Origin of the sequence: Intestinimonas timonensis, from assembly GCF_900626145.1 — a bacterium.
GTDB classification, from domain to species: Bacteria; Bacillota; Clostridia; order Oscillospirales; family Oscillospiraceae; genus Intestinimonas; species Intestinimonas aquisgranensis.
Window position 1 is genome coordinate 230687 of sequence record NZ_LR130816.1, and the last position, 110364, is coordinate 341050.

At 63.2% G+C, this 110364-nt stretch carries 129 protein-coding genes, 2 tRNA genes, 2 pseudogenes and 1 riboswitch (2 of these 134 only partly in view); of the genes and pseudogenes, 37 read left to right on the plus strand and 96 right to left on the minus strand.

Features of this window, described 5'->3' with window-relative positions; translation table 11 throughout:
• The 14 genes from E0E29_RS01105 to E0E29_RS01170 form a co-directional block, all read right to left on the minus strand.
• Positions 1-544 carry the 5' end (the start) of an ethanolamine ammonia-lyase reactivating factor EutA gene (locus E0E29_RS01105; RefSeq protein WP_130848258.1) on the minus strand. The gene continues 839 nt to the left of window position 1, outside the view, so only the first 544 of its 1383 coding nucleotides appear in the window; its start codon is at positions 542-544; the stop codon falls past the left edge of the window.
• Positions 541-1617 (minus strand): iron-containing alcohol dehydrogenase, encoded by a 1077-nt coding sequence (locus E0E29_RS01110; protein ID WP_130848259.1) that lies wholly within the window; start codon positions 1615-1617, stop codon positions 541-543. The genes E0E29_RS01105 and E0E29_RS01110 overlap by 4 nt, the downstream gene beginning before the upstream one ends.
• A gap of 140 nt (positions 1618-1757) precedes the next feature.
• On the minus strand, positions 1758-3041 hold the full coding sequence (locus tag E0E29_RS18945; RefSeq protein WP_130848260.1) for a sensor histidine kinase: 1284 nt from the start codon (positions 3039-3041) through the stop codon (positions 1758-1760).
• Positions 3042-3071: 30 nt separating this feature from the next.
• Positions 3072-3740, minus strand: a complete 669-nt coding sequence (locus tag E0E29_RS01120) for a response regulator transcription factor (protein ID WP_130848261.1) — start codon at positions 3738-3740, stop codon at positions 3072-3074.
• A gap of 111 nt (positions 3741-3851) precedes the next feature.
• Positions 3852-4490: a phosphate signaling complex protein PhoU gene (gene phoU / locus E0E29_RS01125; protein WP_130848262.1), complete on the minus strand. Its 639-nt coding sequence runs from the start codon at positions 4488-4490 to the stop codon at positions 3852-3854.
• Between the two features lies 1 nt (position 4491).
• Positions 4492-5247 (minus strand): phosphate ABC transporter ATP-binding protein PstB, encoded by a 756-nt coding sequence (gene pstB / locus E0E29_RS01130; protein ID WP_130848263.1) that lies wholly within the window; start codon positions 5245-5247, stop codon positions 4492-4494.
• Positions 5248-5257: 10 nt separating this feature from the next.
• On the minus strand, positions 5258-6124 hold the full coding sequence (gene pstA, locus E0E29_RS01135; RefSeq protein WP_130849039.1) for a phosphate ABC transporter permease PstA: 867 nt from the start codon (positions 6122-6124) through the stop codon (positions 5258-5260).
• Between the two features lie 15 nt (positions 6125-6139).
• Entirely contained in the window at positions 6140-7006 is an 867-nt protein-coding gene (pstC, locus tag E0E29_RS01140) for a phosphate ABC transporter permease subunit PstC (RefSeq protein WP_130848264.1), read from the minus strand.
• 96 nt (positions 7007-7102) lie between these two features.
• On the minus strand, positions 7103-7972 hold the full coding sequence (locus E0E29_RS01145) for a phosphate ABC transporter substrate-binding protein (protein ID WP_130848265.1): 870 nt from the start codon (positions 7970-7972) through the stop codon (positions 7103-7105).
• Between the two features lie 360 nt (positions 7973-8332).
• Positions 8333-8983 carry an HAD family hydrolase gene (locus E0E29_RS01150; RefSeq protein WP_130848266.1) on the minus strand — a complete coding sequence of 217 codons (651 nt, stop codon included), beginning with the start codon at positions 8981-8983 and terminating at the stop codon, positions 8333-8335.
• A gap of 34 nt (positions 8984-9017) precedes the next feature.
• On the minus strand, positions 9018-10382 hold the full coding sequence (gene rpoN / locus E0E29_RS01155; RefSeq protein ID WP_130848267.1) for an RNA polymerase factor sigma-54: 1365 nt from the start codon (positions 10380-10382) through the stop codon (positions 9018-9020).
• A gap of 153 nt (positions 10383-10535) precedes the next feature.
• A complete protein-coding gene (locus E0E29_RS01160; protein ID WP_130848268.1) occupies positions 10536-10889 on the minus strand; it encodes a sigma-70 family RNA polymerase sigma factor in 354 nt (117 codons plus the stop codon).
• A complete protein-coding gene (locus E0E29_RS01165; protein WP_130848269.1) occupies positions 10870-11100 on the minus strand; it encodes a hypothetical protein in 231 nt (76 codons plus the stop codon). The genes E0E29_RS01160 and E0E29_RS01165 overlap by 20 nt, the downstream gene beginning before the upstream one ends.
• Complete coding sequence (locus tag E0E29_RS01170; RefSeq protein ID WP_130848270.1) at positions 11087-11287, minus strand: hypothetical protein; 201 nt, start codon at positions 11285-11287, stop codon at positions 11087-11089. The genes E0E29_RS01165 and E0E29_RS01170 overlap by 14 nt, the downstream gene beginning before the upstream one ends.
• Before the next feature lie 104 nt (positions 11288-11391).
• Between E0E29_RS01170 and E0E29_RS01175 the strand changes: the two genes are divergently transcribed.
• Together E0E29_RS01175 and E0E29_RS01180 are read left to right on the plus strand one after the other, a co-directional pair.
• Positions 11392-11467 (plus strand) — tRNA-Thr (locus tag E0E29_RS01175).
• Positions 11468-11478: 11 nt separating this feature from the next.
• A tRNA-Tyr gene (locus E0E29_RS01180) sits at positions 11479-11563 on the plus strand.
• A 650-nt stretch (positions 11564-12213) separates the two neighbouring features.
• Here E0E29_RS01180 and E0E29_RS01185 read toward each other — a convergent pair.
• Positions 12214-13872 (minus strand): ribonuclease J, encoded by a 1659-nt coding sequence (locus tag E0E29_RS01185; protein ID WP_130848271.1) that lies wholly within the window; start codon positions 13870-13872, stop codon positions 12214-12216.
• Between the two features lie 359 nt (positions 13873-14231).
• Positions 14232-14409: riboswitch (cobalamin riboswitch) on the plus strand.
• Between the two features lie 108 nt (positions 14410-14517).
• Between E0E29_RS01185 and E0E29_RS01190 the strand changes: the two genes are divergently transcribed.
• The 6 genes from E0E29_RS01190 to E0E29_RS01210 all read left to right on the plus strand — a co-directional run bounded on the left by E0E29_RS01190 (position 14518) and on the right by E0E29_RS01210 (position 18190).
• Positions 14518-15642: an ABC transporter substrate-binding protein gene (locus E0E29_RS01190; protein WP_242622328.1), complete on the plus strand. Its 1125-nt coding sequence runs from the start codon at positions 14518-14520 to the stop codon at positions 15640-15642.
• On the plus strand, positions 15629-15979 hold the full coding sequence (locus tag E0E29_RS18950; RefSeq protein ID WP_278045140.1) for an iron chelate uptake ABC transporter family permease subunit: 351 nt from the start codon (positions 15629-15631) through the stop codon (positions 15977-15979). Before E0E29_RS01190 ends, E0E29_RS18950 begins: the two co-directional genes overlap by 14 nt.
• Positions 15980-16002: 23 nt before the next feature.
• A complete protein-coding gene (locus tag E0E29_RS01195; protein WP_278045141.1) occupies positions 16003-16773 on the plus strand; it encodes a FecCD family ABC transporter permease in 771 nt (256 codons plus the stop codon).
• A complete protein-coding gene (locus E0E29_RS01200; protein WP_130848272.1) occupies positions 16770-17558 on the plus strand; it encodes an ABC transporter ATP-binding protein in 789 nt (262 codons plus the stop codon). Before E0E29_RS01195 ends, E0E29_RS01200 begins: the two co-directional genes overlap by 4 nt.
• A 74-nt stretch (positions 17559-17632) precedes the next feature.
• Positions 17633-17854: a DUF1653 domain-containing protein gene (locus E0E29_RS01205; RefSeq protein ID WP_130848273.1), complete on the plus strand. Its 222-nt coding sequence runs from the start codon at positions 17633-17635 to the stop codon at positions 17852-17854.
• A gap of 3 nt (positions 17855-17857) precedes the next feature.
• Complete coding sequence (locus E0E29_RS01210; RefSeq protein ID WP_130848274.1) at positions 17858-18190, plus strand: arsenate reductase family protein; 333 nt, start codon at positions 17858-17860, stop codon at positions 18188-18190.
• 60 nt (positions 18191-18250) lie between these two features.
• Here the strand turns inward: E0E29_RS01210 and E0E29_RS01215 are convergent, their stop codons facing one another.
• From E0E29_RS01215 to E0E29_RS01255, 10 genes and pseudogenes are all read right to left on the minus strand, one after another.
• Positions 18251-19162 carry an NYN domain-containing protein gene (locus E0E29_RS01215; protein ID WP_130848275.1) on the minus strand — a complete coding sequence of 304 codons (912 nt, stop codon included), beginning with the start codon at positions 19160-19162 and terminating at the stop codon, positions 18251-18253.
• Positions 19163-19183: 21 nt separating this feature from the next.
• Positions 19184-19993 carry a M55 family metallopeptidase gene (locus E0E29_RS01220; protein WP_130848276.1) on the minus strand — a complete coding sequence of 270 codons (810 nt, stop codon included), beginning with the start codon at positions 19991-19993 and terminating at the stop codon, positions 19184-19186.
• Positions 19994-20100: 107 nt separating this feature from the next.
• A complete protein-coding gene (hpf, locus tag E0E29_RS01225; protein WP_130848277.1) occupies positions 20101-20646 on the minus strand; it encodes a ribosome hibernation-promoting factor, HPF/YfiA family in 546 nt (181 codons plus the stop codon).
• 167 nt (positions 20647-20813) lie between these two features.
• Positions 20814-21971, minus strand: coding sequence for an amidohydrolase (locus tag E0E29_RS01230; RefSeq protein WP_130848278.1), 1158 nt, complete (start codon positions 21969-21971; stop codon positions 20814-20816).
• Positions 21972-22277: 306 nt separating this feature from the next.
• Entirely contained in the window at positions 22278-22757 is a 480-nt protein-coding gene (locus E0E29_RS01235) for a S1 RNA-binding domain-containing protein (protein WP_130848279.1), read from the minus strand.
• Between the two features lie 58 nt (positions 22758-22815).
• Positions 22816-23094 (minus strand): cell division protein FtsL, encoded by a 279-nt coding sequence (gene ftsL / locus E0E29_RS17945; RefSeq protein WP_165449754.1) that lies wholly within the window; start codon positions 23092-23094, stop codon positions 22816-22818.
• A gap of 232 nt (positions 23095-23326) precedes the next feature.
• A pseudogene (gene yabQ, locus E0E29_RS19170) lies at positions 23327-23584 on the minus strand (spore cortex biosynthesis protein YabQ); the annotation flags it as partial.
• A gap of 6 nt (positions 23585-23590) precedes the next feature.
• Positions 23591-23881 (minus strand): sporulation protein YabP, encoded by a 291-nt coding sequence (gene yabP / locus E0E29_RS01245; protein WP_130848281.1) that lies wholly within the window; start codon positions 23879-23881, stop codon positions 23591-23593.
• A gap of 63 nt (positions 23882-23944) precedes the next feature.
• Complete coding sequence (locus E0E29_RS01250; RefSeq protein WP_165449755.1) at positions 23945-24484, minus strand: biotin transporter BioY; 540 nt, start codon at positions 24482-24484, stop codon at positions 23945-23947.
• Between the two features lie 285 nt (positions 24485-24769).
• Entirely contained in the window at positions 24770-25372 is a 603-nt protein-coding gene (locus tag E0E29_RS01255) for a transposase (RefSeq protein WP_242622329.1), read from the minus strand.
• A gap of 16 nt (positions 25373-25388) precedes the next feature.
• Here E0E29_RS01255 and E0E29_RS01260 point away from each other — a divergent pair, with 16 nt between their 5' ends.
• The 3 genes from E0E29_RS01260 (at position 25389) to E0E29_RS01270 (ending at position 28118) form a co-directional block, all read left to right on the plus strand.
• Positions 25389-26366: a biotin--[acetyl-CoA-carboxylase] ligase gene (locus E0E29_RS01260; protein ID WP_242622330.1), complete on the plus strand. Its 978-nt coding sequence runs from the start codon at positions 25389-25391 to the stop codon at positions 26364-26366.
• Positions 26367-26382: 16 nt separating this feature from the next.
• On the plus strand, positions 26383-26895 hold the full coding sequence (locus E0E29_RS01265; RefSeq protein WP_130848284.1) for a transcription repressor NadR: 513 nt from the start codon (positions 26383-26385) through the stop codon (positions 26893-26895).
• 116 nt (positions 26896-27011) lie between these two features.
• Positions 27012-28118: a PTS sugar transporter subunit IIC gene (locus tag E0E29_RS01270; protein ID WP_130848285.1), complete on the plus strand. Its 1107-nt coding sequence runs from the start codon at positions 27012-27014 to the stop codon at positions 28116-28118.
• A 318-nt stretch (positions 28119-28436) separates the two neighbouring features.
• On the opposite strand, the gene E0E29_RS01275 is transcribed toward E0E29_RS01270, so the two are convergent.
• The 10 genes from E0E29_RS01275 to E0E29_RS01320 form a co-directional block, all read right to left on the minus strand.
• A complete protein-coding gene (locus E0E29_RS01275; RefSeq protein ID WP_130848286.1) occupies positions 28437-29726 on the minus strand; it encodes a S1C family serine protease in 1290 nt (429 codons plus the stop codon).
• A 22-nt stretch (positions 29727-29748) separates the two neighbouring features.
• Entirely contained in the window at positions 29749-31194 is a 1446-nt protein-coding gene (locus tag E0E29_RS01280; protein ID WP_130848287.1) for a sensor histidine kinase, read from the minus strand.
• A 29-nt stretch (positions 31195-31223) separates the two neighbouring features.
• A complete protein-coding gene (locus E0E29_RS01285; protein ID WP_130848288.1) occupies positions 31224-31922 on the minus strand; it encodes a response regulator transcription factor in 699 nt (232 codons plus the stop codon).
• A 119-nt stretch (positions 31923-32041) separates the two neighbouring features.
• A complete protein-coding gene (locus E0E29_RS01290; protein WP_130848289.1) occupies positions 32042-33214 on the minus strand; it encodes a cation diffusion facilitator family transporter in 1173 nt (390 codons plus the stop codon).
• Positions 33215-33228: 14 nt separating this feature from the next.
• A complete protein-coding gene (locus E0E29_RS01295) occupies positions 33229-33471 on the minus strand; it encodes an RNA-binding S4 domain-containing protein (RefSeq protein ID WP_130849041.1) in 243 nt (80 codons plus the stop codon).
• A gap of 98 nt (positions 33472-33569) precedes the next feature.
• Complete coding sequence (locus E0E29_RS01300; protein WP_130848290.1) at positions 33570-33845, minus strand: HU family DNA-binding protein; 276 nt, start codon at positions 33843-33845, stop codon at positions 33570-33572.
• Positions 33846-33951: 106 nt separating this feature from the next.
• Positions 33952-34746 carry a nucleoside triphosphate pyrophosphohydrolase gene (gene mazG, locus E0E29_RS01305; RefSeq protein ID WP_130848291.1) on the minus strand — a complete coding sequence of 265 codons (795 nt, stop codon included), beginning with the start codon at positions 34744-34746 and terminating at the stop codon, positions 33952-33954.
• A 43-nt stretch (positions 34747-34789) separates the two neighbouring features.
• Positions 34790-36418, minus strand: coding sequence for a putative polysaccharide biosynthesis protein (locus tag E0E29_RS01310; protein WP_130848292.1), 1629 nt, complete (start codon positions 36416-36418; stop codon positions 34790-34792).
• A gap of 53 nt (positions 36419-36471) precedes the next feature.
• The gene (locus tag E0E29_RS01315) at positions 36472-37773 is read right to left on the minus strand and encodes an amidohydrolase family protein (protein WP_130848293.1); all 1302 of its coding nucleotides are present in this window, start codon (positions 37771-37773) and stop codon (positions 36472-36474) included.
• A gap of 31 nt (positions 37774-37804) precedes the next feature.
• Positions 37805-38629, minus strand: a complete 825-nt coding sequence (locus E0E29_RS01320; RefSeq protein ID WP_130848294.1) for a purine-nucleoside phosphorylase — start codon at positions 38627-38629, stop codon at positions 37805-37807.
• Between the two features lie 210 nt (positions 38630-38839).
• Here E0E29_RS01320 and E0E29_RS01325 point away from each other — a divergent pair, with 210 nt between their 5' ends.
• Positions 38840-39604: a (4Fe-4S)-binding protein gene (locus tag E0E29_RS01325; RefSeq protein ID WP_130848295.1), complete on the plus strand. Its 765-nt coding sequence runs from the start codon at positions 38840-38842 to the stop codon at positions 39602-39604.
• Positions 39605-40202: 598 nt separating this feature from the next.
• On the opposite strand, the gene E0E29_RS01330 is transcribed toward E0E29_RS01325, so the two are convergent.
• From E0E29_RS01330 to E0E29_RS01375, 10 genes are all read right to left on the minus strand, one after another.
• Positions 40203-41969 (minus strand): NADH-dependent [FeFe] hydrogenase, group A6, encoded by a 1767-nt coding sequence (locus E0E29_RS01330; RefSeq protein ID WP_130848296.1) that lies wholly within the window; start codon positions 41967-41969, stop codon positions 40203-40205.
• Between the two features lie 15 nt (positions 41970-41984).
• Positions 41985-43784: an NADH-quinone oxidoreductase subunit NuoF gene (locus tag E0E29_RS01335; RefSeq protein WP_130848297.1), complete on the minus strand. Its 1800-nt coding sequence runs from the start codon at positions 43782-43784 to the stop codon at positions 41985-41987.
• A 16-nt stretch (positions 43785-43800) separates the two neighbouring features.
• The gene (locus E0E29_RS01340) at positions 43801-44169 is read right to left on the minus strand and encodes a (2Fe-2S) ferredoxin domain-containing protein (protein WP_130848298.1); all 369 of its coding nucleotides are present in this window, start codon (positions 44167-44169) and stop codon (positions 43801-43803) included.
• Between the two features lie 42 nt (positions 44170-44211).
• Positions 44212-44751: an ATP-binding protein gene (locus E0E29_RS01345; protein ID WP_130848299.1), complete on the minus strand. Its 540-nt coding sequence runs from the start codon at positions 44749-44751 to the stop codon at positions 44212-44214.
• Positions 44752-44796: 45 nt separating this feature from the next.
• On the minus strand, positions 44797-45291 hold the full coding sequence (gene nuoE / locus E0E29_RS01350) for an NADH-quinone oxidoreductase subunit NuoE (RefSeq protein ID WP_130848300.1): 495 nt from the start codon (positions 45289-45291) through the stop codon (positions 44797-44799).
• 162 nt (positions 45292-45453) lie between these two features.
• Entirely contained in the window at positions 45454-46170 is a 717-nt protein-coding gene (locus tag E0E29_RS01355) for a PHP domain-containing protein (protein ID WP_130848301.1), read from the minus strand.
• A 35-nt stretch (positions 46171-46205) separates the two neighbouring features.
• Positions 46206-46535 (minus strand): DRTGG domain-containing protein, encoded by a 330-nt coding sequence (locus E0E29_RS01360; RefSeq protein WP_130848302.1) that lies wholly within the window; start codon positions 46533-46535, stop codon positions 46206-46208.
• Positions 46532-47872 (minus strand): [Fe-Fe] hydrogenase large subunit C-terminal domain-containing protein, encoded by a 1341-nt coding sequence (locus E0E29_RS01365; protein WP_130848303.1) that lies wholly within the window; start codon positions 47870-47872, stop codon positions 46532-46534. Before E0E29_RS01365 ends, E0E29_RS01360 begins: the two co-directional genes overlap by 4 nt.
• A 51-nt stretch (positions 47873-47923) precedes the next feature.
• A complete protein-coding gene (locus E0E29_RS01370) occupies positions 47924-48346 on the minus strand; it encodes an ATP-binding protein (RefSeq protein ID WP_130848304.1) in 423 nt (140 codons plus the stop codon).
• Positions 48347-48348: 2 nt separating this feature from the next.
• Positions 48349-48690 carry a DRTGG domain-containing protein gene (locus E0E29_RS01375; RefSeq protein ID WP_130848305.1) on the minus strand — a complete coding sequence of 114 codons (342 nt, stop codon included), beginning with the start codon at positions 48688-48690 and terminating at the stop codon, positions 48349-48351.
• A 366-nt stretch (positions 48691-49056) separates the two neighbouring features.
• Here E0E29_RS01375 and serC point away from each other — a divergent pair, with 366 nt between their 5' ends.
• On the plus strand, positions 49057-50142 hold the full coding sequence (gene serC, locus E0E29_RS01380; RefSeq protein ID WP_130848306.1) for a 3-phosphoserine/phosphohydroxythreonine transaminase: 1086 nt from the start codon (positions 49057-49059) through the stop codon (positions 50140-50142).
• Between the two features lie 254 nt (positions 50143-50396).
• Positions 50397-51566, plus strand: coding sequence for a phosphoglycerate dehydrogenase (locus E0E29_RS01385; protein ID WP_130848307.1), 1170 nt, complete (start codon positions 50397-50399; stop codon positions 51564-51566).
• A 61-nt stretch (positions 51567-51627) separates the two neighbouring features.
• Here E0E29_RS01385 and E0E29_RS01390 read toward each other — a convergent pair whose 3' ends face one another.
• A complete protein-coding gene (locus E0E29_RS01390) occupies positions 51628-51846 on the minus strand; it encodes a helix-turn-helix domain-containing protein (RefSeq protein ID WP_130848308.1) in 219 nt (72 codons plus the stop codon).
• Positions 51847-51949: 103 nt separating this feature from the next.
• Here E0E29_RS01390 and E0E29_RS01395 point away from each other — a divergent pair, with 103 nt between their 5' ends.
• Entirely contained in the window at positions 51950-52141 is a 192-nt protein-coding gene (locus E0E29_RS01395; RefSeq protein WP_130848309.1) for a hypothetical protein, read from the plus strand.
• 536 nt (positions 52142-52677) lie between these two features.
• Here the strand turns inward: E0E29_RS01395 and E0E29_RS18955 are convergent.
• The gene (locus E0E29_RS18955) at positions 52678-52803 is read right to left on the minus strand and encodes a hypothetical protein (protein WP_278045142.1); all 126 of its coding nucleotides are present in this window, start codon (positions 52801-52803) and stop codon (positions 52678-52680) included.
• Complete coding sequence (locus tag E0E29_RS01400) at positions 52787-53848, minus strand: sensor histidine kinase (protein ID WP_130848310.1); 1062 nt, start codon at positions 53846-53848, stop codon at positions 52787-52789. Before E0E29_RS01400 ends, E0E29_RS18955 begins: the two co-directional genes overlap by 17 nt.
• A 302-nt stretch (positions 53849-54150) precedes the next feature.
• Here E0E29_RS01400 and gap point away from each other — a divergent pair, with 302 nt between their 5' ends.
• From gap to E0E29_RS01420, 4 genes are all read left to right on the plus strand, one after another.
• Positions 54151-55164 (plus strand): type I glyceraldehyde-3-phosphate dehydrogenase, encoded by a 1014-nt coding sequence (gene gap / locus E0E29_RS01405; protein WP_130848311.1) that lies wholly within the window; start codon positions 54151-54153, stop codon positions 55162-55164.
• A 403-nt stretch (positions 55165-55567) separates the two neighbouring features.
• Entirely contained in the window at positions 55568-55942 is a 375-nt protein-coding gene (locus E0E29_RS01410) for a GntR family transcriptional regulator (RefSeq protein ID WP_130848312.1), read from the plus strand.
• A gap of 1 nt (position 55943) precedes the next feature.
• Positions 55944-56801: an ABC transporter ATP-binding protein gene (locus E0E29_RS01415; RefSeq protein WP_130848313.1), complete on the plus strand. Its 858-nt coding sequence runs from the start codon at positions 55944-55946 to the stop codon at positions 56799-56801.
• Positions 56798-57433 carry an ABC-2 transporter permease gene (locus E0E29_RS01420; RefSeq protein WP_130848314.1) on the plus strand — a complete coding sequence of 212 codons (636 nt, stop codon included), beginning with the start codon at positions 56798-56800 and terminating at the stop codon, positions 57431-57433. The genes E0E29_RS01415 and E0E29_RS01420 overlap by 4 nt, the downstream gene beginning before the upstream one ends.
• 46 nt (positions 57434-57479) lie before the next feature.
• Here E0E29_RS01420 and E0E29_RS01425 read toward each other — a convergent pair whose 3' ends face one another.
• From E0E29_RS01425 to rpsJ, 33 genes are all read right to left on the minus strand, one after another.
• Positions 57480-57704: a putative Se/S carrier protein gene (locus E0E29_RS01425; protein ID WP_130848315.1), complete on the minus strand. Its 225-nt coding sequence runs from the start codon at positions 57702-57704 to the stop codon at positions 57480-57482.
• A 127-nt stretch (positions 57705-57831) separates the two neighbouring features.
• A complete protein-coding gene (gene rplQ / locus E0E29_RS01430) occupies positions 57832-58173 on the minus strand; it encodes a 50S ribosomal protein L17 (RefSeq protein ID WP_130848316.1) in 342 nt (113 codons plus the stop codon).
• 156 nt (positions 58174-58329) lie between these two features.
• The gene (locus E0E29_RS01435; protein ID WP_130848317.1) at positions 58330-59283 is read right to left on the minus strand and encodes a DNA-directed RNA polymerase subunit alpha; all 954 of its coding nucleotides are present in this window, start codon (positions 59281-59283) and stop codon (positions 58330-58332) included.
• Between the two features lie 120 nt (positions 59284-59403).
• The gene (gene rpsD / locus E0E29_RS01440; RefSeq protein WP_130848318.1) at positions 59404-60033 is read right to left on the minus strand and encodes a 30S ribosomal protein S4; all 630 of its coding nucleotides are present in this window, start codon (positions 60031-60033) and stop codon (positions 59404-59406) included.
• A gap of 21 nt (positions 60034-60054) precedes the next feature.
• Positions 60055-60459 carry a 30S ribosomal protein S11 gene (rpsK, locus tag E0E29_RS01445; protein WP_130848319.1) on the minus strand — a complete coding sequence of 135 codons (405 nt, stop codon included), beginning with the start codon at positions 60457-60459 and terminating at the stop codon, positions 60055-60057.
• A 15-nt stretch (positions 60460-60474) separates the two neighbouring features.
• Positions 60475-60843, minus strand: coding sequence for a 30S ribosomal protein S13 (gene rpsM / locus E0E29_RS01450; protein WP_130848320.1), 369 nt, complete (start codon positions 60841-60843; stop codon positions 60475-60477).
• Positions 60844-60861: 18 nt separating this feature from the next.
• Entirely contained in the window at positions 60862-60975 is a 114-nt protein-coding gene (rpmJ, locus tag E0E29_RS01455) for a 50S ribosomal protein L36 (protein ID WP_006573428.1), read from the minus strand.
• Between the two features lie 197 nt (positions 60976-61172).
• A complete protein-coding gene (infA, locus tag E0E29_RS01460) occupies positions 61173-61391 on the minus strand; it encodes a translation initiation factor IF-1 (protein ID WP_033116889.1) in 219 nt (72 codons plus the stop codon).
• Between the two features lie 2 nt (positions 61392-61393).
• Positions 61394-61672: a KOW domain-containing RNA-binding protein gene (locus E0E29_RS01465; protein ID WP_130848321.1), complete on the minus strand. Its 279-nt coding sequence runs from the start codon at positions 61670-61672 to the stop codon at positions 61394-61396.
• Positions 61672-62430 (minus strand): type I methionyl aminopeptidase, encoded by a 759-nt coding sequence (gene map, locus E0E29_RS01470; RefSeq protein WP_130849042.1) that lies wholly within the window; start codon positions 62428-62430, stop codon positions 61672-61674. The genes E0E29_RS01465 and map overlap by 1 nt, the downstream gene beginning before the upstream one ends.
• Positions 62427-63074: an adenylate kinase gene (locus E0E29_RS01475; protein ID WP_130848322.1), complete on the minus strand. Its 648-nt coding sequence runs from the start codon at positions 63072-63074 to the stop codon at positions 62427-62429. Before E0E29_RS01475 ends, map begins: the two co-directional genes overlap by 4 nt.
• A 13-nt stretch (positions 63075-63087) precedes the next feature.
• Positions 63088-64413 carry a preprotein translocase subunit SecY gene (secY, locus tag E0E29_RS01480; RefSeq protein ID WP_130848323.1) on the minus strand — a complete coding sequence of 442 codons (1326 nt, stop codon included), beginning with the start codon at positions 64411-64413 and terminating at the stop codon, positions 63088-63090.
• A 1-nt stretch (position 64414) separates the two neighbouring features.
• Complete coding sequence (rplO, locus tag E0E29_RS01485) at positions 64415-64855, minus strand: 50S ribosomal protein L15 (RefSeq protein WP_130848324.1); 441 nt, start codon at positions 64853-64855, stop codon at positions 64415-64417.
• Between the two features lie 14 nt (positions 64856-64869).
• Positions 64870-65052, minus strand: coding sequence for a 50S ribosomal protein L30 (gene rpmD / locus E0E29_RS01490; RefSeq protein WP_033116895.1), 183 nt, complete (start codon positions 65050-65052; stop codon positions 64870-64872).
• Positions 65053-65064: 12 nt separating this feature from the next.
• Positions 65065-65565 carry a 30S ribosomal protein S5 gene (rpsE, locus tag E0E29_RS01495; RefSeq protein ID WP_130848325.1) on the minus strand — a complete coding sequence of 167 codons (501 nt, stop codon included), beginning with the start codon at positions 65563-65565 and terminating at the stop codon, positions 65065-65067.
• A gap of 18 nt (positions 65566-65583) precedes the next feature.
• Positions 65584-65943, minus strand: coding sequence for a 50S ribosomal protein L18 (gene rplR / locus E0E29_RS01500; protein WP_130848326.1), 360 nt, complete (start codon positions 65941-65943; stop codon positions 65584-65586).
• A gap of 14 nt (positions 65944-65957) precedes the next feature.
• Positions 65958-66506, minus strand: coding sequence for a 50S ribosomal protein L6 (gene rplF, locus E0E29_RS01505; protein ID WP_130848327.1), 549 nt, complete (start codon positions 66504-66506; stop codon positions 65958-65960).
• A 14-nt stretch (positions 66507-66520) separates the two neighbouring features.
• Positions 66521-66919, minus strand: a complete 399-nt coding sequence (rpsH, locus tag E0E29_RS01510) for a 30S ribosomal protein S8 (RefSeq protein WP_130848328.1) — start codon at positions 66917-66919, stop codon at positions 66521-66523.
• A 181-nt stretch (positions 66920-67100) separates the two neighbouring features.
• Entirely contained in the window at positions 67101-67286 is a 186-nt protein-coding gene (locus E0E29_RS01515) for a type Z 30S ribosomal protein S14 (RefSeq protein WP_033116900.1), read from the minus strand.
• Between the two features lie 15 nt (positions 67287-67301).
• Positions 67302-67859, minus strand: coding sequence for a 50S ribosomal protein L5 (rplE, locus tag E0E29_RS01520; RefSeq protein WP_130848329.1), 558 nt, complete (start codon positions 67857-67859; stop codon positions 67302-67304).
• A 19-nt stretch (positions 67860-67878) separates the two neighbouring features.
• On the minus strand, positions 67879-68193 hold the full coding sequence (rplX, locus tag E0E29_RS01525) for a 50S ribosomal protein L24 (protein ID WP_130848330.1): 315 nt from the start codon (positions 68191-68193) through the stop codon (positions 67879-67881).
• Positions 68194-68209: 16 nt separating this feature from the next.
• Positions 68210-68578, minus strand: coding sequence for a 50S ribosomal protein L14 (gene rplN / locus E0E29_RS01530; protein WP_130848331.1), 369 nt, complete (start codon positions 68576-68578; stop codon positions 68210-68212).
• Positions 68579-68590: 12 nt separating this feature from the next.
• A complete protein-coding gene (gene rpsQ / locus E0E29_RS01535) occupies positions 68591-68851 on the minus strand; it encodes a 30S ribosomal protein S17 (RefSeq protein ID WP_130848332.1) in 261 nt (86 codons plus the stop codon).
• Positions 68852-68869: 18 nt separating this feature from the next.
• On the minus strand, positions 68870-69067 hold the full coding sequence (gene rpmC / locus E0E29_RS01540; RefSeq protein ID WP_075704653.1) for a 50S ribosomal protein L29: 198 nt from the start codon (positions 69065-69067) through the stop codon (positions 68870-68872).
• A gap of 2 nt (positions 69068-69069) precedes the next feature.
• Positions 69070-69504, minus strand: coding sequence for a 50S ribosomal protein L16 (gene rplP, locus E0E29_RS01545; RefSeq protein ID WP_130848333.1), 435 nt, complete (start codon positions 69502-69504; stop codon positions 69070-69072).
• Complete coding sequence (gene rpsC, locus E0E29_RS01550) at positions 69504-70370, minus strand: 30S ribosomal protein S3 (protein WP_130848334.1); 867 nt, start codon at positions 70368-70370, stop codon at positions 69504-69506. The genes rplP and rpsC overlap by 1 nt, the downstream gene beginning before the upstream one ends.
• An 18-nt stretch (positions 70371-70388) precedes the next feature.
• Positions 70389-70721, minus strand: a complete 333-nt coding sequence (gene rplV, locus E0E29_RS01555; RefSeq protein WP_130848335.1) for a 50S ribosomal protein L22 — start codon at positions 70719-70721, stop codon at positions 70389-70391.
• Between the two features lie 16 nt (positions 70722-70737).
• Positions 70738-71010, minus strand: coding sequence for a 30S ribosomal protein S19 (gene rpsS, locus E0E29_RS01560; RefSeq protein ID WP_130848336.1), 273 nt, complete (start codon positions 71008-71010; stop codon positions 70738-70740).
• Between the two features lie 14 nt (positions 71011-71024).
• Positions 71025-71861, minus strand: coding sequence for a 50S ribosomal protein L2 (gene rplB / locus E0E29_RS01565; RefSeq protein WP_130848337.1), 837 nt, complete (start codon positions 71859-71861; stop codon positions 71025-71027).
• Between the two features lie 14 nt (positions 71862-71875).
• Complete coding sequence (gene rplW / locus E0E29_RS01570) at positions 71876-72166, minus strand: 50S ribosomal protein L23 (RefSeq protein WP_130848338.1); 291 nt, start codon at positions 72164-72166, stop codon at positions 71876-71878.
• On the minus strand, positions 72166-72786 hold the full coding sequence (rplD, locus tag E0E29_RS01575; RefSeq protein ID WP_130848339.1) for a 50S ribosomal protein L4: 621 nt from the start codon (positions 72784-72786) through the stop codon (positions 72166-72168). The genes rplW and rplD overlap by 1 nt, the downstream gene beginning before the upstream one ends.
• 17 nt (positions 72787-72803) lie before the next feature.
• On the minus strand, positions 72804-73529 hold the full coding sequence (gene rplC, locus E0E29_RS01580) for a 50S ribosomal protein L3 (RefSeq protein ID WP_130848340.1): 726 nt from the start codon (positions 73527-73529) through the stop codon (positions 72804-72806).
• A 132-nt stretch (positions 73530-73661) separates the two neighbouring features.
• Entirely contained in the window at positions 73662-73976 is a 315-nt protein-coding gene (rpsJ, locus tag E0E29_RS01585) for a 30S ribosomal protein S10 (RefSeq protein ID WP_130848341.1), read from the minus strand.
• A 568-nt stretch (positions 73977-74544) separates the two neighbouring features.
• Here rpsJ and E0E29_RS01590 point away from each other — a divergent pair.
• The 11 genes from E0E29_RS01590 (at position 74545) to E0E29_RS01640 (ending at position 85075) form a co-directional block, all read left to right on the plus strand.
• Positions 74545-75006: a MarR family winged helix-turn-helix transcriptional regulator gene (locus E0E29_RS01590; protein WP_130848342.1), complete on the plus strand. Its 462-nt coding sequence runs from the start codon at positions 74545-74547 to the stop codon at positions 75004-75006.
• 1 nt (position 75007) lies between these two features.
• Entirely contained in the window at positions 75008-76081 is a 1074-nt protein-coding gene (locus E0E29_RS01595) for a putative glycoside hydrolase (protein WP_130848343.1), read from the plus strand.
• A gap of 319 nt (positions 76082-76400) precedes the next feature.
• Entirely contained in the window at positions 76401-76724 is a 324-nt protein-coding gene (locus E0E29_RS01600; RefSeq protein ID WP_130848344.1) for a hypothetical protein, read from the plus strand.
• Positions 76715-78670 carry a V-type ATP synthase subunit I gene (locus E0E29_RS01605; protein ID WP_130848345.1) on the plus strand — a complete coding sequence of 652 codons (1956 nt, stop codon included), beginning with the start codon at positions 76715-76717 and terminating at the stop codon, positions 78668-78670. The genes E0E29_RS01600 and E0E29_RS01605 overlap by 10 nt, the downstream gene beginning before the upstream one ends.
• Before the next feature lies 1 nt (position 78671).
• On the plus strand, positions 78672-79160 hold the full coding sequence (locus E0E29_RS01610; protein WP_130848346.1) for a V-type ATP synthase subunit K: 489 nt from the start codon (positions 78672-78674) through the stop codon (positions 79158-79160).
• A 43-nt stretch (positions 79161-79203) separates the two neighbouring features.
• Entirely contained in the window at positions 79204-79821 is a 618-nt protein-coding gene (locus E0E29_RS01615) for a V-type ATP synthase subunit E (protein WP_130848347.1), read from the plus strand.
• Positions 79822-79854: 33 nt separating this feature from the next.
• Positions 79855-80856, plus strand: a complete 1002-nt coding sequence (locus tag E0E29_RS01620) for a V-type ATPase subunit (protein WP_130848348.1) — start codon at positions 79855-79857, stop codon at positions 80854-80856.
• Complete coding sequence (locus tag E0E29_RS01625; protein ID WP_130848349.1) at positions 80849-81175, plus strand: V-type ATP synthase subunit F; 327 nt, start codon at positions 80849-80851, stop codon at positions 81173-81175. The genes E0E29_RS01620 and E0E29_RS01625 overlap by 8 nt, the downstream gene beginning before the upstream one ends.
• Positions 81176-81212: 37 nt before the next feature.
• Entirely contained in the window at positions 81213-82991 is a 1779-nt protein-coding gene (locus E0E29_RS01630) for a V-type ATP synthase subunit A (protein ID WP_130848350.1), read from the plus strand.
• On the plus strand, positions 82988-84370 hold the full coding sequence (locus E0E29_RS01635; protein WP_130848351.1) for a V-type ATP synthase subunit B: 1383 nt from the start codon (positions 82988-82990) through the stop codon (positions 84368-84370). Before E0E29_RS01630 ends, E0E29_RS01635 begins: the two co-directional genes overlap by 4 nt.
• A 3-nt stretch (positions 84371-84373) precedes the next feature.
• Positions 84374-85075 (plus strand): V-type ATP synthase subunit D, encoded by a 702-nt coding sequence (locus E0E29_RS01640; RefSeq protein WP_130848352.1) that lies wholly within the window; start codon positions 84374-84376, stop codon positions 85073-85075.
• Positions 85076-85146: 71 nt separating this feature from the next.
• On the opposite strand, the gene E0E29_RS01645 is transcribed toward E0E29_RS01640, so the two are convergent.
• The 13 genes from E0E29_RS01645 to E0E29_RS01705 all read right to left on the minus strand — a co-directional run bounded on the left by E0E29_RS01645 (position 85147) and on the right by E0E29_RS01705 (position 95873).
• On the minus strand, positions 85147-85620 hold the full coding sequence (locus E0E29_RS01645) for a DUF4358 domain-containing protein (RefSeq protein WP_130848353.1): 474 nt from the start codon (positions 85618-85620) through the stop codon (positions 85147-85149).
• A complete protein-coding gene (locus E0E29_RS01650) occupies positions 85620-86600 on the minus strand; it encodes a GDSL-type esterase/lipase family protein (RefSeq protein ID WP_130848354.1) in 981 nt (326 codons plus the stop codon). The genes E0E29_RS01645 and E0E29_RS01650 overlap by 1 nt, the downstream gene beginning before the upstream one ends.
• A gap of 16 nt (positions 86601-86616) precedes the next feature.
• Complete coding sequence (locus E0E29_RS01655; RefSeq protein ID WP_130848355.1) at positions 86617-87324, minus strand: YjjG family noncanonical pyrimidine nucleotidase; 708 nt, start codon at positions 87322-87324, stop codon at positions 86617-86619.
• Positions 87321-87779: a threonine/serine exporter family protein gene (locus tag E0E29_RS01660; RefSeq protein ID WP_165449756.1), complete on the minus strand. Its 459-nt coding sequence runs from the start codon at positions 87777-87779 to the stop codon at positions 87321-87323. Before E0E29_RS01660 ends, E0E29_RS01655 begins: the two co-directional genes overlap by 4 nt.
• A complete protein-coding gene (locus tag E0E29_RS01665) occupies positions 87779-88549 on the minus strand; it encodes a threonine/serine exporter family protein (protein ID WP_242622332.1) in 771 nt (256 codons plus the stop codon). Before E0E29_RS01665 ends, E0E29_RS01660 begins: the two co-directional genes overlap by 1 nt.
• A gap of 60 nt (positions 88550-88609) precedes the next feature.
• A complete protein-coding gene (locus E0E29_RS18960) occupies positions 88610-88975 on the minus strand; it encodes a DUF3783 domain-containing protein (RefSeq protein WP_130848357.1) in 366 nt (121 codons plus the stop codon).
• A 173-nt stretch (positions 88976-89148) separates the two neighbouring features.
• Complete coding sequence (gene nifU / locus E0E29_RS01675) at positions 89149-89589, minus strand: Fe-S cluster assembly scaffold protein NifU (protein WP_130848358.1); 441 nt, start codon at positions 89587-89589, stop codon at positions 89149-89151.
• A gap of 14 nt (positions 89590-89603) precedes the next feature.
• Positions 89604-90797, minus strand: coding sequence for a cysteine desulfurase family protein (locus E0E29_RS01680; RefSeq protein WP_130848359.1), 1194 nt, complete (start codon positions 90795-90797; stop codon positions 89604-89606).
• A 139-nt stretch (positions 90798-90936) separates the two neighbouring features.
• Positions 90937-91968: an MATE family efflux transporter gene (locus E0E29_RS01690; protein ID WP_242622333.1), complete on the minus strand. Its 1032-nt coding sequence runs from the start codon at positions 91966-91968 to the stop codon at positions 90937-90939.
• Positions 91875-92261, minus strand: a complete 387-nt coding sequence (locus E0E29_RS18545) for a hypothetical protein (RefSeq protein WP_242622334.1) — start codon at positions 92259-92261, stop codon at positions 91875-91877. Before E0E29_RS18545 ends, E0E29_RS01690 begins: the two co-directional genes overlap by 94 nt.
• Before the next feature lie 171 nt (positions 92262-92432).
• Positions 92433-93278 carry an AAA family ATPase gene (locus E0E29_RS01695; RefSeq protein WP_130848361.1) on the minus strand — a complete coding sequence of 282 codons (846 nt, stop codon included), beginning with the start codon at positions 93276-93278 and terminating at the stop codon, positions 92433-92435.
• Between the two features lie 119 nt (positions 93279-93397).
• Complete coding sequence (rlmD, locus tag E0E29_RS01700; RefSeq protein ID WP_242622335.1) at positions 93398-95059, minus strand: 23S rRNA (uracil(1939)-C(5))-methyltransferase RlmD; 1662 nt, start codon at positions 95057-95059, stop codon at positions 93398-93400.
• Positions 95060-95075: 16 nt separating this feature from the next.
• Positions 95076-95873: a DUF3298 and DUF4163 domain-containing protein gene (locus tag E0E29_RS01705; protein WP_130848363.1), complete on the minus strand. Its 798-nt coding sequence runs from the start codon at positions 95871-95873 to the stop codon at positions 95076-95078.
• A 252-nt stretch (positions 95874-96125) separates the two neighbouring features.
• Between E0E29_RS01705 and E0E29_RS01710 the strand changes: the two are divergent.
• From E0E29_RS01710 to E0E29_RS01735, 6 genes and pseudogenes are all read left to right on the plus strand, one after another.
• A pseudogene (locus tag E0E29_RS01710) lies at positions 96126-97309 on the plus strand (IS110 family RNA-guided transposase).
• A gap of 323 nt (positions 97310-97632) precedes the next feature.
• Positions 97633-100401, plus strand: coding sequence for a preprotein translocase subunit SecA (secA, locus tag E0E29_RS01715; protein ID WP_130848364.1), 2769 nt, complete (start codon positions 97633-97635; stop codon positions 100399-100401).
• Between the two features lie 225 nt (positions 100402-100626).
• Entirely contained in the window at positions 100627-101436 is an 810-nt protein-coding gene (pgeF, locus tag E0E29_RS01720) for a peptidoglycan editing factor PgeF (RefSeq protein ID WP_130848365.1), read from the plus strand.
• A 77-nt stretch (positions 101437-101513) separates the two neighbouring features.
• Positions 101514-103046 carry an ABC transporter substrate-binding protein gene (locus E0E29_RS01725; RefSeq protein WP_130848366.1) on the plus strand — a complete coding sequence of 511 codons (1533 nt, stop codon included), beginning with the start codon at positions 101514-101516 and terminating at the stop codon, positions 103044-103046.
• Positions 103047-103094: 48 nt separating this feature from the next.
• The gene (locus E0E29_RS01730) at positions 103095-106796 is read left to right on the plus strand and encodes a phosphoribosylformylglycinamidine synthase (protein ID WP_130848367.1); all 3702 of its coding nucleotides are present in this window, start codon (positions 103095-103097) and stop codon (positions 106794-106796) included.
• 11 nt (positions 106797-106807) lie between these two features.
• Positions 106808-107278: a hypothetical protein gene (locus tag E0E29_RS01735; RefSeq protein ID WP_130848368.1), complete on the plus strand. Its 471-nt coding sequence runs from the start codon at positions 106808-106810 to the stop codon at positions 107276-107278.
• Positions 107279-107338: 60 nt separating this feature from the next.
• Here the strand turns inward: E0E29_RS01735 and E0E29_RS01740 are convergent, their stop codons facing one another.
• The gene (locus E0E29_RS01740; protein WP_242622336.1) at positions 107339-108052 is read right to left on the minus strand and encodes a GNAT family N-acetyltransferase; all 714 of its coding nucleotides are present in this window, start codon (positions 108050-108052) and stop codon (positions 107339-107341) included.
• On the minus strand, positions 108049-109185 hold the full coding sequence (locus E0E29_RS01745) for a sensor histidine kinase (protein WP_130848369.1): 1137 nt from the start codon (positions 109183-109185) through the stop codon (positions 108049-108051). Before E0E29_RS01745 ends, E0E29_RS01740 begins: the two co-directional genes overlap by 4 nt.
• Positions 109186-109357: 172 nt before the next feature.
• Between E0E29_RS01745 and E0E29_RS01750 the strand changes: the two genes are divergently transcribed.
• On the plus strand, positions 109358-110364 hold the 5' portion of the coding sequence (locus E0E29_RS01750) for a putative DNA modification/repair radical SAM protein (RefSeq protein WP_130848370.1). It continues 259 nt past the right edge of the window; only the first 1007 of its 1266 coding nucleotides appear in the window; the start codon lies at positions 109358-109360; its stop codon lies beyond the right edge, outside the window.

The following is a 110364-nucleotide window of genomic DNA, read 5'->3' on the forward strand; positions in this document are numbered from 1 at the left end:
GCTTGAGGAGCCGTCCGCCGATGTCCAGGCAGTCGGTGTCCAGCAGAGCGCCGTTATCGTAGATGGCCAGGTTGGATGTGCCGCCGCCGATATCCAAGTGTAATACCTTGCACCGATGCTCCTTGGAGTATTCATCCGCCCCAGCTCCACGGGCGGCCAGGATGGACTCCAGGTCGGGTCCGGCGGTGGCTACCACGAAGTCCCCGGCAAATTCTGAGAGGGCGGAGAGGACTGCCCGGGCGTTCTCCTTCCGGGCGGTCTCCCCGGTGATGATGACTGCCCCTGTCTCCACCTCCTCCCGGCGGAGCCCCGCCTTTTGGTACTCCGACCCCACGATGGCCCGGACACCATCGGCGTCGATGACGGTGTCCGAGAGGAGAGGGGTGAAGTGGATGGCGCTGCGGTAGACGATCTCCCGCTCCGTGATGGCCACCCGTGGCACCGTGAAGGGGCTGGCCCGGTTCTCCAGGGTCAGGTGGGAGATCACCAGTTGAGTCGTGCTGGTACCAATATCGATACCCACCGATTTCAGGGTCTCCCTCACGGCCGTCCCCCCAGTCCTCCGGCCCGGGCGAGCAGGTCCTTGACCTCCGCCGCCGTCAGGGGGATGGGATTGGCCGCCATGCAGCCGTCGGCCAGGGCGGCGGCGGCCAGGTCGTCCAGGGCGGCCTTCAGTTCCTCCGGCTCCACCGGCAGCCGGTCGTGGAGGTCCAGGGCTGCCCGCAGCCGGGCCAGGGCGGCGGACAGGGCCCTGGGGGTGCCCGCCAGACCGCAGGCCTTGGCCAAGGCAGCGTATCGGGCCGCCGCACGGCGGTCCCCGGCGTTGCGGAGGACCACAGAGGGCAGCAGCACGGCGTTGAGCCGTCCATGGGGCAGGTGGAACCGTCCGCCCAGGGCGTGGGCCATGGCGTGGCAGACCCCCAGCCCGGCGGCGTTGAAGGCCATGCCCGCCATGCAGGAGGCGAGGAGCATATCCCCCTTGGCCCCCAGGTCCCCGGCAAAGGCGGCGGGCAGCCGGGCGTAGGCCAGGGCGAAGGCACGCTCGGCCAGGGCATCGGAGAAGGGACTGCTCCCCTTTGCCACAAAGCCTTCAGCTGCGTGGGTGAGGACGTCCATGCCGGTATCGGCGGTGACCTTAGGCGGAACGCCCTCCAGGAGGGTGGGATCCAGGATGGCCGTCTCCGGCAAAAGCCCCTCTTCCACCAGGGGGTATTTGACGCCCCGCTCGGTGTCGGTGAGGACGGCGAAGGAGGTCACCTCGCTGCCGGTGCCCGCCGTGGTGGGGATGCACCACAGGGGCGGCCTGCGTTTGGAGAACCAGCACATGGCCTTGGCGCAGTCCATGGGGGAGCCGCCGCCGAAGGCCACCACCACATCGGGCCCAAAACCCTCCAGGACGGCCACCCCCTCCGCCACCAGCTTCAAAGAGGGGTCGGGTTCCACCTTATCAAAGACCTCCACCGGCCCGGTGAGCCGCTCCGCTGCCCGCTTGACAAGGCCGGAGGAGGAGAGAAAGCCGTCGGTGACCAGCAGCACCCGCTTCCCTACCAGCTGTTCCAGGGCGGCCAGAGCCCCCGGCCCAAACCAGATCTCCGGCCTGATCGCAAATCGTTCCATACCCGTCCTCTTTTCTTGCCTTGATGGGGTTAGTATGGCAAAAGAAAGCAAAAATATAGGCCCCGGACAAAAAATCCGGGACCAACATAAAAAAGACCCCATGGGAATCGTTCATTCCCACGGAGTCTGCCTCTTTGGATTTAATGGGCCGCCTTGGTATTCTCCTCGGCAGGGCGGAAGGTCATGGTGAAGGTGCTCCCCTTGCCGGGGGCGCTCACCAGGGAGATGGTGCCGCCGTAGAGGAGGACGATGTGCTTGACGATGGCCAGACCCAGACCGGTGCCGCCGTTCTTGCGGGTACGGCCCTTGTCCACCCGATAGAACCGCTCAAAGACCCGCTCCTGGCTCTCCTTGGGGATGCCGATGCCGGTGTCCTTGACCACAATGTCCACCTTGTCCGCCTCCCGCTTCACGGTGACGTCCACCTGACCGCCGGGCTCGTTGTACTTGATGCCGTTCTCCATCAGGTTGGTGAGGAGCTCCCGGAGCCGGCTGGGGGCCATGGCCACCTGGGCGTCGTCGCCGGAGATGTTCACGGTGACCTTGCCGTCCTGAGCCGCCTGCTCCAGGGCGGTCCTGCACTCCTCCGCGACGGCCAGCACGTCGGCCCGGTCATCGGGCTGGGGCATGACCACCGACTCCAGCTCGGAGATCTTGAGCACGTCGTTGATAAGCTCGATGAGCCGGTCCACCTCTACGCCAATCATGGAGATGAAGCGCTTCTGGTCCTCCGGGTCCTTCACCATGCCGGAGTTCATCATGTCGGTGAAGCCCTTGATGCTGGTAAGGGGGGTCTTGAGCTCATGGGAGACGTTGGCGGCAAATTCACTGCGGACGGTCTGGAGCTTCTCACCCTCCTGCTCCAGGGCCTCCTCCTTCTCCTCCAGGGGCTGGGCCGTCTTTTGGGCCAGCTTTCGGGCCAGGAGCAGGATGAGGACCAGGGCCACCGCAGCGGCCACCAGGAAGCCCACCAGGCCCTGGAAGAAGAGGGCGTTGATGGAGGAGATGGGCATGGAGATGCGGCCGATGTTGCCGTCGGTGAACTGCTTGGCCTCGTAGAGCAGGGTCTCGCCGGTGGTCTCGCTCTTCCGCTCGGCCTCGCCCCAGCCGGTCTCCAGGGCGGAGATGATCTCGGGCCGGTCGGCGTGGTTTTCGGTGACCTCACCGTAGGTGTCGGAGAGGACGGTGCCGTCGGGGGCGATGATGGTGAGACGCTTGTCGGGAGCGGCCTCCTGGAGCTGCGCGGCCCACTCCTCAGGCGCGGTATAGTAGCTCTGGGCATCCATCAGGTCCAGCAGCTCCACCAGGGTCTGCCGGGCCGCAGAGATCTCCCGGTCCCGGTAGGCCCACACTCCAAAGAGGCTGGAGAGGGCGATGCCCAGGGCCGCAATGAGGAAAAAATAAGTAGTCAGACGTTTTTTCATGAAAACCTTCCTCCAAAATCGAGGGGCGGGTCAGACCATTTTGTAGCCTACGCCCCGCACCGTCTGGATATAGCCCTCCCCCAGCTTCTGGCGGAGGGTCTTTACATGCATGTCCACTGTGCGGGTCTCGCCGGCAAAGTCGTAGTCCCACACCGCCTGGAGGATGTCGTCTCGTGTGAGCACCATGCCCCGGTGGGCGCACAGCAGCCGTAGCAGCTCAAATTCCTTATAGGTGAGCTCCACCAGCTGTCCGTTCTTCCGCACCTCTCTGGCGGCCGGATCAATCTCCAGGTCGCCGCAGGTGAGCACGCTCTCCGCTTTGGGGCGGCCGGCCCTGCGCAGCAGGGCCTTCACCCTGGCCTGGAGCTCCATGATGCCGAAGGGCTTGACCACATAGTCGTCCGCCCCCGTCTCCAGACCCTTTACCTTGTCCATCTCGGAGGTGCGGGCGGTGAGCATGAGCACCGGCGTATCCTCCAGCCGGGCGTCGGTGCGGACACGCCGGAGGATCTCCAGCCCGTCCATACCCGGCAACATGACGTCCAGAATGAAGAGAGAGGGCTTGTAGTCCCCGCCCTTTTCAAAGTACTCCTCTCCGGACTCGAAGCAGGCCACCTCGTAGCCCACGGAATGGAAATAATAGCGCAGCATCTCGCGGATGTTCTCATCGTCTTCGATGATCACGATGGTCTCCGCCATGGGGACACCCTCCTGTCGTACTGATGGTGCGGCCTCTCGCCGCCCGGGCCCTCATTGTCCAGTCTCAGCATACCACCTGAGCACCGGTCTTGCAAGCCCATCCGGTCGGCCTTACAGCTCGCCGGTGACACAGAAGATGGCCCACTGGGCGATGTTGACCGCGTGGTCGGCCACGCGCTCCAGGTACTTGGCGATGATGATGAAGTCAATGGAGCTGTCGGCCTCGTCCTTGTTCTCGGCCACCTCCTCGATGAGCTCGCTCTTGATCTGCTGGAAGAGCTCATCCACCTCGTCGTCCAGATTGATGACGGCATGGGCAGTCTCCACGTCCCGGCCGGTATAGGCGCCAATGGCCTGCCGGAGCATGAGCCCCGCCTTGCAGGACATGACGCCGATGTCCTGGGGCACCTTTACGTTGCCCTGCTTGGAGAGGAGGATGGAGATCTCGGCGATGTTGGCGCACTGGTCGCCGATGCGCTGGAGGTCGGTGACCATCTTCATGGCCGCCGAGATGGCCCGCAGGTCCCGGGCCACCGGCTGCTGCCGCAGCAGGAGCTGGAGGCAGCGGTTCTCGATGTCCCGCTCCATCTGGTCCATGGAGGAGGTCATGTCGATGGCCGCCTTGGCGGTGGACTCGTCATCACTGGAGAGGCTCTCGGTGACCACGTCGATGGCGTCCTGGGCCACCCGGGCCATGACGGTGAGGGATTCATTGAGCTCCAGGAGCTCCGCGTCAAAGGTCTTTCTCATATCAGCCAAACCTCCCGGTGATGTAGTCTTCGGTGCGCTGGTCCTTGGGTACGGAGAACATCTGCTCGGTGTCGCCGTACTCGATGAGCTCACCCATCAGGAAGAAGGCACACTCATCCGAGATACGGGTGGCCTGCTGCATGTTGTGGGTGACGATGACAATGGTGTAGTCGTTCTTCAGATCGGCAATGAGGTCCTCGATCTTGGAGGTGGAAATGGGGTCCAGGGCGGAGGTGGCCTCGTCCATGAGGAGGACGTCGGGCTCCACGGCCAGGGCCCGGGCGATGCAGATGCGCTGCTGCTGGCCGCCGGAGAGGCCCAGGGCCGACTTCTTGAGCCGGTCCTTCACCTCGTCCCAGATGGCGGCGCCCCGGAGGGACTTTTCCACGATCTCGTCCAGCTTGGCCTTGCTGCGGATGCCGTGGGTGCGGGGACCGTAGGCGATGTTGTCGTAGATGGACATGGGGAAGGGGTTGGGCTTCTGAAAGACCATGCCGATCTGCTTGCGCAGCCAGGTCACGTCCACGTCGGAGGAGTAGATTTCCCGGCCGCGGTAGCGGACGCTGCCCTGGATGGTGACCCCGGGGACCAGGTCGTTCATGCGGTCCAGGGTCTTGAGGAAGGTGGATTTGCCGCAGCCCGAAGGGCCGATGAGGGCGGTCACCCGCCGCTCGGGGATCTCGATGTTCACATGCTTGAGGGCCTGGGTCTGGCCATAGAAGAGGTCCAGGTCCTTGGCGGTCAGGATGGGTTCCATATCGTTTCTCCTATCCCCGCTCCTTCTTGAGCTTCCGGCCCAAGAGGTTGGCGGTCAGGTTGATGATGAGGGTGAGGATCATGAGGATGGCGGCGATGGCAAAGGCCACGTCGAACTCGGCCCGCTCCTTGGCGTAGACATAGAGGGCCACGGTGAGGCTGGCGCCGGAGGAGTGGAGGAAGTTGTCCATGGAGGAGAAGAAATTGTTGAGGCTCATGCCCATGCCGGCGGTGAAGAGGAGGGCGGCCGACTCGCCCACAATGCGGCCGATGGAGAGGATGCACCCGGTGACGATGCCGTCGATGGAGGAGGGCAGCACCACGGTGCGGATCATGTGCCACTTGCCGGCGCCCAGGCCCAGGGCGCCCTCCCGGTAGGACTGGGGCACCGTCTTGAGGGCCTCCTGGGTGGTGCGGACGATGGTGGGCAGGGTCATGATGACCAGGGTGAGGGAGCCCGCCAGTAGCGAGGCCTTCAGGCCCAGGAACTGACAGAAGAAGAGCATGCCCACCAGGCCGAAGATGATGGAGGGGATGCCGGTGAGGGTCTCGGTGGCAAACTCGATGGCGGCCACCAGCCGGCGGTTGCGGGCGTACTCGGTGAGGTAGACGGCGGCGCCCACGCCCAGGGGCAGGATGAAGATCAGGGTCACCACCACGATATACACCGTGTTGAGGATGTTGGGCAGGATGCCGATGGTGTCCTTGATATAGCTGGGCTCACTGGTGAGGAAGGACCAGGTGATATGGGGCAGGCCCTTGACGAAGATATAGCCGATGACGAAGAGCAGCAGGGCACAGGTGAGCACCGCGCAGAAGTAGAGCAGGAAGCGCAGCACCAGATCATAGAGCTTTCTCCTGCCGGAAAGCGGCTTCATTTCAGTCACAGAATATCACCCCTTCTTCCGTTTGAGCAGAGAGTTGAGGACCACGTTGATGAGCATGATGAAGAGGAAGAGCACCAGGGCGATGGAGAAGAGGGCCTGGCGCTGGAGGCCGGAGGCGTAGCTCATCTCGCTGGCCACGGCGGTGGTGAGGAAACGGACGGAGGAGAAGAGCGTGGGCATGTTGGCCACGTTGCCGGCCACCATGATGACGGCCATGGCCTCGCCGATGGCCCGGCCAATGCCCAGCACGATGGAGGCGGCGATGCCGCTGGAGGCCGCCGGGACGCTGACCCGGAAGATGGTCTCGATGTGGGTGGCGCCCAGGGCCAGGGAGGCCTCCTCATACTCCTTGGGCACCGCCTTGAGGGCGGTCTCAGAGACGGAGATGATGGAGGGCAGGATCATGATGGCCAGGACGATGATGGCGCAGAAGAGGCTGGCGCCATCGGGCAGGTTGAAGAGCTCACGGACGGCGGGCACCAGCACCATCATGCCGATGAGGCCGTAGACCACAGAGGGGATGCCGGCCAACAGATCCACCGCGGTGCGGACGGCAGTGGCCAGCTTCTGGGGTGCCACCTTGGCCAGAAAGACCGCCGTCATAAAGCCCACCGGCACGCCCAGTATGATGGCACCGGCGGTACCATAGATGGAGGTGAGAATGAAGGGCAGGATGCCAAAAGAAGGCTCTGATGCCGTGGAGGCCCACTCAGTTCCAAACAGGAAGTCCACCAGTCCGATTTCCTTGATGGCGGGCAGGCCTGAAATGATGAGGTAGATACTGATAAAGAGGACGAACACGATGGCAATGAAGCCGCAGATGAAAAACACCGCGTTCATAAAGGTCTCCATGGGTCGGAGCTTTTGTTTCATGTCTATGACCGGCCTTTCGTAAATTAGGGCTTATCAAACCGAGTGCCCCCTCGGCTCCGAGGGGGCACTGGCGGCTCGTTGTGAGAGAGGTTCCGCTTAGGCCACAGGCACGGCGCCGGCGCCGGCGATCAGGTCGGAAGCCTCAGTGGAGGTGGCCCAGTCAACGAAGGCCTGGGCGGCATCGGAGAGCTCGGTGCTGTCGCTGAGGATGAAGTTGAAGTTACGCTGGATGGCGTAGGTGCCGTCCAGGACGGTCTCCTCGGAGGGAGCCACACCGCCCACGGTGAGGGCCTTCACGGTGTCGTCCACGGCGGACAGGGAGGCGTAGCCGATGGCGTTGGGGTTGGAGGCCACGTTGGCGATGACCTCACCGGTGGAGGTCAGCTCGTTCTGGTAGACGCAGGCGTCCCCGGTGCCGGTGATGGACTCGAAGCCGTCACGGGTGCCGGAGCCGGCCTCACGGCCGATGGGCACGATCTGGCCGTCGTTGCCACCCAGGTCGGACCAGTTGGTGATCTCGCCGGTGAAGATCTGGGCGATCTGCTCGATGCTCAGGTCGGCCACGGGGTTCTCAGGGTTGACGATGATGGCGATGCCGTCCTTGGCCACGGTGATCTGCTTCACGCCGGTCTCGTCGTCCTTCAGGTCACGGCTGGCCAGACCGATGTCGGCGGTGCCGTCCTGGGCGGAGGTGATGCCGGCGCCGGAGCCGGAGCCGGTGTACTGGACCTGCACGTCGGGCTGGACCTCCTTGAAGGCCTCGATCAGGGAGCCCATGATGCTCTCCATGGAGGTGGAACCGTTGGTCACCACGGTGCCGGAGAGCTTGGTCTCCTCAGCGGTCTGAGACTCGGTGGCGGGGGTGGTGGTCTCGGGGTCGGGGGTGCTGGAGGAACCGCCGGAGCAGCCGGCAAACAGGCTCACGCAGAGGGCCGCGGAGAGCAGCATAGCAAGTGTCTTCTTCATGATGATCTCATTCTCCAATCCATTTGGTATTCAGGGTTGATTTCTTAGTTTCCCTTGGAACGGCTATCAGTATACCGGCCTTTTGTAAAGTCCTCCTCCCCGGATGTGTAAAGTCTTTGTAAGCCCGTTTTCTGCCCCGTTTTTTTGTAAAATCCTTGCGCCGCTCCCGATTTTACAATTCTCCTTTCGTCTATTTTGCCCCATTTTTCTCCCGCCTATTGGTCACGGGACGGTTTATTGTTCCTTTTTTCCACTTTACATTTCTCCCACAGCCGCAAAAAGCAGTGTGCGCCGGACCCCTCTTGCCGGGTCCGGCGCACACAGACTTTACATTCGGTTTTGTATGGTTCCCGCCCGACTTTACAGACCCAGGAAGGCCCGCAGATCGTTGAGATCGGGGGCGATGTGGACGTGGGGCAGGTCCTGAAAGTCCTCCGCCGGGGTGGTGCCGTTGAGGACGGCACAGAAGTCGGTCCCCGCCGCCGCCGCGGTCTTGGCGTCGATGACAGTGTCACCACAGTAGAGGACATCCCCGGGCGCCACGCCCAGCTTCCTCAAAACGGTGTTGAGTCCCTCCGGGTCGGGCTTGTTCCGGCTGACCAGGTCGCCCCCCACAATGAAGGCGAACTTCTCCGCCAGGCCGTGGCCGGCGAAGATATCCCGCAGCGTGCCGGTGTGCTTGGTGCTCACCACGGCGGTGGGGACGCCCGCCTTTTCCAGCGCCAGCAGCAGCTCCTTGGCGCCGTCGCACAGGGGGGTGCCCGCCGCCTGCATGGGCCGGGCCACCTTGGAGAACTCCGCCCGGAAGGTGGTCCTTCCCTCCTGGCTGTCATCCCCGGTGAGGAGGGTGTAGGCGTCCTCCAGCACCATGCCCACGGTGTGCCGGACGGTCTCCCGGTCGGGGACCGGGTGCCCCATGGCGGTCATGCCTGCCTGAAAGCCGGCATAGATGGCGTCAGTGGCGTCTCCCAGGGTATAGTCAAAGTCAAAGATCACTGCCTTGTAATCCATGTATCAAAACGCTCCTTGTGTATATGTTCTCCCGTCACTCGTACTGCTTCCGGCCGGTGGTGCTGGGGATGCCCAGCTCGTCCCGGTACTTGGCCACGGTGCGGCGGGAGAGCTCGCAGCCCTCCCGGCTCATGAGCTCGCAGAGCTTCTGGTCGGAGAGGGGCTTTTTCTTGTCCTCCCCGGCGATGAGTTTTTTGAGGAGGGCCTTGGCGGCGTCGGGCGAGGAGGCGTCGGCGCTCCCCCCCAGGCTCCGGGAGAAAAAGTAGCTCAACGGGTAGACCCCGCTGGCGCACTGGATGTACTTGTCCTTCACCGTCCGGGAGACAGTGGACTCGTGGACCCCCACCCGCTGGGCAATGTCGGCCAGGGACATGGGCTTGAGGTGGCCGGGCCCGTGGCGGAAGAAGTCCTCCTGGAGTTCCAGGATGTGCTCGGCGCACTGGAGAAGGGTGGACCGGCGCTGCTCGATGGAGCGCACCACCCACTTTGCCTGCCGTACCTTCCCCATCAGGTAGTCCTTCACCTCGCTGTCCTCGCTGTCCTTGAGCATGCGGCAGTAGTAGCTGCTCACGTTCAGGGACGGGAAGAAATAGTCGTTGGTGAGGATCTCGAAGTGGTCGGGGAAATTGACCACGAAAATGTCCGGGTTGATATAGGTGAGGTTCTCCCGGGCGGCAAAGCCGCTGCCGGGCCGGGGATTGAGGCTCCGGATGACCTCACAGGCGGCGTGGACCTCCTCCTGGGTCACGCCCAAGGCCTTGGCGATGAGGCCGTACCGGTTTTTGCTCAGGGCCTCCAGGTGGTCCTTGGCGATCTGGATGGCCAGCGCGCTGTCCTCGTGCCGCCGCTGGAGCTGAAGCACCAGGCATTCGGAGAGGTTCCGGGCGCCCACGCCGGCGGGCTCCAGGCTCTGGACCACCGCCAGGGCCTTTTCCACCACCTCCATGGGCTGCTCCATCTGCGTGGCCAGATCCTCCAAAGGCTCGTCCAGCCAGCCGTTCTGATTGAGGGACTCCACCAGGAAGCGCCCTGCCGCGAGCACTTCCGGGGGGAGCTCCATGACCTGGAGCTGGGAGAGCACATATAAATAAAGGTTTTCCTCCGTCTCGTCGGCGTTGCCGTAGTTGGAGATGGGGTCCTTCCCATCATCCTCCGAGTCCTGCTGATGATAGACCCGGTTCTGCGTGTCGGTGGACTCCAGCCACTCCAGCTTCCGCTGGAGCACCGAGGCCTCATCCTGACTGCCGTACTTCTCCTCCATCTCCAGCACCGGGTTTTCCTGGACCTGGTTTTCAATGTACTCCAGAAGTTCCTGGGAGCCCATCTGCAGAATCTCCATCGACTGCATCATCTGTGGTGACAGCGTCTGGGTCTGCTTCATTGACATATTCAGTTCCACACTTCCGCCCCCTATCGCATACCAACATACATACTTTATCAGTATAGCAAATTCGAGCGGAAAAGACAATCTCAGCCCTCGTAGAAAAGGGTAGAAATGCTGTTCCATTTCCTGCTTATCCATGTGCCCGGAGACCGCTCCGGGCGCCAGTCCTTACCTTATGTGCTCCGATTTCGGGTACGCCTCAGGACCTGCCTCTTCCTCCAGCAGCCGGTCCGCGCCATAGCGCAGACACCGCCGGAGCCGGGCCTCCCCGCGCTTGATGGTGCGGGAGACCGTGGACTTATTCACCCCCATACGCTCGCCGATCTGACGCATATTCAAACCCTGCCCGTAGTAGAGCAGCAGGAACTGCCGCTGGCGGTCGGTGACGTCCTGCCGCAGCGCCTTGGCCAGATTTTCCTTGAGCTTGTCCAGCTCCTGGGCGTTGTCGGCGGCCATCTCTCTGGTGTAGACCGCCATGTCGGCGGCGTAACTCAGGCCCCGTTTATAACGTGTATTTGCCATTGCGGCGATACCCCCTGTCATAGTAGCGTTCGCACAGGACGGCCAGGTCCCTGGCCTCCCGCCACATGACCGTGAGCATGCGGATTCTGCCCTCCATGGTGCTCCTCTGGTCAGGGTCCAGCTCCGGCAGCTGCGCCTGGAGTTCCCTCAGGCGCTGCTGTATGACCGCTGCCTGGGCCCGATATTCGACGGAAATTTCAATCAGTGTCATCGTTTGCTCTCTCGTCCTCCAACCCTTGTTGTTCCGCGGCGCAGGCCGGACACAGGCGGCCGCCGTTCTTCCAGAGAACGGGGTCATACCGGTACAGCTCCCCGCCGCAGCGCCTGCAGTAGGCCGCCGGCCTGGCGCGCTGGACGTCCCGCAGGGGGTACGCCCGGGTCCTCCCTCTCCCTGTCATGCTCCTCCTCAAAAAAAGTTGCACGTTTTTTGCTTTTACCTGTTGACAATCCGCCTCCTTTCTGTTAGAATAAACGTCGCTGCGGACGAGCACACAACCCATTTGCTGGTGTAGCTCAGCTGGTAGAGCAGCTGATTTGTAATCAGCAGGTCGGGGGTTCGAATCCGTCCACCAGCTCCACAATTTCATATGGAGGAGTTCCCGAGTGGCCAAAGGGGGCAGACTGTAAATCTGTTGTCGTCGACTTCGGTGGTTCGAATCCACCCTCCTCCACCACGTGGTCGCAAAGTACGCTTTGCGACCACGCTTTTTTATGCTTTGCATGAAAAAGCGCCATCCGCCCGCTTCCTTGCTCCTCCTCTCCAAACCGCAACCGCTACGCTGGGTTGCGGTTTGGTGGCCGCCCTGCGGGCGGCTTTCCATTTCCGGTGACCCCGTCAGGGGTTGCCGTTTTTCTTTTGCGAGGGTGGATTCGAAAGCCGGCTCTTGGCGGTGCGCCGGTGGCGCGCCGCAACCGGCGTGGCTTTTCCGCAGAAAAGCGAATCCACCCTCCTCCACCACGTGGTCGCAAAGTTCGCTTTGCGACCACGCTTTTTTATGCTTTGCATGAAAAAGCGTCATCCGCCCGCTTCCTTGCTCCTCCTCTCCAAACCGCAACCGCTTGCGCTGGGTTGCGGTTTGGTGGCCGCCCTGCGGGCGGCTTTCCATTTCCGGTGACCCCGTCAGGGGTTGCCGTTTTTCTTTTACAAACAACACTCACCTCTTTTTGTAGAACATATGTTCTATATCTTGCATGTATCATAGCACCATTTTGATGCCAACGTCAATGCAACTTTCCGGTTTTTCCTCATTCTCTCCTTGGAAAAGTACACAAAAAAGGACCGCTGTTCTCTCGAACAGCGGTCCTTTTTCATTTCGATTCGTCCTCAGACCTCCATGATGACGGGCAGGATCATGGGGTTACGCTTGGTCTTTTTATAGAGGAAGCCGGAGAGATCGCTCTTGATCTCGCCCTTGATGGCGGACCAGTCGGTGGTGTGGGTGCGCTCGCAGCGCTCCAGGGCCTCCACGGCCACCCGACGCAGCTCCTCCATGAGCCCCTCGGACTCCTTGACGTAGACGAAGCCCCGGGTGATGATGTCGGGACCGGAGACCACGGCGCCGTTCTCGCCGGACATGGAGGTAACCACCACGATCATGCCGTCCTCTGCCAGGTGCTTCCGGTCACGGAGGACCACGCTGCCCACGTCGCCCACGCCGTAGCCGTCCACAAAGACCTTGCCGGCAGGGACGGTTCCGTTGAGCTTGATGGAATTCTGAGTGACTTCAATGACCTTGCCGATGTCGCTGATGATGATGCGGCGGGGGTCCATGCCCATCTCCTGGGCCAGCTTGGCGTGGATCTTCAGGTGACGCTGCTCACCGTGGACAGGGATGAAGAACTTGGGCTTGACCAGGGCATGGATGATCTTCAGCTCGTCGGCGCAGGCGTGGCCGGAGACATGGAGCTCACCGGCCCGCTCGTTGACCACCTCGGCCCCCTTGCGGTAGAGCTCGTTGATGACGTTTCCGATGGAGTTCTCGTTGCCGGGGATGGCGGAGGCGGAGAGAATGACCCGGTCGCCGGCCTGGATGTCCACCTGCTTGTGGGTGGAGAAGGCCATCCGGGTGAGGGCGGACATGGTCTCGCCCTGGCTGCCGGTGGTGATGATGCACACCTTGTTCTTGGGCAGGCCCTTGATGTGGTTGACGTCCACCAGGGTGCCCTCGGGGATGTTCATATAGCCCAGCTCGGTGGAGACCCGCAGAGCGTTCTCCATGCTCCGGCCGGTGACGGCCACCTTCCGGCCGTACTTGGCGGCCACCGAGATGACCTGCTGGATGCGGTCCACGTTGGAGGCGAAGGTGGTGACGATGATGCGCTGGTCACAGCCCCGGAAGAGGGCGTCAAAGGAGGCGCCCACACAGCGCTCGCTCTTGGTGTAGCCGGGCCGCTCCACATTGGTGGAGTCGCACAGCAGGGCCAGGACACCCTTCTTGCCCAGCTCGCCCAGCCGGGCCAGGTCGATCATGCCGCCCTGGATGGGTGTAGAGTCGATCTTGAAGTCACCGGTGTGGACCACGGTGCCGATGGGGGTCTTGATGGCAAAGGCCACGGCGTCAGCGATGGAGTGGTTGACGTGGATGAACTCCACCGAGAACTTGCCCGCCTTGACCACCTCTCCGGCCTCACAGGTGATGAGCTTGGTCTTGTCCAGGAGCCGGTGCTCCTCCAGCTTCAGCTTCACCAGACCGGCGGTCATGCGGGTGGCGTAGATGGGGGCGTTGACGCTGCGCAGCAGATAGGGGATGGAACCGATGTGGTCCTCATGGCCGTGGGTGAGGAAGATACCCCGGATCTTGTCCTGGTTCTTGATGAGATAGGTGAAGTCGGGGATGACCACGTCAATGCCGTACATATCGTCGTCGGGGAAGCCCATGCCCACGTCCACCACGATGATGTCGCCGCCGTACTCATATACCGTCAGGTTCTTGCCGATCTCGTTGAGACCGCCCAGAGAAATGATCTTCAGTTTTTCTGCCATAAAAGTATGCTTACACTCCTTTTTTCAGTCGATGGATGGAAGGGATGCAGGCATCGGGGCGCAGCAAAACAAAGCCAGAGATCCGCTCCGCGCTTTCCGGCCCTGCCTCGCCGGAAAAAGGGAGCGCTCCCCCGCTGGAAGCCGCGACGCCCTATCCTGTTTTTGCCTTATATATCAGTGCCGGAGCACATAAAGCCATAAAAAGGCGGTCCGTCCCCGCCCTTGAAACGGCGGGGGAAAATGACCCATTACGCGTAGTATACCACATCCAACAGGGAAAGTATACAAGAAATTTGTCCGCTTCCCGCATCGCGAAGGATTGCGCTTCCAGTGGAGATATGCTATACTGGCCGTGCTGAACTGAATATGCTGCGTCTGGTGGAGCATGCGCTCTGAAAAGGGAAGCGGGGTGAGAGTCCCCCACAGCTACCACTACTGTGTAAGGCGACAACTGGCCATATGCCACTGTGCAAACGGGAAGGCGGCCACGCGGATGAACCGAAAGTCAGGAGACCTGCCAGACTGCAATACGGGGGAGATTTTCCGGGTTAGGGGAAATTGCCTTACTTTCAGGATCTTGCTCTGTATGCAATTCAGGGCAGGATTTTTTTGTTTCCCATCCGGGAAGAGAAAGGAAGGCATCCCATGAAAAACCTGTGGAAACGCACCGCCTGCGGCCTGCTGGCCGCCCTGATGCTGCTGGGCGCCGGCTGCTCCGGCCAGCCCGCAGCATCTCCCGCCCCAGCTGAGACCACACCTGTCCCCTCCGAGACGGCGGAACAGGCCAAGACCACCACCTTTGTGGACGACCTGGGCCGTGAGCTGGATCTGGAGCTGCCCATCACCCGGGCCTGCGTGGCCAACCGCTACAACAACGAGCTCATCCGGGCCGTGGGCGCCGGAGACTGCGTGGTGGGCGTGGACATCTACACCTCTCAGGACAGTGTATACTGGCCCCAGTTCGGCGAGGACGAGACCTTCGGCAAGGACGAGTACGACTATGAGAAGATCGTCTCCCTGGACCCCCAGGTCCTGATCGTGCCCAAAAACGGCAAGGTGGAGGAGTCCATCGAGGCCCTGGAGCCCTTCGGCATCCAGGTGGTGGTCATCACCGGCTGGGACAACTCCGACGTGCCCAAGCAGATCCGCCTGTGCGGCACTCTCTTCGGCAAGGAGGAGCAGGCCGAAGAGCTGGTGGACTTCTATCAGGGGCCGGTGGACTACATCAACCAGCAGCTCCAGCAGGTCACCGAGCGCAAGACGGTCTACTGGGAGTACGGCGGCGACTACACCACCTGCATCCCCGGAACCTCCAATGACGGCTGGCACAACATGATCCTCATGGCCGGTGGTGAGAACATCTTCGGGGACGCCTCCCTGGCCGGCAAGGACATCGACCCGGAGCAGATCCTCCTGGCCGATCCCGACCTCATCGTGAAGATCTACGCCGGCGAGGTGGTGGGCAACAGCGGCGTCTTTACCGCCCCGCCCCAGGAGGAGTTCGCCGCCAAGGCCGAGGAGATGCTCAAGCGAGAGGGCTGGAGCGACCTGACCGCAGTAAAGGAGGGCAATTTCTACCTCAACACCGCCTTTATGAGCGGCGGCCTGGGCAAGATGATCGGCGCGGCCTACATGGCCAAGTGGCTCTATCCCGACCTGATGACCGAGCTGGACCCGGACGCCATCTTCACCCAGTGGATGGCCTACCAGGGCTTTACCCCCAACGCCTCCCACTATTACCATGTGCCCGCCCAGGATGCGGCTGCCTGAGCCGCAGGAGCGGACCGCCGCCCTCAGCGGCCGCTACCTGGCCCTGCGGGCACGGAAACGGCTTTGGCTGTGCCTGGCGGTCCTGCTGCTCCTGGCCGCCGCCCTGGCTGCCTGCTGCATGGGGGTGGCCGACCTGACCCCCAGCCGGCTGCTCTCCACCTGGCTGCCGCCCCTGCGCCCCCTTCTGGGGAGCGCCCCCCTCACGGAGACGGAACAAAACGTCCTGCTGATGCTGCGGCTGCCACGGGTGGCCATAGCAGTGGTGGCCGGGGCCGGATTGGGCTGCACCGGTACCGTGATGCAGGCCATCACGGGAAATGCCATGGCCAGCCCCTGAACCGCCCCAANGCCTTTTGTCTATTGTCCGGTTTTACTGGAGCTGTTCACCCCTTCACCACCGGCCTCTCCAACGCCGCCGCCCTGGGTGCGGCTCTGGTGGTCCTCTTCGGAGGCTTCCCGGTCTATCTCCAGGAGAGTGCCATGGTCCTGGCAGCCTTTTTTATGACCATGCTGTGCGCCGCGCTGGTCTACGGCATCTCCTCTCTGCGGGGCCTCGGGCCGGAGACCCTGGTCCTCACCGGCATCGCCCTCAACTACCTTTTCAGTGCCGTCAACTCCAGCATGCAGTACATCGCCAATGAGCAACAGCTCCCCGCCATCATCCACTGGACCTTCGGCAGTCTTACCGGAGGAAGCTGGCGGGACATCGCCATCATGGCCCTCTTCCTGGCAGTGGTCTACCCTCTCTTCGCCTCTCGGGCCTGGGCCATGAACCTCATGTCTGCCAACGGCGATGAGAGTGCCGCCGCCCTGGGTGTCCATGTGCGCAATACCCGCCTGGTCTTGGGCGTAGGCGTGGCCTTTCTCACCGCCTCCGTGGTCAGCTTCACCGGCATCATCGGCTTTGTGGGGCTGGTGGCCCCCCATATTGCCCGCTTCCTCATGGGGGGAGACCACCGGTATCTCCTCCCCTTCTCCGCCCTGTGCGGGTCCATTCTGGTGCTCGTTGCCGACACCGTGGGGCGGGTGGCCTTCTCCCCCACCACCCTGCCGGTGGGCATCGTGGTCTCCTACGTGGGGGTCCCCCTCTTCCTGTACCTCATTCTGAGAGAGAGGTGGGGCAGAGCATGAGCGCTTTGGAACTCTCCGGGCTCTCCTTTTCTTACCGGCAGCACCCTGTGTTCCACAGCATCTGTCTTTCTGTGGAGGAGGGTCGCTTCTGCGCTCTGCTGGGGTCAAACGGCGCCGGAAAGACCACCCTGCTCAAATGTGTCAACCACCTGCTCCGGCCAAGTGAAGGCCGGGTACTGTGGCGCGGGGTGGAGACCGGCCGTCTCACCATGCGGGAGCGGGCCCGGATCTACGGCTACGTCCCCCAGAACACCCAGGCCAGAGCGGGACTCAATGTCTTTGAGACCGTTCTCTCCGGCCGCCTCCCCCACATGGGTCACCGGGCCTCCCCCGCCGACGTGAACGAGGTCTCCTCCCTGCTGGAGGAGCTGGGTCTGGCAGAGCTGGCCTTCCGCCCGCTCCACCAGCTCAGCGGCGGGGAACGGCAGCGGGTGCTCATCGCCCGGGCCCTGGCCCAGGCCCCGGAGGTACTGCTGCTGGACGAGCCCATCAGCAGTCTGGATCTCCGGTATCAGTACGAGATCATGGACCTGCTGCGCCGGGTCTCACGGGATCGGGGACTCACCGTGGTGGCCGTCCTCCATGACCTGAACATGGCGGTAGAGTACGCCGACGAGCTGGCCCTTCTGAAAGCCGGACAGCTGTACGCCAAAGGGACGCCCCGACAAGTACTGACGGAACAGGCCGTGGAGGATGTATTCGGCATCCGCATGGAGCTGATGACCATAAAGGGCCGTTCTGTCCTGCTGCCGGTCCGTGACGCCGTGGCACCCTCTTCCCCGTGATCTTCTCCTTTTCAAGGGGCACTCCTTATGCTACAATGGAAAGACCATTCCGACTTTTGAGAGGAGCTGTCTGCATGGAGGAGATCCGGCCCGGCCGTTACCGCCACTTCAAGGGGAAGGAATACCTGGTGCTCTACACCGCCCGTCACTCCGAGACTCTGGAGCCCATGGTGGTCTACCAGGCCCTCTACGGGGAGCGTGGCATCTGGGTCCGCCCCGCCGCCATGTGGGGGGAGCATGTGGAGCGGGAGGGCTATTCCGGCCCCCGCTTCACCTATCTGGGCGAGGAGGCGTGAACCGTGAACATCCAGATCTTTGGCAAAAACAAGTGCTTTGACACCAAGAAGGCCCAGCGGTACTTCAAGGAGCGGGGCGTGAAATTTCAGGCCATCGACCTTCTGAAGTACGGCATCAGCCGCGGCGAGCTCACCAGCGTGAAGAATGCGGTGGGGCTGGAGGCCCTGCTGGACCCCAAGGCCGCCGACGCTGCCCTGGTGACCTACCTGGCCTACGACGAGGACAAGCGGGAAAAGCTGCTGGAGGACCCCAAGCTCCTCCGCACACCCATCGTCCGCAACGGGAAGCAGGCCACCGTGGGCTATTGTCCCGAGGTGTGGAAGACCTGGACCTGACATCGCCGCACAAAAATGCCCCTCCGGGCTGGTTTAACCAGCCCGGAGGGGCGTTTTGTCTTATTTCCTCTTCTTGTCTCTCAGGTAAATGTGCTTGGTGTGGGGATTGCTGGTCTGCCGCACATCCACTTCAAAGCGGTCGATGCTCTTGATGAGCTGTGTAAGCTTGGAAAAGCCGTAATTTCGGGGGTCGAAGTCGGGCTGCTGCCGGATGAGCAGGTTACCCAGCTCCCCCATGAAGGCATAGCCATCCTCGTCGGCAATCATGTCCATGGCGTCGGCGATGAGGTGGACCACCTCTTTGGGCACCTTCTTCTGGGCGGGCTCCGGAGCCGGCTGCGGCTCCGGTTCCGGCTCGGGGGCGGGCGCCGCGGCCGGCTCCGCCGTCTTCTTCCGACTTTTCTTGCCGCTCTTGGCGCCCTCCGCCTTGGCGGGGGCCGGCTCGGTCTTGCCGGACGCCGAAGCGCTCTCCGCCGCCTGGGCCGCCGCCTCCTGCTCCGCCGTGGCCAGGGCGGCCTTGGCCTCTGCCCGGATGACCTCGATATAGATGAACTTGTCACAGGCCACGATGAAGGGATTGGGGGTCTTCTTCTCCCCCATGCCGATGACCTTCTTCCCCGCCTCCCGGAGCCGGGTGGCCAGACGGGTGAAGTCGGAGTCGCTGGACACCAGCACAAAACCATCGCAGCTGCCGGTATACAGGATGTCCATGGCATCGATAATCATAGCCGAGTCGGTGGCATTCTTGCCGGTGGTATAGCTGTACTGCTGGATGGGCGTGATGGCGTTCTCCAGCAGGATGGGTTTCCAGGAGGCCATGTTGGGGGTGGTCCAGTCCCCGTAGATCCGCTTCACTGTGGGGGTACCGTAGACGGCGATTTCCGCCATCACGTCCCGCATAGCGGTCCGGGAGGCGTTGTCGGCGTCGATGAGCACCGCCAGGCGCAGGCTCTGGTCATTTTGCTGTGGCATATGGTCTCTCCTTCCGGCGGCTCAGCCGTCGCTGAGCACAAAGTGATAGAACCGGAGCATCTCGTACCAGTCGTCGGTGGAGAAGCACACCGTCTTGCCCTCCTCCAGCGTGGCGCCGGGATAAAAGCTCTTGGAGTAGGCCAGCTTGTGCTCCCGGAAGCGGATCTGACTGTCAAAGTGGTCGGGCATGGGCACCTTGCACTTGTGGGCCTTCTCCACCGCCTCCTTGGCGCCGGCGCGGATGCGCTCCACCGCCACGTCGGGGTGGATGGACAGCACGCCGCCGCCCACGCCCTTGTTCACCGGCACGGTGACCATCTCGGGGATGAGCTCCCTGGCGAAGTCGCACAGGTCCTGGTCGCCGGAGAGGAATGCCACGGGAACACCGTAGTACCCGGCGGTGTAGGTGTTGATGAGGAACTCACTGGCCAGGACGCCGTTGAGCAGGACGTGCTCATTGCGCAGGTTCATGGTGTGGGAGAGGGGGTTGCCGGGGCAGGAGGCCCAGGCATGGTAGCCGGTGAAGAGGACCGCCCCAAAGTCGTCGGTGTCCAAGCCGGACATCATGGAGAGGAGATCTCCGGTCCAGCCCCGGAGGATGCGCACCTCCTCGGGGAGGGCGGAAACCTTGATGTTCCGGGCGGAGTCGTGGGCGTCCTTGAGGAGGATGCCCTTGGCGCCGCCCTCCAGGGCGCCCTTGCAGGCCGCCTTGACCTCCCGGGTCATCTGCTTCTGAAAGGGCTCATAGTCCTGTGGGGTGGAGCGCTCGGTCTCTGACCAGTCGGTAATGCCGCAGGTACCCTCGATATCAGCACTGATGAATACATTCATGGGAAACATTCCTTTCCTTTCAAGTAGGTGCGTCAGGAAAAAAGGACGCCGGCCGGCGTCCTTTTTTCCTGACGGGGCGGCTTTGAGCCACCCCGTAACATTTGGGATCAGGTATCGTCCTCAATGAGGCCGTAGCCGCCGTCATTGCGCCGGTACACCACGGAGAAAGCGCCGTCGGCGTCGGCGTTCTTGAAGGCGAAGAAGGTGTGGTCCACCAGGTTCATCTGGAGGATGGCCTCATCCACCGTCATGTGCTTGATGGGGAAGCGCTTGGTGCGGACGATCTTGAACTCGGACTCCTCCTCCTCGGGGGCGAAGTCGGAGATCTCCGCCGCATCCACCGTCCGCTCGAAGGCGTCGGTGCGCAGGCGCTTTTCCAGACGGGCCTTGTTCTTGCGGATCTGACGCTCCATATAGGAGACACAGGCGTCGATGGAGGCCCGCATATCAGAGGTGCTCTCGGAGGAGCGGAGGATCATACTGCCGGAGCGGACCGTGATCTCGCAGACGTTCCGGCCCTTTTCAACACTAAAGACGACGGAGGCCTCCCCTTCATTTTTGAAGTAGCGGTCCATCTTTCCTACCTTTTTCTCAGCGTAGGCGTGGACGGACGCGGGCAGAGTAACCTTCTTGTCTGTAAATACGAACTTCATGCGATTCAGCTCCTTCTTTCGCCCCGGTGGGGGCTGTGCTCGCCAGATCGTGGAACTTCCCCTTTCTGACATCTCTATTATAACAGCCCTCCGCAGAAAAGTCACTCATAATTTATGAATTTTTCACAAAGGATATCCGAGCTGTTCCGTCATTTTGTCAGGTCTTCTCACTTTACGCGTACACCGTCGATGAACACGTGCGCTACCCTGCTCATCCAGTCCAGAGGATGACCGGTGGTCACCACCACATCGGCGTCCTTGCCCGGGGTGAGAGAGCCCACCCGGTCTGCCACCCCCGCCAGTCGGGCACCATTGAGGGTGATGGCCTTCAGCGCCTCCTCCGGGTCCAGGCCGCCCCGCACGGCCATGGCGGCGCACAGGGGGAGATACTGGATGGGCGTGACCGGATGGTCGGTGCAGATGGCGATTTCCACGCCGGCCTTTGCCAAAAGGGAGGGGTTTTCGATGGTGCTGTTGACCAGCTCCGGCTTGCTCCGATCGCTGAGGATAGGCCCGGTGATGACGGGAATGTGCTCCCTGACCAGCAGCTCGGGGAGCAGGTGAGCCTCGGTACCGTGGACCACCACCAGCTTCAGCCCGAACTCCCGTGCCAGCCGTACCGCCGTGGCGATGTCGTCGGCCCGGTGGGCGTGGATGTGGACGGGAAGCTCCCCCTTCAGGGCGGGGAGGAAGGCCTCCAGCTTGGGGTCGAAATCAGGGGGATCGGTGTCCTCCTCGGCGTCGGCCTTGTTCTGCTTGTCCATGTACTCCAGGGCCTTGCCGCACTCCGCCCGGATGATGGCGGCGGTACCCATGCGGGTGATAGGGGTCTCCTTCCGCTCGTTATAGACCGATTTGGGGTTCTCTCCCAGGGCCAGCTTCAGAGAGGCCGGCTCCCGCACCACCATCTCCTCGGCCCACCGGCCTACCGTCTTGACCACCAGACCCTGGCCGTTGATGGGGTTGCCGCTGCCCGGGCCGGTGAGCACCGTGGTCACCCCCGCCTTCCGGGCCTCCCGGAAGCAGCGGTCCATGGGATTGAGGCCGTCCAGGGCCCGGAGGTGGGGAGTACAGGGGTCGGTGGACTCGTTGTCGTCCTCCGACTCAAAGCCCAGGCCGTCTCCGCACATCCCCAGGTGGCAGTGGGCGTCCACGAAACCGGGGAGGATATGTCCCCCCGCCGCGTCCAGCACCGGTCCCGTCCAGTCCTTGGGGCATTCCTCCATAGGCCCCACCGCCTTGATCTTACTGCCCTCCAGCAGCACATAGCCGTTGGGAATCACCGGTCCGTCCATGGGGTGGACCACACCGTTTTGAATGAGCATGCTCTTTCCATCCCTTTCTTTGCGTTTAAGGAAAAACAGGGCGCGGCCCTTCGGCCGCATAAAAATGCCGTTACTTTCCCGGCCCGGACCGGGCCGGAAAAGTCCTCGCTCCGCTCGCTGCATCCACGGTATGGATGCAGGGCGTTCGATCTCACGCGAGGCGGGCTGCCGCCCCCTCGCGCTCCCCCGCCAGACCTTCTGGCTGTCCATCGCCATGGCGGGAACCCCGATACGGCAAACAGGGCGCGGTCTTACGACCGCGCCCTGTCAGAACCATAGCAAACTGTCGTCCGCGGTGGGGTCGCCTTACCGGCGGCCGCCGCCCCGGCGGCTGCTGCGCTTTTCGGTATACTTCATCTCGGAGAGCTTGCTGTCCGAGGCCTGCATGAAATGCTTGAGCCGCTCCTCAAAGGTCTCAGGCTCGCTGGGCTGACGGCTGAAACCGCCCTGACGTCCGCCGCCCTGACGGGGGCCGCCGAAACCGCCGCTGCGGGGCGCGCCGCCCTGACGGGGGGCACCCGGTCCACCGGTCCGCTGGGGCCGGGGCGGGGGATCCATGGCCTTCTTGATGGACAGATTGATGCGGTTGTTGTCATCGATGCCGATGACCTTGACCTTGACCTCCTGTCCCTCCGTGAGATGATCCTTTACGTCATTCACGTAAGTATAGGCGATCTCGGAGATATGCACCAGACCCGACCGGCCGCCGGGCAGCGACACGAAGGCGCCGAACTTCGTGATGCCTGTCACTTTTCCTTCTACAATAGAACCTACACCAAACTCCATACTACTTCCATGATCCTCCTTGAAATTTCACCCGTTCTCTCTCTAGACAGACGGCCCGTCAGTTGGTGATGACGATGACCTTCTCTCCGGGTACCACCAGGCCCAGTTTATCCCTGGCGATGTCGGCGATCCGATCGGGATCGTCGGGATTGGCCACGTCCTCGGCCAGATCGGCGTTGACCTGGGTCTGCTCGGCCACCTGTCGGCTCAGGGCATCCCGCTCGGCCTGGGTCTGACGGATCCGGCTCTGCAGGTTGAGCAGAGACGTGGCCAGATAGATGAGCAAGGCCAGAATCACCAGCTTGGCGAGCAGTCCGGCTTTCTTGGTCTTTGGCATGATCTCTCCCCTCCCATCTCCCGTCTCTGGGACGGGTCAGGTCGTCCATCTCTCCGGGTATCAGGTTAAGTTTATACCATTCCCGCCGATAATGGAAGTATTTTTTTGCGAATTTCTGAATTTTTTTGCCTAGCCGTGCGACCTGGTCCACTGGCAGGAGGATCAGACGGACCAGCAGGGCCGCTCCATCGGCGGCCAGACCCACCACAAACAGTGCGGGCGGGCTGAGCAGCAGGAAGTAGAGCAGCGCCCCCAGAAAGAGGGCCGCCGCCATATAGATGCGCACCTCACCGCCGCCGGCGGCGGTGGCGTAACAGAAGAGCCCCACCGTAACCAGAAGCCAGAAGCCCAGGTCCAGCAGGGCGCCCACCAGGGGGAGTCGGAGGCGCCGCCGCATGACCCGGAAAACGTCGTAGACCAGGCCCAGACACCCCCCGAGGGCCGCCGCCCCCAGGAAGGTCCGGACCTGGTCCGCCAGATCGATGCCCATGGCCCTTTACCGGAACAGCCGGGCCAGGAAGCCCGCCCGGGGACCACCGTCGTCCTCGTAGGTGAGGGAGTCCACCATGCCCTCCACCCGCAGGTCGCCCCCGTCCAGGCTCAGTTTTTCGATGTGGAGCTCCTCCCCCCGCACCACCAGGGTCCCCAGGGAGGTGCGCATGACGATGGCGTTCTCGTCAAAGCTCTCCACCTCCTCCACCCCGGACACCGAGAGGGACGCCCTTCCCTCCAGGATCACGTGGTGGTCCGCCGCCTCCTGCCGCGGCCGCTTCTCCTCATATTGCATACAGTTCCCGCCTTTCCCGGTTTTGCTACCAATATATGGGACAGTTGGGTGGGATATGCCCTCTCAGCGCCGTTCCAACGCCCGGCGCAGTGGCCGGTAGAGGGCGGTGACGCCGGCGATCTTCAGAAAGTCACCGGGGAGGAAGATGAGCATGCCGCTCCACAAAAGGGCGGGGAGGGCCATGGCACTCTTCAGATATACGTTGAGGATGAGCCACATATAGGGCAGGCCCACCAGGTAGAGGGTCCCCAGCCCGGCCAGGGCCGCCAGTGCCACCCGGACCAGCCCCGGTTCTCCCCGACTCACCATGCCGATGACCCAGGCGGCGGGGATGAGACCAAGCAGAAAGCCGAAACTGGGCTGGAACACATAGCCCAGACCGCCGCCGCCGGTGAAGATTGGCAGTCCAACCAGGCCCAAAACCACATACACCGTCTGGGACACCGCTCCCCACTTGGGCCCCAGCAGCACGCCGGAGAGGGCGGTGGCAAAAAAGAGGAGGGTAATGGGCACCACGCCCACGGGGATCTTGATAAAGTTGGCCACCGCCGTCACCACGGCGAAGAGGGCGGCCAGCACCAGCATCCGGGTCTGATCTCGCATATCTGTCAACTCCAATCGTAAACTATTTTTTATTTCTGGTTTACGATACCACATCCCTGTCCATTTGTAAACCTTTTTTTCGCGCTAGTTGACTGTCTGGCGGTCAGGGGATATAATGGGCGGGAAAGTCTAATGGTATGAAGTCAAGAGGGTGATGGCAGGAAAAATCGAGAATAAATGCAGGAAAACAGTTGCGTAAGCAGAAAAAAGGCAACACCAACCTAAGCCCTGCCCCCTAAGATTTTTTGAAACAGGGCGGGAGCGCCAGAGCTGCGAGTGGTGTACTCAGCTCTCCGGCGGGATATACAGGCGGTTGTCCTTCAGCAGCCGAAAGACCAACCGGACCAGTTTTCTGGCAGTTAAAGCGAGTGCGCGTTTATGCTGGTACTTGTTGACCTCATGGTATTTGAGGTCATAGTAGCGCCGGAACTCGGAGTCGCATCTTCTCACGGAGTTGGCGGCTTCCAGCAGGTAGTACCGAAGATAGCGGTTGCCGGATTTAATCATTTGGGAGTGTTCGGCTTCAAATTCACCGGACTGGTTCTTGTGCCAGACAAGACCGGCAAACTTGGCGACAGAGGCTTGAGAGTTGAAACGGTGGATATCGCCAATCTCAGCGATGATACCGGCGGAGTAGACCTTCCCAATGCCGGGAATAGAGGTCAGGGTATTGGGGATAATCTCAAACTGCTGTTCAATGGCCTTTTCTAAAACCTTAATTTGTTCTTTCAAGGCACGCATGGAAGCAATCGAAACGGACATCGCCTGGTTTACAGTATCGTTCACTGTCTTAGGGAGACGGTAGGAGCCTCTGGCTGCCGCCTGTACCGCTTTCGCTGTGGCCGCTGGATCTGCAAACCTGCCGCGGCCCGTTTCAGTGNGGTCCATGCTTCAGGATGAGATCTTGTCCCTGCTGCGCTCCGAACCGGACACCTACCGCTCCGGGGAGGAGATGAGCCGGCAGCTTGGCGTGAGCCGTGCTGCGGTGTGGAAGGCGGTGGAGGCTCTGCGCCGGGCGGGGTATGAGATCGTCTCCGCCCCCAACCGGGGCTACCGGCTCTCCGCCGCCCCCGATGACCTGCGCGCCGGGGAGCTGACCGCCGCCATGTCCGGCCATCTGGTGGGACGGGAGGTGGTCTGTCTGGACACGGTGGACTCCACCAACAGTGAGGTCAAGCGCCGGGCCGCCGACGGGGCCATGGAAGGTCTGGCCGTGATCTCCGACGAGCAGACGGCGGGCCGTGGCCGACGGGGCAACGCCTTCCAGTCTCTGAAGGGCAAAGGGCTCTTCTGCTCCGTCCTCCTCCGGCCCCAGGTTGCCCTGGACGCCCTGAGCCAGCTCACCGCCTGGACGGCGGTGGCGGTGTGCCGGGCCATCGAGGCCTGCTGCGGCCTCACCTGCGGCATCAAGTGGACAAACGACATCATCCTGGACGGCAAAAAGCTCTGCGGCATCCTCACCGAGCTGGAGTTCGAGGCCGAGAGCGCCGCGGCGGTGGCCGTGGTGGTGGGGGTGGGGATCAACGTGGGTCAGACCGAGGCCGACTTCGGCCCCGACCTCTCCCCCATCGCCACCTCCCTCACCCAGGCCCTGGGACGGCCGGTCCGCCGGGCAGAGCTGGCCGTCCACCTGCTCACCGCCCTGGACGAGATGTACGCCACCTTCCCCCAGGGGAAAAACGAATATCTGGCCGAGTACCGCCGCCGGTGCGTCACCACCGGCCATGAGGTGGCCCTGGTGCGCCCTGACGGCGGCCGGGAGCCCGCCTTTGCCCAGGCGGTGGACGACGACTTCGCCCTGGTGTACCGCCTGCCCGACGGCAGTACGCGGACGGTGACCGCCGGTGACGTGTCGGTACGGGGGCTGCTGGGCTATGTCTGAGGAACGGAGGGAGCATATGAACGCGGTCGCGCGCCGGGAAAGGCTCATGGAGCTGCTGGAGAAGGCCGACGGGGCGGTGAGCGCCACCGCTCTGGCCCACACCCTGTCGGTGAGCCGTCAGATCATCGTGGGGGACATCGCCCTCCTCCGGGCGGCGGGGGAGCGGATCACCGCCACCCCCAGGGGCTATGTTCTGGACCGCAGTGCCGCCGGGGAGCTGCGGACGGTGGCCTGCCGCCACACCACCCCGGAGGACATGGCCAACGAGCTCAACATCATGGTGGACAACGGCTGCACCGTGGTCAACGTCATCGTGGACCACCGGGTATACGGGCAGTTGGTGGGCCAGCTGGACCTCTCCAGCCGGTATGATGTATCTGTATTTATACAAAAAGTAGTCGAAAATGGGGCCAAACCCCTCTCCGACCTCACCGGCGGCATCCACCTGCACACCCTGCGCTGCCCCAACGAGAGCGCCTACCGCCGGGTGGCTGAGGCCCTTCAGGAGGCCGGTATCCTCCTCACCTGACCGCGACCGCCCGTGGGAAAACGCTTGACTTTTTTCCACGGGCCGCTATAATACTATCTTGTGTCAAGACACATATCCAGACAATAACGATACATAGAGAAGGAGCTGGCATAAATATGGAAGGTTTGAAAGGCTTCCTCCAGCGGAAAAACATCGTGATCTCAGCCCGGCGGTACGGCATCGACGCCTTGGGTGCCATGGCCCAGGGTCTCTTCTGTTCCCTGCTCATCGGCACCATCCTCAACACCCTGGGGACCCAATTCGGCATCCCCTTCCTGACGGCCCAGATCATCAAGATCAACGACGTGGGCTACACCGTGGGTGGGCTGTGCTCCTTCATGAGCGGCTCGGCCATGGCTGTGGCCATTGGCTACGCCCTCCAGGCACCCCCCATGGTCCTCTTCTCCCTGGTGACGGTGGGCTACGCCTGCAACGCCCTGGGCGGGGCGGGCGGCCCGCTGGCCGTCCTCTTTGTGGCCATCATTGCCGCCGAATTCGGCAAGGCGGTGAGCAAGGAGACCAAGATCGACATTCTGGTCACCCCCATCGTCACCATCCTCATCGGCATCGGCGCCGCCTGGATCATCGCGCCCCCCATCGGCGGCGTGGCCAACGCCTTCGGCCAGCTCATCATGCAGACCACCCTCCTCCAGCCTTTCTGGATGGGCATTCTGGTCTCTGTGCTGGTGGGCATCGCCCTCACCCTGCCCATCTCCTCGGCGGCCATCTGCTCGGTGCTGGGTCTCACCGGCCTGGCCGGCGGTGCCGCCGTAGCGGGCTGCTGCGCCAACATGGTGGGCTTCGCCGTCCTCTCCTTCCGCGAAAACGGCTGGGGCGGTCTGGTGAGCCAGGGCATCGGCACCTCCATGCTCCAGATGCCCAACATCGTCAAAAATCCGAAGATCTGGCTCCCCGCCATCCTCACCTCGGCCATCACCGGCCCTCTGGCCACCTGCTTCTTCGGCCTGGAGATGAACGGCGCCCCCATCAACTCCGGCATGGGCACCTGCGGCCTGTGCGGACAGCTGGGAGTGTGGACGGGCTGGGTCTCCCCCAGTGAGCAGGCCATCGCCAACGGCGCTCTGGCCATCGCCCCCACCGCCTTCGACTGGGCGGGTCTCCTCCTCATCTCCTTCGTCCTCCCTGCCGTGCTGTGCTGGGCCTTCGGTCTCTTCTTCCGAAAAATCGGCTGGATCAAGGAAGGCGACCTGACGCTGAGCTAAAAGGGAAACTGCCGCTCCGCCATTGGCGGAGCGGCAGTTTCAGGTTGTCGAAAAAGGGCATATACGTCAGATTTTGTGCAAGAGCCTCGCAGAGTTCCGTCGTCCGCAGACGACGGAATCAAGTACAGTCTGTTTTTTCCGGGGACATGTGCCTCGGAAAAAACACTGCTCAGGCCGCAAACGTGCGAGCGAAGCGAGTGCGATGCAGCGGCCTGCATCTTTTCGAAAAAATGCCTGCATTTTTGAGAGAGCCTGTCGACTTTGTCGACAGGCTCAAACTGCCGCTCCGCCATTGGCGGAGCGGCAGTTTTTCTTTTGTCAGCCCTCCAGCTGGTACTGCTCCATCAGCTCCACAGTCACGGTGAGGGTGTCCTCCCCTCGTCGGACCTGGAAGTCGATGGAATCTCCCGCCTGAAGCTCGTCCCGGACGGCCATCAAGTCGTCAATGGTGTGGAGGTCGGCCCCGTTGGCGGTGAGGAGCACATCCCCCTCCTCCAGCTTTCCATCGGCACCGGAGCCGGCGGTGATACTCACCACCAGAAGGCCCTGGTCTACACCGTACTCCTCCTGCTCAAAGTCGTACATGGCCCGTACGGTGACCCCCAGGGTGGGCCGTCCGGTGACCACGCCATCGGCGATAAGGGCGTCCACCACCGGCTTCACGGTGGTGGTGGGGATAGCGAAGCCCAGACCCTCCAGGGTATTGTCGGAGACGTTGGAGATGAGCTTCATGTTGGTGATGCCGATGACCTGCCCCTGGTCATTGACCAGAGCGCCGCCGGAGTTGCCGGTGTTGAGGGCGGCGGTGGTCTGGAGGAGGGTCATGGTGTTGCCGTCCACCTCCATGTCCCGGTTGATGGCGGACAGGATGCCGTCGGTCATGGTGCCCCGGAGCTGCTCTCCCATGGGGTTGCCGATGGCCACCACCGTGTCCCCCACCACCATCTGGTCGGAATCACCGAAGACGGCGGGAGTCAGGTCGTCGGCCTCCACCTTCAGCACCGCCAGGTCGGTGGTCTCGTCGCTGCCCACCAGCTTGGCCTCAAAGCTGCGGCCATCCTCCAGGGACACGTCGGCTCGGAAGGCACCCTCGATGACATGGGCGTTGGTGATGATATAGCCGTCGGCGGTCATGACCACCCCGGTGCCCTGAGAGGAGCCCATGGGCAGCAGGGCAGTGATGGAGACCACCGAAGGGCTCACCTGCTGGTAGATCTCCTGGAAGGAGAGGGGCGCCGTCTCCGGCCGGTCCATCAGGGTCAGAGTGGTGCCGTCTCCGTTGGGGTAGCGCTGCAGTTCCAGGTCCACCGAAATCGTCTGCGTGTTTTCCGCATTGCCCTCTTCCGGGGCCATGGCGCTGATATCCAAGGGTTTGGACTGGATGGCCAGGGCCACTGCCAGTCCCCCCAGCACCAGCGTGAGACCCAGCAGCACTGCCACGGCACCTCGCTCGGAGCGGCCCTTGCGGGGCCGCCGCCCCACCGGCAGCTCCGGGACCGGCTCAGGCGCCGGCCCCACCGGCAGGTCCCTGACGGGTTCCTCCGCCGCCTGGGTGGCCGGGCAAGCGTCGTGCGCTCCGTCCGGTCCGTCGTAATAGTAGTGGTACATGTGGTCCCTCCTGTCCGGGCAATCACGCCAGGGTAAGTGTAAAGGTAAACTCCGTCAGCCCGTCCTGGCTGGTCACTGTGATATTTTCTTTGTGGCTGTTGAGGATGGTCTTGACGATATAGAGCCCCAGGCCCACGCCGTCCCGGTCCTCGCTGCGGGAGCGGTCGGTCTTGTGGAAGCGGTCGAAGACCAGGGGAATCTCCTCCGGGGGAATGGTGTCGCCGTGGTTGCGGACGGACACATAGGCCTTCCCCGTCCGGGGCACCACCGAGATGCCCAGAGTGGTCTCGGGATAGGAGAACTTGATGGCGTTGTCCAGCAGGTTGTAGCACACCTGGGTGATGGCGTCGGGGTCACCCCACACCTGCACCGGATCGTCGGGGAGCTGGGTATCCACATCCAGATGTCTGTCGTTGATCTTAGTCTCCAGGCTCACCAGCACCCGGAGCATGACCTCGGAGACATCGAACTGCTCCTGGGCGGTGACCCGCTCGCTGGACTGGAGACGGCTCAGGTCCAGCATCTTGCGTACCAGCCGGGAGAGCCGCCGGGTCTCGGAGGAGATGACCTTCAGATATTCCTTCTCCCGCTCCGGCGGGATGGTACCGTCCAAAATACCGTCGGCAAAACCGGCAATGGTGGTCATGGGAGTCTTGAGCTCGTGGGAGATATTGGCCACGAACTCGCTGCGCTTGGCCTCCGACTGGGCAATGGAATCGGCCATGGCGTTGAAGGCCTCGGCCAGCTCCCCCACCTCGTCGCACCGGCCGGTGCAGTCCACCCGGGTGTCATACTCCCCGTGGCCGAACTTCCGCACCGCCTCAGCCATATCCTTGAGGGGCCGGGTCATCCTCAGTGAGGTCACCGAGGTGGTAATGAAGGCGATGAGCATGACCACCACGGAGGTAAAGAGGAAGATGGAGGCAAAGGCCCGCCAGATCTCGGTGATGCTGCCCGCCTCGGCGGCCACAAAGACCATGCCGGCCATGACCTCCTGGCCCATATAGTCCAGCCGGAAGGGGACGCCGGACACGTAGCGCGGTTCCGAGAAGGTGCCGCCCAGGGTAGTCATGGCCTCAAAGGAGCCGGTGGCCTGAACGCTCTGGACCACATTGGCGGGCAGCTGTACATGGGAGAGGTCGGTCAGCTCGCCGGCGTTGCCGGCGGCATAGAGGATCTGGCCGTTCTGGCTGCTGAGGAGCACGGTGGCGCCCGTCACAGACACCACCGCGTCCACCGCCGGCTGGAACCGGTCGGGGAGCAGATAGAAGCCGCCCAGCTCGTCGTTTACGCTGACCTCCTCGCTGAGGATGCCGGCGATATAGCGGGCATTGTTGCTGATGGATTTCTGCCGCTCACTGACGGTGTAGCGGTAGGAGAGGGTGATGAAGGCCGAGCCCAGCATGGCGAAGGATACCAGGATCACCCCGGCCATGATGAGGAATTGTCGCTGATAGAGACTTTTCAAGGGCAGGGCACCCCCTTTCTTCTGCGGGTTCAGGTATTCTCCGGGGTGAGGACCTCAAACTTGTAGCCCACGCCCCACACAGTCTTGAGGCTCCACTGGTCGCTGACTCCCTCCAGCTTCTCCCGCAGGCGCTTGATGTGGACGTCCACGGTCCGGGAGTCGCCGAAGTAGTCAAAGCCCCACACCTCGTCCAGCAGCTGATTGCGGGTAAAGACCCGGTTGGGAGAGACGGCCAGGTGGTAGAGGAGCTCCAGCTCCTTGGGGGGCGTGTCCACCCGTTTGCCATCCACCAGCAGCTCGTAGGAGTCCAGGTTGATGACCAGCTTGTCGAAGGAGAGCCGCTTCTCCCCGCTCCCCTCCTCGGCGCCGTAGCGCCGGAGGACGGCGTGGATGCGTGCCAGGACCTCCTTCATCTCGAAGGGTTTGACGATGTAGTCGTCGGCGCCCCCCTCCAGACCCTGGACCTTGTCACTCAGCTCGCCTTTGGCGGTGAGCATGATGACGGGGGTCTTATCCCCCTCCCGGATCTTCTTGAGGACCGACCAGCCGTCCATCACAGGCAGCATGATGTCCAGCAGCACCAGGTCGGGCCGGAAGGACCGGAAGAGCTCCACGCCTTTCCCGCCGTCGGCGGCCACCTGGGTATCAAAGCCCTCTTTTTCCAAATAGAGGTGCAGCAGCTCCGCGATGTTGCCGTCGTCCTCCACGATGAGCACCTTTGTGGGCATAGGACCTCCACCTTTCTTCTCATGACATTAGACCGGCATACTCCGCCGGCTACAGTCTCTTATGGTCATTATAACGGATTCCCCGGCGGAAGGGTGAATTTTTTGTAAAAGCCGTTCCCTTACTCGGCGTAGGAGCGGTCCACGCTGACCACGGCGAAGTAGGGGCCTCCGGGCAGCCCCTCCATGCGTCCGGCGATGCGGGATTTCACCTCTTCGTCTGTGAGGTCGCTGCTGTGCGGCACCACCACATCGAAGATCAGATTCTGATGGTGGGGCCCCTGGGTCATGCGGAAATCGTGGATGGTCATGGCCGGGTCGATCTGCTGGACCAGCCCGGCAACCTTGGCCTTCAGTTCGTTGGTCAGAGGGTCCTTGGTGGCGATGGGGTCCATATGGATCACCGCCTCAATGTGGAACTTCTCCTTCAGCTCCCGCTCAATGTCATCGATGACGTCGTGGACGGCCAGCATATCGGCGTCCATGGGCACCTCGGCGTGGAGGGAGAGCATGCTCCGGCCCGGGCCGTAGTCGTGGATGATGAGGTCGTGGATGCCGGTGACGATCTCATGGGCCAGGACGGTCTTTTCGATGGCGTGGACCAGGGTGGGGTCGGGGTTCTGGCCCAGCAGGGGGTCCAGGGTATCCTTGGCTGCCCCCCAGCCCGCCCGGAGGATGAAGACGGCCACCAGGATACCCACCCAGCCGTCGATGTGCAGGCCGGTGAAGCCGCCCACCAGGGTGCCCAGCAGCACCGCCGAGGTGGCCGCCACATCGGAGAGGGAGTCAGCGGCGGTGGCGCACATGGCCGCTGAGTCGATGCGTTTGCCCAGAGTCCGGTTGAAATAGAACATCCACAGCTTCACCAGGATGGCGGCGCACAGGATGCCCACCGACACCCAGGAGAGCTCGATCTCCTCCGGGTGCAGGATCTTCTCCACTGAGCTTTTGGCCAGCTCCACACCCACCAGCAAAATGGCACCGGCCACGATGAGGCCCGAGATGTACTCCATGCGCCCATGGCCGAAGGGGTGGTCGTCGTCGGCCTTCTTGGCCGCCATACGGAAGCCCACCAGGGTGACCACGGAGGAGCCGGCGTCGGAGAGGTTATTGAAGGCGTCGGCAGTGATGGCGATGGAGCCGGTCAGCAGGCCGGCCAAAAACTTCCCCAGAGAGAGGAGCAGGTTGAGAAAGATCCCCACTCCGCCGGTGAGCAGGCCGTAACGCTGCCGGATCTCCGGGTCCTCCCAGTCATCGGGCCGGGAGATAAATTTCTTCACCAGAAAATCGATCATGCCGCACCCTTCTCTCAGCCCAGTTCCCGGTACATGGCAGCGGCGTCGTTTTTACCCACGTTCTCAGCCACGGTGAGGACCTCGATTTTGGTCACCCGCTCGCCGAAGCGCAGCTCCACCACATCGCCCACCTTGACCTCGTAGGAGGCCCGCACCGGCCGGCCATTGACGCTCACCCGCTCATTGTCACAGGCCTCATTGGCCACCGTCCGCCGCTTGATGAGGCGGGAAACCTTGAGCCATTTGTCCAAACGCATATCCATCTACTCCTTCTCCCGGCCGCTGCCGGATGTATTAAAAGCGGCTCCGGTGACACCGGAGCCGCCTGGGATCTCTTGATTACCGAAAACAGTCCTTACTTGGAGACGGCGTCCTTCAGAGCCTTGCCGGGCTTGAAGACGGGGACCTTGGAGGCGGGGATCTTGATGCTCTCCTTGGTCTTGGGGTTGCGGCCAATGCGCTCAGCGCGCTTCTTCACCTCAAAGGCGCCGAAGCCCACCAGCTGGACCTTGTCCTCGTTGACCAGGCTCTCCACGATGGCGTCGATGGCGGCGTTGATGGCAGCTTCGGTGTCCTTCTTGGACAGGCCGGCCTTCTCGGCGGCGGCATTGATCAGTTCAGCTTTATTCATTTGCGATACTCCTCCTAAGTGATGTGATCGGATCTAGTGTTCCCATTCCAACCGTTGTATTTACTCAAAGCCCACTGGCTCCGGCGTCGGGCGCCGGTACGGGCGTTCAAGCCTCTTGCTGTTTCACGGCGTCCCAGAGGGCGTCCATCTCGGCCAGACTCATGGACGAGAGGTCCTTTCCCTGGGCCCGGGCGGCCTCTTCCACCGCCCGGAAGCGCCGGGCGAACTTGTCGCAGGCCGCCGTCATGGCATTCTCCGGGTCCACCTTCACAAAGCGGGCCACGTTCACCGCCGCGAACAGGAGGTCACCCAGCTCCTCGCTGACGTTGCTCCCCTCCCGGATGGCGGTCTGGAGCTCTTCCGTCTCCTCCCGCAGCTTATCCATGGCGCCGTCCACGCTGTCCCAGTCGAAGCCCACCTTGGCGGCCTTCTTCTGGATCTTTTCCGCCCGCCACAGGCCGGGCAGGCTCCGGGCCACGGCGTCCACGCTGTCGGCCGCCGTATCCTGGTGCTTTTCCTTCTTCTTGAGCTCATCCCAGTTGGCCAGCACCTGGCCGGTGCCGGTCACCGTCACGTCCCCAAACACATGGGGGTGGCGGTAGATGAGCTTCTTGCAGATGCCGTCGGCCACGCCGGTGAGATCGGTCCGGCCTTCCTCCTCCTCCATGCGGGCGTGCATGACCACCTGGAGCAGCAGGTCACCCAGCTCCTCCTTCAGGTGCTCGGGGCTCTCCTCGTCGATGGCCTCGGCCACCTCGTAGGCCTCCTCCAGCAGATCCCGCCGGATGGACTTGTGGTCCTGCTCCCGGTCCCAGGGACAGCCCCCGGGCGCGCGCAGGATGCGGACGATCTCCACTAGGTCTGATACGTCATAGCTGGGTTTCTGTTCAAAATCTATCATATTTCTCCCCCTTCTGCAAGTTCTTTTTTCTTTTCCATCCTTCTTAGAGTCGGAGGAGCTTGGCGATCTTGTCGCCCTTGGGCATGAGGGACAGATCCTCCCTGGAGATGGCCTTCAGCACCACCACCAGCACGGCGTACACCACCACGCCCACGCCGATGGCGGCCATGGTGGACAGGGTGTTGCCGAAGATGCGGCTCACCAGGCCGTAGACGGCCCACACGGCGATCCCCATGATGCCGGCGGCCACCATGGGCTTGGCAAAGACCCGGATATACTCCGGGGGCGACGGGATGACCCGCTTGATGAGCAGGAGCTCCAGCACGGCCACGATGATATAGCACACCAGAGTGCCCACGGCGGCGCCCACGGCTCCGATCTGGCGGACCATGAAGTTGTTGACGAGGAGCTTGGCGGCGCAGCCCGCGATCATGATGAAGATGGGCAGGTTCACAAAGCCGCTGGCCTGGAGCACCGAGTTGCACACCAGCATGACGCACACGAAGATGGAGGCGATGCCCAGGATCATCATGGAGGGGTCGGCGATGGTGTGATCGGAGTCAGAATAGAGCAGGTACATGATGGGAGAGGCCAGTACAGTGAGGCCGATGCCGGCGGGGAGTGCCAGCAGCATGCCCACTCGCATGGAGGACTCGGCGATCCGTCCGGCGCCCTGGTAGTCCCGCCGGGCCCGGCAGGCCGAGATGGCGGGGATGACGCTGGCGGTGAGGGCCACCATGAAGGAGGAGGGCAGGTTGTAGATGGTGATGGCCTTCTGGTAGGCGCCGTAGGCGGCCACCACCGGGTCCACTACATCGGGATCGATGAGCTTTTGGGCCTCATACCACTGGGCAGGCTGGGCGTCCATCACATTCCGGAGGATGTTCTGCACCTGGGCGGTGTCCAGCCAGGAGGTGATGGGGGTCACAGAGGCGCACAGGGTAATGGGCACAGCGATGACCAGCAGCCGCTTGAGAATGGTGCCGGGCGCCTCGGGCACATCGGTGGGATGGCCGGGCTCCCCGCGCCGGCGCATGACGTGCTCCACGATGAGGTAGATGAGACAGATACCGGCGCCGCAGGTGACGCCGAGGATGGCGCCGGCGGCGGCGTCGGAGGCCGAGGCTCCCGCCTGCACCAGCGTCCAGGCCAGGGCCAGGCCGATGACCAGCTTGCCCAGGGCCTCAATGATCTGGGACACCGCCGTGGGCACCATGTTGGCATGGCCCTGGGCGTAGCCCCGGAAGGTGGAGAGGACGCAGACGAAGAAGCAGGCCGGGGCGATGGCCTGCACCGCCTGAACGGCGGCGCCGTCGCCCTGGAGATTGGCCAGGGGCTGGGCCAGGGTGAACATAACCACAAAGCTGATGGTACCCAGGATGAAGAAGGTCACCAATGCCACATTGAAGATGCGGTGGACCTGGTTCCGCTTTCCCAGGGTGCTGGCCTCGGAGATGCTCTTGGAGAGGGCCACCGGCAGGCCGGCGGTGGAGATCATCAGCAGCAGGTTGTAGATGACGTAGGCGTTGTTGAAGTGACCGAAGCCCTCGTCATCCAGAATGTTCCCCAGAGGGATCTTGTAGAGGGCGCCGATGAGCTTGACGATGGCGATGCCGACAGCCAGAATGGCGGCACCGCCGAAGAAGGTGCTTTTCTTTTCACGATTACCCAAGGGGTCTACACAGCCTTTCGCAGTGAGTCTATGGACAGGAGACAGGATGGAACTTAGCGCCCGAAGAGGAGGGGCAGGGCATAGCCGGCCACCTCTTTCTTCACCTTTTCGATGTCAATGGTGAGGAACTCCCCGTTTTTGTATATGACCTTGCCCCGGGCCATATTCATGACCACGTTGGAGCCGTGGGCGGCATAGGCCAGGTTGTTGGCGGCGTCGTGGCAGGGGATGAGGTTGAGGGCCTCGCTGTCCAGCAGGATGAGGTCGGCCTCATAGCCCTTCTCGATGCGGCCGGTCTTGCGGCCCAGGGCCTTGCCGCCGTTGACGGTGGCCATCTCCAGGGCGTCCCAGGCGGTAAGGGCCAGGGGGTCATGGCGGACGCCGTTCTGGAGGATGGCGGCCAGCTTCATATCCCCGAAGAAGTCGGTGCAGTTGTTGGAGCTCACGCCGTCGGTGCCCAGGGCCACGTTGACCCCGGCCTTCTTGAGGTCCACCACCGGAGCCACGCCGGAGCCCAGCTTCAGGTTGGACATGGGGTTGTGGATGGCGGAGACGCCCTTCCGGGCCAGAATGGCCCAGTCCTCCTCGGTGGTCCAGACGCAGTGGGCGGCGATGGCCCGGACGTCAAAGACGCCGTGCTCAGCCAGAACGGCGGCGGGGCTCTTCCCGCCGTGGCGGGCCTTGCACTGCTCGTGCTCGGCCTGGGTCTCGGAGAGGTGGACGTGCATGCCCAGGCCGTGGTCGGCGGCATAGCGGGCCATCCAGTCCCACAGTCCGGCGTGGGAGGTGTACTCCCCGTGGATGGAGGCGTCCACCTGGATGCGGCCGTCGTCCCGGCCGTGCCACTTCTCGGTGAGCGCGCGCTGGACCACACAGTCGTGGTTCTTGTCCGGGTCAAAGGGCTCCTCAAACTGGACGCCGCCGCAGGAGACGTTGGCGCTGATGCCGGCGCTCTCCACCTCCCGGAGGACGGCGTCGGTGTGCATATACATATCGGCGATGCAGGTGACGCCGGAGGCGATCATCTCGGCCAGGCCCAGAGCGGCGCAGGCCCGGATGGCCCGGTCGTCCCACTTGGCCTCCACCGGGAAGATGAAGTTGTTGAGCCAGTCCTGGAGGTTGTTGCCGTCGCCGTAGCCCCGCATGGCGGTCATGGGCACGTGGGTGTGGGCGTTCACCAGGCCGGGCATGAGGATGCCGCCCTTGCCGTCGATGCACTTGCCCGTGAAGCCCTGGGGCCGCTGGGCACCGAAGTCGGTGATCTTGTGGCCGTCCACCACCACGTAGGCGTTGGGCAGGACGGTGTGGGCGGGGTCCATGAGGACGGCGGTGACGTTATAGATCATGGTAGACATGGAAAAGCGCACTCCTTTCCGCCCGGGCCCATCACAGACGGCCCAGGCACTCCAGCACCAGGCGGGAGAACTTATCCTTGCAGGCCTCGGCGGCGTCCAGCACCTCCTGCTCGGAGAGGGGCTGGTCCAGGATGCCGGCGGCCAGATTGCTCACCAGGGTGAATCCCAGCACCTGCATGCCGCAGTGACCGGCGGTGATGACCTCCGGGGCGGTGGACATGCCCACGGCGTCGGCGCCGGCGATCCGGGCAAAGCGGACCTCCGCCGGGGTCTCGTACTGGGGACCGGGGAAGTACATATAGACGCCCTCTTTGAGCTCGATGCCCAGGTCGGCGGCCGCCTTCCGGGCCAGGTCCTGGAGGGCGGGGGTGTAGAGGTGGGTGGAGTCGGGGAACCGGGGGCCAAACTCGGGCAGGTTCTCGCCCCGGAGCGGGGACTCCATAAAGATCTTGATCTGGTCGGTGATGAGCATGAGGTCACCGGCCTTGAAGTTCAGGTTGACGCCGCCGGCGGCGTTGGTGACGATGAGGGTGTCGCAGCCCAGCAGCCGCAGGACCCGGACGGCATAGGCCACCTCCTCGTAGGAGTAGCCCTCGTAGTGGTGCATGCGGCCCTGCATGACGGCCACCTTCTGGCCCCGGAGGGTGCCGAAAACCAGCTGGCCCTTATGGCCGGGGGCGGTGGACACCTTGAAGTGGGGGATCTCCCCGTAGGGGACACGGATGGGGTCCTCCACCACGTCGCCCAGGAATCCCAGGCCGGAACCCAGGATCATGGCCACCTTGGGGACAAAGGTGCCCAATTTGGAGCGGATGAAATCGGCGCTCTCCTGGTACTGGACAAAGGGAATGCTCATATGGTCGCCCTCCTTTGTGAGATTGGGTCATTTTGACGTACACGCATTTTACACCAGCCGTGGAAAAAAAGCAAGGAAAGACAGCATTTTGAGGGACAAAAGCCCCACGGGACAGGGGCTTGGCGAAAGTTCCCCTTGTCAGGGGCCCGGTCCTGTCATATAATGAATGTCCGCAAAACATGTCCACAATATTTTTGGGAGGCAAATCATATGGCATTGACACAGGCAGACATCGCCCGGGTAAAGGCACTGGGCTTTCTGCGCAACCGCGGCACCGAGCTCTTCTCCGGCCGCGTCGTCCCCACCGGTACCGTCTTTTCCGCATGGGAGCTCATCGCTACCGCGGAGCTGGCAGCCCGCTTCGGCAACGGCAAGGTCATCCCCACCGTGCGCATGACCCTGGAGCTGCCCGGCATCCCCTATGAGCGCATCGACGAGGCCATCGAGTTCGCCGCCGCCCGGGGACTGCGCTTCGGCGGCACCGGCGCCAAGATCCGCCCCGTGACCTCCTGCAAGGGCACCACCTGTGTCTTTGGCATGTACGACACCCAGGCCCTGGCCCGGACCATCCACGAGCAATACTACCTGGGCTGGACCAAGGTCGCCCTCCCCCATAAGTTCAAGATCGCCGTGGGCGGCTGCCCCAACAGCTGCGTCAAGCCCAGCCTCAATGACTTTGGCATTGAGGGCCGCCGCACCCCCGACGGCGTCCGCTTCCAGCTCTATATCGGCGGTACCTGGGGCCGCACCACCCGCATGGGCTCCGCCTTCCCCCGCCTGGTGGAGAAGGATGAGATCCTCCCCCTCCTGGAGAAGGCCATGCTCTGGTTCCGGGAGAATGCCTACCAGAAGGAGCGGCTGGGCGCTGCCATCGACCGCATCGGCGAGGACGCCCTCTTCGCCGCTCTGGAGAGCAATGACCTCCTGGACCGCAAGGACGAGATCCTCTCCGCTCCCCTCCTCCAAAAACCCTAAGTCCTTTTCTTGTTCGTCCTTTTCTTGAAAGAAAAGGACCAAAAGAACTTTGGTACCGCTCCGGAACGGGTACGGAACGAACGCTTCTGCCCGGTGACGGAAGCAGAAACAGAACAGAGACGCCAAGCGGGCGCTGCCACTGGCAGCGCCCGCTTTGTTTTTAGAAAAGGGAAAGCCATCCGTTAACCCACGCCGCAGTCCTCTCCTACATAGCGATGAACGCCACCTACGTCGCAGCAACGGCAATTCCAGGCAGCGCCACCACGTCCCGACACCCACTCACGCAGGCGGCGAAAAAATGTTGGATAGAACCACGGCCTTTCCCTGTTCCACCAGCGGAGTCTCCTGTGGACGGCGCTGGTCCTCTACGGGGGCGTAAAGACGGGCCGCCGGATTCCTATTTGGAGCCACTCACCCCCTTTAGAAGCCCCTTTTTCTTTGGATTCCAAAAACCGTTCTTTTTCCAGCAGGGAAAAAGAAACGGGTTTTGAGCCGTCTCCCCCGTCCTTGCACGTAACAGAACGGCAATGAAAGAAAACAAGAAACGATAAAACCCCCGCCCCGCCGGCATCACCGGCGGGGCGGGGGCCATTTATCTTCAGAACTTGTTCTCGGTGCGGTAGCGCTTCTGGGGCACATAGGTGCAGTGGAGGAGCTCGTGGGCCTTGTGGCCGCCGGGCTTGCCAAGATAGTCCTTGTAGACGGTCTGAAGCACCGGGTTCTCATGGCTCTTCCGGATGGGCATGCTCTCGTCCTGCTTGTAGAGAGCGGCAGCCCGGAGGGCGGGAATGTCGGTGACGGAGCGGACATCGGCGGGATGGAGGGGCTGTCCGCCGCCGTTGATGCACCCGCCGGGGCAGGCCATGAACTCGATAAAGTCATACTGCATGGTGCCGTTCTTCACCCCGTCCAGCACCACCTTGGCGTTGTGGAGACCGGAGGCGGCGCACACCCGAACCGTCCGGCCGGGGAGCTGATACTCGGCCTCCTTGATGCCCTTCAGGCCACGGACCTCCTTGAACTCCAGGGGCTTCATCTCGCCGCCGGTGAGGACCTCCACCACGGTGCGCAGGGCAGCCTCCATCACGCCGCCGGAGGCGCCGAAGATGACGGAGGCGCCGGAGGAGAGACCCAGCATGGGGTCGAACTGGCCGTCAGGCAGGTGGTCGAAGAGGATGCCGGAGCGCTGGATCATGCGGGCAAGCTCACGAGTGGTGATGGAGATGTCCACGGGCATGCAGCCGTTGGCCATCCGTTGCTCCTCCCGCTGGACCTCGTACTTCTTGGCGGTACAGGGCATCACCGAGACCACCACGATGTTCTTGGGATCAATGCCCATCTTCTCAGCGTAATAGCTCTTCACCAGGGCGCCGAACATCTGCTGGGGGGACTTGCAGGTGGAGAGGTTGAGCAGCATGTCGGGGTGATGCTGCTCACAGTACCGGATCCAGCCGGGAGAGCAGGAGGTGATCATGGGCAGGGTGCCGCCCTCCTGGAGCCGCTCCAGGAATTCGGTGCCCTCCTCCATGATGGTGAAGTCGGCGGCGTTGTCCACGTCAAAGACCTTGTCGAAGCCCAGACGGCGGAGGGCGGTGACCATCTTGCCCTCCACATTGGTGCCGATGGGCATCTTGAAGCACTCGCCCAGGGTGACCCGGACGGAGGGGGCGGGTCCCACCACCACGTGCTTGGTGGGGTCGTTGAGGGCGGCCCACACCTTGCCGGTGTCATCCTTCTCGGAGAGGGCGCCGGTGGGGCAGGCTACGATGCACTGGCCGCAGGAGACGCAGTCCACCTCGGAGAGGTCACGATCAAAGGCGCAGCCGATATGAGTGGCAAAGCCGCGGTCGTTGCAGCCGATGACGCCCACCTCCTGGGTGGCCCGGCACACGGCGGTACAGCGGCGGCACAGGACGCACTTGGAGTTGTCCCGGACCAGGTGGGGTGCGGAGTCCTCGATGCGGGGCAGCAGCTCGTCATTGGCGTAGCGGACGGCGTCAATGCCCAGCTCGGCGGCCAGCTCCCGGAGCTCGCACTGGGCGTTCCGGGCGCAGGTGAGGCAGTCCATCCGGTGGTTGGAGAGGATGAGCTCCAACGTGAGCTGGCGGGAGTGGCGGACCTTCTCGGTGTTGGTCTGGACCTCCATGCCCTCGCTCACCGGGTACACGCAGGAGGCCACCAGGCTCTTGGCGCCCTTGACCTCCACCACGCAGATGCGGCAGGCGCCGATCTCGTTGATGCCCTTCAGGTAGCACAGGGAGGGGATCTTGATACCGGCGTTCCGGGCGGCCTCCAGGACGGTGGTCCCCTCCGGTACGGTAACGGAAATGTCGTTGATCTTCAGAGTCACCATTTTCTTATCCATCTTCTGCTCCCCTCCTTAATGCTTGGAAATGGCGCCGAACCGGCAGTTATCCATGCAGGCGCCGCACTTGATGCACTTGTTGGGGTCGATGACGTGGGGGGCCTTCACCGCGCCCATGATGGCGTTGGCGGGGCAGTTCTTGGCGCAGAGGGTGCAGCCCTTACACTTGCCGGGATCGATGACGAAGTGCAGCAGGTTCTTACACACGCCGGCGGGGCAGCGCTTCTCCACCACGTGGGCGATGTACTCATCCCGGAAGTGGTGCAGGGTGGAGAGCACCGGGTTGGGGGCGGTCTGGCCCAGACCGCACAGGGCGCTGGACTTGATGTGCTCGCACAGCTCCTCGATGGTGGCCAGGTCCTCCATGGTGCCGTTGCCCTCGGTGATCTTGGTCAGCAGGTCGTAGAGCCGCTTGGTGCCGATGCGGCAGGGGGAGCACTTGCCGCAGGACTCGTCGATGATGAACTCCAGGAAGAACTTGGCGATGTCCACCATACAGTTGTCCTCATCCATGACGATGAGGCCGCCGGAGCCCATCATGGAGCCGATGGCGCCCAGGGAGTCGTAGTCCATGGGGGTGTCGATGAGGCTGGCGGGGATGCAGCCGCCGGAGGGGCCGCCGGTCTGGGCGGCCTTGAACTTCTTTCCGTTGGGGCAGCCGCCGCCGATGTCCTCGATGACGGTGCGCAGGGTGGTGCCCATGGGGATCTCCACAAGGCCGGTGTTGGTGATCTTGCCGCCCAGGGCGAAGACCTTGGTGCCGGTGGAGCCCTTGGTACCGATGGCGGCAAACTTGTCCGGGCCGTTGTTCAGGATCCAGGTGATGTTGGCGTAGGTCTCCACGTTGTTGAGGAGGGTGGGCCGCTCAAAGAGGCCCTTGTTGGCGGGGAAGGGCGGCCGGGGGTGGGGCTCGCCACGCTTGCCCTCGATGGAGGTCATGAGGGCGGTCTCCTCGCCGCAGACGAAGGCGCCCGCGCCCAAACGCAGCTCCAGATCGAAGCTGAAGTCAGTATCGAAGATGTTCTTGCCCAACAGGCCGTACTCACGGGCCTGGTCGATGGCCACCTGGAGGCGGTGAACGGCGATGGGGTACTCCGCCCGGACGTAGATGTAGCCCTGGCTGGCGCCGATGGCGTAGCCGGCGATGGTCATGGCCTCGATGACGCTGTGGGGGTCGCCCTCCAGCACGGAGCGGTCCATGAAGGCACCGGGATCGCCCTCGTCGGCGTTGCAGCAGACGAACTTCACCCCGTCGGGGCTGACGGCGTCATGGGTCATCTGCCACTTGCGGCCGGTGGGGAAGCCGGCGCCGCCGCGGCCCCGGAGACCGGAGGCCAGCACGGCGTCGATGACCTGCTGGGGAGTCTGCTCGGTAAGGGCACGGCCCAGGGCCTCGTAGCCGCCGGTGCCGATGTACTCGTCGATGCTCTCCGGGTTGATGACGCCGCAGTTGCGGAGGGCGATGCGGTACTGGTTTTTATAGAAGCGGGTGTCCGAGAGACTGGTGACCCGCTCGGCGTTCTCCCCCTCCTTGTGGAGGAGCCGCTGGACGATGCGGCCCTTGACGATGTGCTCAGAGACGATATCAGGCACGTCGTCGGGGGTGACGTGGGTATAGAAAGCGCCCTCGGGGTAGATGAGGACCACGGGGCCCATGGCGCACAGACCGAAGCAGCCGGTCTTGACCACCCGGGCCTCCTGCTCCATGCCCTGGGCCTTCAGCTCCCGCTCAAAGGCTTCGATGATCTTGGGGCTGTTGGAGGAGGAGCAGCCGGTGCCGGTGCACACCAGGATGTGGGATCGGACAAAGTTCATCTCTTACCCCTCCTCCTTATTCCGCCGCCCCGATGGTGTACTCGGTGACGGGGTTATGGTTGACCAGATGCTCGGAGACGATACGGGGCACCTTCTCCGGCGTCAGCTTCACGTAGGTGACTTTTTCCTCTCCCGGAACGTAGACCTCGGCGATAGGCTCCAGGCGGCAGACGCCGATGCACCCGGTCTGGGTGACGGTGACGTTTTTCAGCTCCCGCTTGGCCACCTCCTCCAGGAAGGCGGTGAGGACCGGCCGGGCACCGGCGGCGATGCCGCAGGTGGCCATACCCACCACGACCCGGATGTCGTCGGCGCTGTTTTCACGAATATCAATCTGCTTTTGCATCTTCTCTCGGATGGCTCTGAGTTCTTCCAGGCTCTTCATAGTTTCACTCCCTAACGTGTTGGTCTTGGTCCTTGGGACGGCTCACGCCGTCTCCCCTTCCCCCTCCGCCACATAGGAGCGCATCCACTCTGCCACCTCCGGCTCCGAAAGGGGGACGTCGGGCCCCAGCACGGCCCGGATCTCCGCGGTGTCGAAGCGGAACTCACCCCGCTCGGTCCTCCGGGTGTAGGTGAGCTCCATCCCATCCGGCAGGCCCTGGGCCAGCAGGGCCACGGTGGAGGCGGTATCCCCCAGCGGGGGACAGTCGATGTGGTCGGCGTGGAAGGTGGCGGTGACGGTGGTCCCCACCCCCAGCTGGCTCTCCACCCGCAGCCCGCCGCCGGTCTGCTCCGCCGCCAGGCGGAGCAGGGGCAGGCCCAGCCCCACCTTCCGGGTGGTGCGGGTGGTGGTGAAGGGATCGGTGACATTGGCCAGAAACTCCGGGGACATGCCCCGGCCGTCGTCGGCCACCGTGAGCTGGAGCATCCCGCCGTGCTCCTCCACCGTCAGGTCCACATGGCGTGCCCCGGCGGCGATGGAGTTCTGGGCGATGTCCAGCAGATGGAGAGAGAGCTCTTTCATCCCGCAAGCCTCCTCACGGCGGCCCGGCCCTGTCACCGGGCGTGTTTATTCGTAGCGGTCCAGAATGGCCCCCACCTGATCGGGGGTCAGGCGTCCGTAAACATCGTTGTTAATCATCATGACGGGAGCCAGGCCGCAGGCGCCGATGCACCGGCAGGCATCCAGGGAGAACTTCCCGTCTGGGGTGATGGAGCCGGGCTTGATGCCCAGCCGCTGCTGCACGGCCTCCAGCACATCGGAGGCGCCCTTTACGTAGCATGCCGTGCCCAGGCACAGGCTGATCTGGTACTTGCCCTTGGGGTTGAGGGTGAATTGCGCGTAGAACGAGGCCACTCCGTAGACCTCACTGAGGGGAATGTCCAGCCCCTCGGCCACCATGATCTGGACCTCCTCCGGCAGGTAGCCGAAGATCTCCTGGGCGGCCTGGAGCACGGGCATGGTGGCGCCGGGCTGTCCCTTGTGCTCGGCGATGACCGAGCGCAGCCGCGCTTCCTGCTCCGGGGTGCCGTTGTAGGGAACAACGGTCTTCACGTTTGGCATAGTCGCGTTCCTCCTTTTTTCCCATACCGTGGATCGCCCGCCTGGCGGGAGGCCGGCGGGTGACTGACTCTATTCTAAACGTTGATATCCGTTACTTCAACTATTTTATTAGATAAAGTAAACTTTTTGCGGGTGAAAAAAAGCCTCTGCCGCCCGCAAACCCTATCTGCCGCCCCGGCGCAGCCAGGCCAGCACCGCCTCCTTGGACCGGGCGGGCACCTCCATGAACTGCTCTGCCTGGACGATCTGGTGGAGGTAGTGGGCGTCGGTCCCGGTGACCGTTCCCACCCCCCGCAGGTCCCGCCGGGCGCGGATGAAGTCCGGCGGACACCGCCGGGAGATCTCCGCCAGGGGAAAGCCCATGGCCGGGTCCCACAAGCCCAGGTTGGAGAGCAGAGAGAAGCTGTCCCGGTCGATGTGGGCCGGGTAGGCCACCCCGCCGAAGGACTCCACCAGCCCCGCGGCCTCGTAGACCCCGATGGTGGTGGCGCCGGCCAGCAGGGTCGGCTCCTCCCCCACCACGTTGTCGTCCACGTCCATGAGGAGCTGCCGGCCGAAGATGGTGGGATCATTGGTCCGCCCCTCCATGCGGCGGTAGACCTCCGCCTGGAAGGCCATGGCCCGGTCCAGGTCGGGGAACAGACACACCACGTGGACCTCCTCCAGGGTGCACAGCTCCATGCCCGGAAGGGCCAGCAGGCCGTAGGCCTCAGCGGCCTCGCAGAAGGCGGGGCAGTTGCCGCAGGTGTTGTGGTCGGTGAGGGCGGCCACGTCCAGGCCGGAGAGCTTGCACATGCCCGCGATGGTGGCGGGGGTCATGGCCTCGTCCCCGCAGGGGGAGAGGCAGGAGTGGAAATGGAAGTCAAAATACAGTTGGATGCGTGCTCACCTCCCCGCTAGGTTTCTTTTGTCTGTTACCGCATGAGCTGCTTGAGCACGGCGGCGGCATCAAAGGTGGAGAGCTTCGTCCCCAGGATGTTGATATTCTGCTGCTCGGCCCGCTGCCGCAGGGCCTCGTCGGGCTTGACGCCCTCGGTGAGCACCACACAGGAGACCTCCGCCATCAGGGCCACGGCGGCCACGTTCTGGTTGGACATGATGGTCAGCCACACATTGCCGGTCTGGGCACGGCCCATGACCCAGCTGAGCAGGTCACCCACGTAGCCGCCGCTGACCTCCCGCTCGGGTTCGGGCATGATGAATTCTGTCAGGGCCATCACATGGGCCAGTTCTCTTACGTTCAATTCCGGGAACCTCCTTCTGGTTTCTTGCCTGGGACCCGACGCTGCCGGAAGGGCGCGGGCAGGTATTCGTCTGCATCGCCGGTGCCCGCCATGTACTGCATGCGCTCCCGGACTTTAAAGATACAATCCTCCATACTGGCCCGGCCCTGGACCACGTCCTCGGCCAGGGCGTGGCAGGAGGGGGCGCCGCAGGAGCCGCAGTCCAGCCCCGGCAGGCTGCGCTCCAGCTCCTCGATCTTGACCAGCTTCTCCAGGGCGGCGCCCCGGTCCTGATCCAGCTGGAAGGAGGGTAAGTACTGGAGCTCCCGGTCCACCCGGACCAGTTCCCGGTCGCCGCTGCGGAAGTCGTACCGGCTCCGGGACACGGGCAGCCCCTTCATCAGCTTCTTGATCCGCATCCGGGCGCCGTAGGGGTTCTCCACCGTGAGGCAGCCCCCCACGCAGCCCTGTGTACAGGCGCACAGTTCGATGAAGTCGGCCTCGGGGAGGCGGCCGTCCTCGATCTCCTCCAGCATGTTGATGCAGTTCTCGATGCCGTCCACCGCCAGGTAGCTCTGACCCAGCCGGGCGGCCGACTCGCCGCCGCAGCAAGCCCAGCCCACCCCCATGATCCCCGCCGAGGTCATGGGCTTGACCTCCTCCAGATCCCGCATGGGCCCCAGCAGCCGCAGGTAGATGTCACGGATGGCGAAGGCCCCGTCCAGCACCGGTTTTTCCAGACCCTCCGGGGTGTGGGCCGCCGTCACCTGTGAGGAGCAGGGGACGATGGAAAAGACCCCGATCTCCTCCGGCGGAAGCCCCGTCTCGGCCACGGCCTCCCGCCGGGCCAGGATGGCGGCCAGCTCCACCGGGGTGATGGTGTGGGCCACGTTGGGGATGAGCTTGGGGAAGCGGGTGCGGATGAGCCGCAGGATGGTGGGGCAGGCCGAGGAGATCTGGGGCATGACCTTGTCCTCACCGCTGCTGATGGAGTGGCGGGCGTAGTCGGAGAGGATCTCCGCCGCCCGGGCCGTCTCAAAAACCTTCTGGAAGCCGATCTTCAAAAGACCGTTTAATACGATGTCAATGTCGTCCAGATGCTGGAACTGACCGTAGAGGGCGGGGTCAGGCAGGGCCACCCGGTACTGGTACTTCTCCAGCTTCTCCAGGCTGTCGCTCACCGACTTGATGGCCTTGTGGGGACAGACCTGGATGCACTTGCCGCAGTCGATACACCGCTCGTTGAGGATGGTGGCCTTGCCGTTGCGGACCCGGATGGCCTCGGTGGGGCAGTTCTTGATGCAGGTGGTGCACCCCCGGCAGCGCTTGTATTCCAGAATGACGGAATGTTTCATCATGGTGGATCACCCCGTTTCCAAGGGGCGTCCTGACGTCGGACGCCCGGTTTTTCAGTTGATGTGGATCTTCATGGTCACGGTGGTGCCCACGCCCACCTGGGTGTCGATCTGCATGTCGTCGGAGCAGCGCTTCATGTTGGGCAGGCCCATACCGGCGCCGAAGCCCAGATCCCGGGCCACGTCTCCGGCGGTGGAGAAGCCCTCCTCCATGGCCTGGTCCACGTCGGGGATGCCGGGGCCGTGGTCGGTGAGGCGGATGGTGATGGTGTCCATCCCCACGTCTACCTCCACCTCGCCCCCGTCGGCGTGGATGACCATGTTGATCTCGCCCTCATACATGCAGATGGAGGCCCGGCGGATGACCTCCGGCGGCAGCCCCAGCTTCTTTAGGGTCATTTTCATCTTGCTGGAGGCCTCCCCGGCCTGGACCAGGTCGCCGCCGTCCACCTCATAATTCAGCTTCAGATCGCTCATGGTCACTCCCCCGCCAGTCCTCTGCTGTACAGCAGGCCGCAGGCGATGAACATGCGCATCTCGGAGCGCATGACCACGATCTCCCGCTCCCTGGCAAGCTCCAGAATGTCCTCGCCCGGCATCTTCCCACGGACGAAGATGATGCACTTCATGTCCATCATCTCGGCGGTACGCACCACCTGTGGGTTGACCATGCCGGTGAGCAGCAGCGCCTGGTCCTTCACATAGGCCAGCACATCGCTCATGAAATCGCTGGCGCAGGCCGACCGGACCTCCCGGTCCAGGTACTCCTCGCCGCACAGCACCGTGGCGTTCAGGATGTCTCTGATCTCAAACAGATCCATACGCGCTCCCCTTTCGTCGGCCCGTCGGGCCGCACTGGCTGTCTCCGCGCCGGCGGACCGTTCCCCATGGTCACACCGGACGGAGCTTGCTGCGTTTACTATGTTTATTCTATCACATCCCGCCGTCAGATGAAACTGCTTTTTCCATCCCTCCGCCCGGCCCGTGCTTTTTTCCGCCGCGAGCGCATTATACAAAGATGGCGCCTTCCGGCGGCTGTTTTTGTGTCTCTCCATTATTGACATTTGTTTTCCCAGAGGTATATAATACCCTTTAACACAGTAAAGCGGTTTTTGCCGCGGCACTGGGTGTGGGGCGGGCGCCCCAGGTAAAACCGCCCCAAATTACAAATAGGAGGCTTGTCAACCATGAGTAATGCCCGCGTGTACAACTTTTCCGCCGGTCCCTCTATGCTCCCTCTCCAGGTCCTGGAACGGGCGGGCTCAGAGATCACCAACTACCAGGGCTCCGGTATGTCAGTCATGGAGATGAGTCACCGTTCAAAGGTGTTTCAAAAGATCTTTGACGACACCCAGGCCAAATTCCGCCGTCTGCTGAAGGTCCCCGAGGGCTACAAGGTCCTCTTCCTCCAGGGCGGTGCCTCCACCCAGTTCTCCGCCGTGCCCCTGAACCTCATCGGTAAGACGGGCAAGGCCGACTACGCCGTCACCGGCAACTTCTCCAACCTGGCCTACAAGGAGGCCAAGAAGTACGGCACCATCAACCTGGCCGCCTCCAGTGAGGACAGGAACCACACCTACATCCCCACCCAGGACCAGCTGAAGCTGGACCCCGAGGCGTCCTATTTCTACTACTGCGCCAACAACACCATCTACGGCACCGAGTGGCAGTACGTCCCCGACACCGGCGACGTGCCCCTGGTGTGCGATATGTCCTCCGACATCCTGTCCCGTCCGGTGGACGTGAGCAAGTACGGCGTCATCTTCGCCGGCGCCCAGAAGAACATGGCCCCCGCCGGTCTCACCGTGGCCATCGTCCGGGAGGACCTGGCCGGCCATGAGCTGCCCTACACTCCCAAGATGCTGGGCTATCAGATCATGATCGAGAAGGACTCCATGTACAACACCCCGCCCTGCTGGTGCATCTACATGCTGGGGCTGGTGCTGGACTGGCTGGAAGAGCAGGGCGGCGTGGAAGGCATGGAGGCCATCAAGCACGGCAAGGCCCAGATGCTCTACGACGTCATCGACAACTCCAAGCTCTTCACCTGTGCTGCTGAGGTGGGTTCCCGCTCCGACATGAACGTGACCTTCCGCTCCGCCAGCGAGGAGCTGGACGCCAAGTTCGTCGCCGAGGCCACCGCCGCCGGCTTCACCAACCTGAAGGGCCACCGCAACGTGGGCGGCATGCGGGCCAGCATTTACAACGCCATGCCTGTGGAGGGCGTGGAGAAGCTCTGCGACTTCATCAAGGCCTTCGATAAGAACAACTGACCGGGAGCAGCGCTTCTCCACGGGACCCGCAAAGCGGGTCGGCCGTCAGGCCGCCCAAGCGTTTTGCCGAAAGGCAAAACCTTGCCGCAGGCGGAATTCACTTCTGCCGAGGATGAGAAGTCTATCCGGGGTCCCCGCAAAAGGCTCTGCCTTTTGTGGGGAGAAAGCTGTGTGATTTCATCAAGGCCTTTGACAAGAACAACTGAAGCGGTCCCTTGACCGCTCCAAATACTGAATATTGGAGGGAATCCACCATGTTTCGCATCAAAACCATGAACAAGATCTCTCCCACCGGCCTGGCCGTTCTGGACGCCAACCGGTTCACCGTCTCCGACAATGTGGAAAACGAGGACGGCATTTTGGTCCGCTCGGCGGACATGCATGAGTACGCCTTCCCCGACGCCCTGCGGGCCATCGCCCGGGCGGGCGCCGGCACCAACAATATCCCCATCGACCGCTGCTCCGAGGCGGGCGTCGTGGTCTTCAACACCCCCGGCGCCAACGCCAACGCCGTGAAGGAGCTGGTCATCTGCGCCCTGATGCTCTCCTCCCGCGACGTGGTGGGCGGCATCGAGTGGACCAAGGCCCAGCTGGCCGCCGGCGAGGACGTGGCCAAGGTGGTGGAAAAGGGCAAGAGCCAGTTCGTTGGCCCTGAGATCGCCGGCAAGAGCCTGGGCGTCATTGGTCTGGGCGCCATCGGCGTCCAGGTGGCCAACATCGCCACCAAGTTGGGCATGGAGGTCTACGGCTATGATCCCTACCTCTCCGTGGACGCAGCCCTCTCCCTGTCCCGGATGGTCCACCACGTCACCGACCTCACCGCCATCTATAAAAACTGCGACTACATCACCATCCACGTGCCCCAGACCCCGGACACCAAGGGCATGCTCAACGCCGCCGCCTTCGACCAGATGAAGACCGGTGTACGCGTCATCAACCTGGCCCGTGGCGGCCTGGTCAACGACGAGGACATGATCGCCGCCCTGGAGAGCGGCAAGGTGGCCCGGTACGTCACCGACTTCCCCGACAACACCATCACCGCCGCCAAAAACGTGGTGGCCATCCCCCATCTGGGCGCCTCCACTCCCGAGAGCGAGGAGAACTGCGCCGTTATGGCCTCCCAGCAGCTCCGGGACTACCTGGAGACGGGCAACATCCGCAACTCCGTGAACCTGCCCACCCTGGAGCAGGACTGGTCCGGCGAGACCCGGCTGTGCATCATCCACCGGAACATCCCCAACATGCTGGCCTCCATCACCAACACCCTGGCCAAGGACGGTGTGAACGTGGAGAACCTGACCAACAAATCCAAGGGCAACTACGCCTACACCATCGTGGACGTGGGCCAGCGGGTGGGCGACGCCGTGGCCGACGAGATTCGCGCCGTAGACGGCGTGCTCCGGGTCCGGGTCCTGAAGCACTGAGCAGAAACAGAAAAGCATAAAAAACTCCCCCGCGCCATCGGCGCGGGGGAGTTTTCTGTCTTTATGGGTCGTCTTCCTCCACGATCTCAAAGAGATCCTCCACCCCGCAGTTCAGGGCGGTGATGATCTTGGAGAGATTATAGACATCATAGCGGAGCGGTTTATTTTTATAATACCCATCTATGATTTGATATTGGATACCTGTCATTTTTGCAAGGGCATAGCGGCTGATTTTTCGCTCATCCAGATACTGTGCCAGCTTTAACCTCAGTCGCTTCATGGTATCACCTCAATTCAGTATATATCGTAAAAAATGTATCTTGAATTGACAATTTATCTTTTTCAATATATATTGATAACAACATATATTGGAGGTGTATAGGATGCCCGACTATCAAAAACTCTATTCCATTCTTTTCAACGCCATTACGGACACCCTGGAGGATCTGAGAAAGCAGAACTATGGCATGGCGTCGGAACGCCTGATGCATGCCCAACTGACCACGGAGACACTCTACATCGAATCCGGCCCGGAAAAAGAGAAAAACAAAGTAGATAAGAATTGCAATGTATAACGGGAGTGGACAAGATGTCCGCTCCCGTTTCCCATTCGTCTCTCCCGGTGGTCCTCCTGCCCCCGGGCGGCACGGGCGTTACGGAGTAAGCCCGGGACGCAAGCAGACTGGTAGTAGTAGACTTGGGGGGTACATCCAATAGGGGGGAGCCGCAGCTCCCCCCTGCGTTTGGCCGTTTCAAGGGGGAGAGTCCAGAGAGGGGGGAAATCGGAATCCCCTCTCTCTGGTGTGTCTTTGGTTCCTTTCTGCACAAGCAGAAAGGAACGCCCCCGGCAGGGTGGACAACACCGCAAACAGAAATCACTTTTGTTCAGAAGAAAATCGTTCTGCCGCCATCTCCGATGGGGAACGGCCTCCGGCGGGCCCCTTTCTGAATGACCAGAAAGGGGCGAAAGAGTCAGTCAAGGAGGGGGATTTCGATTTCCCCCTCCTTGACAATCCTCCCCTTAAAACGACCAAGCACAGGGGGGCCGCGGCCCCCCTATTGGATGTACCCCCCGGAGCTCTTCTATCGCGAAGCCATTTGCACCGACGGCTTACTTCGTAACGCCGCCGGTGCCCGGGCTGGGGACCACCGGCCGTCGGCCGCAGCACCACCGCAAAAGCAAACGGGCGGGGACCAGCCCCGCCCGTTTGAACGCTGTGCTATTGCAGATCTTCATAGTTGTAGAGCTCCGGCGGCAGCACGTCGGAGAGCTCCACCATCACCGGTAGAAATCCGCCGCTGTAATCCACCTTCGGAGTGCGAAGCGTCTCACCCCGCTCCGGCTTGCGGATGGGCAGGGAGACCACACACCGGGTGACGTCCTCCCGGCTCTCCGCCAGCACGGCACCCCCGTGGAGGGCCACCGTCCGGCGGACCACCTCCAGACCCAGGCCAAGGCCCTGTCTGGGGTCCATCGGGATGGCCGCCAGATCTCCGCCGAACATGCGGGCCACATCCCGCTCATCCAGGGCCCTGCCGGTGTTCCACACCGTCACCACCGCCCGGTCACCCCGGACGGACAGCTTCAGTCCCAGCTTTCCCTTCCGGCCCGCCGCCTTCATGGCGTTGGACACCAGACACAGCAGCATCCGCCGCAGCAGCTTGCTGTCGCCCACGGTGAGCAGGCTGGAGGTCTCCAGGGACCAGGTGAAGTCGTATCCGCCCAAGCGGCAGACACTTTCCACCTCCTCCGCCGTCTCCCGGCATAGTCCGGCCAGATCCATGCCTTGGGGCTGCCAATCCGTCTCGCCGCCGGCCAGCGACAGGTGATCGGCCAGCCGGATGATGCGGTAGAGGCCCTGATTGGCCGCCGACAGATAGCGTTTTACCTTTTCCTCATCCGGGACCTCCTCGGTGGGGTCCAGCCGCTGGAGGGCGGCAGACAGGGTGGCTGTCTCCCGCCGGAGCTGGATGGAGAGCTGCTCCAGCCCCAGCCGGCCTGCACTGCCCTCTCTGGCGCGCAGGACCACCAGCGTACCCCCGCCTGCCGCCTGCAGGGTGGCGGTACAGGGCCAGCCATCCACCTCACCGGCCGCCGCCGCCGGCGGACAGGCCTCCCCCAGAAGGGCCTTCAGTGCCCCAGGGACCTCATCTCCCGCCCGGACGCCGGGAAAATGCCCTTCCGCCGCCCGGTTGCAGTAGGCCACCTTCTCCTCCCGCAGCAGCAGCACCGGCTCCGGAAAGCCGTCAAAAAGCGTTTCATTCCAATCCTCGCCGCTCAAATCGCCCCATACCTCCTCGCCGAACCTTACGGTCCGCCCTTATTTCCGCCCGCCCGACGCGCTTTATTTGCTTAGTCTGCGCCGGTCATCGGAAAGGTACGTTTTTTTCAGTGTACCAAATTCTGGGCCTTCCTACAAGGCGAAATGTCGAATTTTGTCGAAAAAATTTTTTCCGTTTTTTCTTACAAACGAAAGTGAATGAAATTTCTTTAAAAATACCTCTTGATAAAATTCGTCAGCTGCATTATAATGGACCCGCAAAGAAGGGACCCATCGATATTTTATAAGGAGAGAATGCAGCTATGAGCATCAAAATCGGTATCAATGGCTTCGGCAGAATCGGCCGCCTGGTGTTCCGCGCCGGCCTGACCCGCCCTGACGTGGAGTTCGTGGGTATCAACGACCCCGGCATGACCCCCGACTATATGGCCTATATGCTCCGCTACGACACCATCCACGGCCGCTTCGACGGCACCATCGAGTACGATGACAACTCCATCACCGTCAATGGCCACAAGGTCATGGTGTACGCCAAGATGAACCCCTCCGAGATTCCCTGGGGCGAGATCGGCGCTGAGTACGTGGTGGAGTCCACCGGCCTGTTCCTGACCAAGGAGAAGGCTCAGGGCCACATCGACGCCGGTGCCAAGAAGGTCGTTATGTCCGCTCCCTCCAAGGACGACACCCCCATGTTCGTCTGCGGCGTGAACCTGGACAAGTATACCCCCGACATGACCTTCGTGTCCAACGCCTCCTGCACCACCAACTGCCTGGCCCCCATCGCCAAGGTCCTCAACGACAAGTTCGGCATCACCGACGGCCTGATGACCACCGTTCACTCCGTCACTGCCACTCAGAAGACCGTTGACGGCCCCTCCAAGAAGGACTGGCGCGGCGGCCGTGCGGCTACCTACAACATCATCCCCTCCTCCACCGGCGCTGCCAAGGCCGTGGGCAAGGTCATCCCCGAGCTCAACGGCAAGCTGACCGGCATGTCCATGCGTGTTCCCACTCTGGACGTCTCCGTGGTCGACCTGACCGTCAACCTGGCCAAGCCCGCCAAGTACGACGAGATCTGCGCCGCCATGAAGGAGGCCTCCGAGGGTGAGCTGGCCGGCGTGCTGGGCTACACCGACGAGGACGTGGTCTCCTCCGACTTCATCAGCGATCCCCACACCTCCATCTTCGACGCCAAGGCCGGCATCGCCCTCACCGATACCTTCGTGAAGGTCGTGTCCTGGTACGACAACGAGTGGGGTTACTCCAACAAGGTGGTCGACCTCATCACCTATATGTACGGCGTGGACCACAAGTAATTTTCCCTTTTCCTATTACGTTGAAAAAGACCGGACCCATCTGGGTCCGGTCTTGAGCCTGTCGACAAAGTCGACAGGCTCTCTCAAAAATGCAGGCATTTTTTCGAAAAGATGCAGGCCGCTGCATCGCACTCGCTTCGCTCGCACGTTTGCGGCCTGAGCAGTGTTTTTTCCGAGGCACATGTCCCCGGAAAAAACAGACTGTACTTGATTCCGTCGTCTGCGGACGACGGAACTCTGCGAGGCTCTTGCACAAAATCTGACGTATATGCCCTTTTTCGACAACCTGAAGACCGGACCCATCTGGGTCCGGTCTTTTTCTTTTTCCCCCTTGACAAATCTGTGCCACTGTGTCTATACTGTATATGCTGGATATATGCAGTATACCATCTCGAGGTGAACCATGGACATCATCATCAGCAACAGTGCCGGCGTGCCCATCTACGAGCAGATCACCCAGCAGATGAAGGGCCTCATTCTGCGGGGGGAGCTGCGGGAGGGGGAGGCCCTCCCCTCCATGCGCCTGCTGGCCAAGGAACTGCGCATCTCGGTCATCACCACCAAGCGGGCCTACGAGGAGCTGGAGCGTGAGGGCTTTCTCACCACCGTGCCCGGCAAGGGCTGCTTCGTGGCCCCCAGGGATCTGGAGCTGGTCCGGGAGGACTGCCTCCGCCAGGTGGAGGAACACCTCTCCCAGGCGGTGGACATCGCCAAGAGCGGCGGCATCTCTCTGGAGGAGCTCACCGGGGCGCTGAACATTCTATATGGAGACGAGTGATATGGCCAATCTCATCGAAATACGGGGCCTGTGCAAAAGCTACGGCGACTTTTGCCTGGACCACGTGGATCTGACCCTGCCCGGCGGCACCATCCTGGGACTCATCGGGGAGAACGGCGCCGGCAAGACCACCACCATCAAGGCCATTCTGGGACTCATTCACCGGGACGGCGGCTCGGTGCAGGTGCTGGGCCGCGAGGTGACGGAGGGCAGCGATTTTAGGGAGGATATCGGCGTCGTGCTGGACGAGATCGCCTTCCACGACCCACTGAAGGCGCCCCAGGTGGGGAAAATTCTGGCCGGGACCTACCGGAACTGGGACGCCGCCCTCTTTGACGCCTATCTGGACCGGTTCCAGCTGCCCCGGAACAAGAAGATCAAGGAATTCTCCAAGGGCATGAAGATGAAGCTCTCCATCGCCTCCGCCCTGGCCCACCACCCCCGGCTCCTCATCCTGGACGAGGCCACCGCCGGGCTGGACCCGGTGGTCCGCAACGAGCTGCTGGACGAGTTTCTCACCTTCATCCAGGACGAGGACCACGCCGTTCTTCTCTCCAGCCACATCACCAGTGACCTGGAGAAGGCGGCGGACTATGTGACCTACCTCCACAAGGGCAGAGCGGTCCTCCAGGGGGCCAAGGACGAGCTGCTGGACACCTACGGGCGGCTGGTGTGTTCCCGGGCCGACCTGGCGGCGGTGGACCCCGCTCTGCTGGAGGGCACCCGGGTGAGCCAGTTCGGCTGCGAGGCCCTGGTGAAGGACCGGCAGGCCTTCCGGCGGCGGTACCCGGACCTGATGGTGGACCCGGTGACACTGGAGGACATCATGGTATTTACGGTAAGGGGGGACCAAGCATGACCGGTCTTGTAAAAAAAGACCTCTATCTCTCGGTGAGCATGCTCAAAAGCTACGTGCTGGTGGCGGCCGTCTTCGCCGCCCTCACCTTGACGGGTATCTACGACATCTCCTTTTTCGTCACCTATCTGTCGGTGATGTGCATTATGATCCCGGTGAACCTCTTCGCCTATGACGAGCAGGCCCGCTGGGACAAGTACGCCGCCGCCCTGCCCTCCGGTCGGGCGGGGGTGGTGAAGGCCCGGTATCTCTTCGCCATTCTCATCTGTCTGGGCTCCCTGCTTTTTGCCCTGCTCCTCCAGCTGATCGTGGCTCTCTTCACCGGCGCGCGGGGGCAGTCGCGGACGGATCTGCTCCTCAGCGGCCTCCTGCCCACCGCCTACGGCTGTTTCATGAACGCGGTTCTCCTCCCTCTCCTCTTCAAGTTCGGCTCCCAGAAGGGGCGGATTTACCTGCTCCTGGCCCTTGGCGTGGGGGTAGGCGTCATTTTCGGCGGCCTTACGGGTCTCAAGGAGATGGGTATCTCCCTCTCCGAGCTGACCCTTCCCCTCTTTGTACTGCCGGTGGTGGGCCTGCTGACGCTGATCCCCTCCTATTTCATCTCTAGGCGCATCTTTTTCCACAAAGACCTTTGAAATTGTGGAAAAATGGGCGCCGCGGCTTTTGCCGCGGCGCCCATTTTCATCTAAGCAGCTCCCAGGCCGGTCCCGTCCGGCGGTAGAGATGCTCCGCCCGGTCCACCAACGGCGGCTCTCCATCCCAGTCGAACTGCACACAGGTCCCACAGGCTGTGGAAAGCTCCCGGGGCACTGGCATGAGCTGTGTGGAGCAGGCGCCGGAGCTGTGGAGGACACGGCTGGCCAAAATACTGTCGAATTGTGAGGAAAAGGTAGCCAGATAGGTCATGACGAAGCCTTCTTTCCCCTCCCGGCGGGAGGCGTGCGGAAACACGGAAGAAAGCCCCTTACGTATCCCCGGTGCACCAGGGATACGTAAGGGGCTTTTCTTATTCAGCGTGGGGTGATCTCAGCGATTACACCAGCTGCACGATGGCCATCTCGGCGGCATCGCCCCGACGGGGGCCGATCTTCACAACGCGGGTGTAACCGCCGTTGCGGGAGGCGTACTTGGGGCCGATCTCGTCGAAGAGCTTCTTGGCCACATCCTCCTTGGTGATGAAGGCCAGAGCCTGACGATAGGTGGCCAGGTTGTTGTGCTTGGCCAGGGTAATCATCTTCTCGGCCACAGGAGCCACTTCCTTGGCGCGGGCGTAGGTGGTCTTGATCTGGCCGTTCTCCAGCAGATAGGTCACCATGGCGCGGAGCATAGCCTTACGCTGGTCAGAACGCTTACCAAGCTTACGATATCCGGACATTGTGATACACTCCTCAATCGGCGTTTCGCACAGCGAACGCCCTTCTCTGTAAATTCGTCCTGAGGGCGGTGGCCCTCGGGAGGACGTAGGCCGGGACGGTGTCCCGGGTCCGGGAGGGGACGTTACATGCCCCCCGGACCGCCCTCCGGCACAGCCTTAATTGTTGCTGTCGTCGCTGGCCAGGGACAGACCCATCATAGCCAGCTTGTTGATGACCTCTTCCAGGCTCTTGCGGCCCAGGTTGCGCACCTTCATCATCTCGTCCTCGGTCTTGGAGATGAGGTCCTCCACCGTGTTGATGTTGGCGCGCTTGAGGCAGTTGAAGGAACGGACCGACAGGTCCAGCTCCTCGATGGTCAGCTCCAGGACCTTGTCCCGCTGGGCCTCCGCCTTCTCCACCACCGTGGACTTGTTGCCCATGGTCTCAGAGAGATCGGTGAAGAGCATGAAGTGGTCCACCAGGATCCGGGCGCCCAGACTCACCGCGTCCCGGGCGGTGATGGTGCCGTTGGTCCACACCTCCAGGGTCAGCTTGTCGAAGTCGGTGAGGTCGCCCACACGGGTGTTCTCCACCGTGTAGTTCACCTTCTTCACAGGCGTGTAGATCGAGTCCACCGGGATGAGTCCGATGACCGTCTGGGCCGGCTTGTTCCGGTCGGCGGGGACATAGCCACGGCCGTGGGACAGCGTCAGCTCCATGTTGAGGGAGGCGTCAGGGCCCAGGGTGGCAATGTGGTGGTCGGGATTGAGGACCTCCACCTCGCCGTCGGCCTTGATGTCACCGGCGGTGACCTCGCCCTCGCCGTTGGCCTCGATATAGACGGTCTTCACGCCCTCGGAGTGCAGCTTGGCAATGATGCCCTTCACGTTGAGGACGATCTCAGTCACATCTTCCTTGACGCCGGGGATGGTGCAGAACTCATGCTGGACGCCGGCGATCTTGATGGAGGTCACCGCGGTGCCAGGCAGAGAGGACAGCAGAATCCGGCGCAGGGAGTTACCCAGAGTGGTGCCGTAGCCGCGCTCCAGCGGCTCCACCACATACTTGCCATAGGAGCCGTCGCCAGGGTTCTCCACGCATTCGATGCGCGGCTTTTCGATTTCTACCATGAAACAGTTACCCTCCTTGTTGCGGCGGCAGAACGGGCAGGCTCTGCCGTATCGTCGTTAGGTTCATTGGGACGCGGGGGCGATGCCCCCGCTCTCCCACAGTCGAGGGTATCAAATGAATTACTTAGAATACAGCTCGACGATCAGGTGCTCCTCGATGGGCAGGTCGATGTCCTCCCGGGCGGGAGTGCCGACGACCTTGGCCACCAGGGTGTTCTGGTCGAAGTCAAGCCACTTGGGGGCGGGACGGGAGCCGTTGGCCTCCAGGGAAGCCTTGAACTTATCCAGGCTGCGGCTGGAGTCCTTCAGAGCGATGACCTCGCCGGGCTTCACCAGGTAAGAGGGGATATCCACCTTCTTGCCGTTGATGGTGAAGTGGCCGTGACGGACCAGCTGACGGGCCTCAGGACGGCTCATGGCGAAGCCCAGACGGTAGATGACGTTGTCCAGGCGGGACTCCAGGATGGCCAGCAGGTTCTCACCGGTGACGCCCTTCTTGGAGGAAGCCATCTCGTAGTACTTGGCGAACTGGCTCTCCAGCACGCCGTAGTAGCGGCGGGCCTTCTGCTTCTCGCGCAGCTGCATGCCGTACTCGCTCATCTTCTTGTTCCGCGCGTTGCCGTGCTGGCCGGGCGCGAAGGGGCGGCGCTCCATGGCGCACTTGTCGGTGTAGCAGCGGTCACCCTTCAGGAAGAGCTTCTGGCCCTCCCGGCGGCACATGCGGCAGACCGCTCCGGTATATCTTGCCATATTGTAATTCCCTCCTCTAAATCAGACGCGGCGGCGCTTGGGCGGCCGGCAGCCGTTGTGGGGAACGGGGGTCACGTCCTTGATGAGGGTGACTTCCAGGCCCACGGCCTGCAGGGCGCGGATAGCGGCCTCACGGCCGGCGCCGGGGCCCTTCACGTACACCTCAACGGTCTTCAGGCCGTGCTCCATGGCCGCCTTGGCAGCGGTCTCAGCAGCGGTCTGAGCGGCGAAGGGGGTGGACTTACGGGAGCCGCGGAAGCCAAGGCCGCCGGAGGAGGCCCAGCTCAGGGCGTTGCCGCCCATGTCGGTCACAGTGACCATGGTGTTGTTGAAGGAGGAGCGGATGTGCACCTGGCCCTTCTCGATATTCTTACGCTCGCGGCGCTTACGCACCACTTTCTTGCCGTTCTTAGCAGCAGTAGCCATGTGTATCTTCCCTCCTTACTTCTTCTTATTGGCGACGGTACGCTTGGGACCCTTGCGGGTACGGGCGTTGGTCTTGCTACGCTGGCCGCGGACGGGCAGGCCCTTGCGGTGCCGCATGCCGCGGTAGCAGCCGATCTCGGTCAGGCGCTTGATGTCCATGGCGACATCGCGGCGGAGGTCGCCCTCCACGGTGTAGCCGTTGGCGATCACTTCACGCAGCTTGGCCTCGTCGTCCTCGGTGAGATCCTTCACGCGGGTGTCGGGGTTGATCCCGGCCTCCTTCAGGATCTTGTTGGCGCTGGTGCGCCCAATGCCGAAGATGTAAGTGAGGCCGATCTCCACTCGCTTATCCTTCGGCAGGTCAATGCCGGCAATACGTGCCATATTTCTTCAGCGCCTCCTTTAACCTTGTCTCTGCTTGTGCTTGGGGTTTTCGCAAATAACCATGACTTTGCCCTTGCGCTTAATGATCTTGCACTTCTCGCACATGGGCTTCACGGACGGTCTGACTTTCATTGTTGAAACCTCCTATGAATGCCTGATGGCCCCGGCGGGGGCGGGGGCAAGGCCCCTCGGCCGCCGGTCGTTTACGTCGTGGCAGGGCGGAGCCGCCTGCGGCGGGCCCACCCGTCCTGCTCCTCCGGTCTGGGAAGCGCCCTGCGCTTCCGGGGGCGGAGGCCACCCATTCAGCCGCGGCGCGGGCCGCGGACGTATTACTTGCTTCTCCAGGTGATCCGGCCCCGGGTCAGGTCATACGGAGACATCTGCACCGTGACCTTGTCGCCGGGGAGGATCCGGATGAAGTTCATGCGGAGCTTTCCGGAGATATGGGCCAGAATGATGTGCCCATTCCCGATGTCCACATGGAAGGTCGTGTTGGGCAGGGATTCGGTGACGATCCCCTCCAGCTCGATCATATCGCTTTTTGCCAAGCCTATTTCCCTCCTTGGTGGCGGAAGGCCCCCAGGGCCCTCCTGAGCTCACTGTCGGACACCGTGAGTCCGTCCTCCAGCTTCCGGATGGCCGGATGCTGAAACGTACCCCGGCACACCATGTCCACATGTCCTGCTTTCTTCCGCTTGGGAGAGACCGCCTTTCGGCGCTTCCCGTCGGCCAGAAGGAGGCATTCCCCCTCCTGCCCCAGGACGCACAGCAGTGTGTCCCTGTCCCGCCCGGCCGTGGAGCGGACGATCCAACCTCTGCATGCCTGCATCAGAGATCTCCGCCCAAGGGGGTCAGGAGCTCGGGCTCCCCTTCGGTGATGAGGATGGTGTTTTCATAGTGGGCGGCCAGGGAGCCATCCACCGTGACGGTGGTCCAGCCGTCCTTCAGGACCCGGACCTCCCAGCCGCCGGCGTTGACCATGGGCTCCACAGCCAGCACCATGCCCGGCAGCAGCCGGGCGCCGTGTCCGGCGGGGCCGAAGTTGGGCACCTCCGGAGGCTCGTGGAGCTTGGCGCCCACGCCATGGCCCACAAAGCTGCGGACCACAGAGTAACCGTTTTTCTCCACATACTGCTGTACCGCGTGGGAGATGTCGCTCACCCGGTGGCCCGGGGTAGCCATCTTGATGCCCTCAAAGAAGCTCTGGCGGGTCACGTCGATGAGCCGCCGGGCTTCCGGGGAAATCTTGCCGCAGGCAAAGGTGCCGCAGCAGTCCCCGTGGAAGCCGTCCAGATAGGCACCCACATCCACACTGACGATATCGCCCTCCACCAGCTTCCGGTGATCCGGAATGCCGTGGATGACCACTTCGTTGATGGAGATACAGGCGGAGCCGGGGTAGCCGCTGTAATTGAGGAAGGAGGGCTCAGCGCCATGGGAGCGGATGAAGTCACGCACCGCATGGTCGATCTCCAGAGTGGAGACTCCCGGCTTGACCATGGAACCGGCCAGCGCGCGGGCCTGGGACGTCAGAGCCCCGGCCCGGCGCATGAGCTCGATCTCACGGTCGGATTTGATGGAGATCATGTCCAATGGGATGCCTCCAGGACCTGCTTGATGGCCCGGGTGGTATCCTCGATGGTGCCCAGGTCGCCGGGCACCACGTTGAGCTTGCCGCGCTCCTGATAGAAGTGCTTCAGGGGCTCGGTCTCGTCGTGGTAGACCACCAAGCGGGCCCGGACAGTCTCGGGCTTGTCGTCGTCCCGCTCCACCAGCTCGCCGCCGCACAGGTCACAGACGCCGGCAGTCTTGGGGGGCTTGGACTCCACATGGAAGGGGGTGCCGCACTTGGCGCAGACACGACGGCCATCCATGCGCTTGACAATGGCCTCATCGGAGATCTCCAGGGAAATGACGTGGTCAAACTGAATGTCGTGGGCTTCCAGGGCCTCAGCCTGGGCGATGGTGCGGGGCACACCGTCCAGAATAAAACCCTTGGCGCAGTCGGCCTCGGCCAGGCGCTCCTGGATGATGCCGATGATGACCTCGTCGGGCACCAGCTTACCGGCATCCATATAGCTCTTGGCCTTCAGGCCAATGGGGGTGCCGGCCTTGACGGCGGCACGGAGGATGTTGCCGGTGGAAATGGTAGGGATATTCAGGTCACGGGACAGGACCTCGGCCTGGGTGCCCTTTCCGGCGCCCGGAGGCCCTAACAGGATCAGCTTCATACCCACTGCCTCCTTACTCAAGGAAGCCCTTGTAGTGCCGCATGAGCATCTGGGCCTCCAGAGCCTTCATGGTCTCCAGAGCCACGCTGACCACGATGATGATGGAGGTACCACCGATGGCCAGGTTCCGCACCCCAATGATGTTCTGAGTCACGATGGGGGCGATGGCAATGATGGACAGGTAGATGGCGCCGAACAGGGTGATCTTGCCCAGCACCTTGCTGATGAAGTCGGCGGTGGGCTTGCCGGGACGGAAGCCGGGGATAAAGCCGCCGTTCTTCTTCAGGTTGTTGGCCACCTCAATGGGGTTGAACTGCATGGTGGAGTAGAAATAGCTGAAGCCCAGGATCAGCAGGAAGTAGATGATGGAGTAGAGGACACCGGTGGTGTCGAACACCCGCATCAGACCACCGCCGAAGCCTTCGCTCTCGGTAGTCCAGCCAGCGAACATGCCGATGGTGGCAGGCAGGGAGGCAATGGACTGAGCGAAGATGATGGGCATGACGCCGGACATGTTCACCTTCATGGGGATGTGGCTGGACTGGCCGCCATACATCTTCCGGCCCACCATACGCTTGGCGTACTGCACGGGCAGACGGCGCTCGGCGTTGGAGATGAAGACGATGAGGACCACGATGGCCAGCATACCGATGACGATGAGGATGGCGCCCCACCAGGGAAGCACGAAGCTGCCCTCAGCAGGGGACTCCTGGAGGGAGTTCTGCACACCGTACCACATGGTCATGACCATGTTGGGCACGCGGGACACAATACCGGCAAACAGGATAATGGAGATGCCGTTGCCGATGCCGAACTCGGTGATCTGCTCACCCAGCCACATGACAAAGGCGGAACCGGCGGTGAAGCTGAGGACGATCACTATGCCGGCCCAGATACCGTTCATGCCGCCCAGCGCCAGCAGGTTGTTGGTGCGGATGAGGGTGTAGTAGCCAAAGCCCTGCAGGAGGGCGATGCCCACGGTGGTGTACCGGGTGATGGCCGCGATCTTCTTCCGGCCCTCCTCGCCGCCCTCCTTCTGGAGACGCTCCAGAGCGGGGATGGCGACGGTGAGGAGCTGGATGATAATGGAGCTGTTGATATAGGGCTGCACGCCTAAGGCAAACACCGTGGCGGTGGCGAAGGCGCCGCCGCTCATGGCGTTGATCATGCCGAAGATGGTGCCGCTCATGCTGTTGAGGTAGTTGCCCAGCAGTTCCTTATCCACGAAGGGAACAGGGACCGCAGTGCCCAGCCGGAAGATGAGCAGGGCGAAGATGGTGAACATGATCTTCTTCCGCAGCTCAGGAATCTTCCAGGCGTTACGGATGGTCTGGATCACTTCAGACCACCTCGTACTTTCCACCTGCCGCCACGATCTTCTCCTTGGCGGAGGCGGAGAAAGCGTTGGCCCGGACGGTCAGCTTCTTCTCGAGGCTGCCGTTGCCCAGGATCTTCACGCCGTACTCGCACTTGGAGAGGATACCCATCTCCAGCAGATCGCAGACGTTGACGGTGGCCCCATCTTCAAATTTGTTCAGGCTGGAGACATTGACGATCTCCAGGGGCTTGGCGAAGATGTTGTTGAAGCCCCGCTTGGGGATGCGGCGGACCAGAGGCATCTGGCCGCCCTCGAAACCGGCGCGGACACCGCCGCCGGAACGGGCCCACTGGCCCTTGTGGCCGCGGCCGGCGGTCTTGCCGTTGCCGGAGCCATGACCGCGGCCCTTGCGGAAGGCGCTCTTAACAGAGCCGGGCGCGGGGGAGAGTTCATGCAGATTCATTTCGCGCAACCTCCTCACTGTTCCTCGGTGACCTGGAGCAGGTAACCGATATGGGCGATCTTGCCGCGGGTAGCCTCGTTGTCGGGCTGCACGGTGGTGTCGCCGATCTTGCGCAGGCCCAGAGCCTCGGCAGTCGCCTTGTGCTTGGCGATGCGACCGTTCAGGCTCTTGACCAGCTTGATGTTCAGCTTAGCCATTTCTAGCCCTCCTTAACCTACGATCTCGTCCACGCTCTTGCCGCGGACACGGGCGACCTCCTCGGGACCACGGAGAGCCTTCAGGCCCTCGAAGGTGGCGGAGACCACGTTCTGCTGATTGTTGGAGCGCAGGCACTTGGCACGGATGTCCTTGATGCCGGCGGCTTCCATGACGGCACGGACAGGGCCGCCAGCGATGATGCCGGTACCGGGGCCAGCGGGCTTCAGGAGCACGCGGCCGGCGCCGAACTCACCAATGACCTCGTGGGGAATGGTGGTGCCGGACAGGCTCACATTGATCATGTTCTTCTTGGCGTCCTCGATGCCCTTGCGGATGGCCTCGGGCACCTCAGCGGCCTTGCCCAGACCGAAGCCCACGCGGCCCTTCTCGTCGCCCACGACCATGAGAGCGGCGAACTTGAAGATGCGGCCGCCCTTGACGGTCTTGCTGACGCGGTTCAGAGAAACGAGCTTCTCGGTGAACTCGCTGGGTTCTCTTTCAAATCTAGCCATGTTCGTTCTCTCCTCCCCTTAAAATTCCAGGCCGCCCTCACGGGCGCCCTCGGCTAGGGCCTGGACCCGGCCGTGGTAGACGTAACCGCCACGGTCGAAGACCACGGTGGTGATACCGGCGGCCTTGGCGCGCTCGGCCACCAGCTGACCCACCATCTTGGCGGCGTCGGTCTTGGTGCCGTCGCAGTTGAAGCTCTTCTCCAGGGAGGAAGCGGAGACCAGGGTCTTGCCGGCCACATCGTCGATAATCTGGGCGTAGATGTTGGTCTCGCTGCGGAACACGTTCAGGCGGGGTCTCTCGGGCGTGCCGGAGATTTTTCCGCGCACTCTCTTGTGGCGCTTAAGCCGCTGAGCGTTGGTATTGGGTCTGTTGATCATTTAGGCACACCTCCTTATTTCTTCTTGACGCCGGTCTTGCCTTCCTTGCGGCGGATGACCTCGTCAGTGTATTTGATACCCTTGCCCTTGTAAGGCTCGGGGGGTCTTTTCTCTCTGACCTCGGCGGCAAACTGGCCCACCTTCTGCTTGTCGGCACCAGAGATAACGATCTTGTTGGGGTTGGGCACGTCGATGGAGATGCCCTCAGGCTCCTCCATGGTGACCTGATGGGAGAAGCCCAGGTTCATGACCAGCTTGTTCCCCTCTTTGGCCACACGGTAACCAACACCGTTGACGTCCAGCTCCTTCTTGAAGCCGTCGGTCACGCCCACCACCATGTTGTGGAGCAGGCTGCGGGTCAGGCCGTGCAGGGCACGGTTCTCCTTGGCGTCGTTGGGACGGGTCACGTGGAGCTCGCTGCCCTCCTGGCTGATGGTCATGGCGGGGCTGAGCTGCTGGGTGAGGGAGCCCTTGGGGCCCTTCACAGTGACCAGGTTGTCGCTGCCGATGGTGATCTCCACGCCGGCGGGAACAGAGATAGGCGCTCTTCCGATTCTAGACATTTCTCTCTCCCTCCTTACCACACGAAGGCCAGGACTTCACCGCCGACATGCTGCGCGCGGGCAGCCTTGTCGGTCATGACGCCCTTGGACGTGGACACGATGGCGATACCCAGTCCGCGGAGGACACGGGGGAGCTCGTCGGCTCCGGCGTACACCCGCAGGCCGGGCTTGGAAACACGGCGAAGGCCGGTGATGACCTTTTCCTTGTTGGCGTTGTACTTCAGGGTGATGCGGATCACGCCCTGAGTGCCGTCGTCGATCAGCTGGAAGTTCTTGATATAGCCTTCATCCAGCAGGATCTGGGCGATGGACTTCTTCATGTTGGACGCGGGCACGTCCACGGTGTCATGCTTGGCGTTGTTCGCGTTGCGGATGCGGGTGAGCATATCCGCAATGGGGTCCGTGATATGCATGAGTCTTTACCTCCTTATAGAGTTACAGGCCGCAGCCTGTTTCGGCGGAAGGTATCGGAGCTAGGTGGGCTCCGACCTGTTGACCACCGGCTGGGGGTTTATTCAAAAGCCGTGGTTGGGGCGGCACAGGGCCGCCCCTGTGACAGCTTTTGGACGTTGGGAACGCTCCGTCGGGAGCGGATTACCAAGAGGCTTTCTTGACGCCGGGGATCTGGCCCTTATAAGCCAGCTCGCGGAAGCAGATACGGCAGATGCCGTAGTCACGCAGGTAAGCGTGGGGACGACCGCAGATCTTGCACCGGTTGTAGCGCCGGGTGGAGAACTTGGGCTCACGCTGCTGCTTGAGGATCATAGATTTCTTAGCCATTTGTCATTCTCCTCCTTACGCCTGGGCGAAGGGAGCGCCGATCTGGGTCAGCAGCTCCTTGGCCTCTTCGTCGGTCTGAGCGGTGGTGCAGAACACGATGTCCAGGCCGCGGATCTTGTCGATCTTGTCATACTCGATCTCGGGGAAAATGAGCTGCTCCTTCAGGCCCAGAGCGTAGTTGCCGCGGCCGTCGAAGGCGTTGGGGTTGATGCCGCGGAAGTCACGCACACGGGGCAGAGCCACGTTGAAGAGACGATCCAGGAACTCCCACATACGGTCGCCGCGGAGGGTGACCTTGGCGCCGATGGGCATGCCCTCACGGAGCTTGAAGTTGGCCACGGACTTCTTGGCCTTGGTGATGATGGCCTTCTGGCCGGTGATCTTGGTCAGGTCGCCCACGACGGCCTCCAGGACCTTGGAGTTGTCCCGGGCCTCGCCGCAGCCGCAGTTGACCACGATCTTGTCCAGCTTGGGGATCTGCATGGAGCTCTTGTAGCCGAACTTCTGCATGAGAGCAGGAGCGACCTCGGCCAGGTACTTAGCCTTCAGGTTAGGCACTTTCTTATCAGCCATTGTCTATTCTCCTCCTCTCTCAGATCTCGGCGCCGCACTTCTTGCAGATGCGGACCTTCTTGCCGCCCTCGACCTTGTGGCCGATGCGGGTGGGCTTGTTGCACTTGGGGCAGACCTTCTGCACCTTGCAGGCATAGATGGGGGCTTCCTTCTTCAGGATGCCGCCCTCCTCGCCCTGCTTGCGGGGCTTGGTGTGACGGGAGACCACGTTGACCTTCTCCACGATCACCTTGCTCTCCTTGGGCATGACGCGCAGGACCTTGCCCTGCTTGCCCTTATCCTTGCCGGAGAGCACGACCACCAGGTCGTCCTTCTTGATGCTCATCTTGTTCATGTTCTCTCCTACCCCCTTACAGCACTTCGGGAGCCAGGGACAGGATCTTCATGTAATCCTTGTCGCGCAGCTCGCGGGCCACGGGCCCAAAGATACGGGTACCGCGGGGATTCTTGTCGTCCTTGATGAGGACGGCGGCGTTGTCGTCGAAACGGACATAGCTGCCGTCGGCGCGGCGGACGCCCCGGGAGGAACGGACGATAACGGCCTTGACGACCTCGCCCTTCTTCACGGTGCCGCCGGGCTGAGCCTTGCGGACGGAGGCCACGATCACATCGCCGATGTTGCCGAACTTGCGCTTAGAGCCGCCCAGCACACGGATGGTCTTGATCTCCTTGGCGCCGGTATTATCGGCGACCTTCAGATAGCTTTCCTGCTGAATCATAACGGCACCTCCTTACTTCGCTTTCTCGATAATCTCGACCACGCGCCAGCGCTTGTCCTTGGACAGGGGGCGGGTCTCCATCACCTTGACGCGGTCACCCACGCCACAGGAATTCATCTCGTCATGGGCCTTGAGCTTGTAGGTCCGCTTGACGATCTTCTTATACAGGGGGTGGGCCACACGGTCGGCAATGGCAACCACCACAGTCTTGTCCATCTTGTCAGAGACAACCAGGCCGACTCTGGTCTTGCGGGAAGAAGTTCTGTTCTCCATTGTCTAGGTTCCTCCTTCTTATCGGCCTGCGAGCTGCTGCTCACGGATCATGGTCTTGACTCGGGCAATGTCTTTCTTGACCTCCGCGATGCGGATGGGGTTGTCGAGCTGGTTGGTGGCGTGCTGGAGACGGAGCTGGAACAGGTCCTTCTTCAGGTCCAGCAGCTTGGCGTCCAGCTCGGCGGCGGACATCTTGCGTACCTCAGTTGCCTTCATCATTATTCACCACCATTCTCGGTCTCGGCGGTCTGCTTCGCCACGATCTTGCACTTGACAGGCAGCTTGTGGGAGGCCAGACGCAGGGCCTCGCGGGCGATCTCCTCGGAGACGCCGGCGATCTCGAACATGACACGGCCGGGCTTGACCACGGCCACCCAGTACTCGGGGGAACCCTTACCGGAACCCATACGGGTCTCAGCGGGCTTCTCGGTGATGGGCTTATCGGGGAAGATCTTGATCCAGACCTTACCGCCACGCTTGGTGTAACGGGTCATGGCGATACGGGCGGCCTCGATCTGGTTGGAGGTGATCCAGGCGGGCTCGGTGGCCTGGAGGCCAAACTCACCGTAGGTCACGGTGTTGCCACGGGTGGCCTTGCCCTTCATGCGGCCGCGGTGGACGCGGCGGTATTTCACTCTCTTAGGCAGCAGCATTAGTTGGCGCCTCCTTCCTTAGCAGCGGGAGCGGCGGGACGGGCGCCGCCCTGAGGACGAGCCCCACCCTGGGGACGGTTGAAGCCGCCCTGACGGGGGCCGCGGTCGCCGTTTCTCCGGTCACCGCCGAAGCCGGGCTTGCGATCACCGAACTTGCGGTCATCGCGGCGGCGGGGACGGTCGGGGCGCTCCTTGAAGTTCTTGGTGTCCAGGGTGCGGGGGGTGGTCCGCAGGGCCTGGGAGAGGACCTCGCCCTTGTAAATCCAGCACTTCACACCGATGCGGCCGTAAGTGGTAGCGGCCTCGGCAAAGCCGTAGTCGATGTCAGCGCGGAGGGTCTGCAGGGGGATGGTGCCGTCGTGATAGTGCTCGGTGCGGGCGATCTCGGCGCCGTTCAGACGGCCGGAGCACTGCACCTTGATGCCCAGGGCGCCCATACGCATGGCGCGGCCCATGGCGTTCTTCATGGCGCGGCGGAAAGCGATACGCTTCTCCAGCTGCTGGGCGATGTTCTCAGCCACCAGCTGGGCATCCATATCGGGGTTCTTGACCTCAACGATGTTGAGGGCCACGCTCTTGCCGATCATCTTCTCGACCTCGAGGCGGATGCGCTCGATCTCAGTGCCGCCCTTGCCGATGACCACGCCGGGACGGGCGCAGTGCAGGTAGATGCGCACCTTGGCGTTGTCCCGCTCGATCTCGATCTTGGGGATGCCGGCGGAATACAGGGTCTTCTTCAGGTAGTTGCGGATCTTGTTGTCCTCGACCAGCAGGTCGCCCACCTTCTCATTGCGGGCATACCAGCGGGAGTCCCAATCCTTGATAACACCCACGCGCAGGCCGTGGGGATTCACTTTCTGTCCCATAGATTCTGCCTCCTCCCTTTAGCGCTCTTCCACAGCGATGGTGACGTGAGAAGTGCGCTTGTTGATCCGGTAGCCGCGGCCCTGGGCCCGGGGCATCATGCGCTTGATGATGGGGCCGGGGGTGGCGAAGGTCTCGGAGACATACAGCTTCTCGGGATCCATCCCGTGGTTGTTCTCGGCGTTGGCCGCGGCGCTCTTGAGGAGCTTGAGCATGGGCTCAGAGGCGGCCTTGGGGGTATTCATCAGGATCGCGGTGGCCTGGGCCACGCTCTTCCCACGGATCAGGTCGCAGACGATCTGCACCTTGCGGGGAGAGATCCGGACATATCTCAGATGTGCTTTGGCTTCCATACTATCTCTCTCCTCCTTACTTGCCGGACTTGGCGCCCGCGTGACCCTTGAAGGTGCGGGTGGGGGCGAACTCGCCCAGCTTGTGGCCGACCATATCCTCGGTCACATAGACGGGCACGTGCTTGCGGCCGTCGTGGACGGCGAAAGTGTGACCGACGAAAGCGGGGAAGATGGTGGAGGCGCGGCTCCAGGTCTTCAGGACCTTCTTGTCCCCGGTCTTGTTCATCTCATCGACCCGCTTGAGCAGCTCGGGGGCGCAAAACGGGCCTTTCTTAATGCTTCTGGACATGTTTCACAGCCTCCTTACTTCGCGTTGCGGTGCTTGACGATGAACTTCTCAGTGCGGTTCTTCGTCTTGCGGGTCTTGTAGCCCATGGCCGGCTTGCCCCAGGGGGTAACAGGGCCGGGACGACCGACGGGGCTCTTGCCCTCGCCGCCGCCGTGGGGGTGGTCATTGGGGTTCATGACGGAGCCGCGGACGGTGGGCCGCCAGCCCATGTGGCGCTTACGGCCGGCCTTACCGATCTGGATGTTGGCGTGGTCGGTGTTGCCCACCTGACCGATGCAGGCCTTGCACTCCTCACGGATATAGCGGACCTCGCCGGAGGGCAGACGGACCTGAGCCATGCCGTTCTCCTTGGCCATCAGCTGGCCAGCCACACCAGCGGAGCGCACCAGCTGGGCGCCCTTACCGGGGTAGAGCTCGATGTTGTGGATGAGCTCGCCCACGGGGATGTTGGCGATGGGCAGGCAGTTGCCGGGCAGGATGTCGGCCTCGGGACCGGACACGATCTTGTGGCCGGGCTTCAGGCCCACAGGAGCCAGGATATAGGCCTTCTCGCCGTCGGTGTACTGGATGAGGGCGATGTTGGCGGAGCGGTTGGGATCGTACTCCAGGCGGATCACGGTGGCCTCGACGCCGTCCTTCTGGCGCTTGAAGTCGATGATGCGGTACTTGCGCTTGTTGCCGCCGCCGCGGTGGCGGACGGTGATGCGGCCGTAGCTGTTGCGGCCGGCGTTCTTCTTCAGGTTCTCAATCAGGCTGCGCTCGGGCTTGGCCTTCTTGTCGATGCCCTCGAAGGCCGACACGGTCATGTGGCGGCGGGAGGGCGTCGTGGGCTTATAAGTCTTGATTGCCATTCCTCTTCTCCTCCTTACGCCTCAAAGAACTCGATGGCCTTGGAGTCGGCGGTCAGAGTGACCATGGCCTTCTTCCAGGAGGCGCGGCGGCCAGCGGGGAACCGGCCCATGCGCTTCTCCTTGCCATACATGTTGATGGTGTTGACCTTGGCCACCTTCACGCCGAAGATCTCCTCCACCGCCTTGGCGATCTCGATCTTGTTGGCGTCCTTGGCGACCTCAAAGGTGTAGCGCTTGTCCTCGGTCATCGACATGGACTTCTCGGTGATGATGGGGCGCTTGATGATGTCATAAGCCTTAGTCATTACGCGAACACCTCCTCGATGACGGCCAGCGCAGCCTTGTCCACGATGAGCTGCTTGGCATTCAGGATGTCATAGACGTTGATGAGCTTGGCGGTGGTGGCGGACACGCCGGGGATGTTCCGGGCGGACTTGACCACGTTCATGTCCACCTCAGGGGTGACCAGCACGGCCTTGCCGGCGTTCACGGCGTTGAGGAAGCTCTGGACGGTCTTGGTCTTGATCTCGGGGACGGTCAGGCTGTCCACCACGATCACATTGCCCTCGGCGGCCTTGGCGGAGAGGACGCTCTTCAGAGCCAGGCGGCGCACCTTCTTGTTGAGGGTGTAGCGGTAGGACCGGGGCTTGGGGGCGAACACGATGCCGCCGTGGGTCCACTGGGGAGCCCGGGTGGAACCCTGACGGGCGCGGCCGGTGCCCTTCTGACGGTAGGGCTTGATGCCGCCGCCGGAGACCTCGGCGCGGGTGAGGGCGGACTGGGTACCCTGGCGGCAGTTGGCCAGGTGATTCTTCACAACGGCGTGAACAACGGTCTCGTTGGGCTCGATCCCGAACACAGCTTCGGAGAGCTCCACTTCGCCGATCTGAGCGCCGGTCATGTTAACAACGATTGCCTTAGGCATTTGGTCTCTCTCCTTTCTTACTTGTTACGGGCGGAAGCCTTCTGGGGATTGACGCGGGCAGAGGCCTTCTGCGGGTTGATGCTGGCATTGGCAGCGGTGCCCTTCTCCTTGACGTTGATCACGGAGTTGCGCACGTACACGATGCCGCCCTTGGGGCCGGGGATGGCGCCGCGGACAGCGATGATGCCCAGCTCATTGTCCACCTTGACCACGTCCAGGTTCAGGACAGTGACCTGCTCGTCGCCCATGTGGCCGGCGCCGATCTTGCCCTTGAAGATCCGGGAGGGATCGGTGGCGGGGCCCATGGAACCGGCGTGACGGTGCACAGGACCGCCGCCGTGGGTGGTGGGGGTGCGGCCAGCGCCGTAGCGCTTCACAACGCCGGCGTAGCCCTTACCTTTGCTGACGCCGGTGACGTCCACGCGGTCGCCCTCAGCGAAGGTATCCACCTTGATCTCGTCGCCCACGTTGAGGGCGGCGCTGTTGGAGAGCTTGAACTCCTTGAGGTACTTCTTCCGGGCGTCGCCAGCCTTCTTCAGGTGGCCCAGCTCGGGCTTGGTGAGCTTCTTCTCGGCAACGTCCTCGTAGCCCAGCTGCACGGCCTCGTAGCCGTCCTTCTCAGCGGTCTTCTTCTGCACCACGGTGCAGGGACCCGCCTCGATGACGGTAACGGGGATGACGTGGCCGGCTTCATCGAAGATCTGGGTCATGCCCACTTTCTTGCCGATGATCGCCTTTTCCATAGTGTGACTTCCTCCTTGTTAAGGTTATTGGTCGGGAGAGGTGTGCATTGGACTCACATTGCTCTGCCGACTTGACCCGTCCGCCTCAAAACGCGGCGGACTGCGGTGCAAACAGTGGGATGTGCGGCGTGATTACAGCTTGATCTCGATCTCAACGCCGGCGGGGAGCTCCAGAGCCATCAGAGCCTCCACAGTCTTGGGGGAGGGCTTGATGACGTCGATGAGGCGCTTGTGGGTGCGCCGCTCGAACTGCTCACGGGAGTCCTTGTACTTGTGGACGGCGCGCAGGATGGTCACGACTTCCTTCTTGGTGGGAAGGGGCACGGGACCGGACACGGCGGCGCCGGTGCGCTTGGCGGTCTCCACGATCTTCTCAGCGCTCTGGTCGATGAGCTGGTGATCGTAAGCCTTGAGGCGGATGCGGATCATTTCCTTCTGAGCTGCCATGGTTTGTTCCTCCTTGAAAAACATACGAAGTGGTTCTGCTTGCCTTGCCGCTCCGTACGGTGAGAAATCTTTTATACACTCTCTCGTGCGTATCACTCCGAGGCATAAACAAGACCGGCATGCTAAAAGCCGGCCGGTCCCATCCAAGCGCGGCGATATACGCCAAGCGCACGGGATTTCTCAGCCGCCCGATCAACGGACATACTCCGTAGAAGTTACCTCATTTCTGAGCAATCTCCTACATCATCGCAGACTGCGCCCTTAAAGGCGCTTGATTATGATATAACAGATGCCCGTCAATGTCAAGCACAAATCACACAAAAATCGCTGTGTTTCCAAGGTTTTTCTGTGCCTCTCCCCAAGGCCGGCCGCCATCCGTCCTCTTTCCTCTTTTTTCGCCCGCTCCCGCTATTATATATATAAGGTAAGGCGCTTGTTTTCCATAGGTGAAGAAAGTATAAACATTTCGTTAACCTTTCTCAGGAAGAATTGACGCAGGGAGCGGAAAGAGATATGCTTTGATGGCGTAAGTATCGATTTGCCCCACTGAGGAAAGGAGTATCCGGCGATGAACGGTTCCACTGATGTCCTGATGACCTATCTGCGGGTGTCGCAGCACATGTCCCGGCTGTTCCGCATTCATTTCGGCCGTCTTCAGCTGACCTTTCCCCAGGCCCTGGTCCTCAATGTGCTGGGTGAGGAAGGCCCCATGCCCATCAGCACCCTGGCAGAGCGGACGGGGAGCGCCAACTCCACCGTCTCCGGCATCGTGGACCGGCTGGAGAAGCTGGAACTGGCCAGGCGGGTCCGCTCCGGTGAAGACCGCCGGGTCATCTACGTGGCGGTCACCAGCAAATATCAGTCCCTGCGGGAGCGGGCCGAGGCCGACGTGGGCGGCTATTTTGCCTCGGTGCTCTCCACTATGACAGCTGAGGACCGTGACATGGTGGCCCGTGCGCTCCTCCGGCTGGACGAGGCCCTGCTGGCCAAGGAGCACGACGGGGAGACCCTTGAGGAGGAAGCACTCTGAGATGAGACGGGATCGCTCTTACGGCCGGGGCTGCTATTCCAGCTACCGGGGCCGTTCCCCCCTCAGCACCCCTCTGAAGGTCATCGCCATCTTCCTGGCGGTGGTGCTGATCCTCTCGGTGGCCGCACTCTTCTTCCTGGAGCCCTATTGGGTCTACTCCGCCGACGGCGGCCGTTTACTTCTCCCCTGGGGTCAGGAGAAGGAGGAGGAACAAACACCCCTTCCCTCCGTCTCCCAGCCCATGGTGGTTCTCACCCCCGAACCCGAGCCGGAGGAGCTTCTCCACGCCGTGCTGCTGCCCCGGTCGGCCCTCACCGACGGCTCCGTTCAGACCCAGCTGGAGCAGGCCGGCGCCACTGCCGCCATCTTCGACATGAAGGCCGATGACGGCACCCTGGCCTTTGTCTCGGCCTCTCCCCTGGCCGTCAGCGCCGGGGTCAACGCCGCCGCCGGCACCAACGAGACCATCACCTCCCTCAACGCTCAGGAGGACCTCTACACCGTGGCCCGGCTCTCCTGCTTCCGGGACAACACCATGCCCCGGCAGCGCAACGACCTGGCCCTCCGCTCCTCCCTGGGCAACTGGCGGGACGAAGACAGCATCCGCTGGCTGTCCCCCGCCTACGCGGAAAACCAGCAGTATATCACCGACCTGTGCCTGGAGCTGGCCGGGCTGGGCTTTGACGAGATCCTGCTGGACTACTCCGCCTTCCCCCTCACCGGGAACCTGGACGCTATCCTCACCGGCGCCGCCTATGAGCCCGACACCCTGGCCCAGACGCTCCAGTCCTTTTACACACAGGTAGCCGCCGCCCTGGAGGCCGCCTACCACCAGGTCCGGCTCTCGGTGGTGGCCGACCCCGCCGCTCTCACCGCCGACGGCACCAGCCAGAGCGGTCAGGCACTGACCATGGCCTCCGTGGTGGACCGGGTGTGGGTGTGGGGTCTGGGAGAGGACCGTGACGCCTGCGAGGAGCTGCTGGCCCAGGCCGGTCTGGCCGAGCCCAAGTCAGATCTGGTGTCCATCGCAACCCAGGCCGGACCCGAGGACCGGAGCTGGGCCATCTGGAGCTGATGTGCGGCAAAAAGCATGCCAATCTTCCCCCGTTACCTGGCGTACGCCGAAATTTCCTTTTCATAAAAAATTTTTTATACCATATTCTGGTTTTTCAAACATATATTGTAAATCATTCCAGTATAATTGTCTATTTGGAGATCTCGTCACGATTTGATCTTGTGCGAGCTCTCCAAAATTTTTTCTCGTGGTGCTACCAATTTGAAAAGTGGTCTGTGTTTTTGAGTTGATTTTACCGGTAAAAGCGTGTATGATGATAAGTATTCTGGGGCAGGATTCCAGCAGATGGGATCAACTGCATCTGAAAGGCGGTGATGGAATGTCTTTGGAAGCAGTCCAAAGGGTGACCGAGGCCGAGGAGAAGGCCCGCGCCCGTAGGGCAGAGGCGGCCGAGGCGTGCAAGAAGCTGGTGTCCGACGCGGAAGAGGCCGGAAAGGCCAAGCTGGAGCAGGCCCGGCACGAGGCGGAAGCCCAGGCGGCAGAGGCGCTGGCCAAGGCGGAAGCGGCCGCGGCAAAGGACGCTCAGGCCGTGGAGCAGGAGACCGAGCAGGCCTGTGACGCTCTGCGCAAGGCGGCGGCCGGCCGGCTGGACGACGCTGCGGCACTCATTATCAGAAGGGTAGTGGGAGACTCATGTCCATAGTCAAAATGAAACACCTGCGGCTCTTCGCCATGGCCGCAGACCGGGAGGAGCTGCTCCGGCAGCTCCAGCACCTGGGCTGCGTGGAGATCCGGGAGCCCGACCAGGAGCTCAGCGACCCGGCCTGGGCAGGCTTTGCCCGGGTGGACGACACCGCTCTGGCCGACACCAAGGCCAAGGCCGACCGTCTGCGGGCCGCTTTGGACCTCCTCAACCACTATGCTCCCGCCAAGAGTTCCATGTTCCAGCCCCGTCCCCTGGTCTCTGAGGCCCAGCTCTTTGACGAGTCGGTCCGCCAGAAGGCCACCGAGGCCGCCGGGCGCATCTCTGATCTGGAGACGCGCATCGCGGCCATCTACAATGAGCAAAGCAAGCTGACCGCCCAAAAGGCATCCCTGGCTCCCTGGCTGGAGCTGGACGCCGATCTGGACATCCCCTCCACCCGGGAGGTGACGGTGACCTACGGCGCCGTCTCCGGCAACGCCGACCGGAACACCGTGGAGACCGCTCTGGCGGCCGTCACCGAGCTGGCACAGCTGAGCTGGGCCGGCCGGGACCGGGAGTTCCAGTACGTGCTGGTGCTGTGCCACCGCTCCGCCGAGGAGGAGGCCATGGGCGTCCTCAAGACCTTCGGCTTCACCCCCGCCTCCCTCCGGGGCTGGACGGGCACTGCCCGGGCCAACACCGACGCCATCGACGCCCGGCTCACCGCCCTCTCCGCCGAGCTGGAGGGGTGCAAGGCGGCCATCGGCCAGGAGGCCGGCCACCGGGAGGCCCTGCGTCTGACCATCGACCGGCTCACCCAGGACGTGCAGCGTGAGGAGGTCAAGAGCCGTCTCCTTTCCACCGGGGCCACCCTCTTCCTGGAGGGCTGGGTGCCGGCGGACAAGCTCAGCAAGGTGGAGGCCGTGCTCTCCCAGCACGCGGCGGCCTGGGAGGCCACCGATCCGGAGCCGGAGGAGTACCCCCAGGTGCCCATCCAGCTCAAGAACAATATCCTGACCAAACCCCTCAACATGGTCACCAACATGTACGTCCTCCCCGCCTATGACGGGGTGGACCCCAACCCCCTCATGGCTCCCTTCTTCATCTTCTTCTTCGGCCTCATGATGGCCGATATGGCCTACGGCATCATGATGGTGGTCGGCGGTCTCTTTATGCTCAAGAAGATGCGCCCCAAGGGCACCATGGCGGATATGGCCGGTCTGCTGGTCCTCTGCGGCATCAGCACCTTTATTATGGGCGCCCTGACCGGCGGCTTCTTCGGCGACTTTATCCCCCAGATCGCCAAGATCATCAACCCCAACACTACCTTCACCTCCCTGCCCTACCTCTTTACCCCCCTCACCGACACTCTGGCCATCCTGGTGGGCTCTCTTGCCCTGGGCCTTCTGCAGGTCATCACCGGCATGGTCATCAGCGTGGTGCGGAAGGTGCAGGCGGGCGACTGGGCCGACGCCCTGTGGGACGAGGTGACCTGGTGGGTCATCCTGGCCGGCATCGCCCTGGCGGTGTTGGGCATCGGCAGCGTGGGCGGCTACCCCGTGGTCCTCATCGTGGGTCTGGTGATGCTCCTCTACGGCGGCACCCGGAACGCTAAGGGTCTGGGTAAGATCAGCTCCCTCATCGGCACCGTGTACAACGGCGCCACCGGCTTCTTCAGCGACATCCTCTCCTACGCCCGGCTCATGGCCCTGATGCTGGCCGGCAGCGTCATCGCTCAGGTGTTCAACACCCTGGGCTCGGTGACCGGAAATGTGGTGGGCTTCGTCATCATCTCCCTCATCGGCAACATGCTCAACTTCGCCCTGAACCTGCTGGGCTGCTACGTCCACGACCTGCGGCTCCAGTGCCTGGAGTTCTTCGGGCGGTTCTACAAGGAGGGCGGCAAGCCCTTCCGTCCCCTGCTTATCAACACCAAATATGTAGACATCAAGGAGGAACAATAACATGGCTGACTTCATTGCTCAATTCGGCGGTATCGGTCTGGCTTTTCTGGGCGCCGCGCTGGCGGTGGGCCTGTGCTGCGTGGGCTCCGCCAAGGGCACCGGCATGGTGGGCGAGGCTGCCACCGGCCTTCTGAGTGAGAACCCCGAGCACTTCTCCAAGTGCCTGATCCTTCAGGTCCTCCCCGGCACCCAGGGTCTGTACGGCCTGGTCATCTGGTTCTTCGCCCTCTTCACCATGGGCGCCTTCTCCGGCGGCATTGTTGACCTCTCCGTCACCAACGGCCTGACCATCTTCGTCTCCTGTATCCCCATGGCCATCGGCGGCTGGCTGTCCGCCATCTATCAGGGCCGCGTGGCCGCCTCCGCCATCAACGTGGTTGCCAAGAAGCCCGACGACTGGGCCAAGGGCATCATCCTCTGCGGTATCGTTGAGTTCTACGCCATCCTGTCTCTGCTGGCCTCCGTGCTGCTGCTGATGAACGCCCTGTAAGGGTGCTCCTCCGCAACAAGACAGGAAGGAAAGGCGGTAACCTATGAACGGAATCGAAAAAATCACCGGTCAGATCGACGCCGACGTCCAGAAGGAGATCGACGCCGCCCTGGACCAGGCCCGCGCCCAGGCCCAGGAGATCGAGGCCCGGTATGCCTCCCAGGCGGAGGCTCAGGCGGAGTCCATCCGCCGCAAGGGCGAGCAGGACGCCGCCCTCCGTCAGGAGCGGCTGGTGGACGTGGCCAAGCTGGAGGCTCGGAAGACCCTCCTGGCCGCCAAGCAGGACATGGTGGGTCAGGCCTTCGACCTGGCCCTGAAGAAGCTGCTGGCGCTCCCCGACCAGGAGTACATCGCCCTGTTGGCCAAGCTGGCCGTGGCCGCCTCCCGCACCGGGCGTGAGCAGGTCATCTTCTCCCAGAAGGACCGCTCCCGCTACGGCAAGCAGGCCGTGACCATGGCCAACGAGATGCTGGCCAAGAAGGCCGGCCCCCGGGCCGCCGAGAGCGCCGGCATGCTCACCCTGGCCGAGGAGGCCCGGCCCATGGCCGGCGGCCTCATCCTCCGGGACGGCCGGGTGGAGACCAACTGCTCCTTTGAGGTGCTCATCCACCTCCAGCGGGACGCCCTCTCCGCCGAGGTGGCCAGGGCCCTGTTCGCATGACGGCCCAACGCCACATGGAAAGGAGGGTGTAACGTGGCCAAGAAACTGAAGGAATACGACTACCTCTATATCTCCGCCCGCATCCACGCCATGGAGAACAAGCTCCTGACCCGGGAGCGGATGGAGCGGATGCTCTCCGCCCGCAGTGCGGAGGAGGCGTCCAAGGTGCTCGCTGAGTGCGGCTACGGGGACTTCCCGTCCCTCACCCCCGCCGCCATCGAGCACACCCTGGATGCGGCCCGGCTCTCGCTCTTCGCCGAGCTGCGCCGCGCCGCCCCCGATCCGGCCATCGTGGACGTGTTCTGCATCAAATACGACTATCACAACGCCAAGGTCCTCCTGAAGGCCGAGGCCACCGGCCAGTCCCCCGACGAACTGCTGCTGGACGCCGGGCGCTATCCCGCCGGGCGTCTCAAGGAGGATTACCTCCAGGGCGACCTGAGCCGGTACAGCGCCACCTTCGCCCAGGCGGTAGCCCAGGCCAAGGAGCTGCTGGCCTCCAGCGGCGACCCCCAGGCCGCCGACCTTTTGCTGGACCGGGCCTATTACACCGAGATGCTCGCCGCCGCCAAGGCCGCCCGCAGCCCCTTCCTGGAGGGGTATGTGCGGCTGTCCATCGACAGCGTGAACCTGCGCTCGGTGGTCCGGGCCGCCCGCATGGGCAAGGGCCCCGACTTTTTGCGCCGGGTGCTGCTGCCCGAGGGCAACGTAAAGGCCGACAGCCTTCTGGCCGCCGGCGCCGGCGCCGCCGATCTGGCGGGGGTCTTTGCCCACACCTACCTCACTGCGGCGGCCCAGGAGGGCGCCGAGGCCATGCGCGGCGGCAGCCTCACCCAGTTTGAGCGGCTGTGCGACAACGCCCTCACCGCCTACCTCTCCCAGGGCAAGCGGGTGGCCTTCGGGGAGCACCCCCTCATCGGCTACCTCTACGCCAAGGAGAATGAGCTGACCACCATCCGGATCATCCTCACCGGCCGTCTGGCCGGTCTGGACGCCGAGACCATCCGGGAAAGGCTGCGTGAGAGCTATGTCTAACGAGAACTACCGCATTGCCGTGCTGGGGGACCAGGACAGCGTGCTGGGCTTCAAGGCCCTTGGGCTGGACGTCTACCCTGCCGAGACGGTGGAGGCCGCCCGTGAGATCCTCCACCGCCTGGCCAAGGAGAACACCGCCATCATCTACCTCACCGAGGAGCTGGCCGCCGGGCTGGAGCACGAGATCTCCCGCTACAAGGACGCCCTCACCCCCGCCATCATCCTCATCCCCGGCAAGTCCGGCTCCCTGGGCATCGGCATGGCCAACGTGAAAAAGTCCGTGGAGCGGGCCGTGGGAGCGGACATCCTCGGCGGGTAAGCCATCATTGAATTCACCCGAAAGAAGGTCGAAATATTTGAGCAGCGGAAAGATTGTCAAAGTCTCCGGACCGCTGGTGGTGGCCACCGGACTTTCGGACGCCAACATGGCCGACGTGGTCCGCGTGGGCGAGCAGCGCCTCATCGGTGAGATCCTCACCATGAACGGCGACTCCGCCTCCATCCAGGTCTACGAGGAGACCTCCGGCCTGGGTCCCGGCGCGGCGGTGGAGACTACCGGCTCTCCCCTGTCCGTGGAGCTGGGCCCCGGCCTCATCGAAAACATCTACGACGGCATCCAGCGCCCCCTGGAGGGCATCATGAAGATCGCCGGCTCCACCATCACCCGCGGCATCGAGGTGCCCGCCCTGGACCGTGAGAAGAAGTGGGACTTCGTGGCCACCGCCAAGCCCGGCGACAAGGTCACCGGCGGCGACGTCATCGGCACCGTCCAGGAGACCCCCTCCGTCCTCCATAAGATCATGATCCCCCCCAGAATGAGCGGCACCATCGAGTCCATCCAGTCCGGCTCCTTCACGGTGCTGGACACCGTGGCCGTGCTGGTGGACGACAGGGGGGAGAAGCATGACCTCACCATGGTGCAGAAGTGGCCCGTCCGTGTGGGCCGGCCCTACAAGCACAAGTATCCCCCCAAGACCCCCTTGCTCTCCGGCCAGCGCATCGTGGACGCCCTCTTCCCCGTGGCCAAGGGCGGCACCGCCGCCATCCCCGGTCCCTTCGGCTCCGGCAAGACCGTCATGCAGCACCAGCTGGCCAAGTGGTCCGACGTGGACATCGTCATCTACATCGGTTGCGGCGAGCGCGGCAACGAGATGACCGATGTGCTCCGGGAGTTCCCCGAGCTGGTGGACCCCCGTACCGGCGAGTCCCTGATGAAGCGGACCGTCCTCATCGCCAACACCTCCGATATGCCCGTGGCCGCCCGTGAGGCCTCCATCTACACCGGCATCACCATCGCCGAGTACTTCCGCGACATGGGCTACGACGTAGCCGTCATCGCCGACTCCACCTCCCGCTGGGCCGAGGCCCTGCGTGAGATGTCCGGCCGTCTGGAAGAGATGCCCGGCGAGGAGGGCTACCCCGCCTACCTGGCCTCCCGTCTGGCCCAGTTCTACGAGCGCGCCGGCTCCGTGGAGTGCATCACCTCCCAGGGCGACCGCCGCGGCTCCCTGACCGCCGTGGGCGCCGTGTCCCCTCCGGGCGGCGACCTCTCCGAGCCCGTCTCCCAGGCCACCATGCGCATCGTCAAGGTGTTCTGGGCCCTGGACTCCTCCCTGGCCTACCGCCGCCACTTCCCTGCCATCAACTGGCTCAACTCCTACTCCCTGTACCTGGACTCCCTGAAGCCCTGGTACGATGAGCACCTGGGCAAGCAGTTCATGATGAACCGCGACAAGTCCATGTCCATCCTCCAGGAGGAGGCCAGCCTCAACGAGATCGTCCAGCTGGTCGGTAAGGACTCCCTGTCCGCCGGCGACCAGCTCACTCTGGAGACCGCCAAGATGCTCCGTGAGGACTTCCTCCAGCAGAACGGCTTCCTGGAGGTGGACTGGTACTCCAACTACGACCGCCAGGACAAGATGCTGGGCATGATCCTGGAATACGACCAGCGCTGCCGCGCCGCCATCGCCAAGGGCGCCAACATCACCGAGCTCTTCGCCATCCCCTTCCGGGAGAAGATGGGCCGGGCCAAGACCGTCCCCGACAGCGAGTACGCCGCCGTCTACGCCGACATGGCCAAGGAGATGGCCCAGGAGATTGACGCCGTGGCGGCCAAGGGAGGTGAAGACGCATGATCCGTGAATATCGTACCATCCAGGAGATCAACGGCCCTCTGATGCTGGTCAAGCAGGTCCAGGGGGTCACCTACGACGAGCTGGGCGAGATCGAGCTGCCCAACGGTGACCTGCGTCACTGCAAGGTGCTGGAGGTCAACGGCGACAACGCCGTGGTCCAGCTCTTCGAGCCCTCCGCCGGCATCAACCTGAAGGAGTCCAAGATCCGTTTCCTGGGCCACCCCCTCCAGCTGGGCGTCTCCGGCGACATGCTGGGCCGCGTCTTCAACGGCATGGGCCGGCCCATCGACGGCGGCCCCGACATCCTGGCCGAGGAGTTCCGGGACATCAACGGCCTGGCCATGAACCCCGCCGCCCGTGACTACCCCAACGAGTTTATTCAGACGGGCATCTCCACCATCGACGGCCTGAACACCCTGGTCCGTGGTCAGAAGCTGCCCATCTTCTCCGGCTCCGGTCTGCCCCACGCCAACCTGGCCGCCCAGATCGCCCGTCAGGCCCGTGTGCTGGGCGACGACGCCGGCAACTTCGCCGTGGTCTTCGCCGCCATCGGCATCACCTTCGAGGAGTCCGACTTCTTCATCCAGGACTTCCGCCGCACCGGCGCCATCGACCGCACCGTCCTCTTCACCAACCTGGCCAACGACCCCGCCGTCGAGCGTATCGCCACCCCCCGTATGGCCCTCACCGCCGCCGAGTACCTGGCCTTCGAGAAGGGCATGCACGTGCTGGTCATCCTCACCGACATCACCAACTACGCCGAGGCCCTCCGTGAGGTGTCGGCGGCCAAGAAGGAGGTCCCGGGCCGCCGCGGCTACCCCGGCTACCTCTACACCGACCTGGCCACCATGTACGAGCGGGCCGGCCGCCGTCTGGGCTGCCCCGGCTCCATCACCATGATCCCCATCCTCACCATGCCCGAGGACGACAAGACCCACCCCATCCCCGACCTCACCGGCTACATCACCGAGGGGCAGATCATCCTCTCACGTGAGCTCTACCGGAAGGGCGTCAATCCCCCTGTGGACGTGCTGCCCTCCCTGAGCCGTCTGAAGGATAAGGGCATCGGCGTGGGCAAGACCCGGGAGGACCACGCCGGCACCATGAACCAGCTCTTCGCCGCCTACGCCACCGGTAAGGAGAACAAGGAGCTCATGAGCATCCTGGGCGAGGCCGCCCTCTCCCCCACCGACCTGCTGTACGCCAAGTTCGCCGACGAGTTTGAAAAGCGCTACGTCTCCCAGGGCAGCGAGGAGAACCGCTCCATCTTCGAGACCCTGGACCTGGGCTGGGAGCTGCTGAGCATCCTGCCCAAGTCGGAGCTCAAGCGCATCAAGCCGGAGTATATCGAGAAATACCTCCCGAAAAAGGAGGGATAAGGTATGCCCGCCATCAATGTGAACCCCACCCGGCAGGAGCTGACCCGGCTCAAGACCCGGCTCAAGACCTCCATCCGGGGCCACAAGCTGCTCAAGGACAAGCGTGATGAGCTGATGAAGCAGTTCCTGGACGTGGTGCGGGAGAACCGTGCCCTCCGGAAGAAGGTGGAGGACGCCCTCATGGCGGCCCACGGCTCCTTTACCGTGGCCAGCGCCCTCATGTCCACCGAGATGCTCAAGCAGTCCCTCATGTACCCCAAGCAGTCTGTGGAGCTCACCATGGACTTCCAGAACATCATGTCCGTGAACGTGCCCCAGTACCACTTCAAGACCCGCACCGCCGACGCCGGTGACGTGTACCCCTACGGCTTTGCCGCCACCTCCGGCGCCCTAGATGACGCGGTGGACGCCCTCTCCGGCGTCTTTCAGGACATGCTGCGCCTGGCCGAGATGGAAAAGACCTCCCAGCTTCTGGCCGAGGAGATCGAGAAGACCCGCCGGCGCGTCAACGCCCTGGAGTACGTCAAGATCCCCCAGATGCAGGAATCCATCAAGTATATCTCCATGAAGCTGGATGAGAACGAGCGCTCCAACACCATCCGCCTCATGAAGGTGAAGGATATGCTGCTGAAGGAGGCCATCGAGGAGAAGCGGGAAGCCGACCAGGAGGCCATGAAGTCCTTCCGGGAGGAAGAGGAGCTGTAAGGCTCTTTCCACATCCGAGCATAAAAAATACCCTGCCGATACCGGCAGGGTATTTTTTATGGTCTTTTTCCTTACTCCGCGCTGCCGCCGTCCAGAACGGCGCTGACAGCGTCGTAGTCGGCGGCCACCACCAGCACCACGGTGTTGCCCGCCTGGCGGACCACGGCGTCCTTCAGCTTGGGCAGGTCCTCGGGCTTGTACTGGACCTCGGTCTCGGTCTCGGTCTGGGCGGTGACGTGGGCCTCCACCGCCGTCTTGGCCGCGGCGGCGGCCTCCTCGTCGGCCATGGTCAGGATGGCCAGCTCCTCATAGCCCCCCTCCAGGGAGGTGTAGACCACTGCCGCCGTGGGCTCGTCCTCCAGCCCCAGGTAGGCCGGCACCATGTCGGCGTCCAACTGGGAGAGCGCCTGGGTAAAGGCTCCGGAGTCCAGCAGGGCCTTGGCGGTAGTCTCGGGGTCGTAGCCCGCCGCTTCGGGGGCCTTCCCGCCGCAGGCGGCCAGAGCCACCAGGGCCAGGGCCGCCAGAAGAATGGTCAGCTTTTTCATCAGGACATCTCCTCTGTCTCCGCCACCGGCTGGCCCGCGGCGTACTCCGCCGGGTCCACGGTGTGGATCTTTAAGTAGGCGTACCACTTCTCATACCAGCTCCGGGTGAAGTGGATGCCGTCGGTGGTCCCCTCCGGGGGCAGGTTCCCGGCGTCGTTCACCAGGGCGGAGGCCACATCCACATAGACCACGCCCTTGTCAGCGCACACCTGCCGGAGGAGCTCATTATACCGGACCACATTGTCGTTGTTGAGCCAGGAGGCCGGGTTGGTGGCGTGGGCCTTCTCCGGCTCGATGGGTACCAGGGACTGGATATAGAGCACCGCCTCCGGCTGACGGACACGGATCTCGTCCACCGTCCGGGAAAAGGCGTCGGTGAAGGCGCCGTCGTCCCCGTATCCCAGCTCGTTGACGCCGAACATGAGGTAGACCTTGGCGTACTGCTTCTCGTCCAGCCAGTCCAGCACCAACTTCTTGTCCCCCACGCCGTTGAGGGGCACCGCCCGCTGGTCCACCTTGTCGTTGCCCACCACGTGGAAGATCATGAGGGATTTATAGGCCAGGAAGTCCGCCCCCCGGATACCGCTGTAAAGCCGCAGGCCATCGGTGCGGGAGTCCCCGATGAAGACGGCGTCGGAGAACCAGTCATCTTCCACCGCCGCCGTCTCAGGCGCGGGCTGGGTGAAGTCAAAGGCAGGGACCGGCGTAGGCGTTGGCGTTGGCTCCGGCAGGACGGCGGCGGCCGTCTCCCCGGTGGCCGGTCCAGATGCCTCCGGCGGCGACACCGCACGGGTCCCGGCTGGCGGTGGTGCCGACTCCGCCGTCGTGGCGGGCTGCTGGGCCAGCGCCCCCAGGGACACCGCTCCAATGAGGACGGCACAGGCCAGCAGGGCACTCAGAATCAGCCGCCTCCGGTGGCCTACCTCCCGGTCTCGCTTTTTGGGTTCGGGAGCGCCGGGCGCCCCCGCAGTTTTCTGCATGCCTAGGATCTCCTCTCTATGTATTCCGAGGTGTCGGACAGATGATGGACCCGATCTCCTCCAGGGAGCGGGCGGTATGGGTGGGCTTCAGCTCCGCCGGGGCGATGCCGCCGCCGGGGGCGAACCAGATGACGTCCAGGCCGACGGACAGAGCCCCCTTCACATCGGAGCCCAGTCCATCCCCCACCATGACGCAGCGGTTCATGTCCTCCGCCCCCATGGCGGAGAGGGCGGCGCGGAAAAAGGCCGGCTCCGGCTTTCGGGTCCCCATCTCCCCCGAGATGAAGAGCCGCTCCAGATAAAGTTTCAGTGGGGAGCCCGCCAGCCGGGCGTACTGCACACGGGCCACTCCGTTGGTGGCCAGGGCCAGGTGGCAGCCCGCGGCCCGCAGGGTCCGGCACAGCGCCTCCGCCCCCGGTAGGAGCAGTGAGCACTCCCCCAGGTGGTCCAGGTACCGGCGGTTCATCTCCGCCGGGTCGGCGGACCGGCCCAGGCGCTCCCCCAGCAGGCGGAACCGCTCCACCGTGAGGAAGCCCTCCTCCGCCTCCCCCCGGTCGAAGGCCGACCACAGAGCGTGGTTGATCTCCAAATAGGTCTGTTTGGTCCCCTCGTCACGAGGCCAGCCGAACTCCGCCAGCACGGCGTCCAGGGCCTGGGCCTCGGCGGCGTTGAAGTCAAACAGGGTGTTGTCGGCGTCCAACAGGACGATGTCATAGCGTCTCAAGGCTTCTCTCCCCTTTCCATCCGCCGCCGGAGCATGCTGTACATCCGCACCAGGGAGGACACCACCAGTACTCCCACCGCCAGGGACCCGGCGATGCTCAGGGTGTGGAGCCCGGTGTTGAGGAAGTCCTGGGTGTTGCCCCGGAGGGCGGCGTCCATCATATTGTAGATGCCGGCGCCGGGCACCAGGGGGATGAAGGCGATGAGCAGATAGCCTGTGGCGGGGCACTTACGTACCCGGGCCATGACATCAGCGTAGGCCGAGAGAAAGACCGCCGCCCAGAAATACTGGATGACATCGTTGTTCCCCATGATGGGCCCGGTGAGGAGGTAGACCAGCCAGGCCAGTGCGCCGCCCAGGGAGCAGAGCACCGCCCCCAGACCGTTGATGCGGAAGAGGACACAAAAGCCCAGGCAGGCCAGAAAGGCGTAGAGGCAGGGCAGAAACAGCTCCATCACAGCACCCCCCATACAGCGCTCACCAGGCTCAGGGCCACACCGGTGCCCAGAGCAATGCCGGCGCCGGTGAGCAGGGCCTCGGCCAGCTTCACCAGGCCGGACATCATATCCCCGGCCATGATGTCCCGCATAAAGTTGGTGATGACCAGACCGGGCGCCTGGGCCATGATAGCGCCGGTGATGATGAGGTCGATGTGCTCCCCCACCCCCAGGCTGGTGAGGCCGGCGGCCAGCAGGCCGCAGAAAAAGCCGCCCACCATGGCCTTGAAGAAGAGGTTGGTGCCCAGCCGGGTGAGGAAGGGGACCACCAGCCCCACCGCCAGGCCGCAGATGCCGCCGCAGAAGGCATCCCGGGCTGTGCCGCCGAAGAGAAGGCAGAAGGCCGAGGTGAGAAGGACATAGGCCGCCAGCTCCACTGCCATGGGCGTATGGCGGACCTCCTGCACCACGCAGTCCAGCTCCCCCGCCGCCTGGTCCAGATCGGGCGGGCAGGCGCACAGCCGCCTGCACAGATCGTTGAGGGCCTCCATCCGGCTGATGTCGGTGCCATGTCCGGGCACCCGGCGCACCCGGGTGATGGGCTTCTGGCCCGGTGCCGTCAGGCTGACGATGACACAGTTGGGGATGACGAAGACCTCCCCGGTCTCCACCCCGTAGGCGGTGAGCAGGTACTGCACCGACTCCTCCACCCGATAGATCTCCGCGCCGCTGAGCAGGAGGTGGTAGCCCAGATCGCTGCTCAGGGTCAGCAGTTTATCATAATCCAAGGCCGTCGGCTCCTCTCTGCCGCCCATGTCTCTCAGACGGCGCAGCATGTCAAAAAGTTTTCAGCGTCCGCCCATGGCCCGGTGTTCCGCCGAGAGCTCCCGGGCCAGGCGGGCAAAGGGCCAACCGGCGTTGGTGCCGGTGAGGATGGCCTTCAGGGAGGTGGGAGCGCCCTCGGCCTTCAATGCCTCCAGCACCTGGTCCAGGGTCTCCCGGTCCACCTCGCAGAATACCAGCACCCGGTCCTCCGGCGGCGTTTCCTTTTCCGGCCGCTCCGGGAAGCCCTGGTAGCCCGCCAGAAAGCCCACGGTCTGGCCCACCCGGTCCCGGGGCACCGGGATCACCGTCAGGCCGAACCGGCCGCACACCCGGGCGATGGCTCCGGGGCCCATCATCACAAGGGGTTCATAGTACAAAACAGCGGCCATGATCCGCCCTCCTTTTTTCTCCCGTCCCCACGGGACGGGGCACTGTCGCTTCTTTTCAGTATAGCAGATATCGGGGCGCGTTGTCACCAGTGATTTTCCCCCTTTCCATGCAAAAAACCACGGGCCCGTCCCCTTTTTGGGGAACAGGACCCGTGGCTTGCGTGAAGCGATGTTCAGTGGCCGTGACAGCAGCCGTGGTCGCAGCTGTCACAGGCGGGAAAGATGCTCTTGTCGTAGTCTGCGCCGGTCTTTTCATAGTAGTCCTGGATGGCCTTCTTGATGGCCTCCTCGGCCAGCACGGAGCAGTGGAGCTTGTGGGCGGGCAGGCCGTCCAGAGCCTGGGCCACCGCCTTATTGGTGAGGGTCAGGGCCTCGCTGAGGGGCTTGCCCTTGATCATCTCGGTAGCCATGGAGCTGGAGGCGATGGCCGAGCCGCAGCCGAAGGTCTCAAACTTCACGTCCGCGATGACGTCGTTCTTGATCTTCAGGTAGATCTTCATGATGTCGCCGCACTTGGCGTTGCCCACCTCGCCCACGCCGTCGGCGTCCTCGATAACGCCCACGTTCCGGGGATTACGGAAGTGGTCCATGACGGTCTCACTATAAAGTGCCATATCTTACACCTCTCTTACTGGATGACAAAATTCTGTTTTCCGCTCTGGAGGTCCCGCCACACCGGGGAGATACTCCGGAGGTAGGCCACCACCTGGGTGACCGCGTCGATCATGTAGTCCACCTCTTCCACGGTAGTCTCGTGGGAGAGGGTGAGCCGCAGGGAGCCGTGGGCGATCTCGTGGGGCCGGCCCAGGGCCAGCAGCACGTGGCTGGGGTCCAGGGAGCCGGAGGTACAGGCGGAACCGGAGGAGGCCTCCACCCCCTTGTCGTCCAGCAGCAGCAGGAGGGATTCGCCCTCGATGCCCTCGAAGCAGAAGCTCACGTTGCCGGGAAGGCGCTCCGTCCGGTGGCCGTTGAGGAGGCTGTGGGGGATCTGCCCCAGGCCGTCAATCAGCCGGTCCCGGAGAGCGGCCACGTGAGCGGCCCGCTGGTCCATATTGACCAGGGCCTCCTCGAAGGCCGCCGCCATACCCATGATGGCGGGCAGATTCTCGGTGCCCGCCCGCTTGCCCCGCTCCTGGGCGCCGCCGTAGATGAGGTTCTGGAGGGGGATACCCTTCCGGGCGTAGAGGACACCCACCCCCTTGGGGCCGTGGAACTTGTGGGCGGAGAGGGAGAGCAGGTCGATGTGGTCCTTCTCCACGTCGATGGCCAAGTGCCCCGCCGCCTGGACGGCGTCGGTGTGGAAGAGGACCCCCTTCTCCCGGCAGGCCGCCCCGATCTGAGCGATGGGCTCCACGGTGCCCACCTCGTTGTTGGCGTACATCACCGTCACCAGGCAGGTGTCGGGGCGGATGGCCGCCGCCACCTCCTCCGCCGTGATGCGGCCGTCCCCGTGGACGTCCAGCAGGGTGACCTCAAAGCCCTCCTTCTCTAAGGCCTCCAGGGTGTGGAGGACGGCGTGGTGCTCAAAGGCGGTGGAGACGATGTGCTTCTTCCCCTTCTTCGCCCCCAGCCAGGCGGCGGTGCGAATGGCCTGGTTGTCGGCCTCGCTGCCGCCGGAGGTGAAGGTGATCTCCCGGGGATCGCAGCCCAGCCCCTTGGCCATGACGGCCCGGGCCGACTCCAGGGCCTCCTTGGCCGTCTGTCCGGTGCTGTGGAGGCTGGATGGATTTCCGTAAATGCCGTCCAGATAGGGCAGCATGCCCCGGATGGCCGCCTGACTCATCTTGGTGGTGGCGGCGTTATCGGCATAGATGTGACGCATGGTATTCGCTTCCTTTCCCCGCCCAAAGGGGGGCGGACGATGCAGAAGAGGTGGCCCTCTTTAATTCCTGGTGTTTTCCTATGCATTATCCTAGCACCTATTTCCTAGTATGTCAATAGGTTTTTGTGGTTTTTACAATTCAGGCGCAGAGGCCCTCCGGGACCTCCGCCGTGCGGCGGCGGCGCTGCACCAATCGCCCCAGCAGGGCGGTGGCCAGCTCCACCACGGGGAAAGCCAGCCAGATCCCGGTGACGCCGAAGCACCAGGCGAAGAAGCAGGCAATGAGGATAACGCCCATGCAGCCCCGGAAGGTAGAGAGAGCGCAGGCCGCTCCGGCCCGCTCGGTGGCGCTGAGGAAGGCCGCCGTCAGGTAGTTATAGCCCACGCAGAGGAAGCCCACAAAATAGAGCCGCAGGCCCTCTTCCGCCAGGCTCTGGAGCAGGGGATCGCCCTCGCTGTTGAACCAGGAGACCAGGGTGGGGGCGGCCAGCAGAGCGGTGGTCAGAACGGCCAGCCCCACCCCGCCGGAGAGGACCAGTCCCTTCCGCAGGAGGGCAGCCGTCTCCTTCCGGTCCCCCCGCCCATAGGCCCGGCTGAGCAGGGGCTGGATGCCCTGGGACATGCCTGTAAAGACGGAGAGCACCACCAGGGCCAGGTTGGCCACGATGCCGTAGGCGGCCACGCCGGTGCTGCCGGCGGTCTGCAGGAGCAGCAGGTTGAAGACCATCAGTACCATGCCGGAGGAGCATTCGTTGACGCAGGCGGAGAGACCGGGACCGACATTCCGTCCCAACTCCCGGAGCCTGAGACCGTCTCTGGTCAGATGGAACCGGGCCCTGCCGGTGACAATGTGGAGAGAGGAGACGGCCAGGCCGATGACAGGGGCGAGACCGGTGGCCAGGGCGGCGCCGAAGAGCCCCATGTCCAGGGGGTAGACGAAGAGGTAGTCCAGGGCGATGTTGGCCAGGCTCCCCGCCAGCATGTCGCACATGGCCAGCCTGGGGTTGCCGTCGTTGCGGAGGAAGGCCATAAGGAGGTGGTTGAGGATGAAGCAGGGCGCAAAGCAGAGGACGGTCTTCAGATAGGCGGTACACAGAGGGAGAAGGTGACCTTCCGCCCCCAGCGCCCGGGCGATGGACTCCGGCCAGAAGAGGCCGCGCAGAGGAAGCACAGTCCGGCGGCCAGGGCGCTGAGGAGGGCAGCGGTAAAGACCCGGTCGGCTCCCGCCCCGTCCCTCTGGGAGCGGAAGATGGTGTAGCGGGTGGCGCCGCCGATGCCGAACAGCATGCCCAGGCCATTGATGAGTCCGAACACGGCGATGGAGAGGTTGAGGGCGGCCAGGCCATCGGCCCCCAGCCGGTTGGACACAAAGAAGGTATCCGCCAGGATGGTTCCTGAGGAGCCCAGCATCCCCAGGATGCTCAGGGAAACGTATTTTCCGAATTCATTTTTTCTCATGCCCATGGCTGCCTCCTGACCGCATGGCTGCCGGATGAAAACAAAAAAGGTGCCTGAACGCATTCCTTCTAAGATCTACGGAATGCGTTCAAGCACCTCAACAGTACTCATCCGATGACGAATACCCATGCTCGTGTTAAATTTGCAGTGTGAGTGTACCACAGGCCCTGTGGAAAGTCAAGTGGCGGGACCTTCCTGCTGCCGGGGTTCCCTGGGGCGGTTGCGCCGGTCGTGGGCCTGGACGCTGTAATAGCGGCGCTTCGCCTCATACATCCTGCGGTCGGCCTCGTCCAGCTGCTCCCGGACGCAGACGGGACCAGCCCGCCAGGAGGCGCCCACCGAGCAGCAGATCCCCACCGCGGCCATGCCCTCTTCCGCAGCACGGACGGCATTCTGAAAGGCCGTCTCCTCCAAAGTGTCGTCCACCACCACGAACTCGTCGCCGCCGATGCGGTAGGCTTTATCCACAAACACCTTCCGCAGCTCCCCGGCCACTTTGCAAAGCAGCTCGTCACCGGCGCTGTGACCCATACGGTCGTTGGTCTCCTTAAGACCATTGAGGTCAAAGCAGGCGATCCCCAGCGGTCCGCTCTCCCGCTGCACGTCTACCACCTGATTGAATTTGTTCCGGTTGAAAAGCCCCGTCAGGGTACATAAGGGGTGATGTCCTCGTGTGTTCCCCAGCGGGCGGAACCATACTCCATGCCGTGGCGGTATTTCTTCGCATTTTTGCTTTTCAGATATACCGCCAGCCGAAGCCCACCGCCGAAGCAGATTCCCACCAGCAGGTCCAACGGGTGTAGGCTGATCCATCAGAATCTTGCCCATTGCATCCGACAGTGTAAATGGCAGCTTGTCTGGTTGCGGATTTCCCAAGCTGATTGTCAGGCTTCCTTGCGGGTCCCCGTCGATCAGAAGCACTTTCTTTCCGGCCTGTGCCAGACCTATTCCCAAGTTCGCACAGGTTGTTGTTTTGCCAACGCCGCCTTTTTGGTTGGCGATGGCGATGATTTGTGTATTCAAATAAACCTCCTCCTTCTACAAAAAATATCCCTATTCCGAAAAATAGGGATGAAAAAAGCCGCTTACTCAAATAAATGAATAAACGGCTATGTAAGAAATATTCGATTGTAAGTAAAGTTTTATATCACTGCAAAATACCGAAGTGCATCTTTGATTGCTTCTACCTTTTCTGGTGTCGGATGCTTCCTCGGCTGTTTCAATTCTTCTACCGCATTAGGAGCATCATACATTGGCAAGCCTAAATCTCTCTTTACCTCTGCGATATATGCGGTATGTACTTTGAAGCCGTATTTCGCTTCTATGTACTCCTTAATCATTTTGTAGGTCACTTTTTCTTTGGGCTTGTACGCTTCGGCTCTTTTAGCAATACTATCTACCGGAATCTTGCCCTCGCCCTCTCCAAACTCCACATCAATGTGGATATAACTGTCGGCTTTTTTGTGGGATAAAAGAACTACCGTCTCCACGTGTGCGGTGCGGGGGAACATGTCCACCGCCACGGCGGTCCGGGCGACATAGTCCAGCTCCGCAAAGCGGGCCAGATCCCGGGCCAGGGTGGCCGGGTCGCAGGAGACGTAGACCACCCGCTGGGGGGCCATCTGGGCGATGGAGGCCACCACCTCCGGCGCCAGGCCCTTCCGGGGCGGGTCCACGCAGATGACGTCCGGCCGCAGGCCCTCGGCGGCCAGCCGGGCGGCGGTATCGGCGGCATCACCGCAGAAGAACTCGGCGTTGGTGATGCCGTTGCGCTGGGCGTTGGCCTGGGCGTCGGCCACGGCGGAGGGAACGATCTCCGCCCCGATGACCCGCCCTGCGTGGCAGGCCATGGCCAGGGAGATAGTGCCTATGCCGCAGTAGAGGTCCACCACCGTCTCGGTGCCGGTGAGCCCGGCCAGCTCCACCGCCTTGCCGTAGAGAACCTCGCACTGATCCCGGTTCACCTGGTAGAAGGAGGGCACCGAGATGCGGAAGGTGAGGCCGCAGAGGGTGTCCTCCAGATAGTCCCGGCCCCACAGGGTGCGCAGCTCCCTGCCCAGCACCACGTTGGTCCGCTCCTTGTTCACCGACAGCACCACGCCCGCCAGTTCCGGGGCGGCGGCACGGAGGGCCTCTACCAGCTCCTGCTCGTGGGGTAGCCTCTCCCCGTTGACCACCAGACAGCACAGGGCCTGGGTCCGGGAGAAGCGAACGAAGAGGTGGCGTACCAGTCCGGCGTGGGCCCGCTCGTCGTAGGCGGGGACGGCGTAGTCCGCCATCCACCGCCGCACGGCGTGGGCCAGGGCGGAGGCGGTCTCCGGCTGGAGGAGGCAGTCGTCCACGTTCACCACATCGTGGCTCCGAGCCCGGAAGAAGCCGATCTTGGGGCCATCCTTCCCGGCGGCCACCGGCAGCTGCACCTTATTTCGATAACGCTCCGTATTTTTCGCCCCTAAAATCACAGAAACTGGCAGGTCCAGCCCGCCCACACGGCGGATGGCGTCCTCCACCCGGCGGCGCTTGGCCTCCAGCTCGGCGGGGTAGCTCATGTGCCGGAACTGGCAGCCGCCGCACCTGGGGTACTGGGGACAGTCGGGGGCGACCCGGTCCGGAGAGGGTGTCTTCACCCCCACCGCCTTGCCCCAGATGGCAGAACGGCCCACCTTTAAAATGAGGGTGTCGCACACCTCGCCGGGGAGGCCGCCGGACACAAAGACCACCTGGCCGTCCAGATGGGCGATGCCTTCACCGTTGAGTCCGATGGACTCAACGGTCAGGGGCAGAATGTCATTTTTCCTGGGCATGGGGGAACACCTCATTTTAAGATGGGATGGGCGAGACGGCCAGCAGGTCCTGGAGGTCGTCCCAGGGGAGGGTGAACTCCAGCAGGCCGGCGGCGTAGGGGGCCAGGGTGTCGGGCTGGTAGTAGATCACCAGGCCCTCTTCATTGAGATAGAAATAGGCGTCGTTGAGCTCGGACTCCAGAGACGCTCTGGCGTAGCCGGCGTCAGCGCCCTTCAGCTCCAGCAGGTCCAGCACCCGGGTACGGCCGGCATCGGAGTCGGTAAAGCAGTCCCACAGGGTCAGCTTTTCCCCGGTGCTGAGGTCAAAGGTCTCGGAGAACTGGAAGTTGGAGGGGTGGGCGGCGCCGGTGACCGAATTGGAATAGTAGCTGCGCACGATGCTGACCATAGACTCGTTCTGGAGGGCGATGCGGTAGCTCATGGACTCACCGTAGGGCAGGAAGTCCTCCCCCATGGTCTGGGCCACCTCGTAGTCCCCGGCGGCATAGCCGGCCAAATCGGTGGCGTCGCTCAGGTAGGCCATGCCCTCGGCGGCATAGTAGTCCTGGATCTTCTGCCAGGCGGGCACTTCTCCGGCGTTCTCGATGTCGGGGAAAACATACTCCACCGACATGACCACCGTGCCGTCGTCAACGGTAAAGTCTTTCGCGAAGATCTGATCGGTCCACACAAGCTCCAGGGGGGCCGTCTCCTCCGGTGCCGGAGACTCTACAAGGGCGGGTGTGGGGGTGGGACTGGCCTGTGACTCCGCCGGAGCGCAGGCAGCCAGGGTGAGGACCAGGGCGGAGGCGAGCAGCAGGGATCTGGCGCGCATAAGGACCTTCCTTGTATTATAGAGTAGTAGTTATTAGAGCCCCTCTCCAAGGGCTGTGCTACACTGTAAGGGATGCTGTGGATTGGTTGGGTTCTCCTACCACAAGATGGTTTCAGAAAGGTTCCAACCACAGCCCCTTACAATTTTGTTAATCAGTTCAATACCGCCGGACGGTTTATGTGGAACAAGGCTACAAAAGTAAGGTGCACTGTGGATGCAGCATCATAATTCTAACCGCTGGAGGTTCTTGCTATGGTAGTTTCTGTTGGTATCGATGTTTCAAAGGATAAGCACGACTGCTTTATCCTCAACTCGGAAGGCGAAATCCTTTCGGATGTGTTCACCATCCCAAACAGTCTGGACGGTTTTACCATTCTGCTGCAAAGAATTCGGGACTGCTCTTCGTCTCAAGACAACATAAAAGTAGGGCTTGAGGCAACCGGGCATTACAGCTACAACATTCTCGGGTTTCTTCTTGACAATGGTCTACCCACCTATGTCTTGAACCCCTTGCGCACAAACCTTTACAGAAAGAGCCTTCGTCTCAGAAAGACGAAGACTGACCGGGTCGATGCGCGAACGATTGCGGCTATGCTTTTGTCCGATGCAGGCCTCAAGCCCTACACAGACACAGTTTACCACAACGAGGAGCTAAAGTCATTGACAAGATACCGTTTTGACAAGGTAAAAGAACGGGCGAAGCTGAAAAGTTCCGTTTCAAGACTTGTCTGCATCCTATTCCCGGAATTGGAAAAGCTTACGCCAACGTTGCATATGCCTTCCGTATACGCTCTGCTGGACGAGTTTCCCGGCGCAAAACAAATTGCCGAGGCAAACTTAACACACTTGAAAGCCATCCTTCACAACGCATCCAAAGGCCGCTATAACAGGGATAAGGCCATAGATATCCGCGAGTCAGCCAGAGCATCTATTGGGGCAGTAATGCCTGCAAAATCACTGGAGCTTCGCCACACCATCCGGCTCATCCGAGAGCTGGACGCTGAGATTGAAGATATTGAAGCAGCCATTCAAAGCATCATGAACGAGATGCATTCGCCCATTACCACCATCCCTGGCATCGGCACTCGGATGGGTGCTATGATTCTTGCCGAAGTAGGCGATTTTTCCCGCTTTGATTCCCCGGACAAGCTGTTGGCATATGCTGGTATGTCCCCGTCTACCTACCAATCTAGGCAACTTAAGAACTGCTATCCCCATCCCATATGGAGAAGCGCGGTTCCAGATACCTGCGCTATGCGCTTTACAACGCCACCAAGTATGTCTGCCTATGGGCCCCAACCTTTGCTGCATACCTTGCAAAAAAGCGGGCGGAGGGCAAACATTACAACATTGCGCTTTCTCACGCTGCCAAGAAGCTGGTGCGGCTTATTTTTGCTATGGAGAAATCCAGGCAGCCGTACTGCTCGGCAACGTAAATTCCTCTTGACAGCCAGCACTGGGGTTCTAACGAGCTCCTGCTTTGCTATACCCTTTTTGAACCATCTGCCGTTTTACCACATCCATTCATTTTTAGGGTTGACACTTAATAGTTAATCTTTCTGTGTCGTGGCGGACGGGCTTTTGCAACATTGTACCACAGCCCCCCACCGCCCGGCTACCTTATTTTGAAAAAGCCCGTCCCCACAGGATGGTCCCGGAGACGGCGGCGGATTTTGTTCACAATTTTCTCTTTTTTCTTCCGGCTGGGTATGATATACTAAACTGATTCCAGAACCAATTAGGAAAGGTGTACGATAACATGGGTCTGCTGAAGAAGCTCTTTGGTACCACCTCAGAGCGCGAAGTAAAGGCGATCTCCCCCATCGTTGATAAAATTGAAGCCCTGGACACGGAGTACTCCGCCCTGACGGACGAACAGCTCCAGGCCAAGACGCAGGAGTTCAAGGACCGCTACCAGAACGGTGAGAGCCTGGACGACCTGCTGCCTGAGGCCTTCGCGGCCTGCCGGGAGGCCGCCTGGCGTGTGCTGGGCATGAAGCCCTACCGGGTACAGCTCATCGGCGGCATCATCCTCCACCAGGGCCGCATCGCCGAGATGAAGACCGGCGAAGGCAAGACCCTGGTGGCTACCCTCCCCGCCTACCTCAACGCCCTCACCGGCCGCGGCGTCCACATCGTCACGGTGAACGACTACCTGGCCAAGCGTGACTCCGAGTGGATGGGCAAGGTCTACCGCTTCATGGGTCTCACCGTGGGCCTGGTCATCCACGGTGTCATGGGTGCGGACAAGCACCGGGCCTACGCCGCCGACATCACCTACGGCACCAACAACGAGTTCGGCTTCGACTACCTCCGTGACAACATGGCCATCTACAAGCAGGAGATGGTCCAGCGGGACCACGCCTTCGCCATCGTGGACGAGGTGGACTCCATCCTCATCGACGAGGCCCGTACCCCCCTCATCATCTCCGGTCAGGGCGACGAGTCCACCCAGCTCTACACCATCGTGGACAACTTCGTCTCCCGGCTCAAGTGCAAGGTGGTGGCCAGCGTGGACACCAAGGAGGAGGAGGACCCCAACGAGGACGCCGACTATATCGTGGACGAGAAGGCTCGCACCGTCACCCTGACCGCCAACGGTATCGCCAAGGCGGAGAAGGCCTTCAACCTGGAGAACCTGGCCGATCCCGAGAACACCACCCTCTCCCACCACATCAACCAGGCCATCCGGGCCCGGGGCCTCATGAAGCGGGACATCGACTACGTGGTCAAGGACGGAGAGGTCATCATCGTGGATGAGTTCACCGGCCGCCTCATGTTCGGCCGCCGCTATTCCGAGGGCCTCCACCAGGCCATCGAGGCCAAGGAGGGCGTCACCGTGGCCCGGGAGTCCAAGACTCTGGCCACCATCACCTTCCAGAACTACTTCCGTCTCTACGACAAGCTCTCCGGCATGACGGGTACCGCCATGACCGAGGAGGAGGAGTTCAACGGCACCTACTCCCTGGACGTGGTGGAGATCCCCACCAACAAGCCCCAGGCCCGCATCGATCACCACGACGTGGTCTACAAGAACGAAGCCGGCAAGTACCGGGCCATCATCAACCAGATCAAGGAGTGCCATGAGAAGGGCCAGCCGGTACTGGTGGGCACTGTGTCCATCGAGAAGTCGGAGCTGCTCTCCGGCATGCTGAAGAAGGCCGGCATCAAGCACAACGTCCTCAACGCCAAGAACCACGAGAAGGAAGCCGAGATCGTGGCCCAGGCCGGCAAGTTCGGCGCCGTCACCGTGGCCACCAACATGGCCGGCCGTGGTACCGACATCATGCTGGGCGGCAACGCCGAGTATCTGGCCAAGGCCGACCTGAAAAAGGCGGGGCTCAGCGATGAGCTCATCGCTGAGGCCACCGGCTTTGCCGAGACCGACAACCAGGACATCCTGAACGCCCGCAAGATGTTCTCCGACGCCGAGGCCAAGTACAAAGCCGAGATCAAGCCCGAGGCCGACAAGGTCCGGGAGGTGGGCGGCCTCTTCATCCTGGGCACCGAGCGCCATGAGTCCCGCCGCATCGACAACCAGCTGCGCGGCCGTGCCGGCCGTCAGGGCGACCCCGGTGAGAGCCGGTTCTACCTCTCCCTGGAGGACGACATCATGCGTCTCTTCGGCTCCGAGCGGGTCATGGGCATGATGGAGAAGCTGGGTGTGGACGAGGATACCCCCATCGAGCAGAAGATGCTCACCAACGCCATTGAGTCGGCCCAGCGCCAGGTGGAGTCCAAGAACTTCCAGCAGCGCAAGAACGTGCTGGAGTACGACGACGTCATGAACACCCAGCGTGAGGTCATCTACAAGCAGCGCCGGCAGGTCCTGGACGGCGAGGACATGAAGGCCAGCATGGAGAACATGATCCGCACCACCATCCACAACGCCATCCGCGGCCGCATGGGCGAGCAGAAGCACATGGATGCCGAGAACTTCCGGGAGGCCCTGGCTCCCTTCCGCGGGGTGTTCCTGCTGCCCGACGAGCTCAAGCTCACCGACGAGGAGCTCCAGAAGTACGGCTTCGAGGACCTGTGCTCCATGGTGGAGGAGCGGGCCTTTGACATCTACCAGAAGAAGGAGCAGGCCCTGGGCAGCCCCCTCATGCGGGAGCTGGAGCGGGTGATGATGCTCCGGGTGGTGGACGAATACTGGATGGATCATCTGGACAACATGAACGAGCTGCGCCAGGGCATCGGCCTGCGGGCTTACGGCCAGGAGGACCCCGTGGTGGCCTACAAGCGCGAGGGCTACGAGATGTTCGAGGAGATGATCGCCGCCATCCAGGAGGAGACGGTGCGCCGCGTGTTCATCGTCCGTGTCCAGGCCAAGAACGGCGAGGGCACCGTGGAGCGCAAGCGGGTGGCCAAGGTCACCGGCACCTCCGGCGGCGGGGACGGCTCCGTCAAGCAGCAGCCCGTGGTCCACAAGGGCGTCAAGATCGGCCGCAATGACCCCTGTCCCTGCGGCAGCGGCCTCAAGTGGAAGAAGTGCACCTGCAAGGAATATCACCCCGATCAGCAGTAAGGTCGTTGCGGCCGATGCGAGCGCAGGCGAGCCGCGCCGCTAGGCGCGTCCAAGCGTCTTGCCGCCAGGCAAGGCCTTGATGCCGGGCGAATTCATTTCGCCCGAGCAGATGAAATCATCGGGGTCCCCACGGGGCCTGCCCCGTGGGGAATTATCACCCCGATCAGCAGTAAGACCACAAGGCATCCGGGACAAGCCCTCTTCGGTCCAGAAAGGAGTACCTCTTTGGAGATCCACGACAAGATCAGCGCCGGCGTCACCTACCTGTCGGCGGAGTCCTTTGAGCACGCCGGCGGGGTGGTACACGGCTTCTCCACCCGGCTGGGCGGAGTGAGCACCGGCATCTATGAGAGTCTCAACCTGGGCTCCACCCGTGGCGACGACCCTGAGCACGTTTGGGAGAACTACCGCCGATTCTTCGCCGCCGTGGGGGCCGACCTGAGCACGGTGGCCATGACCAACCAGGTCCACAGCGATGTGGTCCGGCCCGTGACCACCGCCGACATCAAGGCCGGCCTGCTGGACCAGGAGCCCTACGAAGCCGACGGTCTGGTCACCGACATCCCCGGCGTGGCCCTGGTCATCTTCAGCGCCGACTGCCTGCCCGTCCTCCTCTACGACCCGGTCCGCCGGGTCATCGCCGCCGTTCACGCCGGTTGGCGCGGCACCGCCGCCGGCATCGTGGAGCGTGCGGTGGAAAAGATGGCCTTCTACGGCTGCCGTCCGGAGGATATTCTTGCCGCCATCGGTCCCGGCATCTCCCGGTGCTGCTTTGAGACCCACGAGGACGTCCCAAACGCCATGACCGCCGCTTTGGGCGTCCGTGCCACCCCCTTCCTCTCCCCCATCGAGAACGGCAAGTTCAAGGTGGACCTGAAGGGCATCAACGCCACACGTCTGGAGCGCGTCGGCCTGCGCCCCGAGCACATCTCTGTCACCGCCGACTGCACTGCCTGCCTGCCTGAGAAGTACTGGTCCCACCGGATCACCGGCGGCGTCCGTGGCAGCCAGGCTGCCGTCATTCAGCTTTTATAACTCAAAAGAGCGAAAAGAGGGATATTGTTCTCCACTTTTCGCTCTTTTCCATACCTATCACTCATCAGGAGCCGCCTATGAAACCATCCCGACTGTTCGCGCTGGTCCTCGCGCTGGTCCTGCTCTCCGGCTGCGGCGCCCCTCCGCCGGAGGTCACCCCCACACCCTCCCCCACGCCGGAGACCGCGGAGGAGGCGAGCACCGTCTTTACCCTCCCCCGCACCACCGCCAGCCTCCACCCCATTCTGAGCACCGACAAGGTGAACGTGGCCCTGGCGGGCCTCATCTGGGAGGGCCTCTTTGAGCTGGACCAGACCTTCTCCTCCCAGCTCCGGCTGTGCCAGAGCTACGCCGTCAGCGAGGACGGCCTCACCTGGACCTTCCACCTGCGCAGCGGCGTCACCTTCTCCGACGGCTCCGCCCTCACCGCCGACGATGTGGTGGCCTCCCTCCAGCTGGCCCAGAGCCCCCAATCCCGGTTTGCCGGGCGGCTGGACGACGTGGCCTCCATTGCCGAGCAGGACGGCGCCGTGGTGATCACCCTGAGCACCCCCAACGGCGCTCTGCCCGCCCTGCTGGACATTCCCATCGTCAAGGCGGGCTCCGACGAGGTGCCGGTGGGAACCGGTCCCTACCGGCTCACCGAGACCGACGGGGGCGCCGCGCTCACCGCCCGGACCGACTGGTGGCGGAACCTGGACCTGCCGGCGGAGACCATTCCCCTGGTGACCATCCAGGCCGCCGACGACCTCATCTCCGCCTTCGACACCGAGGAGATCTCTCTGGTCACCGCCGACCTCACCGGCACCAGCACCCTGGGCTTTGCCGGCGACCACGCGGTGTGGGACTACCCCACCACCACCATGGTCTACATCGGCTACAACTGCCAAAAAGGCCCCTGCGCCAACGCCGCCGTCCGCCGAGCCCTGGACCGGGCCTGGGACCGGAACACCGTGGCGGTGGCCCTCTACTCCCGCCACGCCCAGGCCGCCACGCTGCCTCTGCACCCGGACTGCGCCGACTACGACGACACCCTGGCCCAGCGGCGGGACTACTCTCCCCAGGTCTTTGCCCAACTCCTGGAGGAGGCGGGCTATGCTCAGGGGGAGGATGGTCTCTTGTACCAGGGACGGCAGCCCCTCTCCCTCACCTTCGTGGTGAACACCGACAACACCTTCCGTGTATCGGTGGCAGAGTACCTAGCCGGGGAACTCACCAAGTCCGGTGTCCAGGTGGAGCTCCAAAAGCTCTCCTGGACCGAGTACCAGCAGGCCCTCACCGCCGGCTCCTTCGACCTCTACCTGGGGGCGGCCGCCCTGTCCGCCGACTTTGACCCGGCCCCCCTCCTCACCGCCGGCGGCGCTCTGAACTTTAGCGGCTACTGGAACGCCAACACCCTGACCCTCCTCTCCGCCTGGCAGGCGTCCTCCGGCGCATCCCGGAAAACCGCCGCCCAGGCCCTGTGGACCGACCTCGAGACCCAGGTCCCCTTCTCCACCCTTTGCTTCAAGAGCCAGTCCGTGCTCACCCAGTGGGGGGCGGTCACCGGCCTCACCCCCACCCAGCAGAACCCCTTCTACGGCATAGAGAACTGGCGCTTCGGGTCCTGACCCGGCGCCGTTACCTGATAGATATATATCATGAGGGAGGAACCACCAATGGGAGACGTATTTCGCTGTTTCGTGGAAAAAAAGCCGGGCTTTGACGGAGCCGCCCGGGCTCTGTGCCGGGAGCTCACTGAGGCCGTGGGGATCCAGGGTCTCACCGGGCTCCGGGTGCTCAACCGCTACGACGTGGAGGGCGTGACGGCCCAGGTCTACGCCGCCGCCCGGACCTCCGTGTTCTCCGAGCCGCAGGTGGACGCGGTGTACGACGAGACCTGTCCCCTGCCCCAGGAGACCCACACCGTGCTGGCGGTGGAGGCCCTGCCCGGCCAGTTCGACCAGCGGGCCGACTCTGCGGCCCAGTGCATCCAGCTCATGACCGGCGGCGACCGCCCCATCGTCCGGGCCGCCACCGTGTACCTGCTACTGGGCACCCTCTCCGCCGACGATGCGGAGAAGGTGCGCTCCTACCTCATCAACCCCGTGGAGGCCCGGGAGGCCTCCATGGACAAGCCCGACACCCTGGCCCAGACCTACCCCATCCCCCAGTCGGTCCAGGTGCTGGAGGGCTTCCGTGATCTGGACGAGGCCGGCCTCCAGGCCGTGCTGGAGGAGTATGGCCTGGCCATGGACCTGGCCGACCTCACCTTCTTCCAGTCCTACATGAAGGGCGAGGAGGACCGTGACCCCACCATCACCGAGCTGCGGCTGGTGGACACCTACTGGTCCGATCACTGCCGCCACACCACTTTCTCCACCCACATCGACTCCGTGGAGCTCCTCTCCCCCGAGGTGACGCGGGCCTACCACCTCTACCAGGCCGCCCGGAAGGAGGTCTACGGCGAGGAGAAGGCCAAGGCCCGGCCCGAGACCCTCATGGATCTGGCCACCATCGCCACCAAGGTCCTCAAGAAGCGGGGCGTCCTCCAGCACCTGGACGAGAGTGAGGAGATCAACGCCTGCTCCGTCCACGTCACCGCCAATGTGGACGGGGAAGCCCAGGACTGGCTCCTCATGTTCAAGAACGAGACCCACAACCACCCCACTGAGATCGAGCCCTTCGGCGGCGCGGCCACCTGCATCGGCGGCGCCATCCGTGACCCCCTCTCCGGCCGGTCCTATGTCTATCAGGCCATGCGTGTCACCGGCTGCGGCGATCCCCGTACCCCCCTGAGCGAGACCCTGGAGGGCAAGCTGCCCCAGCGGAAGCTGTGCACCACCGCCGCGGCGGGCTACTCCTCTTACGGCAACCAGATCGGCCTGGCCACCGGCCTGGTCAGCGAGATCTACCACCCCGGCTACGTGGCCAAGCACCTGGAGGTGGGCGCCGTGGTGGGCGCCGCACCGGCCGCCAACGTGGTCCGGGAGCGCCCCGCCCCCGGCGACAAAGTCATCCTCCTGGGCGGCCGCACCGGCCGGGACGGCATCGGCGGCGCCACCGGCTCCTCCAAGAGCCACGACCTCAAGAGCCTGGACACCATGGCCTCCGAGGTCCAGAAGGGCAACGCCCCCGAGGAGCGCAAGCTCCAGCGCCTCTTCCGCAACCCCGAGGTCACCCGGCTCATCAAGCGGTGCAACGACTTCGGCGCCGGCGGCGTCAGCGTAGCCGTGGGTGAGCTGGCCGACGGCCTGGACATCGATCTGGACGCCGTGCGGAAAAAGTACGACGGCCTGGACGGTACCGAGCTGGCCATCTCCGAGAGCCAGGAGCGTATGGCCGTGGTGGTGGCCGAGGGCGACGTGGACACCTTCATCGCCGCCGCCAGCGCCGAGAACCTGGAGGCCTACGTGGTGGCCACCGTCACCGAGTCCCCCCGGATGGTCATGCACTGGAACGGCGCCGTCATCGCCGACCTGTCCCGGGAATTCCTCTCCTCCAACGGCGCCGACAAGCACACCACTGTGGTGGTCCCCCCGGCGGAGCTGGGCCTGCCCTTCGCCGGCGCCGGCCTGCGGGAGCTGTGCTCCGACCTGAACCTGGGCCTCCAGCGGGGTCTGGGTGAGCGCTTTGACGGCACCATCGGCGCTGCCTCGGTGCTCATGCCCTTCGGCGGCAAGACCCAGACCACCCCCACCCAGGCCATGGCCGCCCTGCTGCCCGTGGACCCCGGCCACGAGACCGACACCTGCTCCGTCATGGCCTGGGGCTTCCGCCCCCGTTGGATGGAGAAGGACCCCTTCCACGGCGCCGGCGTGTCGGTCATCGACTCGGTGGCCAAGCTGGTGGCCGCCGGCTGCGACCCCACCAAGGCCTACCTCTCCTTCCAGGAGTACTTTGAGAAGCTGCGCAATGACCCCGTCCGGTGGGGCAAGCCCTTCGCCGCTCTGCTGGGCGCCTTTACCGCCCAGATCGGCCTGGGCGTGGCCGCCATCGGCGGCAAGGACTCCATGTCCGGCTCCTTCCTGGGTCTGGACGTGCCCCCCACCCTCATCTCCTTCGCCATCGCCCCAGAGAAGGCCCAGAACGTCATCACCCCTGAGTTCAAGGAGGCCGGTCACCCGGTCTACCTCTTCCAGCCCAAGTTCAGCGGCGACTACGGCGACCTGAAGGCCCTGTGGATGGACTTCCACAAGCTGTGTCTGACCGGCCACGTGAAGGCCGCCTGGGCGGTCACCGCCGGCGGCAGCGCCGAGGCTGTCATCAAGATGTCCTTTGGCAACCGCATCGGCTTCACCTCCGACGCCCGGCTGGAGCGGGACCCCTTCTGGATCACCACCCCCGGCGCCATCGTGGCCGAGTGCGACGGCCCCGTGCCCGGCGCCACCCTGCTGGGCTACACCTCCAATGAGCCCATCGTCTCCCTGCCCAACGACTCCGCCCCCATCGACGAGCTTCTGGCCGTCTCCGAGGGCGTGCTGGAGAGCATCTACCCCACCCGCACCGACGCCGCCGGTGACGTGCCCACCCTCAGCTGCGCCGAGCGCTCTCCCGCCGTGTGCCGCAGCAAGACCGCCCGTCCCAAGGCCGTCATCCCCGTCTTCCCCGGCACCAACTGCGAGTACGACACCGCCCGGGCCTGTCTCCGGGCCGGCATCGAGCCGGAGATCGTGGTGGTACGCAACCTCAACGCTGACCTCCTGTCCCAGTCGGCCCAGGCTCTGGAGGAGGCCATCCACAGCGCCCAGATGATCGTCCTCCCCGGCGGCTTCTCCGGCGGCGACGAGCCCGACGGCTCCGCCAAGTTCATCTGCTCCTTCTTCCGGAATCCCCGCCTCACCGACGCCGTCCACGACCTGCTCAAAAACCGTGACGGCCTGATGCTGGGCATCTGCAACGGCTTCCAGGCCCTCATCAAGCTGGGACTGGTGCCCTACGGCGAGATCCGCCCCTCCATGGACGACAAGTGCGCCACCCTCACCTTCAACGACATCGGCCGCCACCAGAGCCGGTACGTCACCACCCGGGTGGCCAGCGTCCGCTCCCCCTGGATGCTCAAGAGCCAGGTGGGCGACCTTCACGCCATCCCCATCTCCCACGGCGAGGGCAAGTTCGTGGCGCCCCAGCCCCTGCTGGACCGCCTCATCGCCAATGGCCAGGTGGCCACCCAGTACGTGGACCTCTCCGGCGTCCCCTCCATGGACATCTCCGCCAACCCCAACGGCTCTCTCTGCGCCATCGAGGGCATCTTCTCCCCCGACGGCCGCGTCTTCGGCAAGATGGGCCACTCCGAGCGCCGGGGCGAGTTCCTGGCCAAGAACATCCCCGGCGACAAGTTCCAGCCCATCTTTGAGAGCGGCGCCGCCTACTTCGCATAAGGAGCTCTGCCATGGATACGGTACTTACCCCCTCTGAGGCCTTGAAGGCCCTGGAGGACTGCTACGACGCCCTTCTGGAGGCCCTCCCCGACGCCCGGCAGGCAGAGGACACCCGTGGTGCCCTCTCCAACCTCTTCTCCGGCCACAGCTATCACCCCGGCCTGGACGCCCTGATGGACAAATACGTCCCCCTGCTCTCCGACCATGTGGCCGCCCTGGCCCTGGCCGTCCAGGCCCAGCCCGGACCGGAAGCCCAGGCGGCCGCCCTCCGGGGACTGGAGCGGCTCCTCTTCTACCCCAAGCCGGCCTCCCCGCCGGAGGAGTTCACCCTGGTGGCTCTGGAGGGTCACGGCCTGCCCCTGGCCCCCCTCCTCTCCCCCGACGCCCAGCGGGATCTGGCCCAGCGGTACGCCAGGCAGACCCCGCCCCGGCGGATGATGCCCAACCAGAAGAAGCTCTGGAAGCTCCTGGCCGGGAAATAAACAGAAAAAACGCCCTTTCCGGCGCCGTAGGGCGCCGGAAAGGGCGTTTTTGTATTCAAATCATCCCATGAGCCAGAATAGAGTGGTTTTGGAGACCGCCATGCCCAGCTTCCGCTGGAGGGACAAGGACGCCTCGTTCCCGTCAATGACCTGGCCGAAGGGGATCTGTCCCCGCTCCAGAGCCAGGTTGATGGCCGCCCGCTGGAGGACCTCTCCCAGGCCCCGGCGGCGGTAGGCGGGCAGCACCTCCAGCATACCGATGCTCCCCTCGTCGTGGAAGCCCACGAAGCCGGCGGGCTGTCCCTCCACAAAGGCCCCGATGATCCCCCGGTCCGCCGCCCGCTCCATGTAGTCCAGATCGGCAAAGGTGTGGCTGTAATGCGCCAGCACCCAGGGCGCCCAGGACCGGTCCAGCAGCCGCAGCTCCCCGCCGAAGGCAGGGACGGACAGGGACACTTTGTCCAGGTAGGCCGCCGACCAGCAGATCTCCCGCTCCGGCAGTCCAAACCTGGCCCTGGCCAGGTCAAAATACGCCATATCGTGGCCCACAAAGAGGTCGCACCCCTCCGGTACCTGGTCCAGGAAGTCCTCCGCTACGTCCGGCTCTGCCGCCAGCATCCAGGCCCCGCAGCCGGTGTCGTGGAGAAGGACGCCCCTCTCCTCTGCAATCAGCGCATCTGCGCTGCCCCGGCGCAGGACCTCCAGCATATTGGCGTGGAGGACGCTGTCCCGCTCCAGCCAGGCCTGGGCTTGTTCCATTTGCTCCACAGTCACTTCTCCCCCTCCTCAGCCAGTGGCAGCCGGATCACAAAGCTGGTCCGCTTGCCATCGCTCTCCGCCCGGATGGTGCCGCCGTGGCGCTCCACGATCTCCCGGGCGATGGCCAGTCCCAGCCCCGCCCCGCCGGTGCGGGTGGACCGGGCCTGGTCCAGCCGGTAGAATTTTTGAAAGATGTTGGTGAGCTCCTGCTCCGGGATCTCCAGGCCCTGGTTGCGGATGGCGATCTCGGCCCAGCCTTCCCGCTCCGTGGCCTGGATTTCCACCTCGCCGCCGGGGGCGCTGTAGCTCACCGCGTTGCGCAGCACATTGTCAAAGACCCGGGCCAGCTTGTCGGCGTCCCCCCGCACCGTGAGCCGGGGGGCGATGTCGCACTTGCAGGTGAGGTCCTTTTCGGCAAAGGCGGGGTAGAACTCGTCGGAGAGCTGCTCCAGCAGCAGGGAGAGCTGAATGAGCTCCCCCTTCTCCCCCAGGGTGGCGAAGTCCATGCGGGTGATGTCGAAGAACTCCCCGATGAGCTCCCCCAGCCGGTTGGCCTTGTCCAGGGCGATGCCGGTATATTTGGCCCGCTGCTCCGCCGTGAGGCCGGGGTCGTCGTGAAGGAGGTTCAGATATCCCAGCACTGAGGTGAGGGGCGTCTTCAGGTCGTGGGCCAGGAAGGCCACCAGGTCCTGCCGCCGCTGCTCCGCCTCTTTGGCCTGGGCACGGCCGGCAGCCAGGCTGGCCTGGATGGACCGCAGGTCCCGCTCCAGGGGAGCGAGCTCCCGAGGCAGGGACACCGGCTCCCCCGTCTCATCTACCACCTGGTGGACGGTGGCGCCGATCTGGTCCATCCACCGGGTGACCTTCCCCAGCACCGCATAAAAGGCGCCCAGCAGGTAGACCGCCCCCAGGCCGGCCACCCAGTAGAGCCAGCCCTCCCGGAAGATGCGCTGGTACATTCCCTGGGCGGTCTCCTCTTCCATACCGAACAGGTCCAGGCACAGCCGCTCCGTCCCCTGGGCCATGGCCTGGCCCCACAGGCTGTCGGCCACCCTCCACAGGACCACTGTGATGGCCAGAGCCCCCAGGGCCCCCGCCGCCGCCCGCAGCAGCAGCTTTCCCCTCAGCCGGTCATACCGCCTGTCCATATCATCCCGCCTTTCGCAGTCGTGTCCCCATTATACCCGCTGCCGCCTGATGAGGCAAGCGCAGTCCCATGGACCGGACTTTTCCGCCGCCCCTGGTGCTTCTTTCCGGTTGACGGTCCTCCGCTCCCGTGCTATCATAATAGTACAAATGTTCGATTTCGGAGGGACCCATATGGAGCTCCTGGACAAGCTGACCATCCTGGCCGACGCCGCCAAATACGACGCCGCCTGCACCTCCAGCGGCGTGAGCCGGGGCGGGCGGGGCGGCCTGGGCTCCACCCTGCCGGCGGGGTGCTGCCACTCCTTTTCCGCCGACGGCCGGTGCATCTCCCTCCTAAAGGTCCTCATGACCAACCGCTGCCGGTACGACTGCGCCTACTGCGTCAACCGCCGGTCCAACGACGTGCCCCGGGCCACCTTTACCCCCCAGGAGCTGTGCGAGCTCACCCTGGGCTTCTACCGCCGGAACTACATCGAGGGGCTCTTCCTCTCCTCCGCCGTCCTCCGGGACCCTGACTACACCACCGAGCGGATGATCGCCGTCCTCTCCCTGCTGCGGGAGACCTACGGCTTTCAGGGCTATATCCACGCCAAGGCCATCCCCGGCGCCGACCCCCTCCTCACCCGGCGACTGGGGCTGCTGTGCGACCGGCTGAGCGTCAACATCGAGCTGCCCAGCCAGCGCAGTCTGGCCCTGCTGGCCCCCGACAAGACCAAGGAGGCCATTCTGACCCCCATGGAGCAGATCCGGGACGGCATTGCCGTCTCCAGACAGGAACTGGCCCGGTACCGCCACGCCCCGAAATTTGCCCCGGCGGGCCAGTCCACCCAGATGATCGTGGGGGCCACCCCGGAGACCGACCTCCAGATCCTGCGGCTGAGCCAGGGGCTCTACCGGCGCTACCGGCTCAAGCGGGTCTTTTACTCGGCCTACATGCCGGTATCCGACAGCAAGCTGCTCCCCGCCCGGCAGGGGTTCCGGCCGCCCCTTCTCCGGGAGCACCGGCTCTACCAGGCCGACTGGCTGCTGCGGTCCTACCACTTTGACGCCGGGGAACTACTGGACGAGGCCCACCCCCACTTCGACCCCCGGCTGGACCCCAAGTGCTGTTGGGCCCTCCGCCACCCGGAGTTCTTCCCCGTGGACGTGAACCGGGCAGACTACGAGGCCCTCCTCCG

Coding starts and splice junctions, on each gene's coding strand:
- E0E29_RS01390 (WP_130848308.1), bottom strand. CDS start 51,846: ATGAAGCGACTGAGGTTAAAGCTGGCACAGTATCTGGATGAGCGAAAA.
- E0E29_RS01215 (WP_130848275.1), bottom strand. CDS start 19,162: ATGCCACAGCAAAATGACCAGAGCCTGCGCCTGGCGGTGCTCATCGAC.
- rpsC (WP_130848334.1), bottom strand. CDS start 70,370: ATGGGACAGAAAGTGAATCCCCACGGCCTGCGCGTGGGTGTTATCAAG.
- rplR (WP_130848326.1), bottom strand. CDS start 65,943: ATGATCAACAGACCCAATACCAACGCTCAGCGGCTTAAGCGCCACAAG.
- E0E29_RS01300 (WP_130848290.1), bottom strand. CDS start 33,845: ATGAATAAAGCTGAACTGATCAATGCCGCCGCCGAGAAGGCCGGCCTG.
- E0E29_RS01190 (WP_242622328.1), top strand. CDS start 14,518: ATGAAAAACCTGTGGAAACGCACCGCCTGCGGCCTGCTGGCCGCCCTG.
- E0E29_RS01235 (WP_130848279.1), bottom strand. CDS start 22,757: ATGGAGTTTGGTGTAGGTTCTATTGTAGAAGGAAAAGTGACAGGCATC.
- E0E29_RS01220 (WP_130848276.1), bottom strand. CDS start 19,993: ATGAATGTATTCATCAGTGCTGATATCGAGGGTACCTGCGGCATTACC.
- E0E29_RS01595 (WP_130848343.1), top strand. CDS start 75,008: ATGAGACGGGATCGCTCTTACGGCCGGGGCTGCTATTCCAGCTACCGG.
- nifU (WP_130848358.1), bottom strand. CDS start 89,589: ATGGCACTTTATAGTGAGACCGTCATGGACCACTTCCGTAATCCCCGG.
- rpsJ (WP_130848341.1), bottom strand. CDS start 73,976: ATGGCAGCTCAGAAGGAAATGATCCGCATCCGCCTCAAGGCTTACGAT.
- E0E29_RS01330 (WP_130848296.1), bottom strand. CDS start 41,969: ATGGATAAGAAAATGGTGACTCTGAAGATCAACGACATTTCCGTTACC.
- E0E29_RS01110 (WP_130848259.1), bottom strand. CDS start 1,617: ATGGAACGATTTGCGATCAGGCCGGAGATCTGGTTTGGGCCGGGGGCT.
- gap (WP_130848311.1), top strand. CDS start 54,151: ATGAGCATCAAAATCGGTATCAATGGCTTCGGCAGAATCGGCCGCCTG.
- E0E29_RS01385 (WP_130848307.1), top strand. CDS start 50,397: ATGTTTCGCATCAAAACCATGAACAAGATCTCTCCCACCGGCCTGGCC.
- E0E29_RS01590 (WP_130848342.1), top strand. CDS start 74,545: ATGAACGGTTCCACTGATGTCCTGATGACCTATCTGCGGGTGTCGCAG.
- E0E29_RS01250 (WP_165449755.1), bottom strand. CDS start 24,484: ATGCGAGATCAGACCCGGATGCTGGTGCTGGCCGCCCTCTTCGCCGTG.
- E0E29_RS01735 (WP_130848368.1), top strand. CDS start 106,808: ATGGATACGGTACTTACCCCCTCTGAGGCCTTGAAGGCCCTGGAGGAC.
- rpsM (WP_130848320.1), bottom strand. CDS start 60,843: ATGGCACGTATTGCCGGCATTGACCTGCCGAAGGATAAGCGAGTGGAG.
- rpsS (WP_130848336.1), bottom strand. CDS start 71,010: ATGTCCAGAAGCATTAAGAAAGGCCCGTTTTGCGCCCCCGAGCTGCTC.
- E0E29_RS01725 (WP_130848366.1), top strand. CDS start 101,514: ATGAAACCATCCCGACTGTTCGCGCTGGTCCTCGCGCTGGTCCTGCTC.
- mazG (WP_130848291.1), bottom strand. CDS start 34,746: ATGATAGATTTTGAACAGAAACCCAGCTATGACGTATCAGACCTAGTG.
- E0E29_RS01345 (WP_130848299.1), bottom strand. CDS start 44,751: ATGAAAGAGCTCTCTCTCCATCTGCTGGACATCGCCCAGAACTCCATC.
- E0E29_RS01290 (WP_130848289.1), bottom strand. CDS start 33,214: ATGATCGATTTTCTGGTGAAGAAATTTATCTCCCGGCCCGATGACTGG.
- rpsH (WP_130848328.1), bottom strand. CDS start 66,919: ATGCATATCACGGACCCCATTGCGGATATGCTCACCCGCATCCGCAAC.
- E0E29_RS01285 (WP_130848288.1), bottom strand. CDS start 31,922: ATGCCCACAAAGGTGCTCATCGTGGAGGACGACGGCAACATCGCGGAG.
- rplV (WP_130848335.1), bottom strand. CDS start 70,721: ATGGAAGCCAAAGCACATCTGAGATATGTCCGGATCTCTCCCCGCAAG.
- E0E29_RS01650 (WP_130848354.1), bottom strand. CDS start 86,600: ATGCAGAAAACTGCGGGGGCGCCCGGCGCTCCCGAACCCAAAAAGCGA.
- E0E29_RS01680 (WP_130848359.1), bottom strand. CDS start 90,797: ATGCGTCACATCTATGCCGATAACGCCGCCACCACCAAGATGAGTCAG.
- E0E29_RS01120 (WP_130848261.1), bottom strand. CDS start 3,740: ATGGCGGAGACCATCGTGATCATCGAAGACGATGAGAACATCCGCGAG.
- E0E29_RS01295 (WP_130849041.1), bottom strand. CDS start 33,471: ATGCGTTTGGACAAATGGCTCAAGGTTTCCCGCCTCATCAAGCGGCGG.
- E0E29_RS01365 (WP_130848303.1), bottom strand. CDS start 47,872: ATGATGAAACATTCCGTCATTCTGGAATACAAGCGCTGCCGGGGGTGC.
- E0E29_RS01640 (WP_130848352.1), top strand. CDS start 84,374: ATGCCCGCCATCAATGTGAACCCCACCCGGCAGGAGCTGACCCGGCTC.
- E0E29_RS01200 (WP_130848272.1), top strand. CDS start 16,770: ATGAGCGCTTTGGAACTCTCCGGGCTCTCCTTTTCTTACCGGCAGCAC.
- rplO (WP_130848324.1), bottom strand. CDS start 64,855: ATGAATCTGCATGAACTCTCCCCCGCGCCCGGCTCTGTTAAGAGCGCC.
- E0E29_RS01230 (WP_130848278.1), bottom strand. CDS start 21,971: ATGCTCATTCAAAACGGTGTGGTCCACCCCATGGACGGACCGGTGATT.
- E0E29_RS01315 (WP_130848293.1), bottom strand. CDS start 37,773: ATGTCTACCATGATCTATAACGTCACCGCCGTCCTCATGGACCCCGCC.
- E0E29_RS01475 (WP_130848322.1), bottom strand. CDS start 63,074: ATGAAGCTGATCCTGTTAGGGCCTCCGGGCGCCGGAAAGGGCACCCAG.
- rpmC (WP_075704653.1), bottom strand. CDS start 69,067: ATGAAGGCAACTGAGGTACGCAAGATGTCCGCCGCCGAGCTGGACGCC.
- rplW (WP_130848338.1), bottom strand. CDS start 72,166: ATGACTAAGGCTTATGACATCATCAAGCGCCCCATCATCACCGAGAAG.
- rplC (WP_130848340.1), bottom strand. CDS start 73,529: ATGGAAAAGGCGATCATCGGCAAGAAAGTGGGCATGACCCAGATCTTC.
- E0E29_RS01375 (WP_130848305.1), bottom strand. CDS start 48,690: ATGGATCTGTTTGAGATCAGAGACATCCTGAACGCCACGGTGCTGTGC.
- rplQ (WP_130848316.1), bottom strand. CDS start 58,173: ATGTCCGGATATCGTAAGCTTGGTAAGCGTTCTGACCAGCGTAAGGCT.
- E0E29_RS01145 (WP_130848265.1), bottom strand. CDS start 7,972: ATGAAGAAGACACTTGCTATGCTGCTCTCCGCGGCCCTCTGCGTGAGC.
- rpsK (WP_130848319.1), bottom strand. CDS start 60,459: ATGGCTACTGCTGCTAAGAACGGCAAGAAAGTGGTGCGTAAGCGCCGC.
- E0E29_RS01325 (WP_130848295.1), top strand. CDS start 38,840: ATGGCATTGACACAGGCAGACATCGCCCGGGTAAAGGCACTGGGCTTT.
- E0E29_RS01645 (WP_130848353.1), bottom strand. CDS start 85,620: ATGAAAAAGCTGACCATTCTTCTGGCGGCCCTGGCCCTGGTGGCTCTG.
- E0E29_RS01185 (WP_130848271.1), bottom strand. CDS start 13,872: ATGGCAGAAAAACTGAAGATCATTTCTCTGGGCGGTCTCAACGAGATC.
- E0E29_RS01425 (WP_130848315.1), bottom strand. CDS start 57,704: ATGACCTATCTGGCTACCTTTTCCTCACAATTCGACAGTATTTTGGCC.
- rpsE (WP_130848325.1), bottom strand. CDS start 65,565: ATGGCTAGATTTGAAAGAGAACCCAGCGAGTTCACCGAGAAGCTCGTT.
- rplP (WP_130848333.1), bottom strand. CDS start 69,504: ATGCTGCTGCCTAAGAGAGTGAAATACCGCCGCGTCCACCGCGGCCGC.
- E0E29_RS01600 (WP_130848344.1), top strand. CDS start 76,401: ATGTCTTTGGAAGCAGTCCAAAGGGTGACCGAGGCCGAGGAGAAGGCC.
- nuoE (WP_130848300.1), bottom strand. CDS start 45,291: ATGCCAAACGTGAAGACCGTTGTTCCCTACAACGGCACCCCGGAGCAG.
- E0E29_RS01625 (WP_130848349.1), top strand. CDS start 80,849: ATGTCTAACGAGAACTACCGCATTGCCGTGCTGGGGGACCAGGACAGC.
- E0E29_RS01465 (WP_130848321.1), bottom strand. CDS start 61,672: ATGCAGGCATGCAGAGGTTGGATCGTCCGCTCCACGGCCGGGCGGGAC.
- E0E29_RS18945 (WP_130848260.1), bottom strand. CDS start 3,041: ATGAAAAAACGTCTGACTACTTATTTTTTCCTCATTGCGGCCCTGGGC.
- E0E29_RS01705 (WP_130848363.1), bottom strand. CDS start 95,873: ATGCGCGCCAGATCCCTGCTGCTCGCCTCCGCCCTGGTCCTCACCCTG.
- E0E29_RS01370 (WP_130848304.1), bottom strand. CDS start 48,346: ATGAGCGATCTGAAGCTGAATTATGAGGTGGACGGCGGCGACCTGGTC.
- E0E29_RS01435 (WP_130848317.1), bottom strand. CDS start 59,283: ATGGTAGAAATCGAAAAGCCGCGCATCGAATGCGTGGAGAACCCTGGC.
- E0E29_RS01730 (WP_130848367.1), top strand. CDS start 103,095: ATGGGAGACGTATTTCGCTGTTTCGTGGAAAAAAAGCCGGGCTTTGAC.
- E0E29_RS18955 (WP_278045142.1), bottom strand. CDS start 52,803: ATGAAGATCTGCAATAGCACAGCGTTCAAACGGGCGGGGCTGGTCCCC.
- rplX (WP_130848330.1), bottom strand. CDS start 68,193: ATGAACAAGATGAGCATCAAGAAGGACGACCTGGTGGTCGTGCTCTCC.
- phoU (WP_130848262.1), bottom strand. CDS start 4,490: ATGAGAAAGACCTTTGACGCGGAGCTCCTGGAGCTCAATGAATCCCTC.
- E0E29_RS01150 (WP_130848266.1), bottom strand. CDS start 8,983: ATGGATTACAAGGCAGTGATCTTTGACTTTGACTATACCCTGGGAGAC.
- pstC (WP_130848264.1), bottom strand. CDS start 7,006: ATGAAACAAAAGCTCCGACCCATGGAGACCTTTATGAACGCGGTGTTT.
- E0E29_RS01335 (WP_130848297.1), bottom strand. CDS start 43,784: ATGAACTTTGTCCGATCCCACATCCTGGTGTGCACCGGCACCGGCTGC.
- E0E29_RS18545 (WP_242622334.1), bottom strand. CDS start 92,261: ATGGGCATGAGAAAAAATGAATTCGGAAAATACGTTTCCCTGAGCATC.
- rplF (WP_130848327.1), bottom strand. CDS start 66,506: ATGTCTAGAATCGGAAGAGCGCCTATCTCTGTTCCCGCCGGCGTGGAG.
- serC (WP_130848306.1), top strand. CDS start 49,057: ATGAGTAATGCCCGCGTGTACAACTTTTCCGCCGGTCCCTCTATGCTC.
- E0E29_RS01205 (WP_130848273.1), top strand. CDS start 17,633: ATGGAGGAGATCCGGCCCGGCCGTTACCGCCACTTCAAGGGGAAGGAA.
- rplE (WP_130848329.1), bottom strand. CDS start 67,859: ATGGCTGATAAGAAAGTGCCTAACCTGAAGGCTAAGTACCTGGCCGAG.
- rpmD (WP_033116895.1), bottom strand. CDS start 65,052: ATGGCTAAGCTGAACATCAAGCTGGTCAAGAGCCTGAACGGTCGCATC.
- pstA (WP_130849039.1), bottom strand. CDS start 6,124: ATGAAGCCGCTTTCCGGCAGGAGAAAGCTCTATGATCTGGTGCTGCGC.
- E0E29_RS01745 (WP_130848369.1), bottom strand. CDS start 109,185: ATGGACAGGCGGTATGACCGGCTGAGGGGAAAGCTGCTGCTGCGGGCG.
- yabP (WP_130848281.1), bottom strand. CDS start 23,881: ATGCAATATGAGGAGAAGCGGCCGCGGCAGGAGGCGGCGGACCACCAC.
- E0E29_RS01160 (WP_130848268.1), bottom strand. CDS start 10,889: ATGGCAAATACACGTTATAAACGGGGCCTGAGTTACGCCGCCGACATG.
- E0E29_RS01410 (WP_130848312.1), top strand. CDS start 55,568: ATGGACATCATCATCAGCAACAGTGCCGGCGTGCCCATCTACGAGCAG.
- E0E29_RS01415 (WP_130848313.1), top strand. CDS start 55,944: ATGGCCAATCTCATCGAAATACGGGGCCTGTGCAAAAGCTACGGCGAC.
- ftsL (WP_165449754.1), bottom strand. CDS start 23,094: ATGCCAAAGACCAAGAAAGCCGGACTGCTCGCCAAGCTGGTGATTCTG.
- E0E29_RS01660 (WP_165449756.1), bottom strand. CDS start 87,779: ATGGAGCTGTTTCTGCCCTGCCTCTACGCCTTTCTGGCCTGCCTGGGC.
- E0E29_RS01170 (WP_130848270.1), bottom strand. CDS start 11,287: ATGACAGGGAGAGGGAGGACCCGGGCGTACCCCCTGCGGGACGTCCAG.
- rlmD (WP_242622335.1), bottom strand. CDS start 95,059: ATGCCCAGGAAAAATGACATTCTGCCCCTGACCGTTGAGTCCATCGGA.
- map (WP_130849042.1), bottom strand. CDS start 62,430: ATGATCTCCATCAAATCCGACCGTGAGATCGAGCTCATGCGCCGGGCC.
- rpsD (WP_130848318.1), bottom strand. CDS start 60,033: ATGGCAAGATATACCGGAGCGGTCTGCCGCATGTGCCGCCGGGAGGGC.
- E0E29_RS01320 (WP_130848294.1), bottom strand. CDS start 38,629: ATGAGCATTCCCTTTGTCCAGTACCAGGAGAGCGCCGATTTCATCCGC.
- rplD (WP_130848339.1), bottom strand. CDS start 72,786: ATGCCTAAGGCAATCGTTGTTAACATGACCGGCGCTCAGATCGGCGAA.
- E0E29_RS01165 (WP_130848269.1), bottom strand. CDS start 11,100: ATGACACTGATTGAAATTTCCGTCGAATATCGGGCCCAGGCAGCGGTC.
- E0E29_RS01395 (WP_130848309.1), top strand. CDS start 51,950: ATGCCCGACTATCAAAAACTCTATTCCATTCTTTTCAACGCCATTACG.
- rplB (WP_130848337.1), bottom strand. CDS start 71,861: ATGGCAATCAAGACTTATAAGCCCACGACGCCCTCCCGCCGCCACATG.
- E0E29_RS01265 (WP_130848284.1), top strand. CDS start 26,383: ATGAACGCGGTCGCGCGCCGGGAAAGGCTCATGGAGCTGCTGGAGAAG.
- E0E29_RS01605 (WP_130848345.1), top strand. CDS start 76,715: ATGTCCATAGTCAAAATGAAACACCTGCGGCTCTTCGCCATGGCCGCA.
- E0E29_RS01420 (WP_130848314.1), top strand. CDS start 56,798: ATGACCGGTCTTGTAAAAAAAGACCTCTATCTCTCGGTGAGCATGCTC.
- rpmJ (WP_006573428.1), bottom strand. CDS start 60,975: ATGAAAGTCAGACCGTCCGTGAAGCCCATGTGCGAGAAGTGCAAGATC.
- E0E29_RS18960 (WP_130848357.1), bottom strand. CDS start 88,975: ATGGCCGCTGTTTTGTACTATGAACCCCTTGTGATGATGGGCCCCGGA.
- E0E29_RS18950 (WP_278045140.1), top strand. CDS start 15,629: ATGCGGCTGCCTGAGCCGCAGGAGCGGACCGCCGCCCTCAGCGGCCGC.
- E0E29_RS01270 (WP_130848285.1), top strand. CDS start 27,012: ATGGAAGGTTTGAAAGGCTTCCTCCAGCGGAAAAACATCGTGATCTCA.
- E0E29_RS01615 (WP_130848347.1), top strand. CDS start 79,204: ATGAACGGAATCGAAAAAATCACCGGTCAGATCGACGCCGACGTCCAG.
- secA (WP_130848364.1), top strand. CDS start 97,633: ATGGGTCTGCTGAAGAAGCTCTTTGGTACCACCTCAGAGCGCGAAGTA.
- E0E29_RS01610 (WP_130848346.1), top strand. CDS start 78,672: ATGGCTGACTTCATTGCTCAATTCGGCGGTATCGGTCTGGCTTTTCTG.
- rplN (WP_130848331.1), bottom strand. CDS start 68,578: ATGATTCAGCAGGAAAGCTATCTGAAGGTCGCCGATAATACCGGCGCC.
- rpsQ (WP_130848332.1), bottom strand. CDS start 68,851: ATGGAGAACAGAACTTCTTCCCGCAAGACCAGAGTCGGCCTGGTTGTC.
- E0E29_RS01635 (WP_130848351.1), top strand. CDS start 82,988: ATGATCCGTGAATATCGTACCATCCAGGAGATCAACGGCCCTCTGATG.
- E0E29_RS01275 (WP_130848286.1), bottom strand. CDS start 29,726: ATGTACCACTACTATTACGACGGACCGGACGGAGCGCACGACGCTTGC.
- hpf (WP_130848277.1), bottom strand. CDS start 20,646: ATGAAGTTCGTATTTACAGACAAGAAGGTTACTCTGCCCGCGTCCGTC.
- pstB (WP_130848263.1), bottom strand. CDS start 5,247: ATGGAACCCATCCTGACCGCCAAGGACCTGGACCTCTTCTATGGCCAG.
- E0E29_RS01340 (WP_130848298.1), bottom strand. CDS start 44,169: ATGAAGAGCCTGGAAGAACTCAGAGCCATCCGAGAGAAGATGCAAAAG.
- E0E29_RS01515 (WP_033116900.1), bottom strand. CDS start 67,286: ATGGCTAAGAAATCTATGATCCTCAAGCAGCAGCGTGAGCCCAAGTTC.